Source organism: Dyadobacter luteus (assembly GCF_003383615.1).
In the GTDB taxonomy this organism is placed as follows: Bacteria; Bacteroidota; Bacteroidia; order Cytophagales; family Spirosomataceae; genus Dyadobacter; species Dyadobacter luteus.
This window is the reverse complement of sequence record NZ_QNUL01000006.1, coordinates 1-115,343: the sequence shown is the minus strand read 5'-3', so window position 1 is coordinate 115,343 and position 115,343 is coordinate 1. Positions and strand designations below refer to the sequence as shown.

At 43.1% G+C, this 115,343-nt stretch carries 94 protein-coding genes and 1 riboswitch (1 of these 95 running past the window's edge); of the genes, 50 read left to right on the top strand and 44 right to left on the bottom strand.

Annotation, left to right across the window (positions count from 1 at the left end):
- From DSL64_RS10315 to argB, 5 genes are all read right to left on the bottom strand, one after another.
- Positions 1–1,409 carry the 5' portion of a SusD/RagB family nutrient-binding outer membrane lipoprotein gene (locus DSL64_RS10315; protein WP_115830679.1) on the bottom strand. It extends 292 nt beyond the left edge of the window, so the window shows 1,409 of its 1,701 coding nt (coding positions 1–1,409); it begins with the start codon at positions 1,407–1,409; its stop codon lies beyond the left edge, outside the window.
- A 36-nt stretch (positions 1,410–1,445) separates the two neighbouring features.
- Positions 1,446–4,853 (bottom strand): SusC/RagA family TonB-linked outer membrane protein, encoded by a 3,408-nt coding sequence (locus DSL64_RS10310; RefSeq protein WP_199539372.1) that lies wholly within the window; start codon positions 4,851–4,853, stop codon positions 1,446–1,448.
- A gap of 232 nt (positions 4,854–5,085) precedes the next feature.
- Positions 5,086–6,687 (bottom strand): SusD/RagB family nutrient-binding outer membrane lipoprotein, encoded by a 1,602-nt coding sequence (locus DSL64_RS10305; protein WP_115830678.1) that lies wholly within the window; start codon positions 6,685–6,687, stop codon positions 5,086–5,088.
- Positions 6,688–6,715: 28 nt separating this feature from the next.
- A complete protein-coding gene (locus DSL64_RS10300) occupies positions 6,716–10,108 on the bottom strand; it encodes a SusC/RagA family TonB-linked outer membrane protein (RefSeq protein WP_199539371.1) in 3,393 nt (1,130 codons plus the stop codon).
- A 347-nt stretch (positions 10,109–10,455) separates the two neighbouring features.
- Positions 10,456–11,244 (bottom strand): acetylglutamate kinase, encoded by a 789-nt coding sequence (gene argB / locus DSL64_RS10295; RefSeq protein WP_115830924.1) that lies wholly within the window; start codon positions 11,242–11,244, stop codon positions 10,456–10,458.
- A gap of 249 nt (positions 11,245–11,493) precedes the next feature.
- Between argB and DSL64_RS10290 the strand changes: the two genes are divergently transcribed.
- The 3 genes from DSL64_RS10290 (at position 11,494) to DSL64_RS10280 (ending at position 14,273) form a co-directional block, all read left to right on the top strand.
- Entirely contained in the window at positions 11,494–13,578 is a 2,085-nt protein-coding gene (locus tag DSL64_RS10290; protein ID WP_115830677.1) for a protein-disulfide reductase DsbD family protein, read from the top strand.
- Between the two features lie 61 nt (positions 13,579–13,639).
- A complete protein-coding gene (locus DSL64_RS10285; RefSeq protein WP_115830676.1) occupies positions 13,640–13,930 on the top strand; it encodes a nucleotidyltransferase family protein in 291 nt (96 codons plus the stop codon).
- Positions 13,917–14,273 (top strand): HepT-like ribonuclease domain-containing protein, encoded by a 357-nt coding sequence (locus DSL64_RS10280; protein WP_115830675.1) that lies wholly within the window; start codon positions 13,917–13,919, stop codon positions 14,271–14,273. The genes DSL64_RS10285 and DSL64_RS10280 overlap by 14 nt, the downstream gene beginning before the upstream one ends.
- 625 nt (positions 14,274–14,898) lie before the next feature.
- On the opposite strand, the gene DSL64_RS10275 is transcribed toward DSL64_RS10280, so the two are convergent.
- The 5 genes from DSL64_RS10275 to DSL64_RS10255 form a co-directional block, all read right to left on the bottom strand.
- Positions 14,899–18,030 carry an efflux RND transporter permease subunit gene (locus tag DSL64_RS10275; protein ID WP_115830674.1) on the bottom strand — a complete coding sequence of 1,044 codons (3,132 nt, stop codon included), beginning with the start codon at positions 18,028–18,030 and terminating at the stop codon, positions 14,899–14,901.
- 28 nt (positions 18,031–18,058) lie between these two features.
- A complete protein-coding gene (locus tag DSL64_RS10270) occupies positions 18,059–19,111 on the bottom strand; it encodes an efflux RND transporter periplasmic adaptor subunit (protein WP_115830673.1) in 1,053 nt (350 codons plus the stop codon).
- A 66-nt stretch (positions 19,112–19,177) separates the two neighbouring features.
- Positions 19,178–20,512 carry a TolC family protein gene (locus DSL64_RS10265; protein WP_115830672.1) on the bottom strand — a complete coding sequence of 445 codons (1,335 nt, stop codon included), beginning with the start codon at positions 20,510–20,512 and terminating at the stop codon, positions 19,178–19,180.
- Positions 20,513–20,583: 71 nt separating this feature from the next.
- A complete protein-coding gene (locus tag DSL64_RS10260; RefSeq protein WP_115830671.1) occupies positions 20,584–21,048 on the bottom strand; it encodes a MarR family winged helix-turn-helix transcriptional regulator in 465 nt (154 codons plus the stop codon).
- A gap of 166 nt (positions 21,049–21,214) precedes the next feature.
- Positions 21,215–22,675 carry a M48 family metalloprotease gene (locus DSL64_RS10255; RefSeq protein WP_115830670.1) on the bottom strand — a complete coding sequence of 487 codons (1,461 nt, stop codon included), beginning with the start codon at positions 22,673–22,675 and terminating at the stop codon, positions 21,215–21,217.
- 219 nt (positions 22,676–22,894) lie between these two features.
- Here DSL64_RS10255 and DSL64_RS10250 point away from each other — a divergent pair, with 219 nt between their 5' ends.
- Both DSL64_RS10250 and DSL64_RS10245 read left to right on the top strand, forming a co-directional pair.
- On the top strand, positions 22,895–23,716 hold the full coding sequence (locus tag DSL64_RS10250) for a lysophospholipid acyltransferase family protein (protein WP_115830669.1): 822 nt from the start codon (positions 22,895–22,897) through the stop codon (positions 23,714–23,716).
- A gap of 53 nt (positions 23,717–23,769) precedes the next feature.
- Positions 23,770–24,687: a TIGR01777 family oxidoreductase gene (locus DSL64_RS10245; protein ID WP_115830668.1), complete on the top strand. Its 918-nt coding sequence runs from the start codon at positions 23,770–23,772 to the stop codon at positions 24,685–24,687.
- 5 nt (positions 24,688–24,692) lie between these two features.
- Here DSL64_RS10245 and DSL64_RS10240 read toward each other — a convergent pair whose 3' ends face one another.
- Complete coding sequence (locus DSL64_RS10240) at positions 24,693–26,198, bottom strand: M61 family metallopeptidase (protein ID WP_115830667.1); 1,506 nt, start codon at positions 26,196–26,198, stop codon at positions 24,693–24,695.
- Between the two features lie 100 nt (positions 26,199–26,298).
- Here DSL64_RS10240 and DSL64_RS10235 point away from each other — a divergent pair, with 100 nt between their 5' ends.
- The 9 genes from DSL64_RS10235 (at position 26,299) to accC (ending at position 33,367) form a co-directional block, all read left to right on the top strand.
- Entirely contained in the window at positions 26,299–26,946 is a 648-nt protein-coding gene (locus DSL64_RS10235) for a hypothetical protein (RefSeq protein ID WP_115830666.1), read from the top strand.
- A gap of 62 nt (positions 26,947–27,008) precedes the next feature.
- Positions 27,009–27,641 carry an acetyltransferase gene (locus tag DSL64_RS10230; protein ID WP_115830665.1) on the top strand — a complete coding sequence of 211 codons (633 nt, stop codon included), beginning with the start codon at positions 27,009–27,011 and terminating at the stop codon, positions 27,639–27,641.
- Positions 27,642–27,825: 184 nt separating this feature from the next.
- Positions 27,826–28,392, top strand: coding sequence for a YceD family protein (locus DSL64_RS10225; RefSeq protein WP_229217028.1), 567 nt, complete (start codon positions 27,826–27,828; stop codon positions 28,390–28,392).
- Between the two features lie 73 nt (positions 28,393–28,465).
- Positions 28,466–28,660, top strand: a complete 195-nt coding sequence (rpmF, locus tag DSL64_RS10220) for a 50S ribosomal protein L32 (RefSeq protein WP_115830664.1) — start codon at positions 28,466–28,468, stop codon at positions 28,658–28,660.
- Between the two features lie 133 nt (positions 28,661–28,793).
- Positions 28,794–29,732 (top strand): phosphate acyltransferase PlsX, encoded by a 939-nt coding sequence (plsX, locus tag DSL64_RS10215; RefSeq protein ID WP_115830663.1) that lies wholly within the window; start codon positions 28,794–28,796, stop codon positions 29,730–29,732.
- A gap of 84 nt (positions 29,733–29,816) precedes the next feature.
- Positions 29,817–30,812, top strand: coding sequence for a beta-ketoacyl-ACP synthase III (locus DSL64_RS10210; protein WP_115830662.1), 996 nt, complete (start codon positions 29,817–29,819; stop codon positions 30,810–30,812).
- A gap of 60 nt (positions 30,813–30,872) precedes the next feature.
- The gene (gene efp / locus DSL64_RS10205; protein ID WP_115830661.1) at positions 30,873–31,439 is read left to right on the top strand and encodes an elongation factor P; all 567 of its coding nucleotides are present in this window, start codon (positions 30,873–30,875) and stop codon (positions 31,437–31,439) included.
- A 78-nt stretch (positions 31,440–31,517) separates the two neighbouring features.
- Positions 31,518–31,988: an acetyl-CoA carboxylase biotin carboxyl carrier protein gene (gene accB, locus DSL64_RS10200; RefSeq protein WP_115830660.1), complete on the top strand. Its 471-nt coding sequence runs from the start codon at positions 31,518–31,520 to the stop codon at positions 31,986–31,988.
- A gap of 35 nt (positions 31,989–32,023) precedes the next feature.
- Positions 32,024–33,367 carry an acetyl-CoA carboxylase biotin carboxylase subunit gene (gene accC / locus DSL64_RS10195; RefSeq protein WP_115830659.1) on the top strand — a complete coding sequence of 448 codons (1,344 nt, stop codon included), beginning with the start codon at positions 32,024–32,026 and terminating at the stop codon, positions 33,365–33,367.
- A gap of 84 nt (positions 33,368–33,451) precedes the next feature.
- On the opposite strand, the gene DSL64_RS10190 is transcribed toward accC, so the two are convergent.
- The 3 genes from DSL64_RS10190 to DSL64_RS10180 all read right to left on the bottom strand — a co-directional run bounded on the left by DSL64_RS10190 (position 33,452) and on the right by DSL64_RS10180 (position 39,022).
- A complete protein-coding gene (locus tag DSL64_RS10190) occupies positions 33,452–35,833 on the bottom strand; it encodes a hypothetical protein (protein ID WP_147300351.1) in 2,382 nt (793 codons plus the stop codon).
- Positions 35,834–36,041: 208 nt separating this feature from the next.
- Positions 36,042–37,349: a Gfo/Idh/MocA family protein gene (locus DSL64_RS10185; RefSeq protein WP_115830657.1), complete on the bottom strand. Its 1,308-nt coding sequence runs from the start codon at positions 37,347–37,349 to the stop codon at positions 36,042–36,044.
- A 212-nt stretch (positions 37,350–37,561) separates the two neighbouring features.
- Entirely contained in the window at positions 37,562–39,022 is a 1,461-nt protein-coding gene (locus DSL64_RS10180; RefSeq protein WP_115830656.1) for a TonB-dependent receptor, read from the bottom strand.
- A gap of 140 nt (positions 39,023–39,162) precedes the next feature.
- Here DSL64_RS10180 and DSL64_RS10175 point away from each other — a divergent pair, with 140 nt between their 5' ends.
- The gene (locus DSL64_RS10175) at positions 39,163–39,561 is read left to right on the top strand and encodes a gamma-glutamylcyclotransferase family protein (RefSeq protein ID WP_115830655.1); all 399 of its coding nucleotides are present in this window, start codon (positions 39,163–39,165) and stop codon (positions 39,559–39,561) included.
- An 11-nt stretch (positions 39,562–39,572) separates the two neighbouring features.
- On the opposite strand, the gene DSL64_RS10170 is transcribed toward DSL64_RS10175, so the two are convergent.
- On the bottom strand, positions 39,573–40,349 hold the full coding sequence (locus DSL64_RS10170; RefSeq protein ID WP_115830654.1) for a type III pantothenate kinase: 777 nt from the start codon (positions 40,347–40,349) through the stop codon (positions 39,573–39,575).
- A 172-nt stretch (positions 40,350–40,521) separates the two neighbouring features.
- Here DSL64_RS10170 and lacZ point away from each other — a divergent pair, with 172 nt between their 5' ends.
- Positions 40,522–43,878, top strand: coding sequence for a beta-galactosidase, LacZ type (gene lacZ, locus DSL64_RS10165; protein ID WP_115830653.1), 3,357 nt, complete (start codon positions 40,522–40,524; stop codon positions 43,876–43,878).
- Between the two features lie 135 nt (positions 43,879–44,013).
- Positions 44,014–45,099: an acyltransferase family protein gene (locus tag DSL64_RS10160; RefSeq protein ID WP_115830652.1), complete on the top strand. Its 1,086-nt coding sequence runs from the start codon at positions 44,014–44,016 to the stop codon at positions 45,097–45,099.
- A gap of 12 nt (positions 45,100–45,111) precedes the next feature.
- On the opposite strand, the gene DSL64_RS10155 is transcribed toward DSL64_RS10160, so the two are convergent.
- The 4 genes from DSL64_RS10155 to DSL64_RS10140 all read right to left on the bottom strand — a co-directional run bounded on the left by DSL64_RS10155 (position 45,112) and on the right by DSL64_RS10140 (position 53,278).
- On the bottom strand, positions 45,112–46,563 hold the full coding sequence (locus DSL64_RS10155) for a glycoside hydrolase family 30 protein (protein ID WP_115830922.1): 1,452 nt from the start codon (positions 46,561–46,563) through the stop codon (positions 45,112–45,114).
- A gap of 75 nt (positions 46,564–46,638) precedes the next feature.
- Positions 46,639–48,105: a RagB/SusD family nutrient uptake outer membrane protein gene (locus DSL64_RS10150; protein ID WP_115830651.1), complete on the bottom strand. Its 1,467-nt coding sequence runs from the start codon at positions 48,103–48,105 to the stop codon at positions 46,639–46,641.
- 12 nt (positions 48,106–48,117) lie between these two features.
- A complete protein-coding gene (locus DSL64_RS10145) occupies positions 48,118–51,084 on the bottom strand; it encodes a SusC/RagA family TonB-linked outer membrane protein (protein WP_115830650.1) in 2,967 nt (988 codons plus the stop codon).
- Positions 51,085–51,385: 301 nt separating this feature from the next.
- On the bottom strand, positions 51,386–53,278 hold the full coding sequence (locus DSL64_RS10140) for a 7TM diverse intracellular signaling domain-containing protein (RefSeq protein ID WP_199539370.1): 1,893 nt from the start codon (positions 53,276–53,278) through the stop codon (positions 51,386–51,388).
- Positions 53,279–53,536: 258 nt separating this feature from the next.
- Between DSL64_RS10140 and DSL64_RS10135 the strand changes: the two genes are divergently transcribed.
- From DSL64_RS10135 to DSL64_RS10110, 6 genes are all read left to right on the top strand, one after another.
- On the top strand, positions 53,537–55,348 hold the full coding sequence (locus DSL64_RS10135) for an ABC transporter ATP-binding protein (RefSeq protein ID WP_115830648.1): 1,812 nt from the start codon (positions 53,537–53,539) through the stop codon (positions 55,346–55,348).
- Positions 55,348–57,165 (top strand): MutS family DNA mismatch repair protein, encoded by a 1,818-nt coding sequence (locus DSL64_RS10130; RefSeq protein ID WP_115830647.1) that lies wholly within the window; start codon positions 55,348–55,350, stop codon positions 57,163–57,165. Before DSL64_RS10135 ends, DSL64_RS10130 begins: the two co-directional genes overlap by 1 nt.
- Positions 57,166–57,424: 259 nt before the next feature.
- The gene (rseP, locus tag DSL64_RS10125) at positions 57,425–58,741 is read left to right on the top strand and encodes an RIP metalloprotease RseP (protein WP_115830921.1); all 1,317 of its coding nucleotides are present in this window, start codon (positions 57,425–57,427) and stop codon (positions 58,739–58,741) included.
- A 7-nt stretch (positions 58,742–58,748) separates the two neighbouring features.
- The gene (locus DSL64_RS10120; RefSeq protein WP_115830646.1) at positions 58,749–59,312 is read left to right on the top strand and encodes a DUF6702 family protein; all 564 of its coding nucleotides are present in this window, start codon (positions 58,749–58,751) and stop codon (positions 59,310–59,312) included.
- A 167-nt stretch (positions 59,313–59,479) separates the two neighbouring features.
- Positions 59,480–61,957, top strand: coding sequence for an endopeptidase La (lon, locus tag DSL64_RS10115; protein WP_199539374.1), 2,478 nt, complete (start codon positions 59,480–59,482; stop codon positions 61,955–61,957).
- Positions 61,958–62,183: 226 nt separating this feature from the next.
- Positions 62,184–63,728: a tagaturonate reductase gene (locus DSL64_RS10110; RefSeq protein ID WP_229217027.1), complete on the top strand. Its 1,545-nt coding sequence runs from the start codon at positions 62,184–62,186 to the stop codon at positions 63,726–63,728.
- Between the two features lie 36 nt (positions 63,729–63,764).
- On the opposite strand, the gene DSL64_RS10105 is transcribed toward DSL64_RS10110, so the two are convergent.
- From DSL64_RS10105 to DSL64_RS10095, 3 genes are read right to left on the bottom strand one after another with little or no spacing between them, the layout of a single operon-like run.
- Positions 63,765–64,550 carry a hypothetical protein gene (locus DSL64_RS10105; protein ID WP_115830644.1) on the bottom strand — a complete coding sequence of 262 codons (786 nt, stop codon included), beginning with the start codon at positions 64,548–64,550 and terminating at the stop codon, positions 63,765–63,767.
- A 41-nt stretch (positions 64,551–64,591) separates the two neighbouring features.
- Positions 64,592–65,317 carry a DUF3784 domain-containing protein gene (locus DSL64_RS10100; protein WP_115830643.1) on the bottom strand — a complete coding sequence of 242 codons (726 nt, stop codon included), beginning with the start codon at positions 65,315–65,317 and terminating at the stop codon, positions 64,592–64,594.
- 18 nt (positions 65,318–65,335) lie between these two features.
- Positions 65,336–66,730 (bottom strand): alpha/beta hydrolase family protein, encoded by a 1,395-nt coding sequence (locus DSL64_RS10095; protein ID WP_115830642.1) that lies wholly within the window; start codon positions 66,728–66,730, stop codon positions 65,336–65,338.
- 142 nt (positions 66,731–66,872) lie between these two features.
- Here DSL64_RS10095 and DSL64_RS10090 point away from each other — a divergent pair, with 142 nt between their 5' ends.
- The 4 genes from DSL64_RS10090 (at position 66,873) to DSL64_RS10075 (ending at position 72,720) form a co-directional block, all read left to right on the top strand.
- Positions 66,873–69,326 carry a helix-turn-helix domain-containing protein gene (locus DSL64_RS10090; protein ID WP_115830641.1) on the top strand — a complete coding sequence of 818 codons (2,454 nt, stop codon included), beginning with the start codon at positions 66,873–66,875 and terminating at the stop codon, positions 69,324–69,326.
- A gap of 194 nt (positions 69,327–69,520) precedes the next feature.
- Positions 69,521–70,516, top strand: a complete 996-nt coding sequence (gene fbp, locus DSL64_RS10085) for a class 1 fructose-bisphosphatase (RefSeq protein ID WP_115830640.1) — start codon at positions 69,521–69,523, stop codon at positions 70,514–70,516.
- Between the two features lie 37 nt (positions 70,517–70,553).
- The gene (locus DSL64_RS10080; protein WP_115830639.1) at positions 70,554–71,912 is read left to right on the top strand and encodes a DEAD/DEAH box helicase; all 1,359 of its coding nucleotides are present in this window, start codon (positions 70,554–70,556) and stop codon (positions 71,910–71,912) included.
- 67 nt (positions 71,913–71,979) lie between these two features.
- A complete protein-coding gene (locus DSL64_RS10075) occupies positions 71,980–72,720 on the top strand; it encodes a tetratricopeptide repeat protein (protein WP_115830638.1) in 741 nt (246 codons plus the stop codon).
- A gap of 29 nt (positions 72,721–72,749) precedes the next feature.
- On the opposite strand, the gene DSL64_RS10070 is transcribed toward DSL64_RS10075, so the two are convergent.
- The 3 genes from DSL64_RS10070 to DSL64_RS10060 form a co-directional block, all read right to left on the bottom strand.
- Entirely contained in the window at positions 72,750–74,222 is a 1,473-nt protein-coding gene (locus DSL64_RS10070; RefSeq protein ID WP_115830637.1) for a WG repeat-containing protein, read from the bottom strand.
- A gap of 128 nt (positions 74,223–74,350) precedes the next feature.
- Positions 74,351–75,421 (bottom strand): DUF5074 domain-containing protein, encoded by a 1,071-nt coding sequence (locus tag DSL64_RS10065; RefSeq protein WP_229217026.1) that lies wholly within the window; start codon positions 75,419–75,421, stop codon positions 74,351–74,353.
- A gap of 72 nt (positions 75,422–75,493) precedes the next feature.
- The gene (locus DSL64_RS10060; protein WP_229217025.1) at positions 75,494–77,437 is read right to left on the bottom strand and encodes a TonB-dependent receptor plug domain-containing protein; all 1,944 of its coding nucleotides are present in this window, start codon (positions 77,435–77,437) and stop codon (positions 75,494–75,496) included.
- 52 nt (positions 77,438–77,489) lie between these two features.
- A riboswitch (cobalamin riboswitch) is annotated at positions 77,490–77,742 on the bottom strand.
- Positions 77,743–77,934: 192 nt separating this feature from the next.
- On the opposite strand from DSL64_RS10060, the gene DSL64_RS10055 reads away from it, so the two are divergent.
- A complete protein-coding gene (locus DSL64_RS10055; RefSeq protein ID WP_229217024.1) occupies positions 77,935–78,861 on the top strand; it encodes a DMT family transporter in 927 nt (308 codons plus the stop codon).
- On the opposite strand, the gene DSL64_RS10050 is transcribed toward DSL64_RS10055, so the two are convergent.
- Positions 78,858–79,235, bottom strand: a complete 378-nt coding sequence (locus DSL64_RS10050) for a glyoxalase superfamily protein (protein ID WP_115830635.1) — start codon at positions 79,233–79,235, stop codon at positions 78,858–78,860. The two genes, DSL64_RS10055 and DSL64_RS10050, sit on opposite strands and share 4 nt — an antisense overlap.
- A gap of 83 nt (positions 79,236–79,318) precedes the next feature.
- On the opposite strand from DSL64_RS10050, the gene DSL64_RS10045 reads away from it, so the two are divergent.
- The gene (locus DSL64_RS10045) at positions 79,319–79,867 is read left to right on the top strand and encodes a thioredoxin family protein (protein ID WP_115830634.1); all 549 of its coding nucleotides are present in this window, start codon (positions 79,319–79,321) and stop codon (positions 79,865–79,867) included.
- A 126-nt stretch (positions 79,868–79,993) separates the two neighbouring features.
- On the opposite strand, the gene prfA is transcribed toward DSL64_RS10045, so the two are convergent.
- Positions 79,994–81,067 (bottom strand): peptide chain release factor 1, encoded by a 1,074-nt coding sequence (prfA, locus tag DSL64_RS10040; RefSeq protein ID WP_115830633.1) that lies wholly within the window; start codon positions 81,065–81,067, stop codon positions 79,994–79,996.
- A 165-nt stretch (positions 81,068–81,232) separates the two neighbouring features.
- Here prfA and DSL64_RS10035 point away from each other — a divergent pair, with 165 nt between their 5' ends.
- The 5 genes from DSL64_RS10035 (at position 81,233) to DSL64_RS10015 (ending at position 84,915) form a co-directional block, all read left to right on the top strand.
- On the top strand, positions 81,233–81,835 hold the full coding sequence (locus DSL64_RS10035) for a hypothetical protein (protein ID WP_229217023.1): 603 nt from the start codon (positions 81,233–81,235) through the stop codon (positions 81,833–81,835).
- A gap of 145 nt (positions 81,836–81,980) precedes the next feature.
- The gene (locus tag DSL64_RS10030; protein WP_115830632.1) at positions 81,981–82,547 is read left to right on the top strand and encodes a Crp/Fnr family transcriptional regulator; all 567 of its coding nucleotides are present in this window, start codon (positions 81,981–81,983) and stop codon (positions 82,545–82,547) included.
- Positions 82,548–82,624: 77 nt separating this feature from the next.
- Positions 82,625–83,365 (top strand): SDR family oxidoreductase, encoded by a 741-nt coding sequence (locus DSL64_RS10025; RefSeq protein ID WP_115830913.1) that lies wholly within the window; start codon positions 82,625–82,627, stop codon positions 83,363–83,365.
- Positions 83,366–83,561: 196 nt separating this feature from the next.
- Positions 83,562–84,485 (top strand): SAM hydrolase/SAM-dependent halogenase family protein, encoded by a 924-nt coding sequence (locus tag DSL64_RS10020; RefSeq protein WP_229217022.1) that lies wholly within the window; start codon positions 83,562–83,564, stop codon positions 84,483–84,485.
- Entirely contained in the window at positions 84,451–84,915 is a 465-nt protein-coding gene (locus DSL64_RS10015; protein WP_115830631.1) for a hypothetical protein, read from the top strand. The genes DSL64_RS10020 and DSL64_RS10015 overlap by 35 nt, the downstream gene beginning before the upstream one ends.
- Positions 84,916–84,924: 9 nt before the next feature.
- Here the strand turns inward: DSL64_RS10015 and DSL64_RS10010 are convergent, their stop codons facing one another.
- Together DSL64_RS10010 and DSL64_RS10005 are read right to left on the bottom strand one after the other, a co-directional pair.
- Positions 84,925–85,800: an aldo/keto reductase gene (locus DSL64_RS10010; RefSeq protein WP_115830630.1), complete on the bottom strand. Its 876-nt coding sequence runs from the start codon at positions 85,798–85,800 to the stop codon at positions 84,925–84,927.
- 156 nt (positions 85,801–85,956) lie between these two features.
- Positions 85,957–86,313, bottom strand: coding sequence for a DNA gyrase inhibitor YacG (locus DSL64_RS10005; RefSeq protein ID WP_115830629.1), 357 nt, complete (start codon positions 86,311–86,313; stop codon positions 85,957–85,959).
- Between the two features lie 239 nt (positions 86,314–86,552).
- Here DSL64_RS10005 and DSL64_RS10000 point away from each other — a divergent pair, with 239 nt between their 5' ends.
- Both DSL64_RS10000 and DSL64_RS09995 read left to right on the top strand, forming a co-directional pair.
- Entirely contained in the window at positions 86,553–86,888 is a 336-nt protein-coding gene (locus tag DSL64_RS10000; protein ID WP_115830628.1) for a single-stranded DNA-binding protein, read from the top strand.
- 35 nt (positions 86,889–86,923) lie between these two features.
- A complete protein-coding gene (locus DSL64_RS09995; RefSeq protein WP_115830627.1) occupies positions 86,924–87,319 on the top strand; it encodes a hypothetical protein in 396 nt (131 codons plus the stop codon).
- Positions 87,320–87,425: 106 nt separating this feature from the next.
- On the opposite strand, the gene DSL64_RS09990 is transcribed toward DSL64_RS09995, so the two are convergent.
- Positions 87,426–88,907: a xylulokinase gene (locus tag DSL64_RS09990; protein WP_115830626.1), complete on the bottom strand. Its 1,482-nt coding sequence runs from the start codon at positions 88,905–88,907 to the stop codon at positions 87,426–87,428.
- 303 nt (positions 88,908–89,210) lie between these two features.
- Here DSL64_RS09990 and DSL64_RS09985 point away from each other — a divergent pair, with 303 nt between their 5' ends.
- A complete protein-coding gene (locus DSL64_RS09985; protein ID WP_115830625.1) occupies positions 89,211–90,674 on the top strand; it encodes a M20/M25/M40 family metallo-hydrolase in 1,464 nt (487 codons plus the stop codon).
- Between the two features lie 66 nt (positions 90,675–90,740).
- Here the strand turns inward: DSL64_RS09985 and DSL64_RS09980 are convergent, their stop codons facing one another.
- Positions 90,741–91,058, bottom strand: coding sequence for a DMT family transporter (locus DSL64_RS09980; RefSeq protein ID WP_115830624.1), 318 nt, complete (start codon positions 91,056–91,058; stop codon positions 90,741–90,743).
- A 90-nt stretch (positions 91,059–91,148) separates the two neighbouring features.
- On the bottom strand, positions 91,149–91,712 hold the full coding sequence (locus DSL64_RS09975; RefSeq protein ID WP_115830910.1) for a Crp/Fnr family transcriptional regulator: 564 nt from the start codon (positions 91,710–91,712) through the stop codon (positions 91,149–91,151).
- A gap of 124 nt (positions 91,713–91,836) precedes the next feature.
- Here DSL64_RS09975 and ispE point away from each other — a divergent pair, with 124 nt between their 5' ends.
- Both ispE and DSL64_RS09965 read left to right on the top strand, forming a co-directional pair.
- The gene (ispE, locus tag DSL64_RS09970; RefSeq protein ID WP_115830623.1) at positions 91,837–92,646 is read left to right on the top strand and encodes a 4-(cytidine 5'-diphospho)-2-C-methyl-D-erythritol kinase; all 810 of its coding nucleotides are present in this window, start codon (positions 91,837–91,839) and stop codon (positions 92,644–92,646) included.
- A 90-nt stretch (positions 92,647–92,736) separates the two neighbouring features.
- Positions 92,737–93,348 carry a cytochrome c oxidase subunit 3 gene (locus DSL64_RS09965; RefSeq protein WP_115830622.1) on the top strand — a complete coding sequence of 204 codons (612 nt, stop codon included), beginning with the start codon at positions 92,737–92,739 and terminating at the stop codon, positions 93,346–93,348.
- A gap of 4 nt (positions 93,349–93,352) precedes the next feature.
- On the opposite strand, the gene DSL64_RS09960 is transcribed toward DSL64_RS09965, so the two are convergent.
- The 9 genes from DSL64_RS09960 to DSL64_RS09920 form a co-directional block, all read right to left on the bottom strand.
- A complete protein-coding gene (locus tag DSL64_RS09960) occupies positions 93,353–94,561 on the bottom strand; it encodes a TCR/Tet family MFS transporter (protein WP_115830621.1) in 1,209 nt (402 codons plus the stop codon).
- Between the two features lie 54 nt (positions 94,562–94,615).
- Positions 94,616–96,196, bottom strand: a complete 1,581-nt coding sequence (locus DSL64_RS09955) for an OmpA family protein (protein ID WP_115830620.1) — start codon at positions 96,194–96,196, stop codon at positions 94,616–94,618.
- 75 nt (positions 96,197–96,271) lie between these two features.
- Positions 96,272–96,853 carry an LOG family protein gene (locus DSL64_RS09950; protein WP_115830619.1) on the bottom strand — a complete coding sequence of 194 codons (582 nt, stop codon included), beginning with the start codon at positions 96,851–96,853 and terminating at the stop codon, positions 96,272–96,274.
- Positions 96,854–96,899: 46 nt separating this feature from the next.
- A complete protein-coding gene (locus DSL64_RS09945; RefSeq protein WP_115830618.1) occupies positions 96,900–98,282 on the bottom strand; it encodes a UDP-N-acetylmuramate--L-alanine ligase in 1,383 nt (460 codons plus the stop codon).
- A gap of 182 nt (positions 98,283–98,464) precedes the next feature.
- Positions 98,465–99,124 (bottom strand): bifunctional 4-hydroxy-2-oxoglutarate aldolase/2-dehydro-3-deoxy-phosphogluconate aldolase, encoded by a 660-nt coding sequence (locus tag DSL64_RS09940; RefSeq protein ID WP_115830617.1) that lies wholly within the window; start codon positions 99,122–99,124, stop codon positions 98,465–98,467.
- A 66-nt stretch (positions 99,125–99,190) separates the two neighbouring features.
- Positions 99,191–100,186 carry a sugar kinase gene (locus tag DSL64_RS09935; protein ID WP_115830616.1) on the bottom strand — a complete coding sequence of 332 codons (996 nt, stop codon included), beginning with the start codon at positions 100,184–100,186 and terminating at the stop codon, positions 99,191–99,193.
- Between the two features lie 167 nt (positions 100,187–100,353).
- Complete coding sequence (gene uxaC / locus DSL64_RS09930; RefSeq protein WP_115830615.1) at positions 100,354–101,775, bottom strand: glucuronate isomerase; 1,422 nt, start codon at positions 101,773–101,775, stop codon at positions 100,354–100,356.
- Between the two features lie 91 nt (positions 101,776–101,866).
- Complete coding sequence (uxuA, locus tag DSL64_RS09925; protein ID WP_115830614.1) at positions 101,867–103,057, bottom strand: mannonate dehydratase; 1,191 nt, start codon at positions 103,055–103,057, stop codon at positions 101,867–101,869.
- A gap of 156 nt (positions 103,058–103,213) precedes the next feature.
- Entirely contained in the window at positions 103,214–103,825 is a 612-nt protein-coding gene (locus DSL64_RS09920; RefSeq protein WP_115830613.1) for an RNA polymerase sigma-70 factor, read from the bottom strand.
- Positions 103,826–104,109: 284 nt separating this feature from the next.
- On the opposite strand from DSL64_RS09920, the gene DSL64_RS09915 reads away from it, so the two are divergent.
- Complete coding sequence (locus tag DSL64_RS09915) at positions 104,110–105,138, top strand: LacI family DNA-binding transcriptional regulator (protein WP_115830612.1); 1,029 nt, start codon at positions 104,110–104,112, stop codon at positions 105,136–105,138.
- A 224-nt stretch (positions 105,139–105,362) separates the two neighbouring features.
- On the opposite strand, the gene DSL64_RS09910 is transcribed toward DSL64_RS09915, so the two are convergent.
- The gene (locus DSL64_RS09910; RefSeq protein WP_115830611.1) at positions 105,363–106,643 is read right to left on the bottom strand and encodes a DUF349 domain-containing protein; all 1,281 of its coding nucleotides are present in this window, start codon (positions 106,641–106,643) and stop codon (positions 105,363–105,365) included.
- Positions 106,644–106,712: 69 nt separating this feature from the next.
- Between DSL64_RS09910 and ettA the strand changes: the two genes are divergently transcribed.
- From ettA to DSL64_RS09865, 9 genes are all read left to right on the top strand, one after another.
- A complete protein-coding gene (gene ettA / locus DSL64_RS09905) occupies positions 106,713–108,380 on the top strand; it encodes an energy-dependent translational throttle protein EttA (RefSeq protein WP_115830610.1) in 1,668 nt (555 codons plus the stop codon).
- A 119-nt stretch (positions 108,381–108,499) separates the two neighbouring features.
- Complete coding sequence (locus DSL64_RS09900; protein WP_229217021.1) at positions 108,500–109,354, top strand: KilA-N domain-containing protein; 855 nt, start codon at positions 108,500–108,502, stop codon at positions 109,352–109,354.
- A gap of 25 nt (positions 109,355–109,379) precedes the next feature.
- A complete protein-coding gene (locus DSL64_RS09895) occupies positions 109,380–109,982 on the top strand; it encodes an HD domain-containing protein (protein WP_115830609.1) in 603 nt (200 codons plus the stop codon).
- A gap of 116 nt (positions 109,983–110,098) precedes the next feature.
- The gene (locus DSL64_RS09890) at positions 110,099–110,431 is read left to right on the top strand and encodes an ArsR/SmtB family transcription factor (RefSeq protein WP_115830608.1); all 333 of its coding nucleotides are present in this window, start codon (positions 110,099–110,101) and stop codon (positions 110,429–110,431) included.
- Positions 110,428–110,895, top strand: a complete 468-nt coding sequence (locus DSL64_RS09885) for an SRPBCC domain-containing protein (protein WP_115830607.1) — start codon at positions 110,428–110,430, stop codon at positions 110,893–110,895. The genes DSL64_RS09890 and DSL64_RS09885 overlap by 4 nt, the downstream gene beginning before the upstream one ends.
- A 7-nt stretch (positions 110,896–110,902) precedes the next feature.
- Positions 110,903–111,286 carry a DoxX family protein gene (locus tag DSL64_RS09880; protein WP_115830606.1) on the top strand — a complete coding sequence of 128 codons (384 nt, stop codon included), beginning with the start codon at positions 110,903–110,905 and terminating at the stop codon, positions 111,284–111,286.
- A 269-nt stretch (positions 111,287–111,555) separates the two neighbouring features.
- Positions 111,556–112,122 carry a DUF4256 domain-containing protein gene (locus DSL64_RS09875; RefSeq protein WP_115830605.1) on the top strand — a complete coding sequence of 189 codons (567 nt, stop codon included), beginning with the start codon at positions 111,556–111,558 and terminating at the stop codon, positions 112,120–112,122.
- Between the two features lie 211 nt (positions 112,123–112,333).
- Positions 112,334–112,594 (top strand): SRPBCC family protein, encoded by a 261-nt coding sequence (locus DSL64_RS29165; protein WP_199539369.1) that lies wholly within the window; start codon positions 112,334–112,336, stop codon positions 112,592–112,594.
- A 117-nt stretch (positions 112,595–112,711) separates the two neighbouring features.
- Entirely contained in the window at positions 112,712–113,041 is a 330-nt protein-coding gene (locus tag DSL64_RS09865) for a potassium transporter KefB (protein WP_115830604.1), read from the top strand.
- Between the two features lie 111 nt (positions 113,042–113,152).
- On the opposite strand, the gene DSL64_RS09860 is transcribed toward DSL64_RS09865, so the two are convergent.
- Together DSL64_RS09860 and DSL64_RS09855 are read right to left on the bottom strand one after the other, a co-directional pair.
- The gene (locus tag DSL64_RS09860; protein WP_115830603.1) at positions 113,153–113,626 is read right to left on the bottom strand and encodes a Dps family protein; all 474 of its coding nucleotides are present in this window, start codon (positions 113,624–113,626) and stop codon (positions 113,153–113,155) included.
- A gap of 11 nt (positions 113,627–113,637) precedes the next feature.
- Positions 113,638–114,195 carry a hypothetical protein gene (locus DSL64_RS09855; RefSeq protein ID WP_115830602.1) on the bottom strand — a complete coding sequence of 186 codons (558 nt, stop codon included), beginning with the start codon at positions 114,193–114,195 and terminating at the stop codon, positions 113,638–113,640.
- Between the two features lie 126 nt (positions 114,196–114,321).
- Between DSL64_RS09855 and DSL64_RS09850 the strand changes: the two genes are divergently transcribed.
- Positions 114,322–115,224, top strand: a complete 903-nt coding sequence (locus tag DSL64_RS09850; protein ID WP_115830601.1) for a LysR family transcriptional regulator — start codon at positions 114,322–114,324, stop codon at positions 115,222–115,224.
- Positions 115,225–115,343: the final 119 nt, after the last annotated feature.

The following is a 115,343-nucleotide window of genomic DNA, read 5'->3' as shown; positions in this document are numbered from 1 at the left end:
AGTGCATTCGCCGCTTCATACTTTACTCCTGGCTGGGCTTTATAGGTTGCAACTTCAGCAGCAGTGAGTGCAGAGTAATTATCCAATTTTGAATTCATACCCATCTCATCATAATTTTCAAGAGATGCGTCAATTCCTTTGTAATACCATCCTTCAGCATCACTTCCTGCAATTCCGCGTGCTGCGAGTTCTGCTCTCATGAAACACACATCAGCATAGGTGATAATTGGGAATGTAGTACGACCACTTCCTGAATTGAAATTACCCTGGAATAATCTGCTCTGTACATTTGAAGGCAATCTTCCACTTGAATCTACACCAGCACTTTTGATTGTTATGTTCTGAAAGAAAATAGTCTTGGTCTGATCCTGAACGGCGTCAGGGTCTGCGTATTGCCCTCTGTAAAGCTGACCGTCCCACACCATTGTTGCAGGAATTTTGCCCTGGGCTTGTGCAAGATCAAATCTTCTTTTGTTGAAAAAAGAAGGTTGATAAAAAATACGAATACGTGGATCTTTGGTTGTCCACATAAAGTCAACAGTATTTTTTAAACCACTCACTGTACTGTTGCTTGAAGGGTTATAATTACCATCGCTGGTTGCCAATGAAGGACCTCCCAGTAATTTCCAATCTTCGTCTGTAGAACTGATCAATCCTACGTTATCTGCCAATACCTCGGTAGCAATAGCTTTTAGTCTCTCAGGCTTTCTTTTCATTAACCTGAATGCTATTTTGAGTCTTAAACTATTGGCAGCCTTAATCCATTTTGTCGGATCACCTCCATAGTAAATATCATTTGTACCAATGACAGTTTGACCTACTGGTTGCTCTGCTTTCAGAACACTTACAATCGCTTTTAACTCAGCATCCAGAATATCATATAAGGCTTCCTGGGTGTCATACTTAGGCGTAAGCAACGCCGGAATGGTATAACGTGCTTTGAAAGCTTCAGAATAAGGCATGCTACCGTTTACATCAGAAGTATGCCATGCATAGTAGGCTAGCGGTATACCAGCAATTGCTTTCAAATGCACATATCTTGCTTTTCTATCTTCCGGCAGTTTATCTATCAGTTGTTGTACATCAACAAGCTTATTCCCGACCGAAGCGTAGAAATTACTTCTCCTATTATTTAAATTACCTGAACCTTCATAAACAGTAGATGAGTTACCTGTTGCTGTTACAAACGTCTGTGCCCAATAGTAAATCGCGCGATTGTAATCATAGTAGTACTCAAAGCTATTGTTATGAATACCAAGTACAGCTGCAGTGAATTCATATTCTGGCGGAATACTCAACAGAGCATCAGGATTGGTGTTCTTTTCTGCAAAATCATCTCTATCGCAACCAGTTATCAGAATCGTAGCAAAAATTGCTACGATATATTTTATTGAAAATTTCGTTTTCATATCAATCAATTTAAAAGTTTAAGTACTCAGCAGTATTTAGAAACTACCATTGATCGTAAAGCCCATACTGCGGATATATGGCATACCCGATGTTTCTGTCATGGCTCCCGAACCAGTACCATTTAAATTCATTGGGTTTACACCATCCTTTGCACTGTTATACAAATACAATAGGTTGTTCCCTACAAGCGAGGCACGTAAAGCTCCCAAATAGAATTTCTTAGCTACGTTCTGAGGTAAATCATACCCTATACTAACTTGTTGCAGAGATACCCATGATGATGTAAAGATGGCATCCTCACGAATACCATTACCCCAGCTGTGTCCATTCACATAATAAGCAAATGCGCGTGTCGGCCGAACAATACCCTTATCATACGCTTCCTGATGTGTCATACCAGACAAGTCATAGGTTTTACCATCAAGACCTGTAACGCTTGTTCCTTGTTGATAAACTCCATCTGAGATAATACCGTCAGTTCTTTCCTGACCCGCTGCATTAGTATAACTAATTCCCCCAAGTTCTGTAGTTCTTCCAGGCAATGTACTTTTGGTATTCCCTAGCCATTGACCTAAATCTGTTGTCGTAGAGAATATTTTACCACCAAACTTAGAATCCAACATCACATTAAGCTGAAAGTTTTTATAGCTGAACGTATTCCTCCAGCTTCCCAAAAATTTAGGAACGATTGAACCAAGTGCCGGAGACTTGTCTTGTCCCTGCACGTAGTTAGCAGCACGAACATACAATGTAGAACTGTTACTCGCCGCTCTCAATACTTTCATCCCATTTAAAGGACTATCTATCGGACTACCGTCCGCTCCGGTTGCCTGATATTTAGCATAAGCGTATGGAGCGATAATAGTACCATACTCTCCTCCAACTTTCGCTACAGCTTCGTAGCCATCTCCACCGCCCAGGCTAGTATATTGTAAACCGAATGGAAGCTCTAGTACAGTATTTCTGTTCCGTGTATAATTAATATACGTTTTCCATGAAAAATTCTTAGTTTGTACTGGTGTTGCTGATAGCAAAATCTCAACTCCACGGTTACGCACAACACCACCATTGATAAGAGCACGATCTACACCGGATGACGAAGGAACTCCAAATTCGATAATCTGATCTTTGGTATCCTGAGAGTAATAAGTAAAATCAACTCCGATTTTATTACGGAACATTTTCAATTCTACACCAGTCTCAAATTTATTGGTACGTTCAGGTTTCAGATCCTGATTAGGCAGGGTATTCGATTGATATTGATAGTTGGGAATTGAGTTTCCTGCATTATCTACGTAAGGACCGTTAGCTCCATATGCACCTGTATTAGCCATATAAGGATCTGTACCGTTCCCAACTGCAACATAGGATACTCTCAGCTTACCATAGTCAAACATAGACGGCAACCTGTTTTGAAAAGAATCCGTAAATATCCATGATATGTCGGCTCCCGGGTAGAAATAAGAGTAATTTCCATGTGCATCATTGTACACCAGGGTTGAACTCCAATCGTTCCGTCCGTAGACATTTAAGGTTAGATAGTTTTTATAGGTTGCACTGCCCTGAAAAAATGCAGATGCATTCTGCGTTTCTCTTGGACCTGTTTCTGAACCCTTTGCTGGGTTTTTCGTATTGCTAATCCGGTAAACATCAGGAAGAATACCACCATCTGTCCATAATCTTGCTGATTTTGACTTAGATGTATTCAATTCTCCTCCACCCTGTATCATAAAATCGAAGTTATTCACAGCGATATTGTAATTCAGAATACCTCTGTATCTGCCAACGGTGGTATTTCCTACCGAAGTTTCATAGTATGGATTTGCAAATCCATCATCTCTACCTCTCTTTTTCTTTTCAAAATTAGTACCTAGATAATTGATACTCGCTATACCCTGAAAATCCAGACCCTTCACAATAGGAACTCTCAAGTCTATGCTACCTCTGAGGTTATCATCTGTTTGAAGGGCTTTGTCTTCAAACAAGGTATACCATGCTGATTGAGAAAGTCCACTTAAATCTCTTTCCTTTTCAGAACCACCTTTTTCAGAGATATAATTTTTTAACCAATATTTGGTATCATAGTTACGCGTACCACCGTAAGCAAAATTCCGGAGGATACCGTCACTACCTTGATTCGACGGATTATAAGAGTTACTCCTTACGTATGTTACATTTCCATCCAAAGTGACTTTCCCAAGTAATTTCTGAGTAGCACGCAAGTTTAAGCTATGACGCCCAAATTCGTTGTTCGGCGTTACACCAGTTGAATTGTTACGGGAGTAAGAAAAACGGAATGTCCCATTTTCTGTTCCACCCGATACACTCACGTTGGTGTTATTCGTAACTCCTACACGAAAAACATCCAGGATGTTATTTGGACGTGGGTTGTTTTGTATTAATTGCCCCGTTATATCCCTAACTGTCTGTCCCGTCATTTCCGGACCGAAGTTGTAACCATAAGTGTTGGGGTTCATCGCCAGCTCTCCGGCTGCATTTGTTATAAAATCCCCGCTATAATCTCCTGCTCCAAACTGATTTTGAAAATCTGCGGTACGATAAGCTTTATCCCAAATCGTGGTATGTGATACACTTACTCCAAGCCCCTTCTTAACAATCCCATTCTTTGTCTTGATAAGAATTACTCCATTATTGGCACGGCTTCCGTACAATGCAGTTACAGCCCCACCTTTAAGTACGTTCACAGATTCGATTTCATCAGGACTTATATCTTTAAGTATATTCCCAAAATCCTGTTCTGCTCCTGTATTATGAGCTACAACATCCTGCTCCATAACAATATCATCCACAACAATAAGTGGCTGATTACGGTAAGGATTTAAAGATGCGCTACCACGAATCATGAATCTTGGTGTAGCCTGTGGTCCACCAATACCTGGTTGGATTTGAAGACCAGGAACCATTCCCTGCAAAGCCGAAACCGGGTTGATTGTAGAAGCACGTCTTATTTCGTCTCCTTCTACAGTTGTCGTGCTATATCCCAAGCTCCTTTTGCTACGATCTCCGAAACCTGTTACAACTACTTCATTCAGTGCGTTGTTATCTGGTTTCAAAGCTATGTCAATAGTCTGTAAATCAGCAACGGGTACTTCCTGGCGGAGATATCCTACGAAGCTGAATATCAATACAGATGATTTGGAAGGAACATTGATTTTGTATCTACCGCTGGCATCGGTTGTGGTACCGGTTGTAGATCCTTTTACTACGATGTTAACACCAGGAAGCCCCTCTCCTGTTTCTCCGTCTGTAATTTTCCCGGAAATCGCGATATCGACTGCCGATTGGGTACGTGTCGATTCTAAAATCTTAAAGGAGTCGGCGCTCGCTGTAAGCGGAGTAGCCAACGCAAGGGCGACAAGCATTTGCTGCACTGCCAACCGGGTCATCCTTTTTTTAGATGATGATGGTAAATGATTCTTCATAAGTTTAAAAATTGTTTACGAGCGGGTTATTTGTAACCTTATCTCATGGCCTGATTTTGAAAAATTAAAATTGTACTATTTCCTCTGTGTCACGGCAATTCAGTTTAAAGTAATAGAAAAATTAATAAACAGTAATTTAACACTAAATAATTGTTATTTAAATAGTTGCAAACCAAACAGAGACCACAAAAAGTAGTCTCTGTTTGATATTACCTAAGAAGGGATTACTGTATTACTTAGTGATCCAAAGTTTGGTAGACTCACTATCTGAACCACCCATAGCCAGTTTCCAGTTATCACCGTTATATTGTTGCTCTGTACCCGGATAAACAAATCTTTGGAATGATCCGAAGTTGGTTTGATAAAACTGTGTATTGGAGGTTGCCATAGGCGTCAAGTCACCTGTTCTTCTCTTCAATGTCCATGAATCCCATGGCTGACGGAACTGATCAATCCACAACTGTGCATAGATCTGCTTTAGTGCTGTACTGAGGCTTGCCGTATTGTAGGCAACCGCCGGAGCAGCAAGTAAAGCCGTCATCTCTGCAGTAGTGGCTGTAGCTGCTGCAGGTTTGTTTACTACCCATACCGGAGAAGCAACTGCAATTCCCTTCCACATATCCACAGAAGATTTGATACCTGCTTCATATTCTGTTTTGGCGGTTGCTGCATTTGCAGCCACACCCAACCCACGGTTATACACTTCAGCCTTAATAAAATGAACCTGTGCTTTTGTCAGAATCAATTCGGGAATAGAAGTAATATCCTGCTCAAAGTAAAGGTTGAAAGGAGAATACAAATTACCCGCGCCCTTATTTGCCCAATCAGTATAGCGTTTTTTATCATAAGGAAGTCCACCTTCTGAGCGCGTATTAGCAGTTGGGTTTTGTGGATAAGCTGCCCAGGTTCCTGCATTATTCGACTCATAGAACACTTTTGCACGAGGATCGAAAATACCGCTACCATCAGGATTTTCATTGGACGCCATCAGATTCCACATGGTAGATCCGAAACGCAGGTAACAGTTAGCAGAGAAAGACCATTCTCTCCACTGGAAAGTCAGCCCGGTGATATTGCTTGGCCACATTCCAACATTACTATCCAACAAAGGTTTCGCAAGCGCTTCGGTAATGTGGGTCGTAGCTAGCGCCGTATTTTTATCATACATCGTTACGGCTATGTATAAACGCAGACTATTTGCAAATTTAACCCAGGCACTGATATCACCTTTGAAAAGTGTTTCATAAGAACCCAGGCTTACCTGATTTGCATTCGTACTGAAGTTATCTACTGACCATTTCAGATTCGCCAGAATATCTGTGTAAATCTCTTCCTGAGTATTATACACAGCTTTGTATACCTGAGTCCCCTTTTCTCCTGCAAGAGCAGCATAACCCGCATCCTTATAAGGTAAGGAACCAAAATAATTGGTCATCTTGAAGGATTTGTAGGCCATAATCGTCTTGATCATAGCCGACAAGTTGTTCATAGAGGCAGGATCGGCACTTTTGGCAATACGATCTTCCAGAATACGAACATTGCCCAGCGTGTAATAATAGTTTTCCCACAAAGCCCCGTTCGCATTGTTAAACGGATAGGCACTACCAACAACCGTTGCTTGTTGCGTAATCGGATACAACCAGGAGTTCATCACCGATTGCTCTCCTCCCGTTAGTGGCAGAGAGCTCACCACCGCATTAAAAATCTCGGGAGTGGATGCGCTCGTCGGCTGATCCCAAGGATCGTTGATAGATTCAAAATCGTTTTTGCATGAGGTTACTGATAACAGCAAAGCAACCAAAGCAACACCTGATATTTTTGATATAATTTTCATATTTCTTCAATAAATTTTAGCCGTTCGCTTATAGTCTTGCTTTGATAGAGAAACCCAGGTCGCGTGTTCCCGGGAACTGAGACCACTGGAAACCTTGTGCATTACCTGTTCCGTTGATCGCTTCCGGATTCATGTTCTCAGGCAGCGTAGTAAAGATGTAGAACAGGTTACGGCCTACAAACGAAATATCAAGTCCCTGAAGGAATTTGGTACGTTTCACGATTTCAGAGGGTACAGAGTAAGTCAGCGTTACCTCACGTACTTTTGCCCATGAATTGGTGAACACCTGATTGCTGCGCGGGATTACGTTCACGTTGGACCAGCCACCATGAGAACCCAGGTATTTGTACAGGTAGTGAACAACATCTGTATTCGGCGTACCGTCTGCAAACACCCCATCAATAATTACACCGTGGTTTGCAGTGCTTTCGTCAGGGTAAGTATAAGGCAAACCTCCTCCGTTTCTTTCCTTCAATGTTTCCGGTGACAAACCGTGCGCAATTGAAGCACCGTAGTCAGCTGAGAATAAGTCTCCACCTATCTTGAAATCAGCCAAAACATAAAGGCTTACATTCTTGTAACGAATGGTATTACCAAGTCCCCCGGTCAGCTTGGGCGTTGTATTACCGATTGCAACAGGATCAGCAGTTGTTACATATTGTGTACCCACCACTTTTGTAGGATCGCTTGTATCAAGCACTCTTTTTACAACTTTTTTACCATTCAGATAAGTGTAGTCATAGCCATAAATCGTACCGTAGTTCTGGCCGGCAGTAACATACATCGCTGCACCGTTATTTCCCCACATGTTGGCGATTTCGTAACGATCAATGCCATCTGCAAGAGAAATAACCTTGTTCTGGTTGTGAGCACCATTCAAAGTCACATCCCAACGTAGATTGGTGGACTGTATCGGTGTTGCTCTTACTATAAACTCAAAACCTTTATTAGCTAACTCTCCGGTATTGAAGCGAACTTTTGAAGCTCCTGAAGAAGTCGCAATAGCTGATTCAAGAATCTGACTTGTTGCTTTTGAAGAATAGTAAGTAAATTCAAGATTCAGCTTATTCTGAAGAAAACCCAGTTCAGCACCGATCTCATACGATTTATTACGCTGAGGCTCCAGCAATGCTCCCGGAGGCAAAGTAGTTTGCAGACGACGAACAGGAACACCTCCGAATGCTGCAGGCACAGCACCATCAACCGTGTTTGAAATAACGCCGGCATTATAGGTATACTGAGTCTGGTAAGGATTAGTACCATTTGCACTTTGTGCTGCAGACAGCTTGAACTTACCATAGCTCAACACATTCTGATCTTTCAATGCCGGAATAGCCTCTGAGAATACATAACTCAAACTTGCCGACGGGAAGAAATAAGAGGCTGTTGCAACTGGAAGTGTAGATGACCAGTCATTACGGCCCGTCACCTGCAGAAACAGATAGTTGTTATAGGAAAGATCAATGATACCAAACAGAGAGTTCAGGTTCATGCCGTAACGTGTTTCCTCAATAGTAAATTTAGTTCTATCGATAAAGTTACCCAGGTAATATTTGTTTGGAACAGAGAAAGGCCCATTGTTCCAGTTATTCACACCATGACTTCTGCTTCTCAATGCAGATGAACCTACAAGGATACTTGCATTGAATTTAGATCCGAAGATATTGTCCTTATGCGCTGAAGCAAAACCTTCAAAGTTTACATCCTGGTTATTCACATTTTCCAGACCATACTGACCTTCTATACCTGCCACGTCAGTAGGAGTATATTTGCTTTCAATATTGGTATTGGCCTGACTGATAGATGTGCGACCACTCAGGTTCAACCATGGAGTAACGTCAGCAGAAAGTTTAACGGATCCCAGAAGCTGATTTCTTGTCAGACGCTGGTTGTTTTCAAATACTTTCCAGAACATATCCTTAAATGCATTGTTATTGTAAGGATAGTATCCGAATTTGGATGTGCGGTCAAAGAAGTTTTTGCTACCGTCAGCCAACTTATAAGTATCCAGTTCCAAGGGCTTGTAGTCACGTGACATACCATGGATCATAAAGTTGGTCCAGCCGTTATCACCTGCTGCTTCCGGGGTATTCAAACGCGTATAGTTTGTATAACTCGCTGTTACATCAGCCTTCACCTTTTTAGAGATCGTCAATGAAGATCCAAGATTTACGTTGGTCTGGTTATAATCGCTGTTCGGAACAATCGCTTTGTTGTCCAGGCGAGTAAGACCTACACGAATAGTACCGAATTCACCACCTCCACTGAAAGAAAGGTTGTGCGTTGTGGTGTTTCCTTTGCGGAAAAATGCTTTACGGTTATCCGGTTGAGGGCTCCATGAACGTTTAGTTCCATCCCACCACTGAATTTCAGTACCGTCCAGTTTGTGTCCCCATGAAGCAGCAGGACCATACCAGCTGAACAATTCCCAGGATTGGTAACCTCCCGGAACAGGTCCACCGCTACGGTAGTTGTTGTTTACATCCTGCGCATCCCATGCATAGTTACCAGGGTAACGAGGTTGTCCGTCCGCTGTAGTTGGGAAAGGTTGTGTTGCAGACCATAGTGCTGAAGCTGCGCCATATCCGTACTCATTTTGCACATCCATGTAACGGTATGCACTTGTGGATAGTGTCGAGAAGTTATAATCCAATCCCAGGCCAGGCTTCTTTCCTCCACGCTTGTTGGTAATAAGGATTACACCATTCGCGCCGCGTGCTCCGTAAAGTGCAGCAGCATTAGCCCCCTTCAATACAGTAATATCTTCGATTTCATCAGGATTCAGAAAATTCAGGAATGATCCCCAATCTTTCGGACTCGTCACATCATCACTTTTTCCCTGTTTGCCGCCAATAGGGTCGTTCGTAACCTGGATTCCGTCAATAACGATCAGAGGTTGGTTACTCCCAAGAATACTGTTATTCCCTCTGATCACGATACGTTGTGAACCACCTTGTACACCGTTGGTTGCAGAGATGTTAAGCCCCGCCGACTTACCCATCAAACCTGAAGCCAGATCAGGAGGGCTTGCTTTGGTAAATTCTCTTGCTTCGATTTTCTGAGCTGAATACCCAATCGATTTAGATTCCCTTTTAATACCAAGTGCAGTTACCACCACTTCTCCAAGCTGGGTTGCATCTTCTACAAGAGCAATTTCAATGACGGTTTGGTTTCCAATAACTACTTCTTTAGCTTGAAAACCAATAAAAGAAGCGATGAGCGTACTGCCGGAAGCAGCAGAAATACTGAACTGACCACCAGCATCCGTTGTAGTTCCTGCGCTTGTACCCTTCACAAGAACAGATACACCCGGAAGAGGCTGTCCATCTGATGCTGTAGTCACCTTCCCGGTAATCGTTTGAGCGAATACGGGGGCACTTACTATCATCAGGATAATAAGTCTGAGTAAAAAATTTCGCATAGAATTTTATTGAGGTTATAGTGAATTTTTACCTCTTTCTAAACAATGACCATAAACATTGATAAAAAAGAGAATTATGGCACCAAATTAATAAATTATTTTAATAACTATTATTTGATTCATTAATTTTCTTTTCATAACAACCATAACAACATCGGCACATCATTTGGATTGCCCAAATTTTCTATTGCCTGCAACAGACATCACAAAGGATAATTTCAATTATCCCCAAAACCATAAGACAAAATCAATATTTAAAAATAAAACTATTTTTTATTTAAATAATCCATAAATAGAATACCCATACAATATCCATCCATGAACTACTCCTCAAAGCAGGGAGAGAATTATACGAGAGAAAGCGTTGTCCCAGCCTCCCCAGCAATCGCCTGGTCCAGTTCATCTGCATGACAAATAATTACCTGTGAAACGCCTTGCTCCAGGGCTGCAAAAGCATTATCAAGCTTTGGAATCATTCCCTTATTAATTACCCCTGAGTCGAGGTAATGCGCGTAGGTCTCGGGAGTTAACGAAGCAATCACAGAGTTATCATCCTCTACGTCAGTTAAAACACCTTTTTTTTCAAAGCAGTAAATCAGCTTCACTTCAGCGGTTTGTGCCATCGCTACAGCAGTTGCGGATGCCATTGTATCGGCATTTGTATTCAAAAGCAACCCTTCAGCGCTATACGTCAGCGGAGCGATAACAGGAATAAGGCTACTTGCAAGCAACGCTTCAATTTGTCTATCATCGACTTCTTCAATATCTCCTACATAGCCGTAGTCAATCGTTTTAACCGGTCTCTTGACTGAACGGATGATGCCTCCGTCAGCTCCGGTCAGCCCGATTGCGTTGCAGCCATACGATTGAAGCTGAGCTACCAGATTTTTATTTACAAGTCCGCCATATACCATCGTCACTACATCCAGCATTGCCTTATCCGTAATCCGGCGCCCGTCTACCATCTGCGTTTCAATCTGTAAACGGGATGCCATTTGCGTTGCCACTTTCCCTCCCCCATGCACAAGTATACTCTTCGCAGCAAGTCCCGCAAAACTCTTTAAGAAGCGGGTGCAGGCTTCAGCATTGTCAATTACATTTCCTCCGATTTTAACTACGTATAATGGTTGTGGCATGATTTCCGGTATATTCTCTTGTTTTTGAATCACCAAAGTTAACGCATCCCGAATGAAGTATAAAATGAAATTAAGCCCCGGCAATACGAATCGCTTCCGGTGGTACAATAGCATTATTCCTACCTAGCAGCCGACGGCACAATGAATTTTTTCTTAAAAATAACGTTGAATTACTGTGATCAGGACAATATACTCTAAGTTTACTCTTTGAAATTCTGTCAGTCGTTGCGATTAATTAAGTTACCATATATGAACCGTTATTTTTCATTTCTCCTCGGCCTGTTTGCTTTAGCAGGAAATCTGTCATTTGCTCAGGGAATTCAAAAAGATAAAGCACACTGGACTTACACCTTCTCCAAAAATGAGATAAAGAAAGGTGAAACGGTAGATCTGGTTTTCACAGCCGTCCTTGATAACGACTGGTATATCTATTCTTCTGATTTCGATCCGGATCTGGGTCCCATGCTGACGACATTCGCTTTTGAGAAAAATAAAACTTTTGAAGTCGTAGGTAAACTGAAACCTCAAAATCCCAAGCAGAAATTTGAGGAGATCTGGGGAGGTAATGTACGTTACTTCGATAAAAAAGCTGTTTTCAAACAGACTGTAAAGATCCTGGAAGACAATCCGGTGATCAAAGGAAGTTCAGAATACCAGACTTGCAGCCACACTTCGGGACTTTGTATTCCGGGAAACCAGGATTTCGAATTTAAGGGATTGAAAATTATCGCTGGCTCGACAGAAAATTCAACTGATAGTAATACAGAAGCAACAGTAGCAACAGCTCCATCTGAAGAGGTGGCCGGTGCAGATTCGGCTGCAACGGATGACAACGAAGCTTTGGCTGCCACCACTGATTCCAGCACGGCTGTCTCTACCATTCAAAGCGAAGGCAACACAACGGAAAGTACAGGAGACGGATCACTTTGGGGATTTGCCCTGGCTGCTTTTCTTTCGGGTCTGGTCGCGTTACTGACCCCCTGCGTATTTCCTATTATTCCTATGACGGTAAGTTATTTTACCAATCAGGAAGGTGGCAAAGTGAAAGCGCTGGTATACGGCATTTCTATTATCCTTATATATACACTGATCGGAACAGTGGTTTCGCGCATCAACGGACCGGCATTTGCCAACTTCCTGAGTACACACTGGTTCCCGAATTTGCTATTCTTTGCCATCTTCTTCGTTTTCGGCTTGTCATTCCTGGGCCTGTTTGAAATTGTACTTCCAAGCGGTTTTGTAAACAAAATGGATGCCCGCGCCGACAAAGGAGGATATGCAGGTGTTTTCTTTATGGCATTTACTTTGGTACTGGTTTCATTCTCCTGCACAGGTCCAATCGTAGGAAGCCTTTTGGTAGCCTCTGCCGGTGGCGAAGTGGTGAAACCGATTATCGGTATGGCTGCATTTTCAGCTGCATTTGCTATTCCATTTACCCTGTTTGCATTATTTCCACAATGGTTGAAATCATTACCTAAATCCGGTGGCTGGTTAAATACTGTCAAGGTTGTTTTAGGCTTCCTGGAACTTGCCCTGGCACTTAAGTTTTTCAGTATTGCTGATCAGGTATACCACTGGAGGCTGCTCGACCGCGAAGTTTATCTGGCATTCTGGATAGCGATTTTTGGTCTGTTAGGTTTTTATCTGTTGGGAAAAATCAGAACTCCGCATGATTCTCCATTGGAAAAAGTGAGTGTACCACGACTGTTGTTATCTATCGTCACTTTCACTTTCGTGATTTATATGATTCCCGGCATGTGGGGAGCGCCTTTGAAAGCACTTGCCGGTTACCTGCCGCCACAATCTACAATTGATTTTGATTTGAGCAAACGTGCAACAGGAGCACTGAAGGAGCCTTCGACCGTTTCAAAAAAATATGGTGATCTGTTTCATTTACCACATGATCTGGATGGTTTCTTTGATCTGAAAGAGGCGTTGGCTCATGCTAAGAAAGTCAACAAACCAGTTTTCATAGATTTCACCGGACATGGTTGTGTAAACTGCCGTGAAATGGAAGCACGCGTGTGGCCGGAGCCGGAAGTATTGAAAAGACTTCAGAATGACTATGTGATTGTAGCTTTATATGTGGATGACAAAACTGAATTACCGGAAGCAGAATGGTACACTTCGTCTTATGACAATAAAGTCAAAAAGACAATCGGTGCACAGAATGCAGATCTTCAGATTGTGAAATACAACAACAATGCACAACCTCATTATTGCCTTGTAGATCATGAAGGAAACCTATTGGTAGCTCCTAAAAACTATGATCGCAGCGCAGCCAGCTTCGCGAAATTCCTGGATAGCGGAAAGGCAGAGTTTGCGAAGAAGTGATCGTATACATCAGGCGTTGACACTAAAGATTTCGTATCTTGCTTTTGTAAACTTTGGTACTATGCAACAACTTACTCAAAAGGCTGCTGAATACTTTTCATCCAAGCCCGTGAAGCGTGCGTACGTTTTTGGATCCTTTGCCAGAAATGAGCAAAGTGGTCAAAGTGATATTGATATCCTTGTTGATCTGGATTATGAGAATGGTGCCGACTATTTTGTTTTCATGGAAATGCAGGAAGAGCTTTCTGCAATCCTCAATACCAGAGTAGATCTCGTTAGCTCAAATGGTCTTTCTCCGTTCGTAAAACCTTCTATTGAAAAGGAGAAGAAAATGATTTATGAAAGGAGCTAACGCGGATCAAGTCAGACTTCTACACATATTAGAAGCCATCACCTACATTGAAAGTTTTCTAAACAACAAAGTTAAACAGGATCTCTACGATGATCATCTCGTAAGGTTTGCTGTTGAACGACAATTGGAAATTATAGGCGAAGCTGCTAACCACGTTGATGAGAATTTAAAGCTAAAATTTCCAAGTGTAGAATGGAGAAGAATTGTGGGTTTCAGAAACTTTCTCACTCATGAATATTTTGGAATCGACCTTGAATTGGTATGGGATATCGTCCAAAATAAAATCCCCGAATTAAAAATCTTGATACAAAACATCTTAGCTGAAGTATATCCCAAACTGTAGCCTGAAAGACGATATCTAAAAGTTCTTATATATCTAAACGAAGATTTCGCGCATCATTTTTACTGGTAGCCATGCGGGTAAGGACTAAAGTACAGCAAGAAGCCCGAAGGGCTCCAATCCGAATAACGCCGGGTGAAACCAGGGGAATCGCAATATCCAAATCCTTCGGACAACCCTGGAAGGGTTGAATATCTTCTTCCGATTGAAAGGAAGAGATCCGAAGCACAGAATGTAATAATGTAATTTCATATAAAACATTCAACCCTTCCAGGGTTGATGTAACAGGTTACCAACACATCATCACCCGGATTGCATCCGGGGCTATTCATGTTTTATCCCTATGGGATGATGCATACTCTCAAACATTAAAAAAAGATTTCACGCATCATTTTTAATGGTAGCCATGCGGTAAGGACTAAAGTACAGCAAGAAGCCCGGAGGGCTTCAACATGAATAACGCCAGGTGAAACCCGGGGAGGATGCCAAAATCCGTATCCTTCGGTCAACCCTGGAAGGGTTGAATATCTTCCAAGTGAGGGTTAAAAGCTCATCGCTATCAGCTAAAAAATGAAAACGATGCCTGAACCAACAAGCATCGTTTTCATTTTTAATAAGAGTCCCGGAATTACGCTTCCAGTGCAAACTCCTCTTCCCTTTCTTTATTCTTCTTCTTTGCTCTTTTTGCGAAACGTTCTTTCAGCTTATCTACCACATAGTATACCGCCGGAACCAGGAACAATGTCAGTAATAAAGAACTTGTAAGACCGCCGATAATCACCCAGGCCATACCATTCTTCACCTCAGCACCGTCGCCGGATGCAAGCGCGATTGGGAGCATACCTGCCACCATGGCAATGGTTGTCATCAAAATCGGACGCAGACGTTCTTTCCCGGCTTCAATTAATGCTGCTTTCAGGCCATGTCCTTCTTCCTTAAGCTGATTAGTAAAATCGACAATCAGGATTGCATTCTTCGCTACAAGTCCCAGTAGCATGATCATACCCACGATTGAGAATATCGTCAAACTTTCCATCGTAAGTGCAAGAGCCGTAAGTGCCCCAACCAATGCAACCGGAATGGAGAACAATACCACGAAAGGATAAACCAAACTTTCGTACAACGCCACCATGATCAGATAAATGAGCACGATACCAAGGATCAACGCCACCCCAAGACTGCCAAACGCATCTGCCTGATTTTTCAGGTCGCCACCATATTCAATAGATATTCCCTCAGGAAGCTTAAATGTTTCCATTTTCTTCTGAATATCAGCACCTATCGAACCTGAAGGGCGGCCAATCGCCTGGGAATTTACAGAAATCGAAGACAAGCGATCAATACGTTGCAACACACTTTCTCCCATACCTTCTTTCACCGTTGCAAACTGCGAAAGTTCAAATGTTTGTCCTTTGGTATTTACAAAAGTAAGTCTGCTGATATCTTCTGCTTTCGAGCGATCGAACTTATCCAGACTGATCATGATGTCGTATTCCTTACCATTTTGTTTGAACTTCGAACGGTCGTCACCTCTGAATGCTGTTTGCAATGCCACGCCCACTTCCGCAGCGTTGATCCCTAATTGCGCCATTTTCTCACGATCCAGAGAAACGCCCACTTCAGGCTTCGGATCATCTACGGAGTAATCTACATTTTGTGTTCCGGGTACAGAAGATACAATGTCTTTCACTTCCGCTGCTGTCTTTCTGATCAAAGCCATATCAGTACCTTTGATCGCCACCTGAATCGGAGCCTGACTAGCATTACCGGTAATAGAAGTCGGACTTACAGTCACTTTTACACCTGGTATTTTCAAAATTTCCTTCTGAATGTCAATCCCAAAGTCCTCAGCAGAAATCGTCCTGTGTTTTTTATCAACCATTTTCACGGTCAGACTGGCGATATTACTATTGGATGTCGAACCCAGACCGGTGTTACTATAACCCACATTACTGAACACGTTCGTAACTTCGGGCTTGCTCAAAAGCAATTTTTCAACCTGTTGAGTCACCTGATTGGTTTGGTATACTGAAACCGTTGGCGCCATTTCAATCGTAACGTCCAGTTCACCTCTATCACTTTGCTGCATAAATGCGGCACCAACAAATCCACCCGGAACAAGCGCGATGGCGCCTACGATCAAAGCAAACGAAAGAATGAAAATGTATCTTTTGTGCCCCAGTACCCAAGTCAGGATTCTTCCATATTCTTCTTTAATACCGTCCAAAAAGTTTTCAAAAGCGATATTCATTCTGCCCCACAAACTGTTTTTGTTCAAAACTTCAACCTTACCGAAACGTGAAGCAAGCAATGGAGTAAGCGTAAATGAAACAAGCAAACTCATCAAAGTTGAGAATACAACGACCAGTGAGAATTCTCTCAATATATTACCGATCAGACCTGAAGTAAGTGCCAACGGGACGAACACCACGACGTCTACAAGCGTAATTGCTAAAGCCGTAAACCCGATTTCACTACGTCCATCCAGTGCAGCCTGTCGTTTATTTTTACCCATTTCGAGGTGGCGGTTGATATTTTCCAATACCACAATTGAGTCATCGACAAGAATCCCTACCACCAGCGAAAGCGCCATCAGTGTCATCAAATTCAATGAAAATCCTAATGCGTTCATCAGAATGAAAGTCGGGATCATGGATGATGGCAGCGAAACCAGAATAAACATCGAACTGCGGAAACTATGCAAGAACAACAACATCACGATAGACACAATCAAAACCGCAAGACCAAGGTCGAAAACTACCGCATCTGCAGAAGCCAATGTATAGATAGACTGGTCGGATGCGATATTGAATTTCAGATCAACAGAGGCATACTGGTTTTCCAGACTGGTCAATCTCTCTCGAGTCAGGCGGCTCACATCCACCGCATTCGCATCCGATTGCTTCTGAATTTGCAAAGCCACCGACGGACGTCCGTTGATATGGTTCACGGCTGTCTGGTCTGCGATGCCGTCCACAACCTCAGCTACATCCTTCAAAAACACATCACCACCCGTTGCAGAACGCCCCACAATCACATTCCGAAGATTTTCAACGGTTGTCAGTTTGGCATCAAAACGAATCGATAACTGATCGTCCTGCGTTTTAACCTGACCGGCAGGATATGAAGTATTAGCGCTGTTAACCGCCTGCGAAACCTGCCCAATAGACATTCTATAGGCTCTCAGTTTCTCCTGACTCACATTCACCTGAATCTGACGTTCCGTTCCACCAATGATGGTTACCTGTCCCACACCAGTCACGTTAGAAAGCTGTGATTTCAATTTATCATCCAGCAAATCATAAAGAGCTGACGGAGATAAATTAGCAGTAACCCCCATTCTCAAAACGGGAATTTCGTCTGTTGAGAATTTATTGATTACAGGGCGGTCGGCATCATCCGGCAAAAGTGAAATGGCTTGCTCTACTTTCCTTTGGGCTTCCTGCTGTGCAAGATCCACACTTACACCCTGTTTCAGCTGAATAATTACGGATGAAACCCCTTCCTGAGATGTAGAGTTGATTTTATCCAAACCTTCAATCGCTGATACCGCATCTTCAATATGCTTGGTAACATTGGTTTCAACCTCATCCGCAGCAGCACCACGGTAGGTCGTCATCACGCTGACAACATTTGCCTCAAACTTGGGTAACAAGTTATACGACAATTGTTTATAGCTCATCACACCGAACAGGATCAGCACAGTGAATATTACTGTGATGAAGAGCGGTCTTTTTACGGCTACTTCTGTAATTGACATATTATATCTTTAATTTCTGTGAGAAAAATTACTTCGCAACCTGAACTGTCGCGCCTTCACTCAAATTGATCTGACCTGTTGTGATTACTGTTTCACCGGAAGTAAGTCCTGACAAAACCTCAATCTTATCACCCAATTCACGTCCTACTTCGATCTTACGTTTCCTGGCAACATTGTTTTCCATCACATATACGTAAGGATTTCTGATGCTTTCTACCAATGAACTGCGTGGAATCAGCAATGCCTGGTGACTCGTTTTCTGCAAAAATGAAACGGTTACAAATGTTCCTGCTTTCAATTGACTTGCATTCTGGATCACGATTTCAACCGGATAGTTATGTGATTCGTCACCCTGAGGAGCAATGTAGGAGATAACACCGTCGATGGTTTTGTCAGGATAAACATCTGTTTTAACCTGTACATGTTGTCCTTCTTTCAGTTTATATACATCACTTTCACTCACCATGACCTGCACTTTCAGCCTCGCCACATCCATGATCGTACCCAATGAAGTACCTACATTCACAAACTCACCCGGCTCAATGTTTTTCTTGATTATACGACCGCTGATCGGTGCAGCTACAGATGCATCGCTGATTTGCTGCTTGATCTGCTCGGCCTGATTCAATGCGTTTTCGTAACTGTATTTCGTATCATTTACCTGAATTTCCGTAGCTGCATTTCCTGCAAGCAATTTGGTATAACGATCCGTATCTTTTTTCAGCTTATTGATATTCAGTTCTGTTGCTTCCAGCGACAATTGCTTTAAACGGCTGTCTACTGATACAATAGCAGCTCCCTTATTGACATAAGATCCCAGCTCATATTTCACCGCCATTACCTTACCTGCTGCAGTGGCCATAATCTCCACTTGTTTGTAAGGAATCAGGTTTCCGGTACGTACCAGCTGCTGATCCGTGCTTCCTTCGGTCACTGTCGCTACAGTAACAGGAATAGTCACACCGGTTTTTTCCGGCATTTTATTTTTTGCGTCGATCTTCGACTTATTAGCCACCAGTTTGAAACCAATCAGAATACCAATAATGGCAATGGAACTGATGATGATGATTTTTCTTTTCATGAGTTTGTAGTATTTAGCGCCCGCCCTCTATGCGCCCGCTGTGTATATGGTTTAATGATTGATGCTTTATGGTAATTCAGAATAGAATGTCAGCAATGAGCCCTGCGACTGCTCAATTCCAAGTTGCGCCTGATAGTAACTCAACATCGAATTGATATAATTACTCTGCGCTTCCTTGTAGGACGTTTCAGCGTTCAGTAAATCTGAAAGAGGGATTGTTCCGCCTTTATATTGAAGCGTGGTCACATCATACACCTCCTTGGCAAGCGTTACATTCGCCTCGTCGTTGGCAAGATTAAGCCTTGCCTTCTGAAGCTGCGTGGTTGCATTCTTATTCTGGAATTCGTAATTCTGCATATTCAGCTTCAACTGCTCCTGCTGTGTCATCAGATTCAAATCAGCCTGACGGTATTGCGCGTCTCTTTTGAAACTATCGAAAATGGGGATATTCAATTTGAGACCGATAGCTCCGAAACCGAACCAGTTACCCCAGGAAGCACCGAGACTATTGCCCAATGCCTGCATACCGTAACGGCCATACACCGAAAGCTTAGGCAGATAGCCTGCTCTGATCCGATCCTTTTCGATATTCTGCAGTTGCATTGTAACCTGTTGTGATTTGTAGGCAGTCAGATTCCCAGGATCAAAAGCACCAGGTTGGTATACCTGAAATGGTTTACTCAAAGGGTTGTCTGTCAATTCAATGTTTTCAGCCATAGGCATACCCATATCGAGTTTCAACTGATTTTCCGCCAATGAAAGGTTGTTTTCTGCCAATGTCAGCTGTGATTGAATGTTATTCAGACTCACTTTGGTACGGTCATAATCTACTTTTTTGATCACTCCGTTATCCAGTTGCAGTTGCAGCGTTCCCAGGATTTGTCTGGTTTTATCCAGATTGTCTTTCAGCAAATCGATCTGCTGCGTTGTTACAAATACCTGATAGTAATCATTCGCAACATTGTAAATGATGCTCTCTTTAATATTCTGAGAGTTCAGCTCTGCATTTTTCAGATTAGGCTTATTGGCTTTCAAACCTGTAAGCAATGCCTGATCAAATATCACCTGTTCTGCCTGAGCGCTTACGTTCGTCGAATACTTCGTACCCAATGCCACCCGTACATCTTCTGTTCCGCCCGTAAAGCTTGCAGGCAAAACTGTAGACTGTAGCTTAATGTTATCGTCCAGTGCACCGGAAGCATTTACCTGCGGCAGATATCCCGCCAGTGCTTCCCGCGCCTGCTGTGTTGCTACACCCTCTTTAATTTTCCCTAACCTAACGTTACCGTTATTTTTCAGTCCATATTCAATACACTCTTTAAGGCTCAGTTTCGTTTGTGCTAAAAGTGTGTTCGAGAAGGCCATTAAACTCAGGATTAAAACAACCCGATTCTTTTTCATCTAATTAGTATTTTCTGTGGCTATTTTTGTATTTAGTTGACATATCTACTGGTGATATATCAACCATTATTTTAAACATTTACTTTTTCAATAATTCCTTCCATTCTGTTCAGCAGAGAAAGTAAGGTCTTTTGTTCTTCCTCTGTATAGTACTCCATAATCTGCCTGTGAAAAGCAATTGCCAGCGCCTGTATTTTTTCACATACAAATTTACCGCTTGCTGTCACCGAGATCAGATTCTTTCTTTTGTCCTCTATATCACTTTCAATCTTAAGGAAACCATCTTTGCTCAGAGTCTGCACAGAACGCTGTATACCAGCCTTATCCTTCTGCAAAACATTTGCTATATCCTGTTGCGTAATATTATCCTCTTTAAAATACACAACCATCAATATCGGTATCTGCTCCGCCTGAACCGGAATTCCTTCCGAAATCAGAGCTGAGTTCATTTTTTTAAATACCAGCCTGGTCACATTCCCTAACTTAAACTGCAGGGAATTCCTCATTTCTTCTCTTATCTTATTTATTTCCGCCATTGGATGTCAGGGTGAATGAATTGTGTTACAAAAGTAAAACAAGTTGATACATCAACCAAATTGTTGAATATTAATTTTTGATGAACGGTTTATTTTGATGATCAATGAAAAACCCCGCCATGTTGCTACATGACGGGGCCGTTATAATCCTATTACTTTTTGCTGACTACTTACCCAATGTTTTGATAAGCATTCCTTTTTCTACGCGTGCATTCAGTTCCATTCCATTCAGTATGGCAAGGTCGCCAAGTTTTACGTCAGGCATGTTGTAGTCCTTCAATGTTTCCTGTAAAGTTCCGCTACGCTGAACCGTTTTAATTCTGATTCTCTCTGGCTGGCGATTCAATATATTCGCGTCACTAACCGATTTGAATCCCTGAGCAACCGACCTGAACTGATTAACGTTATTGTCGAAAGTCGCTGCCGTAGCCACACCATGCAGCGCATAGATATTACCACCGTATTGAATCAACCATGAAGCTACTTTCGTGGTGGCTTCGGCTGTTTGCTGCTGCCCTTGCTGGCCCGCCTGTGTCGAAATTAAGGCAATTGCTGGATTCCCGTTGATGGTTACCTTGTTATTTTCAGCTACCTGAAGGTTATAATTTTTAATAACTGCCTGAGCAGCTTCGTCCAACGACTTACCTTCTCCCATTGTAAAAAGCATCATCGACTTTCCGTCTTTGGCAGCCATCTGGAATTGTGCAGGCGTATTTTCATACTGCCATCCCGATGGTACAGGGAATTGCAGTTTCAACTCAGGATGGTAGAACTGACCATTCTCCACAAAACCCTGTTTCGGGTCTTCACCATAAATAATACCATCTATTCTTTTCAGATATTGATCGCGGTTGATAGCGTAGTTGCCCGGTGTCGCCTTCTGGTATTCTGTAGCAAGTGCCTCTACCTTTTTCTGACGGTCGCCCGGATCCGGGTGCGTCGACTGGAAAGTTGGGATACTTTGTCCGCTTTTGGCACTGATTCTCTTCAGCGTACCAAAAAAGTCGGCCATCTCATGGGCATCGTATCCGATCTTACTGGAATATCCCACACCGATTTTGTCTGACTCTGTCTCGTGATCCCGGCTATAGCTCAGGAAAAGCGCCTGAACTGCCTGAGCAGCCTGATCGCCCATACTTCTAATCTGAGGCGAGAGCACCATTCCGGCCATTAGTCCAACCTGGCCAATAATCTGTGAAGTTTGTTGCCGTGCTGAGTGACGCGCTGTAACGTGCCCTATCTCGTGACCTAAAACACCGGCAAACTCAGCTTCATTATTGAAGTGTGCCATAATACCTCGCGTAAAATACACATAACCACCAGGAACGGCGAACGCATTTACGACAGGAGAATCAACGATGTAAAATTTATAATCAAGCTCCGGACGATGCGAAATCTTGCCCATCGCAACTCCTTTGTCATTGATGAAGGCCTGCAGATTTTTATCATCGTATAAACCCATGGAAGCAACAACCGCCGGATGTGATTCCGCTCCGATTGCAAGCTCCTTCTCCTTCGACATTAAAATAATTTCCTTTTTACCTGTTACCGGATTTTTAGAGCAGCCCGATAGCATGCCCACAGCCAGAATCCCGCTCAGAAGCTGTAATTGTACTTTCCTTTTCATATAAGTATTAGGTGGTGTGTTGCTTGTAAGTTTTGCCAAATTAAACAAGTCTGAACCGATTCTCAAAGAATCATGCCAAGAGCTTCATTATATACGTCACCGATGTGAAGGGGTAACTCTTTATATCGATTAAAGAACAGAACGTTATTATTTATTACCTTCGCTGGTTATGAACCTGTTTCCTGACTGAATGATATCTGACAGGTATTTGAAGAGATTATGAACAAAAAGAAAACCACATTCAGTTTACTTCCCCGCTGGCTGATCCGATTTGATTTTTTTGGTCTCTTCGAAAAAGATCCTTTTGGCAATTACCTTGCCATCAAACGCTTCTTCATCTTTATCATTGGCTGGTTTACCTATTACCGGTATACGGCAGTGAATAAAATTCAGATCAAAGGTGCCGACCAGCTTCTGAATCTGCCTGATCATGGTGTATTATTTCTTTCTAACCATCAAACCTACTTTGCAGACGTAATCGCATTCTACCATATTTTCTGCGCAACCAAGTGGGGATATAAAGATACCATCTCTCCACCCTTCTATTTATTCTCACCCAGAGCACGTTGCTATTATGTAGCTGCTTCGGAAACCATGAAAGAAGGAATTTTGCCCAAGTTATTCAGTATTGGCGGCGCTATTACCATTGAGCGATCATGGAGGGCTAACGGAGAAAACGTGAAACGCCAACTCGACAACTCTGCTCAGGATAAAATTGGAATGGGGCTTGATCATGGCTGGGTAGTAAGTTTTCCGCAAGGCACCACCAAACCTTATGCGCCTATCAGAAAAGGTACCGCTCACCTCATCAAAGACCATCAGCCCATTGTCATTCCGGTTGTCATCAACGGTTTCCGCCGGGCATTTGACAAAAAAGGGTTACGTTTCAAAAAGCGGAATACCAAACTGACTGTTCATTTTAAAGAACCTATGCATTTTCTACCGGATGAATCACTGGAAAGTATGATAGAAAGGGTGACCAAAGCCATTGAACAGGAGCCTCCCAAAGAAAACAGTACCACGAAAGCGGTTGAGGAATAGTGATGGTACACGTTTTGTAAACTATTCACTTTACATCATTCAATTTCTTTGCAATGGGACAAAAAGTACTAATTACCGGAGGAACCGGGCTTATTGGCAAACGCCTGACTGAATTACTGCTTCAAAGAGGTTATGAGGTTGCCATTCTGAGCAGAAGTAAAAAAGACATCCCATCTGTGAAAGTATATGAGTACGACACAGAAAAAGACTATATAGAAAATGGTGCACTTGCAAATACGAGTCACCTTATCCACCTTGCAGGCGCTGGCGTGGCAGATGAACGCTGGACTGAAAAGCGCAAAAAAGTCATTCTTGATAGCCGTATAAAACCTGTAGAGCTCATCAATCGAAAACTGAAAGCCGAACAGATATCCCTAAAATCATTTATATCTGCTTCAGGAAGCAGTTTCTATGGTGAAGATTCAGGAGATAAGCGAAACACCGAAAAAGATCCACCCAACAGTGATTTTCTTTCTTTTGTAACAGTGGAATGGGAAAAAGCTGCCGATATAATCGCAGACACAGGAGTACGTACTGTCAAACTAAGAACCGGTATTGTACTGAGTGAAGATGGAGGTGCTCTGGCAAAAATGGCACAACCTGCGCGTTTCGGCTTTGGAGCTCCGCTTGGTTCCGGCAAACAGTGGGTGTCATGGATCCATCTGGACGATTTATGCAGGATGTATATTGAAGCGCTGGAAAATGAAACATGGGAAGGCGCTTATAATGCCATTGCTCCTGGTCCTGTCACCAATGCACACCTGACCAAACTCATCTGCAATGCACTGAATCGCCCGCAATGGCTACCCAATGTTCCGGCTTTTGCACTCAGATTGGTATTCGGTGAAATGGCCAATGTGGTTCTGGGAAGCAGTTACGTTATCAATGAACGCATAGCGAACGATACGGACTTCAAATATCAGTTTACAGATCCTGAGTTGGCACTGCAGGATATTTTAGGCAAGAAATAATCAATCTATTCTTCTTCCTCATCTTCCGGATTTGCCTGTACTGTGGCCAACCACTTTTGCCGCTGTAAACCGGCCCTAAAATCATCCAGCTCATTGAGTTGAATATTGCCATTTGTAAAGGTTGTCATTTGCAACCCGACAAATGATAGTGCTTCATTTAACCTCTCTTCGAGCGGAATATTGCCATAAATACATTCACGCCAATACCATTCAAGAGATTCACCCGCTACTTCTTCAGCAATGCCAATGTAATCTTCGATGGTATAGCCAACAAATGGTTTTCCGAACCGCAGCCAGAGCAACCGCATGATATCGTCCAGAGATTGTGCATGATCTGTTTTCTTTCTGATGTAAAGATCAAGAATCAGCGCAACCAAAGCTCCTTTATGATAAACTGAAACTTTACGATCAGGAATTCCTTTTTCATATCCGTCAAGCCATAAATCAAAAGAAGATTCTACCAATGATTGGCTTGCTGATGCGCTATGTTCAAAGTGTCGTTTCATATACACCTGCAACTCTTTCAGATAAGCAGCATCGTCAAAAACCCCTGAACGTTTTAGAAATAAATCCCCGTAATACGTCGTGCAACCCTCTGCTACAAAACAGGTAGCAAAGTAATTTTCTTTCGTAAAGTCATAAGGCAACATTTCCTTCGGACGAATCCGGATGATATTCCAGGCGTGAAACAGCTCGTGACTACTTACGCCAAGTAAATCCGTATACAGCCCTTCGCCTTCATCGTCTGGTCCCAGAACCACCATGGTAGAATTACGATGCTCTACACCATGGTAAAAGGCAGTCGGTAAAATCAGATTCAGAAAATGGTAATCCTGCTCCGGGAATTCTCCCATAGTCGCGATTTGCTCCCGTGAAAATCTCCTGAAATCCCTCTCAATACGTTTCCAGTTGGGCTTCAGATTACCATGCATCCAAATACTAAATCTCACATGATCAATCTGATAATCACATTTTTGTAAGCTCTCTGAGGCCAGCAGGGGACTATCGACTAATTCGTAAAAATCTTGTGCACTAAGGATATTAGCGTAAGCAGTTGGTATGTTATCAACAATATTCCAAAAAGAACCCAGTCCGCATGCGATAGTGTAATCTTCAGGAAGTTCCAGTGTAACTTTACACGCATCATTTATTCTTCCTTCTGTATAAAAACAGAAGTTGATAAAATTGAGATACCAAAGCTCAGCATCCACATAGCTGCTTCCCGCATTCTGAATAGCCGCATAGTAGGTATAGTTAACCCGTACCTCATCTTCCCCACCTGTTTCCAGTCGCCAGCGGTCTTTTGTAACTTTGCTCAGCGGTAGTTTCTTCCCTGTTTTCGAGATCGCTTCAATAAATTGAATATTTTTGGCAAAATTCTGAATTTCGTAGCGCCCTGGTCTCCACGCCGGAAGCTGGATTTCAATATAATCACTGCTTATTTCCGGTATTGTATAAGTAATGGATAGAAAGTGAGAAGAGGGATCGCTGACAGAAATATGATAATGCATAGATAATAAAACAGGATTAAAGGAGGAAAACCGGATCAACAAACCAAAATCAGGCTTTTTTACGTTAAACGTACAATTATATAAATAAACACATTATTACATGAAAATTAAAATCCTCCTTTCATGCCTTATTACGGCAGCTCTGCTGTCAGCAACACAACTATTTGCACAAACTGAAGAATATTATCGCCCGGATTCATTAAGAGGAGAGCAAAGGGAAAGACAGGAAATTCCTCCGGTAGAGAAAAGAGAAGTGGTTGAAAAAAAGAAGGACGTTGATTTCAAACAACTTCCTTTTATAGATCGCCTGAGACTCGGCGGTAGTTTTGGATTAAGTTTCGGAACTGTCACAAATGTGAACTTGTCGCCTATGGCGGGTTATGAACTTACCGAAAAGCTGGTGGCGGGTGTAGGACTCACAGGAATGTATTTTCGCTCCAGATATTACAATATCAATACACTCTACTACGGCGGACGCGGTTTTCTGATGTATAACGTGTTCCCGATGGTGAATTTGGTAGGGGAAATAGAAGGAATGAACGTTGAAGCGTCTTATCAGAAAAGAAAATGGCTTGCTTCTCCACTTCTGGGCGCTGCTTATTCTCAACCTGTAGGAGGCCGTTTCATTAAAGCCGTACATCTTACAGTCCTGTACAACCTGAGCTACCACAATCAGATCGACCAGTACAGCGGACAAAATTTGTCGCCCTACAGCAGCCCATTTGTTTTTCGGGTTACATTTCTTTAGACAACATTACAATTTAATAAATACGAGCAGGGCAGTAATTGCTACAGCAAGATTCAATCAATATGGAAAATCCGGTTTTAATTTTTGGTGCAGGAGATATAGGTGTGCAGGCACTGGATATATTCAGACGTAACAATGTATTAGTATATGGTCTTCTGGACGACAATAAAGATTTGCACGGTCAGGAGTTTTCTGATGTCAGTGTTTTAGGTGACACCGACGACCCCGGCTTTGTAAATATCGTAGGCGAAAAGTGTGAAGCATTTGTAGCCATTGGAGAGAAATCGGTACGTGAGCGTATCGTCGAAACACTGGTAGAAGATCGTAAGATCATGCCGGTAAACGCAATCCACGATACAGCTGTCATTTCTGAGATGGCTGAAATAGGTCATGGTAACCTGATTGCTGCGCGTGTAACCATCGGGGCAAAGTCTAAAATCGGCAACCATTGTCTGGTGCAATCGGGCGCTATACTTGACACATGGGTACAGGCAGGAAATTTCGTTACCATTGGCAGTGGCGCTATCATCAATGATCGCGTAAAAATAGGAGAGGGAGCGTTTATAGGATCAGGCGCAGTGATTGTTGCAGGCATTGAAATAGGAAAAAATGCCAGAATCGGTGCAGGCTCTGTGGTGATTGAAAACGTACCTGCAAAGGCGACCTACTTCGGGAATCCGGCTAAAAAAGTTTAATTGCCACGGATTAAATCCCCGTTTATGGCAATTTTTTATTCTTAACGGAATAACACTTAAAGCTACTATAAACCTCTCTGAGCGAAAGTCTTGGGTATCGTTCAGAGGTTTCAGTTAATAAATCAATAAAAAACACCATTACTTTTTTTTATTGATATGAAAACCCATTACCTTTGCAGTCCTTTTGTCAGAAATAGTGAAAGAGCTAAGTAAATACAACATAGACATTTACGGTTTGGAAGACAAACGGTATGACTATGACATGGAGTCGGGTGATGCGTTTTTTGAGGAGCTGGAGCAAGATATTATCGAGCACGGGCACTTCAAGACACATATTGAGCTGAACAAATCAGCAACCATGATCCAGCTTCATTTCCAAACAGAAGGAATACTCGGACTGGTATGTGACAGGAGTCTGGAACCTTACGACGAGCCATTTATCTCAGATGAAAAGCTCATTCTGAAGTTCGGCGATCACAACCAGGAGCTGACAGACGAGATTGAGATTATAAGCAGAAATACCAACCGCATCAATGTAGCGCGTTATGTTTTTGAATTTATAGCACTTTCTCTGCCGGTTAAGAAAATTCATCCGAGCTTGCGAACTGAGGATGACGATGCGTTTTCAGAAGATGAGGAAGAAGCAGTGCTGGTTTACTCTTCCGAAGACCTGGAAGACGAACAAGAGGAGAGTAATGAAGAGCAGGTTGATCCTCGTTGGGAAGCTCTGAAAAAATTAAAAGGAGAATAGTACAGGCTCTAAAAGCCATCTATATATAAGCAAGTATTTCAATATCGAATATTAACAAAGAACATAAAGCATCATGGCACATCCTAAGCGGAAAATTTCCAAAACCCGTCGCGATACACGCAGAGCTCATGACTTCCTAACTGGTAAGCAATTAGGAGTTGACGCTTCAACAGGTGAAATCCACCAGTTGCACCGTGCACACGTACACGAGGGCAATCTGGTATACAGAGGAAAAGTAGTGGTTGAAAATTACTCCAAAACGGTTTAATTTTTACCAGTGAAGATATCAATTTCGCAACAGCCGTATAAAAGTTGTTGCGAAATTCTTTTTTACTAAGGCACAACTGCTAAATTTACACCTTAGATTTCTAAACTTATTTGTATAAAATAACTGCGTGTAAATGAAAATTGCGGTAGATGCTATGGGGGGAGATTTAGCTCCACAAGCCATTGTTGAAGGGGTAATACAGGCCGCTTCGGAACTACCATCGGAAGCACGGATCGTGTTGATCGGCCGGGAGAATATTATTTTGGACATTTTCAAACAAAATAACTTTACTCCGGTTAATATTGATATAGTTCATGCGGAGGATGTTATTGAAATGGGTGAACACCCTACCAAAGCACTTTCACAAAAACCAAATTCCAGTATCGGAATAGGCTTTCGTCTTTTAAAAGAGAAGGAAGTTGACATTTTCTGTAGTGCAGGAAACACAGGTGCAATGCACGTGGGAGCACTATTCAGTATAAAAGCAATTGAAGGAGTTTTACGTCCCGCTATTGCTGGTTTTGTTCCCCAGGTAGGCGGTGGGCATTCTATTATGCTTGACATTGGCGCCAATGCAGATTGTAAACCTGAGGTACTATCTCAATTTGGCGAAATAGGATCTCTATTTGCTCAGCATACCTTCCAGATTGACAATCCGCGTGTTGCCCTGATGAACATCGGTGAAGAAGAACAAAAAGGTTCTCTTACAGCACAGGCCACCTATCCCCTGCTTAAAGCAAACAAAAAAATCAATTTTATCGGTAACATTGAAGGTAAAGACCTCTTCAATGATAAAGCTGACGTCATCGTTACTGATGGTTTCACTGGTAATATTTTGTTCAAACTGGGCGAATCGCTTTATGATATCATGAAAAAGCGGGGTATTCAGGATGACTTTATTGACCAGACCAACTATGAGTCAATTGGTGGCAGTCCGATCATCGGCGTGAACGGGAACGTAATGATCGCACATGGCGTGTCATCTCCTCTCGCAATCAGAAATATGATTGGCTGGGCATATAAGCAGGTGAAGTCAAAAGCTTACCAGCATATTGCACAGGCACTTAACTAAAATGATGACTGAAACGCCTATACCTTTAAATAGACACTGTCTTTTACCACAATCCAATCGGATTATGATTGTTATAATTGAACCATGACCCAAATCAGAGCCTCTATTACAGGAATACAAGGGTATGTGCCTGACTACATTCTGACCAATGCCGAATTGGAAACAATGGTCGCTACCAATGATGAATGGATTGTTAGCCGTACAGGTATCAAAGAAAGGCGTATCCTCAAAGGTGAGGGCTTGGGAAGTTCGCATATGGGTGCAGAGGCAGTAAAAGGATTATTGGCCAAAACCAATACTTCCCCGGAAGAAATCGATTTACTGATCTGTGCAACTACTACACCTGATTTTATTTTCCCCTGCACGGCCAATCTGATCTGCGACATGGTCGGTATCAGAAATATCGGAAGTTTTGATATTCAGGCTGCCTGCTCAGGATTTGTTTACGCTTTGACGCTGGGTTCTCAGTTTATTGAAACCGGAAAATATAAGAAAATAGTGGTGGTGGGTACTGATAAAATGTCTGCCATAGTAGACTATACCGACCGCAAAACCTGTATTCTTTTTGGTGACGGAGCCGGAGCTGTATTGCTCGAACCTGATGCTGAAGGATATGGCATTATTGATTCAATTATCCGCTCAGACGGAGTGGGTTATCCTTATCTGCATCAAAAAGCAGGAGGTAGCCGCTATCCGCCCACACATGAAACAGTTGAAAACCGCTGGCATCATGTATACCAGGATGGAGCGCAAGTATTCAAATTTGCTGTGACGAACATGGCTGATGTCTCTGCCGAAATCATGGAAAGAAATAACCTGGCGAGTGAAGATGTGGCGTGGCTGGTTCCGCACCAGGCCAATCGCAGGATTATTGAAGCAACAGCCAACAGAATGGGTGTGAGCATGGACAAGGTGATGATGAATATCCAGAAATACGGAAATACTACCGCGGCTACAATTCCATTGTGCCTGTGGGATTACGAAGCTCAGCTAAAAAAAGGTGATAACCTGATTCTCTCTGCCTTTGGCGGTGGATTTACCTGGGGTTCGGTATATTTAAAGTGGGCTATCGGTGCTTAGTTTTGCATGAGATACCTGCAATTTTGATTAACACAATTTCGAATAATTTATTAACTTAAAATGGCAACTACAGCAGATTTGCGTAACGGACTGGTGATAAACTTTAACCATGATCTTTTTCAGGTTATCGAATTTCAACATGTAAAACCTGGCAAAGGAAATGCTTTTGTTCGTACAAAACTGAAAAGCCTTACATCCGGTAAAGTACTGGATAATACATTTTCGTCAGGTGCTACAATCAGCCCGGTACGTGTGGAGCGCCACAAGTTCCAGTTCCTGTACAAAGACGATGTTGGATTCAACTTTATGAATTCCGAAACTTTTGATCAGGTGTTGATCGACGAAAAACTGATCACCAATGCTGATTTGATGAAGGACGGACAGGAAGTTGAAATCCTGATCAACACTGAAACAGATGCTGCTTTGCTTTGCGAATTGCCTCCTTTCGTTGAGCTTGTTGTTACATACTCTGAGCCAGGTCTGAAAGGTGATACTGCCAACTCTCCTAAGAAAGCTATCGAAGTTGAAACCGGCGCAAGGATCATGGTTCCTTTGTTTATCGAAGAAGGCCAGAAGATCAAGGTAGATACACGTACTTACGACTACGTAGAACGCGTAAAATCATAATTTCATTTTTAAGTGAAGTACTGATTCTCTTGGCAACAGGAATAATCATGCGTCTGTTCACTGTTAAAAACTCTGTAAATGGAAACTAAAGAAATTCAAAAACTAATCGACTTCATTGCTCAGTCTGGTCTGGATGAAGTAAATATTGAAACCAACGAATTAAAAATTAAGGTGAAGAGATTCGGCACAGCTCCTGTTGTGTACGCGTCAACTCCTCAGGTTGCAGCTCCGATAGCAGCACTTCAGGCTGCACCAGCAGTACAGGCAGCGGCGCCTGCAGCTCCTGCAGAGTCAGCACCTTCGTCTAACCTGATCACGATTAAGTCACCAATGATCGGAACTTTCTACCGTGCATCAAGCCCTGAAACTCCGGCATTCGTAAACATCGGCGATGAAGTGAAGCCTGGTAAAGCAGTTTGTGTGATCGAAGCGATGAAACTTTTCAACGAAATCGAATCTGAGATTTCAGGAAAAATCGTGAAAGTATTGGTTGAAAACGCAACTCCTGTTGAGTTTGACCAACCTTTATTCCTTGTTGAGCCTGCATAAGGCAATGGACGATCTGTAAAACTTAATTGATTTTCATGTTTAAAAAGATACTCATTGCTAACAGGGGCGAAATCGCCCTCAGAATTATCAGAACCTGCCGTGAGATGGGCATTAAAACGGTAGCTGTATATTCAACAGCTGATCGTGACAGTCTTCACGTACGGTTTGCGGATGAGGCCGTTTGCATAGGTCCTCCTCCAAGCCGTCAGTCTTATCTGAGCATTCAAAATATTATATCTGCAGCGGAAGTTACCGGCGCCGATGCAATTCACCCGGGCTACGGATTTTTGTCTGAAAACGCTGAATTTTCACAGATCTGTGCAGACTATGGCATCAAGTTTATTGGTGCTACTGCAGCTCAGATCAACGGAATGGGCGACAAGGCTACTGCGAAAGCGACAATGATTGCAGCAGGAGTTCCTGTTGTACCAGGATCGGAAGGATTGCTTGAATCGGTAGAACAAGGTAAAAAACTTGCTGAAGGTATTGGTTACCCTGTCATCGTGAAGGCAACAGCCGGAGGCGGTGGTCGTGGTATGCGCGTGATCAACAAGCCTGATGAATTCGAAAAAGCATGGAATGATGCCCGTATCGAATCAGCAGCAGCATTTGGAAACGACGGTTTGTACCTTGAAAAGTTTGTTGTAGAGCCACGTCACATTGAAATCCAGATTATCGGAGATCAGTATGGCAAAGTTTGCCACCTTTCTGAACGTGACTGTTCTATTCAGCGTCGCCACCAGAAACTGGTAGAGGAAACTCCTTCACCAATTATTACGCCTGAACTTCGTGAGAAAATGGGTGCTGCCGCCATTAAAGGCGCACAGGCTATTGGTTACGAAGGCGCAGGAACAATTGAATTTCTGGTTGACAAATTCGGTGAATTCTTCTTCATGGAGATGAATACCCGTATCCAGGTAGAGCACCCGATCACGGAAGAAGTTACTGATTTTGACCTGATTAAGGAGCAAATTAAAGTAGCAGCCGGTGAACCTATTTCAGGTGTTAACTACACACCGAAACTATATGCCATGGAATGCCGTATCAATGCGGAAGATCCTGCAAATGGTTTCCGTCCATCGCCAGGTAAAATTACCAATTTGCACTTCCCGGGAGGACACGGTGTTCGTATCGACAGCCATGTGTATACGGGATATACCATTCCGCCTAACTATGATTCCATGATTGCGAAGCTGATCGTAAGCGGACAGTCACGTGAAGAGGTACTTACCCGTATGAAAAGAGCTTTGCAGGAATTTGTTATTGAGGGAATTAAAACCACAATACCATTCCACATCAAGCTTATGGATGATCCGGGCTTCAAATCCGGAAACTTCACAACAAAGTATCTGGAAACGTTTGATTTTTCGACATTGTAGGTAAAACTGATTTCTCAATAGAAATCATCCAACATATAAATAGTCCGGACATTGATAAAGTGTCCGGACTATTTTTTTACTATATCACTCATTCCCCCTCCTGCTACTTCCCTCAGAAGGCTTCCTGGCAGGTTGCTCTGTATTCCTTGGCGTCTGCCTTGATGGTGCTGTATTCGTCGGGCGGGTATTGCGTTCCGGTGTAACTGCGGGTCGCGTATTCTGCCGCGCTCCTGGCGATGGTCTCTCTACATTGGGTCTTACAGCTGGCCGGCTCACGTCAGGTCTGCTTCCCTGTTGTGGATTCGATGGCCTTGTTGAAGGTCTTGTCACCTCAGGACGTGCCGTGCCACTTCCCGGACGGATTATTGGCCGCGTTACTTCCCTGTCAGGTACCGACGGACGTGTATTGCCGGCTCCAGGACACGTTACTGGCGGTCGGGTGACTTCTTTGTCAGGTATACCTGGTCTGCTGTAGCCATTTCCTGAGCCGGGTCGGGTTACAGGACGTGTGTTGCTTCCCGCTCCCGGGCGCTCATATTGATTACCCGGACGGCCAGGGTTCGGTATTATACTACTTCCCGGATTGGGTCGCGTTGAGGGTCGTCTTGCAGGAACATATACATTATCTCTAGTTGCGACTACGTACTTTCTGTCGCGGTATAAATTACCCGGATTTGCATAATGCCCATTTGGCCGACCGTCTCCGTTACGCGGACGGTTGATTGAAACTGCAGGGCGTGGTCTGTTGCCATATACCGGACGCGGATTGCCTCTATCGCCATAATAACCTCCATTCCATCCCCATGGGCGATGCGGAGGACGGAAAGCAGGAGGACCAAACCAACCTCCTCCATAATAAGGCCGTGAATAACCGTAATGATACCATCCCACATTGAAGCCAAGCCCAAAACTCATAGACCAACCCGTCCATGGGTTATAATGCATGCCAAATCCCCATGTTGCTGGTCTGGGACGATAGTAACGCCCTCTCCAGGGTCGGTAACGCCAGCCTGTACCCCACACTATGGTAGGGCCATAAATGTAATTGCCCATATACCCTCGCGTGTATCCAACGTAGACATATTGAGGCGTACTTTCATAAATGTGCACATATCTCGCATTGTAAGCGCTGCTGCTCGGCGGGATCCTGTCCACATCGGAGGGGCGTTCATTAGCGACCCGCCACGGGCCAAATGCACTGTTTCCAACAAACCATATTCCATTTTCTAAAGCAAAAAACCGGTTGTCGGCAGTGCACATCACAGTGATATTACTGTTTTCTGCAATGGCCAGACTTGTGTTTTGAATAGCTTCAAACTGCGGGTTTCCGTCATAATTCACTTCTACCTGTGCGGTATTACGATCTACCTTCGCAGTTTGCGGAATCTGCGCTTCCATTACTGCGTCATAGGCCTCATCGGTTCCTGCAACACTTGCCAGCACGCCGTCTTTTTCTGAACCGGCAGGAATGTCCGCAAACGCTTTCGGTAAGTTATTCTGTGATACAAATTCCCATGGTCCGTTTAAAGAGGTACTTCTATACCAGCGACCTGCGATCAGAATATAGTTCTTCTGGGTATCAATATCTTTAAAAATCTCATCCAATGAATTATTCACATACAGCAATGGAGAATTCGGCACAGATTGATAAGTTGGCTTGCCTTCTGTTTGTATGAGTTCGGCAGGTTCCGTCACAACAAGAATATCAGTAGGCGTTGTAAACTGGCTTACCGTATCATTCTGTTTTTCAGCATTTTTCTCTTCCTCCTTCATTTTTTTATCAATCGCTTTGATGGACGAAGGAAGAGATTTTACATGAGCCCAGCCATCTTTCACACGGCTGGAACTGTACCAGAAACTACCACCGTACAGATAATACTTTTTATCTCCCGGATTTTTCACAATCAGATACGGTGTATTCACTACCCTTACCATACCCAGATCATCATCTTTCTCTTCCATAGGCTCCCCATCCAGGACGATCAGTGTTGTGGGCCTATCCCGATACAGAATTTGTGGGGGATCATTATTAAAATTGCTTTCACCTTGCTCCTGTTTGATTGACGAAAGCAAATTTTCCTTCGAGAAACGAATATTCAGCCCGGGAAAACCTTTTTCTACTGATTCCTTAAAATCTTTACTACTAATATCCTCATCTTCAGCAAACCGCGAATTCAGTACCGTTAATTTCTGCGCTGTAGTCATATCTCCCGCATCTGCTGACAAAAGGATTTTGCCCCACATTGCTCCAAAAACCGGTTCGTCGGATGATTTTTTCCTGATCGAAACAGCGGCACGTACTTCGAGCTCATCTCCTGTCAGTTTTTCTGGTTGTGGCTGGTATATTGTGATCGTTCCTCCACCGGTATATGGGATTTGCCTCGGCCAGTTATCCTGAGCCATCATCTTTCCTGACAGTTGCAATAAAATGAAAATTATAAGGAGCCTTTGGTGTATAGTAATCATAAAACAATCTTTTAAAGTAGCTCAGAAACGTTGCCTTATCTGAAAATGATTGGTAATTACAGCAACTTATAATTCTCAAGTTACTTGATACAAGCCTCATTTCCAGCAATCAAATAAAATTTATTGAATTAAAAGACCTTCTGCATACCAAAAATTTAGCCCGGATAAAATCCAGGCTAAATCGTGATACTCTAAACACATCTATTTTTTAAACCGTCGCGGGCAATGAATACGGTGCCCTGTAATTTCTTGTCAGGTATTTATTGGCATCGTTGTCACCTACAAACTTTTCAGTTTTGGGATCGAAAGTAAGTGCTCTTCCCGTACGATAGGCTATATTCCCGAGATGCGCCAATCCAGAAGAAAGATGCGCTGTTTCCACGGGTCCATTACACATTTTAGGATCTCGTGCCACTACAGCATCAATGAAGTTTTTGTAATGATCTCCGCCTGCCTTACGGGTCGGTCCGGGTTTCTTGTCCTTACCCAGGAAAGTTTCATAATAATCGTATCCTTTCACAACCAGATACCCCTCGCTTCCATAGAAGATGTTACCAATCCCTACCCCACCTTCCTCATTCGTCATCCAGGGGCGGACTTCAAATTCAATGATCTTCTTTTCTTTGGGATATACAAAAGATGAGGTGAGCAGTTCAGGCGTTTCTTTGGCATCGTTCCATAAAAATTTCCCTCCTGAAGAAGTAATTTTCTCAGGGAACGTATCAACTCCAAGCCCCCACATGCACATATCCGTTTCGTGAATCCCCTGGTTTCCAATATCTCCGTTTCCGTAGTTCCAGTACCAATGCCAGTTGTAATGTACATAGTTTTCAGAGAACGGTTTCATTTCAGCAGGACCAGTCCAAAGGTCATAGTTTAGACCCTCTGGGATTTTGCTGGAGCCTTTATCACCCACATCCGGGCGCCATTTATACACCAATCCACGAGCCATGTATACATTCCCGATCAAACCATCCCGCATATGTTTCACGGCTTCCTTCAACGCTTCCGAGCTTCTCAACTGCACACCATGCTGTACCACGCGTTTGTACTTATGCGCTGCTTCAATCAGTTTTCTTCCTTCGTGAAGATTATGTGTTCCTGGCTTTTCTACATACACATCTTTACCAGCCTGGCAGGCCCATATTGCGGCCAGCGCATGCCAATGATTAGGTGTCGCTATACTGACAACATCAATCGATTTATCTTCAAAAACCTTACGAAGGTCTATTTCTGTCTTTACCTTTTTACCTGTCTTCTCCGTAAATTCCTGTGCTCTCTTTTGAAGAATAACGTTATCAGGATCACACAAAGTAGCCACTTCCACATTACTTAATTTACTATAACCAGAAATGTGGTTTTGTCCACGGCCATTCACACCCAGAACCGCCACACGCACACGGTCGTTGGCACCGAAAGCATTGGCAGGAATAATGTACGGAATCGAAAGTGCAAGAGCAGCTCCGGTAGAGTTTTTGATAAACTTTCTACGGGAAAGTTGGTGATCATTTTGCATAAAGACGGGTGTTAGGAAGTATGGAGTTACAAACAGACAGACGGTATTTGGCAGCTTCAGCCCTTATTGAATAGTACAATTAATTTTAAATTTTATACCATTCATATTTGTAATAAAATTCAATCCATTATCCCCAATAAAATAAAAGACCGGCATAAGCGATTGCTCGTGCCGGTCTTTGGAGTGAAATGCTCACTTTTAAGTCTTATATGTCATAAATTCCCTACCGCCTGGTGTATCTGCTTCACTGTGTCCAGATAATTGTTTTCCGCTGGCAATCCGAACAGCAGCTTTTCTTTGATAATCTGCGCTACATTCTCAGGAACCAGTTTGTCCCAGCCCGGTTCGCCGCGCTTGATTTTATCCAGCACACTATCTGTTGTAATGTGCATGTGTTCTTTATTGAAGTTTCTGATGTCTTCTATTTTATCATTCACAACGAGATACTGGAACAATGGACGAAGGTGATCCGGCACCACAAAGTTTTCACAACTATATACCGAACCATCAGCCTGAAGTGTCGGATAAATAAACAGCTTCACTTTACGGCTGAACAACGTCGCAAAGGATTCAAGAATACCACCCGGCAGGAACTCATAATGTTTCTCTTCGAAAATATCCTGCAAACTCGGACTACCCAGCAACAGCCCCACTTTCAGTTTGGTAAGCCTTGACAAATAGGCCATCAAACGGAAATACTCGTGGTGATTCGAGATCATTACCATGTGGCCCAGAGAGCAAAGGATATCCACTCTGTCTAGAAAATCCTTTTCATCAATCACACGATCGCCTGCTTTAAGATTATGTAATGTGAGTTCTGAAATAAGTACCACCTTTGATTCATCCACATCGGGCTCTGCCAGAAACTGTCGCTGACCATTTGATATCAGATCAATGTGAACATTTGTGATAGGACGTAAACGCCCGCGCATCATGAGAATATGCTTTTTATACAATGCTTCTGATGGTTGCAACACTCCTCCGTCACTTCCAAAAAGTGCAGCATCAGTAAAACCGTTTTTAACAAGACGCAGACTCATCAGACGATTATCCACTTTCACAAAGTCAGGTCCGCTGAAACGTACCATGTCGATCTCAATACGTTCTGTTGTGAGATCGTCCATCAACGAAAGCAGCAAGGTTTCCGGCGACTTATAATAATAAAAGCAACCGTACATCAGGTTCACACCAATAATGCCCAGCGCCTGTTGCTGCAGCAGGTTTTCATTGTCACGCATCCGAACGTGAATCACTACGTAGTTGGTAGGTCCGCCGGGCGTTAGTTGGAATTGAAGACCAATCCAACCATGCGATTCGTTTGTTTTCTGAAAATTGAGCGCAACAACGGTATTGGCAAATGCAAAAAACTGGCTTTCAGTCCCTCTTTTTTCTGAAAGACGTTTTTCTACCAGATTATATTCCCTGTTGAGCATTTTCATCAACCGGGATTCAACCACATATCTTCCACCTTCTTCAATACCGTAGATGGCGTCACTGAATGTCATATCATAGGCCGACATGGTTTTTGCAACCGTGCCTGAAGCTCCACCCGCCTTGAAGAAATAAGCCGCCGTCTCTTGTCCTGCACCGATTTCGGCAAAAGAGCCATAAATGCGACGATCCAGATTGATTTTTAAGGCTTTTTGCTTTGTCCCGAGATTTTTATCGTACATAATTGTATCGTAAGATGAAGAGCATTATGTGTAAATATAGGAAAAATACCAATTTTATCCACATTCAAAATACCTGCAATCTGTAGGCAAAAGAAAAAATTCAATATTATATTAATATTAAACTAAAACTACTATACCTGATGAATATGCTAAGTGACTATCTGTTCGTGTATGGTACACTTATGCAGGGATTCAATAATCCATTTGCGAAAAAACTGCATGAATCTGCATACTTTGAAGATTATGGGAATTTTGCCGGGGTCCTGTATGCAGTGAGCTGGTATCCGGGCGCTCTGTATGACCCTGATTCTTCCGGCAAAGTTTATGGGGAGGTTTATCGTATGAAAAATGCAACTGAGCTGATTTCCGTTCTTGACGAATACGAAGATGTATTACCCGACGAAACGGAAAGTTTATATATCCGAAGAACGATACCGGTGTACACGAACCAGGGACAGATACATTGCCAGACTTATTTATACAATCAGCCTGTTACCACATTACAGTTGATTGCCAGCGGAGACTTTAGAAATGTGTAATAAAAACCTGCCTAAACACGATCAGGATGAAGTCGTTCCCCGATTACTCTTAATCCATCCAATGTAAGCTGGGTGTCAATTTCGATGAATTCGTCCTGCAATGTTTCAATGATAGAAGATAATCCTCCGGTAGCAACAGCAATACATTCCCCTCCCAATTCAGCCCGTATGCGTTGAATCAGCGATTTCACCAGCCCTTCATATCCCAGCAAAATCCCAGCCTGAATAGCCTCTGTTGTATTTTTTCCGATAGCGGATGGGGGCAATTTTAAAGGCACCTCTGGCAGCTGAGCCGTATTTGTAAACAACGCCCTCACTGCTGTGGCAAGGCCTGGCAATATAGCAACACCCAGTATCTGCCCCTGTGCTGATACCGTTGTGAAAGTTAAAGCTGTACCGAAATCAACAACAACACAATTCTGCTGATAGCGCGACATCACTGCTACTGCATTTGCTATAAGATCCGCGCCGATCTCGTGTGGGTGATCAATGGCAATACTCAGATCCGGAAAAATGCCAGGCCCTACAGTGATGATATCGTCGCCAAACAATGATCTGAGCGTCTTTTGAATAACAGGCGTAAGCGCAGGAACAACGCTGCTCAGCACCACCGTTTCAACATCACCAAACCATAATCCTGCCTCCAGAAAATGGAGCCTGAGCCTGGATTCGTAATGTGCTTCCTTCTCCTGGGTCTGAGAGCGCATACGCCAAACATTACTCCAGGTACCTGAATCATAAAGTCCGAAAACGGTGTCGGTATTGCCGACGTCAACAGCTAACAGCATAGGTAAGATTTAAATCACGGCAACAAATTAAAAGCATTATGGAAATAAAACTTCATTTGCCGGTTCTATTTCAGATAGTTTATTTTGATTATACCTAATTTTGAAAGTCGAATATATTCTAGTTGTAATAAAATTGTTTTTAAGACCAGTCCGTCTCTACCCATATAAAAATATGCATGCTTCTACGTTCTTCTTACGTACATTATCCGTTTTTCTCCTCACATTCATTACTTCAAACTCTGTTTTTTCACAAGCTATACCTGAGTGGCAGGACCCGGGAGTTGTGAAGATAAATACTGAAAGAGTTCACGCCGATTTTATACCTTATCAGGACGAAAAAAGCGCGCTGCTCAGAGAACCAAAATCTCCTTTTGTCACATCATTGAATGGAACATGGAAGTTCAAATGGGCTTCACATCCTTCCAAAGCAATGCCCGGCTTTTTTACTCCAATTGTCAACACATCATCCTGGGATGATATTCCGGTTCCTTCTAATTGGCAGGTTGTTGCTGCACGTGAAGGACGTCCCTACGACAAACCAATATTTTCAAATATCAAATATCCATTCCCTGCCACCCCACCGAAAATTTCGGCAGATACCAACGCTGTAGGTATGTACAGAACCACCTTTACGCTGTCGGATAACATTACAGACAAGTCTGTTTTTATCCATTTCGGCGGTGTAGCGTCAGCCTGTTATGTCTGGCTGAATGGCGAAGCAATAGGCTATCACGAAGACAGCATGACACCTTTTGAATTCAATATCACAGACGATGTCAGAACGGGAGTCAACCATCTGGCGGTTCAAGTGATCAACTGGTCGGATGGCAGTTATCTGGAAGATCAGGATTTCTGGCGCCTGTCGGGAATATTCAGAGATGTGAACCTACTGGTTCGCCCTCAGGCCATTATTACGGACGTAAGCCTGAATACTGAACTGGATGCAAATTATGAACATGCAACACTGAAAGTAGCTGCATTTATCAAAAACTTCAGAACACAGCAACTACAGGCGCACCAGATGTTGTTTTCCTTGTATGACGCAAAAGGAAATGTAGCCGCCCCTCCTGTAAGCCAATCTGTTTATGATCTCGAAGCCTATCAGGAAAAGTCCTTCCGTGTAGAAATGCCAGTCGAGAATCCTCTTAAATGGAGTGCTGAGACGCCTAATTTATATAAACTTACCGTACAGTTACTTACTCCAGACGGAAAAACGGTGGAGGCTATAAACCAGCAAGTAGGTTTCCGGAATGTTAAAATCAAAGGAGGGCAGCTCATGATCAATGGCAAGGCTGTTACTCTAAAAGGAGTGAACAGACATGAATTTGACCCGGAAACAGGACGTGTCATCAGCAGAGAATCCATGATCAGGGATATCAGGCTGATGAAACAACATAACATCAATGCCGTTCGGACATCTCACTATCCTAATGTCTCTGAGTGGTATAACCTCTGCGATGAATTGGGTCTTTACATAATGGATGAGGCTAATATAGAAAGTCATGGATTGTGGCAGCAAAACATCATACTTGCTGATAAACCAGAATGGCGAACTGCATTTCTCGAAAGAGGTAAGGCAATGCTTGACAGAGATAAAAACCATCCTTCAGTAATTATCTGGTCGTTGGGAAATGAATCAGGAATGGGTGAAAATTTCAACGTAATGGCCGATTACTTCCGCCTTGCAGATCCCGGTCGTCCTATTCACTACGAAGGAAGAAAAAATTACAAACCCAACAGTCTGAGCAACTTTGATATCATTTCGGTAATGTATCCATCCACCAATGACATGATTGATCTGGTGCGTCAGGACAAAACGCGCCCGCTCATTCTCTGTGAATATGCGCATGGAATGGGTAATAGCATTGGAAATCTGAAAGAGTACTGGGATGTGATAGACAGGTATCCCACTATGCAGGGAGGATTTATCTGGGATTGGGTAGATCAGGGTTTAAAACTGAAACGACCTGACGGTAGCCCTTACTGGGAGTTTTTTAATCACCTCGACGGAGCCAATGCCGGAGATGGGCTTGTGAATCCTGACCGTGTTCCGCAACCTGAGCTCAACGAAGTAAAAAAAATCTATCAGCATGTCCGTTTCGAGATGCCGGATACGCTTCGTCAGGGGCAAAAGACCGTGCTTATCAGGAACAATTATGACTTCACGTCTTTGAATAAATTTGATCTGAACTGGTCCCTTCAGGAAAACGGGCAGATTATTTCAAAAGGGAATATCACCAACCTGAATGCATTACCAAGACAAACACAGCAAATCACCATACCTTATGAGTTGCCGGTTTCGAAAACAGCCGGAAGCGAGTATTTTCTTAACCTGAGTTTGGTTCTGAAAGCGGAGCAAAGCTGGGCACCCAAAGGCCATGAGGTTGGATGGCAACAAACACCGATTTCAGTTCCGGCAATAGCAAAACCAGAATTATCTCTGACACGACATACCGCGCTGCGCGTAACCCAGCTTAATTCCAAAAGGGTGATGATTACCGGACAATTCTTTTCAGTAACGTTCGACAAACGCGAAGGCCGAATCGTCTCTTTCAAAAACAGAAAAGACGAGATGATGGAAAAAGGACCGTTTCCAAATTTCTGGCGCGTACCTACCGATAACGATGAAGGCGGAGGTGAACAAAGTTTTGCTTCTGTCTGGCGCAAAGCAGGATTGGATAGCCTTAAACTATTGTCCAGTGATATGAAAACGGAAAGAATCAATACCCATGCGACACGTGTGATATTGACCCAGATACTGGAGGGTCATCTTAGCCGAATTCAGGTTAATACGACCTATACTGTATACGCAACCGGCGACATCCATGTGAAAAACACTTTTCTTCCAGCTGAGGGCTGGCCGATGGTAGCGAAAATAGGCATGCAACTTCAAATGCCATCAGCTTTTAACAAGCTGCAATGGTTCGGCAAAGGGCCGTTTGAAACGTATGCAGACAGAAAAACCGGAGCCAGAACAGGCATTTACACCGGAGAAGTTGCCTCACAACATTTTCCTTATATCTATGCTCAGGAAAATGGAAATAAAACCGAGGTAAGATATGCCCTGATCACAAATTCTGAAGGTACAGGTCTGCTGGCTATCAGCGATTCAATTTTTAATGTGAATGTTCACGATTATACCGATAAAGCCCTGCAAAGTGCCAAAGCCCCCAAAGCGCAACTTGAAAGAGGAAATACGACAGTCGTTAACCTGGATCTGGCACAGATGGGCTTGGGCGGAGATGACAGCTGGTCTCCCAGGGTACATGAAAACTACAGACTGAAACCCAAAATGTATTCGTATTCTTTCAGACTAAAGGCCATTGATAAGCTTACCAACATCAGTGAAACCCTTCGTACTGCACTACCGTATACAACTGATAATTCTATTGAAGTAACCAGCGAAGCTGAAAACATTGATGTCGATACCGAAGAAGTTTCCGATGAAGAGACGGAAATTAAAAAACCGGTGGTCAGGAAAAAGGTAGTCAGAAAGAAAGCTCCTGCGAGAAAACGGCGGAGAAGATAGAATGTATACGCAATCCCAATAACTATCTGATATATAACATAAAAATGACATTTTAAACTTTTGGATTTCCCAGGATATTATTAGATTTGTCAACACATAAACTTGTATTGACAAGTTAGCACACTAATAATATTCATGAAAGACCGTCTACTCGAACTCGACGCTTTAAGAGGTATAGCCGCAATGGCTGTGGTTCTCTTTCATTTTACCATCAATCGAAATGCCATAGATCTTGGATGGCAATTCAATTATGGAGTAACCGGAGTAGACGTATTTTTCATGATCAGCGGGTTTGTCATTTTCCTGACCATCAATACAAAAACGGAGCGGGGGAAAGACTTTGTGATCAGTCGTTTTTCCAGACTATACCCTACTTACTGGACCTGTGTCCTGCTGACTGCCTTCTTCATTCTTGTCTACGAACCCACTTCTTTTAAGACTTCCAACGTACTTGCAAACTTCACGATGTTCCCTACGTATTTCTGTGTAGAGGATTTAGACGGATCTTATTGGACGTTATTGGTTGAGCTTGTTTTTTATGTATGGATATTTTTGATTTATCTCAGTGGTGGATTAAAAAATATTATTACGATTGGGTTGATTTGTATGTCGGCAATAGTTGCATTTCACTTCTTTGGATATTACTACCCTCAGCTTTACAAACTTGCATCACATAAAATTCAGCTCATCAACCACTTCCCATTATTCCTATCGGGGATCGTGTTTTTCAAAATCAAGTTCGAATCCTTCAAACCTGGTTATTTAATCATTGTTCTCGCCTGCATATTATCCTCGGTTTACCTGCACGATAAGGGTGGTAAAACCATGTATTTTATCGGGAAGTTTGAGCATACCATGGTGATCCTTTTTTATCACTTCATCTTCACCCTTTTTGTAGCGGGCAAGCTAGCTTTCCTCAATTTAAAGCCACTGCTCTTCCTGGGTAAAATATCGTACAGCCTGTATCTTATTCACCAGTATGTCGGTCTCCATCTTATAGAAACATTCAAGAACCTGGGACTGAACATATATGCGGCGATTCTCCTCTGCATTTCGATCTGTATCTGTATGGCATGGGTTATTACAAAATACATCGAAATACCTGCAGTAAAGCTGATTCGTTCTCAGTATGCTAAGGCCACAAATAAAGCCCCCGTTCGTACACCACCAAAAGAAGAGCCTGCCTTGCAGATGAGCAAAACAGGCTATCATTTTCAATAAACCATTGTTCTATCACCACACAATGGTCGCTACCGAGTTTGGCTCAATTGTATAATTATAGCTTTTGTCAGTATCAGCAACCGTAAATTTTTGGTTTTCAGAACTCTGATTCAACACGACCAATACCTTACTACCATCCGTATTAAGGAATGCTACACTTTCCAATTTACTCGCGGATGAAAACTTGTCGGACTGAACTCTGAATGCCCCGGGTTTAACAAAGCGTGACATGTGGGCAATGGCATAATACTCTACGTTTTTCGTAACACTTCCGTTTGCAGAAATGGTTACTACACCCCGGCAGTTATCACATCCTTTATTTTTCGGTCCGTCGTTATCATCCAATGCCAAATTCCATAACAGGGCATTTTTCGACCAGTTATTGGCAGTTCCGATAAAGATATTTGACATATTCCATTTCAGATTATCCGAAAAATTGGTAGCCCAACGTCCTCCGGAAATCTCAGTAAAATAAAGCCCTTTATCAGGAAACTTATCATGTACTTCACTCATTGCCGACACACTGCCTCCATATGCATGAAAAGCTGATCCTGTAACAAACGGATTGGTTTGCGCGTCGCTCAATATGGTAATCGGATAATCCGGACGATCCCAGTTATGATCATACAACAGAACCTTTGGTTTAATTGAATTGGTTTTCAAAACCGGCCCCAGATGGTCTCTTATAAAAATATTTTGCGCTGCTGCATCCATTCCCATAGAAGGATAAGCAGCTTCGTGCAAAGGCTCATTCTGAACTGATATTGCATCAATGGAGATACCTTCTTTCTTGTAGGCATCAAGGTATTTTACAAAATACCTGGCAAATGCCGGATACCATTCAGGTTTCAGACTACCACCTGCCAGCTTACCATTAGATTTCATCCAGGCCGGAGCCGACCAGGGCGTGGCCATAATACGTATTCCGGGCTGTAAATTTAGAATCTCCTTAAGCACCGGAACCAGATCATCCTGATCTCTGGCAATTGAAAACTTTGCCAAATCCGGGTCTGTTTGTCCTGCTGGAAGATCATTATAGGTAAAATCTTCCAGTGAGAAATCGGATGCACCCATCGTCACCCGCAAATAGCTGATACCAATACCGTCCTTTGAATCAAACAAGTCTTTCAAAAGCGCTGCGCGTTGTGCTGCGCTCATTTTCTTATTCAGAAGGTAAGCGGATGAGCCTGTAAGCGCCGCTCCGAAACCTTCCATTTCCTGGAGTTTTGTACCAAAATCTATTTTGATCAGATTCGAAGATGCACCTGCATTAGTACCAGTGATAATACTGACCGGATTATCTTGTTTTAACAGCTTAGCCTGAGAACCGTTAGTAACCCACACAGTGGCCTTGTCACCGTTGTCATTACCAGGCGGCTGCGTATTTTCATCCGGCGTATTTGCTGAACAACTCTGAATGAATACACTAAGGCATAAGCCCGAAAGCCATGTTAGTTTTCTCATAATGTCAATGTAAAAAATGAATGGCTTCATCGGCTTACACACGAATGCGCAGCCAATGAAGCCATATAGATTCAGTTAGTATCCTTGATTTTGAGTAAGGCTGACATTCTTATCCATCTCTCCCTGAGGAATCGGTAAAAGAAGTTTTGCCTCGTTTAAGCTGTAATTCGGGCTATTTCCATTGCCATCTTTGACCGCCTGCATCACCGGTATGGCACGCCCTGTTCTCACCAGATCGAACCAGCGTTGTCCTTCAAAAGCGAGTTCCAGTCGACGCTCCTTTTCGATTGCCAAACGTAATGATGTCTGGTCTGCTGAGGTATTGGCAGGTAGTTTGGCACGGGTACGCACCTGATTTAATAGCGTTTTAGCACCAGCAAGATCGCCTGTTTCATTCAGTGCTTCTGCTTTCAGAAGCAATACATCGGCAAAGCGGTACATAATAATGTTCTGAGAAGCGTCCGTTTTACGCATTTTGTAAGCAAACGGGAAGGTTGTCAGCGGCCAGTATTTGTCAGCCCACTTACCAGTAACATTCGCTGTGAAAATAGTGGAAGCTTTACGAACAACATCTTTCTCATCATCGTATGCCTTCACAAGGTCATTCGAAGGCGTATTGAATTTCTTCCAGTCCGTACCATAGAACATGGATGATCCCCAGTTACCGCCCGTTGCCCAATCTGTAAAGTTCAGTTCAAAAATTGCCTCCGCACTGTTTTCATGATTTCCATCCCAGAGCTCTTCAAAGTTTGGCAACAAAGAATAACCCAGTGCAATCACAGCATCGGTGTTGGTTTTCACTTTTGCCCAATCCTGCTTTGTGGCATGCACTTTGGCCAGAAGTGTGTAAACTGCTCCCGGAGTAACAGTCATTTTGTTTGTACCTGACTTAGGAACCGCAGCAACTGCCTCATCCAGATCTTTGATGATTTGGGCATACACCTGATCTGCAGAAGTTCTGGACGGGTAAAGCTGATCATAAATCTCTTCGATATTGGAAGAAGTGATAGTCGGCAACTCATGCACAACGAGAGGTACGTCGCCGTACAGACGTACCAGATCGAAATAGGCTCTGGCCCGCATAAATTTGGCTTCACCAACCATTTGCGCTTTACGTTCTGCCGTAAGAGCTGCATCGGTTACCTTAGGTACATTGTTGATGATGGCATTTGCACTCGCTATATGCGTGTACAGATAGCTCCAATCTCGCGCCGCGACTGCGTTGGTCGACAGAATTCTGAATTCGTCTACCTCGAACCAGGCAGCGTTATCTGCTCCTGCATAGGAATTGTCAGAACGACCATCCCCCATAATGAAATAGTCCATGACATAATACTCAGCAGATCCATTGCGAAAAATAGCATACGCCCCTGCAAGAGCAGATTCTGCAGTTGCTGCATTGGTAATTGATGAACCAGCAGTACCGGTACCGTCATTACCAACGACAGTCTGTGATATAGGCTGAAGATCCAGTTGATCCTGGCAGGAAGGCAAAATTGTAGCCGTCCCTAATAAAATAGCTATATAACTTAATCTTTTCATGAATTCTCTAGATTAAAACTGAACATTGAGACCCAAAATGAACGCTCTGGAAACCGGATAGGTACCATAGTCAATACCCAGCGTAGCTCCGCTTGAAGTAAATGCATTCACTTCCGGATCAAATCCTTTGTACTTGGTAAGCGTGAATAAATTCTGTGCAGTTACGTAAATTGACGCGCGGTTCATTCTGATTTTGCTCGCCCAGTCCTTATTCAGGTTGTAGGAAAGTGTTGTACTTTTCAGACGTAAGAATGAGGCGTCTTCAACAAAACGCGACGAAATCAATGAGTTATTCACATTTCCGTCTGTAGCACGTGGAATATCGGTAATATCACCAGGATTTTGCCAGCGTCTCAACACTTCGGTAGACTGGTTTTTGCTGTCATACATCCCTTCTGTTTCCAGACGCGAGGCATTGAAAGCCTTGTTTCCCTGTGATCCCTGAAACAGGAACGACAAACTGAAATCCTTATAGGTAAGATTGTTGTTCATCCCGTAGGTAAATTTCGGCTGTGCCGATCCCAGAATCGTGCGATCCTGAGGCGTAAATGCACCGTCACCGTTCACATCACGGTACATAATATCTCCCGTTTCAGGATTCACTCCGTCTGAAATATAACCGTAGAATGTGCCCAAAGAAGCACCTTCCTGAAGGATGATAATCTGATCACTTCTTCCTTCCACATCAGCATAACGATATACTTTGCTCAGCTGTAGTTCTGTAATTTTATTTCGGTTGAAAGCTATGTTAAAATCCGTGGTCCATTGGAAATCCGTTTTATCAAAATTGACTGTGGATAACACCATTTCCAAACCTTTATTTTCCAGCTTGCCCGAGTTGCGCGGTATGTAGCTGTAACCAGTAGTATTTGGTAGCGGGACATTCAGTAACAGATCATTTGTCTTCTTCAGATAAGCATCCAATGCTACGGTTATCCTACCCTGAAGCATGCTCATATCCACCCCGATGTTCGTCTGTGTAGTCGTTTCCCATCTCAAATCCGGGTTCGGCGCATACGTCGGACGTGTAATAGCTGGCCCTGACGGCGGATTTGTTGCAGTACGACGCGTGTAGCTGTTCAACCCATAGGAAGCATAATTGGACAAACCTTCCTGATTACCATTTTGTCCCCAGCCTCCACGCAATTTAAGGTCATTGATAAACTTCACATCTTTCATAAATGGTTCAGCCGAAATACGCCATCCGGCAGATACTGACGGGAAAAAACCCCATTGATTTCCTCTGGCCAGTTTAGACGAACCATCCGCACGGAAGTTGGCAGTGATCAGGTATTTACTGTCAAAGTTGTACATCAGTCGTCCCAAATAAGAATTCAGAAACCACTCCGACTGCTCAGTATAGGCATTTGTAATTTCGTTAGCAGCATTTATTGTTTTTACAATACCATCTGCCGGGAAATCACGACCTGCTATGTACGAGTTATTCCAGTTATTTTTCTGAATCGTTGTACCTGCCAGTGCCGACAAATTGTGTTTCGACCAGCTCTTTTCATAGTTCACGGTATTTTCCCACAGGTAAGTAAAGGAATTACTTCTCGTAGCATTGGCAAGACCATGGGTACTGCCTTCGCTTCCCCAGCCTTCGGTAGTTCTGTACGGATCCAGATAGTAATCGTTTGAGTGATTCAGATAATCCACCCCGAAATTGGAACGAACAAAGAGCCCTTTTGCCAGTGTAATATCTCCAACCACATTACCAAAAACACGGTTATCCTTAGTCCCTTGCGTAGGGCCATACATCGCAGCAAGCGGATTATCCCAGCCTGCTTTCAGAGGGTTCGTGGTAAAGATGGTACCGCGTACAGGATGCTCTGTATAGATTCCCATCGTTGGCGGAGCACCCAGCGCACCAAGTACTACTGCGTTACGGCCGGCATTGTTATTGTCTTTGACGTCGCGTATAGACGCATTTGCATAGCTGAAGTTGGTCGTCAATTTGAACCAGCTTTTGATCTGGTTATCCAGGTTAGCTCGGAAAGCATAACGCTTGTAGCTCGCAGGCTTGATAATCCCATCGTCCTTTGTGATCGCACCGGAAACAAAATATTTGTTTTTATCCGTACCGCCGGAGAATGACAACTGATAATTCTGGTTATGTCCGGTCGTAAATACTTCCTTGTTCCAGTCGGTTGTTTCGCTGCCTACCGTTACATTATTGCCCATATCATTCATCAGATCAGCATATTGCTGCGGATTCAGCACATTGATTTTTTTGGCTATGTTGGCAATACCATAATAAGTGCCAAAGTTCACCTGCGACTGATTGGCCTTACCTCTTTTTGTCGTAATAATCACAACCCCGTTAGAGGCTCTTGCACCGTAAATTGCAGCAGACGATGCATCTTTCAATACCTGCATACTCTCGATATCATTGACATTGAGGTCACGGGTATCCATGGTAGGCACTCCGTCAATGACATACAAGGGTTCGTTACCGGCTTGTACCGACGTGGCTCCACGTACACGAATAGACAGCGCTGCGCCTGGTTTCCCGGAGGGCTGTGTTACCTGCACCCCCGCAGCTTTGCCCTGAAGCGCCTGTGCAGCCTGAAGAATAGGCCGCTCTTCGATATCCTTCGTATTCACCGAAGCAATGGATGTTGTTACGTCACCTCTTTTTTGGGTTCCGTACCCGATCACCACCACTTCATCCAGGCTCCGCTGATCTGCAGTAAGCGTTACATTGATCTCCGTCTGATTTCCCGTTGTAACTTCCTGCGTCCCGTAACCGATGAAGGAAAACACTAAAACCGCCTGACTATTCGGCACTGTTAAAGAATAATTTCCATCTACATCAGCCACCGTTCCGGCCTGTGATCCTTTCACCACAACACTCGCCCCAGGGAGTGCCTGATTCTGCTGATCTTTAATCACACCTTTTACAACGACATCCTGCGCATGTACCAGGCTGGTTATCGTGAAAAGCATGGCAATAAAAAACGTAACTCGCTTTCCCATAAATTGTTAAATCAAATATTGGTAACTTATTCTATAAAATTTAGGACAATTCCATGCAGCAAATTTCATCTGGTTTCAGCTATTTTGCAAATTAAATTTATTATAAATTACTGATAAACAGATAGTTGTGTTTATTTTGATACGCTTTAACACCGTCACTATTTCAGCTGAATATGACTGATATACAGGTAGTAAGAAGGCAGATAATTAGTGAAGCAACGGCTATAGTGATACGGATGGCAGCCGCATATAATCAAACTAAAAAGAGAAATAATTCAACCAGAACCGGGAGAATATTACACTATGCCCTGAGAACAGGCTCACTGGAATGATCAAGAATGAGTTTACTCCATCCTTCGGTACTCTTCGCAGATGCCAGTTCCTTCTTCCTGTCCTGCATCACTTTTTTGATACGACTTGCGTAAGCCCAACAGGTACTCTGGCGAATTGAAAGAATTTCAGAAAGCTTATGAGATGAAATTTTGCCCTTTGTGGTATAAATTAAAAACACCATATAAAAGGCCTTGTTGATCGGAATCCGGGTGTTTTGGAAAATGGTATGTGCGATCACCGACTCATCGTAGTCACATTTTGCACATCGGCGACTATACGAACTATGTCCGTTGAAATAGTGATCATGACCGCATTTCCGGCATTCGAACTGCGATTCATTCCATTTTATTCCGCTCAAAAATTTGAAACAGCTCTCGTTATCAGGGTATATTTTGCTAAACTCTTCAAAATCCACTTCTGCAGACATGACTCGTGCCCTGGTTACCTTCACCACATTCGTCTGCAACTCCTCATTGTCATGCGCCAAAAGTTGATTCATTTGCTCAATCTCTTCCTTCTGCTGTTTGAGAAGCAAATTCATTTCAGTCAGTTCGCGGTTCTGTCCTTCTATAATCTCCGATTTTTCAAAAACTTCTCTGGTCCGCTCCTTTACCTGAGATTCCAATTCTGTATTCAGGGAATCTTTCAGTTTCTCAGTAAGTGTCATTTGTCTGATGATCTCCCTCTGCGCCCGGTCTTTTTTCTTTTTCAGAATCCGTACCTTATCACCTATAGCGAATGAAAGGAATATCATTTCCAGCACAAAACATATACTCAGACTATAATACGTGATGACTCCAAAATTGATCCCTTCCACATGAAGCATCAGCAATAGTTTGTGAATAAAGCCAAGCGACAGAAAAGCATATCCCAAAACAAAGAAGCGGGCAGGACGATATCCTTGTCTGTAAATATGAATTCCGGAATAAAAGGCAACCGCCAGCGGCACCAATTCGAGAAACTTATAACTAAACCAATCTTTATTAAAAAGAAGACAAACGACAAACCAAACCGTGCGCGCCACCATCACCAGCACAATAAACTTGTCAAGTCTGGGTGCTTTTCTGCGTGTATACAAAAGTGCTCTGGTAAACTGTAACGCAAAAATACTAACTCCAAATAGTGCTATACCATACGCGTACTGGTTCCATTGCGGAGCATCAGGCCAGAGATACTGGTAGGCGACTCCATCGATACACATTTCAAAAAGGCCCACACAGAGATTGTAAAGTACATAATACAGATATTGCACTTGCCGTACAGCCAGATACATCATCAGATTATAAAAGCTGAAGACCAGCACCATTCCATAAAAAATACCGAAAATAAAATACTCATCCAGTGCGTACTGAATGAATCTGCTTACCGAACGAAGTACGATGATCACATCTGCCCTTTGGTGCGACTTGATTCGCAAATAGTACGTTCCGGGATAAGCGATATGGTTATCCAGATTAATCTCAAAATTTTTGTGCATGTATTCACGCTGGCGAAAAGGATACTGATCACCGGTTACACGCTTTTCATAATTCCCTTCTTTATCAGGCAAATACACCGTGATATCGTCAATAGTTTGGTCAAAAAGCTCTAAAATCCAGTTTTTTGAGCTTTCAGGATTATGACCGATCCTGATTTTATACCAGTAGACCGATCCCAGATTGTAATTCTGAGGCGTATTCTTCAACAACGACTGAAACTGATGCGCACCAGTGCCCGCTTTGATATCTTCAAAACTATAGTCTCCAGCCTTGTCTTCAAGGTATTCAATCTCCCTGCCTGTAAAAATATGCTGATCTATAGAATCTTTGATACCAATCACAGGCTGACCATACCCTGTATACGGGAGGTAAATCAAGGCCATGAGGACAACAATTGTATAAAGAGCGTATTTCCTTTTATCCATTTCCGTATACCTGTGTAGTTCTGTAAAATCAGAACCTGTGATAGACCTTAGTAACGTGTATATGGTGTCATTATGTTTCAATCCAGTTACCGCACATCCTTATTCCCGTAATTAACTCAACAATATTTACGTATTTTTGACCTATTAAAGCAGCACTGTATAAATCAATAGATTAGAACTTTTGCCGCAAAAAAAACATAATGAATACTGCTTAAAATGGATGGTAATGATAATAATTCAGGGAATAAATCACCCTTTGCAATAAAAAAAATAAGTTGGGACGGGTTAAAAATCACCATCAAATTATTCAGGTACATACTCCCCTACAAAGGGTTATTTGCAGCCGGAATGCTCTTTTTGGTTTTGTCCACAGCTACATCTCTTGCTTTTCCTAAACTGATCGGGAGCATCATCGAAGTAATAGAGGGAAAGTCAGTGTACACGATCAATCAGGTAACCATCCTCTTGTTTGTGATTCTCATCTTACAGGCCTTGTTTTCCTATTTCAGGATATATCTGTTTACGCTCGTAAGCGAAAGGTCCATGTTAAACATCCGTAGTGATGTTTTCAGCAGAATTGTGACCCTACCTATTACTTATCTGGAACAAAAGCGTGTCGGAGAACTAACGAGCAGAATAACATCCGATATATCACAGCTTCAGGGGCTGCTGTCTTTCACCATTGCGGAGCTTTTCCGTCAAATAGCCACACTTGTAGTAGGTATCGGAATTCTCTTTTATACTTCCTGGAAACTCACACTCTTCATGCTGGCAACTTTTCCGTTTCTGGTTGTAGCGTCTGTTTTCTTCGGCAGACACATGCGTCGGCTTTCCAAAAAGGCTCAGGATGAGCTTGCCGCAGCTAACGTCGTAGCGGAAGAGACATTTCAGTCGGTCAATGTCGTAAAGGCGTTTACGAACGAACATCTCGAAATTAGTCGTTACACAACCATTCTTGGCCGTGTAGTCAATCTGTCTTTATATGCAGCCAAGTTCAGAGGTGGTTTTGCCTCCTTTGTAATTCTTGCCTTATTCGGAGGAATAGTGGGCGTAGTTTGGTTCGGAGCCGGACTGGTCCAAGCGGGAGAAATGAACCTTGCCGATCTGTTCACATTCATTTTATACACAACCTTTATCGGTGCCTCTATAAGCGGAATGGGAGATTTGTACGCACAAATCAACAAAACGGTGGGCGCTTCAGAAAGGCTGTTTGAAATTCTTGGAGAAGATCCTGAAATTCAGTTTGAAGAAACAGCCAATATGCCCGCAGCTAAAATCGACGGACATGTCAGTTATAATCATGTACATTTCTCCTATCCTTCCCGTCAGGATCTTCCTGTTCTGAAAGGTATCACATTTGATATCAGGGCGGGCGAAAAAATCGCGCTTGTTGGTTACAGCGGTGCAGGAAAATCGACGATCATTCAACTGCTGCTACGCTTTTACGATTATCAGTCAGGTCAGATTCTGATTGACGGAAAACCGCTTACCGAATACGGTATTTCCGAAATGCGTAAAAATATTGCTGTCGTACCTCAGGAAGTGATGCTTTTTGGCGGAACAATCAGTGAGAATATTTTGTATGGAAAGCCCTCCGCCACGCCTGAAGAAGTGTATGATGCCGCACGACGTGCTCATGCGCTGGAATTCATCGAATCATTTCCTGAGAAAATGGAAACGATTGTTGGCGAGAGAGGTATCAAACTTTCTGGCGGACAACGGCAACGTATTGCTATTGCGAGAGCCATATTGAAAGACCCTAAAATTCTGATTCTGGATGAGGCAACCAGTTCTTTGGATGCCGAGTCCGAAAAACTGGTACAAATTGCACTGGACGAGCTGATGCAGAACAGAACGACCATTGTAATCGCACATCGCCTTGCCACCATTCGCAAAGTGGATCAGATATATGTAATTCGTGAAGGACAAATCGTTGAATCCGGTACACACCAGCAACTTTCCCTCATCGATAACGGACTTTACGCCAATCTGATCAAACTTCAATTTGAAGCAACCGAAACCCTGTAATGAATCAAAAAGTAGCTCCTAAATACAACCCTTCCGAATTTTTTCAACAGGAAACTGAAAAAGCAGCAGAGGCTGAAAAGATTGCGGCACAGCGCTTTAATACGCTGGCGTTTACCCGTATCCTTGTATTCATTGGCATCATATCACTCATCTGGATATGCAACAGAACGGGTGAAAACTGGTTAATCGCTGTCATTCTCATGCTAGTTGTTGCCTTCTTTGTTCTCATGAAGCAGCAACAGGCTGTAAAGAGAGAAAGGAATTTCCGGAAAAACCTGCAGATTGTTAACGAAGATGAAATTGCCAGACTGAATTTCCAGTTCAAAAGGGCTGACACCGGTGTGCATTATCAGCAAAAAGAGCATAGCTACTCTTCCGATATAGATGTTTTCGGAGAGTATTCCCTTTATCGCCTGCTCAATCGCACCCGCACCGCTGAGGGAAGTAAACGTATCGCCGGCTGGCTCAAAAACCACGCATCGCTTGAAGAAATTCTGATGCGGCAGGAAGCGTCGGCTGAATGGAGCCAAAAACCTGAAGTACAACAGCAATGGGAAGCTACAGCGCTACTTCATGAACATGCTGCACAACAGGTTGGTGCTTTTAAAAGCTGGGTTTCAGAAAAGTTGCCCGACGATCTCACTGCTTCGCTGAAATGGAGATATTATCCTTTAGTTACGCTGGTTGTCGCGGTTCTTGCCATTATCAACCTTATTCCAGGGTGGGTGCTGATCCTGAGTCTTGGATGGCATCTGGTGTTGTTGAAAAGATTTCAGGCTACTGTAGAGTCAATCACCAATCGTACTACTGCACTGGGCTTTACACTTACCGCCTATTCCGAATTACTCGCGCTGGCTGAAACAGCTCCGTATCATTCGCGATGGTGGAAACAACGCAAGGCATTGATAGATGGCTCCTCCAAAGCAATTAAAGAAGCCGGAAATCTATTTGAAAAACTGGATTACAGAAATAATGTTTTCTTCTCCTTGTTTGTCGGTATTCCTACACTTTGGGATATACAATGTATTGCCGGACTCGAAAAATGGAAAGCTTCACATCACTCGGATTTGTATAACTGGCTTGATGTATTAGCCGATACGGAAGCCATGATCAGCCTCTCAGGCCACGCTTATGCTCATCCGGATTATACCACGCCAACCGTAACATGGGAAAACGATGTTCGTATTGAAGCCATCAATATGGGTCATCCTCTTATTCCCAAGGATAAGCGTATCAGTAATAGTTTTACCATGACCGGCACGGGCCAGACCGTATTAATCACCGGATCCAACATGTCCGGAAAAAGTACATTTTTACGAACTATCGGACTCAACATCGTATTGGCACAAGTGGGTTGTGTGGTATCCGCTGATAAATTCGCTTGCTCCCCCGTACGGATTTTCAGTAGCATGCGTACTCAGGATTCTCTGGAGGAAAACACATCGTCTTTTTATGCCGAACTAAAAAGACTCCGACAACTTCTTCAAATGGCAGAAGAGAACAACCAGACACCAGTTTTTTATATGCTGGATGAAATTTTGAAAGGGACCAACTCGGCTGACAGGCATCGTGGTGCTGAAGCGCTGATCAGACAATTACATCCGAAAAATGCATCCGGCCTGGTTTCGACGCATGATCTGGAGCTGGGGCAATGGGGGGCTGAAAAAGATTATGTTCAAAACTTCCACTTCCGTTCTGATGTGGAAGACGGAAAGCTACACTTCGATTATAAGCTACACGAGGGAATCTGTAAAAGTTTTAACGCTTCGGAACTCATGAAAATGATGGGCATAGATATGGATCCGGAAAAGTCCTGAATGGGCTGTTCACTAAATGGAAAAGTGTACAATTAACGGCAAACCAAATGATATCCGTGGTTTTACGTAACTTTACCAGTCATTATTACGTTTGATCGATTACTGAATCATTCATACGCGTAAAACGGGAGTGAATTAACATCTTTAACAAATTATAAAATAACGCTTACAAAAAATCTGAATGATACTAATGATGGCGGGACAATTCGTATTGGGATTGTCATTTTTGGAAGGATTACAAAGTTGGTGGCCGGGTGCCCTGGAAGTTCTAGTGATGGCAGGACAACTCATTCTGGGTTTATCTATTCTGGTAGGTTTGCATGAATGGGGCCACATGGCAGCTGCCAAGCTGTTTGGAATGAGAGTTGAGAAATATTATATAGGATTTCCTCCGAAAATATTCAGTATACAAAGAGGTGAAACAGAATACGGCATAGGAGCTATACCACTCGGTGGTTTTGTGAAAATATCAGGAATGATTGATGAATCCATGGATACTGCTGCTATGACAGCCGAACCTCAGCCATGGGAATTCCGCTCTAAACCAGCCTGGCAACGACTGATCGTAATGCTTGGCGGTATTATCGTGAACGTAATCGTTGGTATTTTCATCTTCGTTGTGATGGCTTATAATCAGGGAGAGCAAATACTATCCCGCGAAGAGCTGAATAAATACGGCATTGTTGCTAGTCCGCTTGCACAGGAAATTGGTCTGAAAACGGGTGATAAAATTGTGAAGATCAACGGCAAAACGTATGATGACTATTCTGCCATCATGAGTCCCGAGGTCTTTATGGGATCAAACAGCTCTTACACTGTTGACAGAAACGGTGAAGAGGTGCAGATTGAGATTCCGAACAACCTCATTGAAGAATTGGCAGAACGTGATGAAAAAGGTACATTCCTGGTACCACGTACACCTTTCAAAATCGCAGATATCGCACCGGGATCGAATGCGGACAAAGCAGGCTTGAAAGCAAATGACAAAATTACGGCTGTTAACGGTACGCCAATTCAGCTTTTTGATGAATTGCAGTCTACGTTGCAAACACTGAAAGGAAAAACATCCACAATTACTGTTCAAAGAGGTACAGAGCAAAAATCGTTTAAAGTCGATGTAACACCGGAAGGAACTATCGGATTTTCATCTCAGCCATTACTTAACTTTACAACCATTGAATATACACTGCCGGAAGCTGTCGTAGCAGGTACTGAAGAGGCATTCGGTGTGGTGTATACCAATATCAAAGGCTTTGGTAAAATCTTCCGCGGAGAAGTTTCGGCGTCCAAGGCACTAAGCGGACCGATCGGTATTGCACGTATGTTCGGAGGAATATGGGATTGGCAAAAATTCTGGCGCCTGACAGGACTTTTGTCTATGGTACTTGCCTTTATGAATGCGCTGCCTATTCCTGCACTGGACGGAGGACATGCCATCATTCTGACTTATGAAATTGTTTCAGGACGCAAGCCATCGGATGCTTTCCTTGAAAACGCGCAAAAAGTAGGTATGGTATTACTGCTTGGATTGATGGCATTTGCTATTTTCAATGATGTTTGGAAAGTAATTTTCTAAGATACCTATGATGAGAACGAGAAAGGAAGGAACACGAAATACCGGTTTTGAAGCCAGTGGTTTTGCTCCTTCCTTTTTTAGTACGTTGCACATATTCGTTCTGCTCATCATCCCATTTTCTCTCTGCTCTGTGTCTCCGGCACATGACTACCACGTCAGTGTGACACAGATGCAATACAATTCCGGCTCCAAAACATTTGAGCTTAGCATAAGGGTTTTTACAGATGATCTTGAACGTGCCTTAGGTATTGCCAATGGTAATAAAAGAATCATTATAAAAAATGGTGATGCCAATGATGCCCTGGTTTCTGCTTACATCATCAAGAATCTGTCACTCTCTGATACGCAAAAGAAAATTTCTGAAGCACGTTATGTCGGAAAAGAACAGGAGCAGGACGCAACCTGGATATATTTAGAGATTCCTTTTCGACTACCCATAAAAGGACACAAATTACAAAACAGCATATTGACTGAAATATTTGACGATCAGGTAAATATGACTAATATCACAACACCTGCCGGAAAAAAAACGTATATGTATAAGAAAGGACAACTTGTACATGTCCTATAAATACTTAAATTACAAATACCTGACATATTGAACCATGGCATGGCTATTTTGTTTTATATTCCCTTTCTTTTGAAAGTCATTATTTATACATTGGGACTTGATTTTTCTGTCATTTTGACAGACCGCCTATGAAATTTGAACCTTCTGACTTATATAGTCGACTGTTAATGTCCGACTCGGACATGGATAGTCTTGAAATAGTACCTCTCGGAGGCCCTGAGGGATCCGATGAGCCTCTTGAACTGCCTAATGAATTAGCCATATTGCCGATCAGGCAAACTGTACTCTTCCCGGGAATGGTGATTCCTGTAACCGTAGTACGTCAGAAAGCCATCAGACTGGTCAAGAAAATATACCGTAATTCTGATATTAATCTGCGTATTCTCGGAGCTGTAACTCAGGAGAAACCCAATAAGGAAGATCCTTCAGCTGAAGATTTATACAAAATAGGAACAGTTGCCCAGATCTTGAAAATGATCACGCTTCCGGACGGAAATGTGACGATCATCGTGCAAGGCAGACAGCGTTTTGAGATCAAATCAATCATTAGTGAAGATCCATACATCACTGCCGAGATAGAGGCTATCATTGATACTCCGATCGCTTCTTCCAAGAAAGAATCGAAGGCACTTCTGCAGTCTCTCAGAGACGGTGCGCACAAAATTATGCGCCTTAATCCGGAGATTCCTCAGGAAGCACGCATCGCACTGGATAATATCGAAAGCCCTGTCTTTCTTCTTCATTTCCTTTCGTCCAATATCAATGTAGAAGTTGCCGACAAGCAACGCCTGCTTGAAGAGAAAAACGCACAGAAACAGGCTACGCTCCTGCTTCAGTTCATGATGCGTGAAATTGAAATGCTTGAACTGAAAAGAGAAATTCAGTCAAAGGCAAGTTCGGATATTGACCAACAGCAACGCGACTATTTCCTTCGTCAGCAGATCAAGGTTTTGCATGATGAACTGGGAATGGATAGTCCTGAGCGCGATCTGGATGAAATAAGATTGAAAGCAAGCCTGAAAAAATGGCCGGATAACGTAAAAGCGCATTTCGAGAAAGAGCTAGGCAAACTGCAACGGATTAATCCGATGGCGCCGGAGTACCCGGTAACCATGAATTACCTGGAAAACCTTGTGGATTTACCATGGGCGCAGTATACCAAAGATAATTTTGACCTTGTAAGAGCTCAGAAGATACTGGACTCGGATCATTTTGGTCTTGAAAAAGTAAAGGAACGTATTATAGAATACCTTGCAGTTCTGAAACTGAAAGGAAACCTGAAAGCACCTATTTTGTGCCTTTATGGACCTCCGGGAGTTGGTAAAACTTCATTGGGGAAATCCATAGCGAAAGCGCTGAACAGGGAATATATTCGCATGGCATTGGGCGGCGTACACGACGAAGCTGAAATCCGCGGACACCGCAAAACCTACATCGGTGCTATGCCAGGAAAGATTATTCAGAATATTAAAAAGGCTGGCTCTGCCAATCCTGTTTTTATTCTTGATGAAATTGATAAAGTAAGCTCCGATTATCGCGGGGATCCTTCATCTGCTTTATTGGAGGTACTTGATCCTGAACAGAATTCATCGTTCACAGATAATTATCTGGAAGTTGAATATGACCTGTCGAAGGTATTGTTTGTTGCCACTGCCAATTCATTGGATACCATTCATCCGGCGTTACGCGACCGTATGGAAATCATAGAAATGACAGGGTACACCATCGAAGAAAAATTACAGATCGCAAAAAGATACCTCGTTCCGAAACAACGTAAGGATCATGGTTTGAAATCGACCGATATCAAGGTGGATGATGCTGCGCTGACCAAAATCATCGAGGGCTATACCCGGGAATCCGGTGTAAGGAATCTGGAACAGAAAGTTGGTGCAGTAGTAAGGAAAATCGCCAAATCTGTGGCGATGGAGGAAGAATATCCTAAAACAGTCAAGACTGATCATATTGAGAAATATCTGGGTGCCGAGATTTTTGACAAAGATCTTTATCAGGATAATGACTTTGCAGGTGTAGTGACAGGCCTTGCCTGGACATCGGTAGGTGGTGAAATTTTGTTTATAGAAACGAGTCTGAGCCGTGGAAAAGGTGGCTTAACGCTTTCCGGACAATTGGGGGATGTGATGAAAGAGTCCGCAGTAGCTGCTCTTTCCTATCTAAAAGCCAATGCAGACCGTATGGGGATCGATTACCGTATCTTCAACCATTATGACCTGCACGTTCACGTTCCGGCTGGTGCAGTTCCGAAAGATGGCCCTTCCGCTGGTGTGACAATGGTTACTTCTATGGCGTCGATTTTTACACAAAGACGAATAAAGCCATACCTTGCGATGACAGGAGAGATTACACTCAGAGGTAAAGTTCTTCCTGTTGGAGGTGTGAAAGAAAAAATTCTTGCAGCACGCCGTGCCGGTGTAAAAGAGATTATACTTTGCGTTAAAAACCGTAAAGATGTGGAGGAAGTGCCTAAAAACTACATCAAAGATCTGACATTCCACTATGTGGATCAGATTGACGAAGTACTTGCCATCGCTCTTTTACCTGAAAAAGTAAATAACGCAATACAGTTTGTATTTCCTGACGAAAAAACAGAAAAAGAGGAAAGCGGATTGACGGTGCAGGTAGTGTAAAAATTGACCTCATTCATAATACTTTCAAGTGCCGTAGATTACGTGATGTTACGTATCTACGGCACTTCTTGTTTGATGGCTGTCCTGATTTTTTACCGACGTTACATCCCTGACGGGATTTGCTTTTACATGGAAATCCAGAAGAATAATACATTGCAGATTAAATAACCTATTTCCCAATCCTAGAAGAGCTAAGTGCTATAGGTACCTGATATTTCATCCCGGTATGCTCATCCTGTTTAAGGGTTATTACAAAAAACTTGCGTCATCTTTTCTGAACAAGAAATACCTTCAAATGTCTCTACCACAACTATCTCCGGAACTTCTGGATCAGCGCCCCGACCTATTGCCGGGACATACACAACTTCTTGCATTGCCTGAAAGAATCATTCAGTTCGGGACAGGCGTATTGCTTCGCGGATTACCCGATTTTTTTGTAAACAAGGCTAATCAGCAGGGTATTTTTAATGGTCGGATTGTAGTCGTAAAATCTACCAGCACAGGCGGAACTGATGCTTTTTCTGAACAAAAGAATATTTTCTCGCATAGTATCCGCGGAATTCAGGATGGAGAACAAATAGACGAAATTGTCATCAACACCGCCATCAGTCGTACTCTTGCCGCTGCAGAAAGCTGGGAGCAGATTCTGGAATGTGCACGAAATCCGGATATCAAAATAGCTATATCTAATACAACGGAGGTGGGAATTCAGCTGGTAGATGACGATTTACTTGCCTCTCCTCCAAAATCATTTCCTGGTAAACTGACAGCCTACCTGTACGAGCGTTACAAAACATTCAGTGGTTCTGCAGAATCAGGAATGGTGATTGTACCAACCGAACTGATTGTTGGTAATGGGACAAAACTCCGTGAAATCGTACTGGAACAGGCAGAACGCCATAATTTGGGTAAAGCGTTTACAGAATGGCTGGAATTCAACAACCATTTCTGTAATTCTCTGGTAGATCGCATTGTACCGGGGAAGCCTGACTCCGCTACAATTGCAGAACTTTCGGAAAGACAAGGATTTAGAGACGATTTACTGATCGTGTCGGAAGTTTACAGCCTCTGGGCTATTGAAGGAGACGAAAAAGTAACATCTGCGTTGTCGTTTGCTCCGGCGGACAAAGGTGTAGTTATTGCTCCTAATATTGACCTTTTCAGAGAACTGAAATTACGCCTGCTGAACGGAACACATACGTTAGCTTCCGGATTAAGCTATTTGCATGGCGAAAATACCGTGCGTGAAGCTATGGAAAATCCGGAAACAGCTTCTTACATTTCAGATGTCATGTTGAAAGAACTGGCACCTGCTATTCCTTACGAACTTGAATTGAGTGTGGCTGAAGATTTTGGTGGCAAGGTTCTTGATCGCTTCCGCAATCCTTTCATCAGACACCAGCTGATCGACATTACGGTACAGTACACTGCCAAGATGAAGATGCGGAACGTGCCTACGCTCCTGAATCATTATAAAAATTCCAATACTGCTCCGGAACAATTTGCAAAAGGTTTTGCAGCGTTCTTACAGTTTATGAAACCGGTACTACACAAAGACGGCGGTTTCTATGGTGAAAGAAATGGCGAACTTTATTCTATCCGTTGCGACTCGGCAGCTTATTTCGATGAGAAATGGAAAAATGCGGCATCTCCGCTTGATCTTGCACATCAGGTACTATCCGATGCAGAGCTTTGGGGTGCAGATCTGACATTACTCCCCGGATTTGAGGATGCAGTAAAGGAGCATATTATAGTCTCTCAAACAGCATAATGAAAATACCGCCCCGGGTTCATCAACAGCCCGGGGTTATTTTATTTCTTCCACCACAACTGTACGTTCCGCACGGTTAATACCATACACGACAAGTTTATCTTTTATAAAGCGGTCAATCGCAATACCCTGACCGTGTATAGCTACAGGAATCGTTCTGATGTGTTCTAACGTAAATCCCTGAGTCGGAATACGCATTACATAAATCTCCGGCCGGTCGTGACCAGTCATATAAAGCAGGCCATCTTTTCCGAAAGCACCGCCGGAATTACTTTTCGGGGTAAACAGCGCAATGATATTTTCAGGAAATACCCAGGATTCTACTTCTTTCCAGTCCGACGAATATTTGGCAAGGGAAGTCCAGCGGACATCTCTTCCTTCACTGGCTTCCTTGCCACCGTAATGTGCAAACCCGATGTACCAGAATCCATCCTTCTGATCAATCCAGGTCAATGAACCATGATTATTAATCCCGAAACTATGGTTACCAATGTGTTGAAGTGTTTTAGCATCAAAAATCTCAACAGAGCTGGCCATTGGAATTTCCGGGTAATTGGAATTGGCGCAATATAGCTTTCCTTTAATCACCACACCACTGTTCAAGTGTTTAATCCCTTGGGCCGATCCGTCCCAAGACTGGACAAGCTTGCCGTCATTCTTGGTATACTTCTGAACTGTGCTGTTATTAATCACATAAAAATGGCTTTTATCAACAGCAACAGCCTGTTTTGCTTCCGTAACCTTGAATTTTTTCTGACTGAAAGCCTCGCCGGAAACCATCCAACTAATTAAGAAAAAAACGAACAGACCTTTGATTGGCATAATATTCAATTTAACACATCATAAATACTAAAAATACAAGCTTACAGCTCACGCCACTGCCGAATCTTTTTGTACAGTTCATCCGCGCTTTCTTCATCCGAATTGTAATACACATCACCTTTCGAAGTGGCCAGCAGGATAATAGGACTGATTTTTTTATTGACATATAGCTTGACAACTTTCTTCCCTTTTAATCTGAAACTCCCTTTGGCATAATCTCCCGCAGCAAAACCTCCGACTTTACTCATCATACCATCACGCTCCGGAAGCTTGTCAACAAGTTTTACATCTAAAATTTCCTGTTTGGTCAACCTAACGCCGAAAGAACCTTTGATTTCTAAAACGTTGTCTTTCAACACAAGTTCACTGGTTTCGTAATCTGAGAACTGTGATGTCACCACAAATGCGGCAACAAGTAATACAGCACCTCCCACCACATACGAAGTTAGCTTCTGCCCCTTGTCAGAGTTATATTTATTTCCTGCAATGATCATGTACATGTAAGCGACCAACGGATATAATGTCATAAACATACTCGCCCAGTTGTTGTTGATCAGGCTGATAAGTACAGTCCCAAGAAATAACGAAATCCCTAAAAGGATGTGAAACCTTTTAAAAAATTTAAGATACCCTTCAATATCAAACAGAGCTCGTTTCGCCTCGGACATTGTATTGTAACCCGACAGAATATACTTTGCGTTATTTCTGGTAACGATAAAACCAACCGAAAGGAAAATGACAGAGAGCAGTAAGGCAATGTAGGCCATTGTGAAGCGATTAGAGTTTTATCTTAGCAAAATCCAGTCTGAAATAATTTTCAAAGCTGCTGGTGAAAACGTTTCTTCAATCTCACCATATTCAGATACACTACCTGTATTGGCAGTCTGGAAAAGATGGTTAAGTCCCGGCAGCTCCCGGGCAGTCAATTCTACCTTTTTGTTTTTGCCCAATATCTCCCGAATACCTTCCAGATTTTGTTTGGCCGGAACCTGTAGATCTTTACTCCCATTCAATGCCAGTACAGGACCAGTAATTTTTGCCAGATAGTCTTTGGGTTTAAAATTCATGAAGGCTACAAACCAAGGGGAAGTGAACTGACGGGTGATCTGCTGAGCTTGTTTTCTGGCAGCCTCGTCGCCCATTACTCCTTTTGTTTGAATCTTGATTAGCTCAAAGTAATTGTCCTCAATTTTTTTACTCACACTATCCGAGACAGGCCCGCTTTTGATGAGTGCAAATGCCTTCGCGTTTGACTCTATCTGGTATTTTATCATATCTGCTGACATGCCCGCAGCCGCATTGATCAATCTCCCCTGTTCCAGCATCAGTTCGTCAATTTCCATACCGGGAGCCGCCAGAAACACCAGAAAATCAGGACGGTCCTCACCAGAAGCCACAATGGGGCCTATCAATCCACCTTCGCTGTGCCCTATCAGCCCTACTCTGCTATGACTCACCTTGTCATGTTTTCTAATATACTTTAAGGCTGCAGCTGCATCCTCTGCAAAATCGTGGGTAGTGGCTTTTGCAAAATCTCCGGTGGATGTACCTACGCCCCGGTCATCATATCTCAAAACAATAATCCCGTTCCGGCTCAGATAATCGGCAATCACGGCAAAAGGTTTATGCCCGAATAATTCAGAATCGCGGTTTTGCTGACCGGAACCACTTACCAGCACAACTGCCGGAAATGTCCCGTTCCCTTCCGGTATTGTCAATGTTCCTCCCAGGGTAACCTCCGCTTTTGTATTCTCAAATCTGACTTTTTTCTCTGTGTAAGGAAAAGGAGCTTTGGGAGTCTGAGGCCGAACCGGACCCGCATTTGCCATTATTTGTTTAGCGAAATCCAATGGAAACTTAAATCCGCTCTGCTGCCATTCGCCTGTAATCGTACTATCACTTTTGAGCTCCCCCACATATACAGATTTAATCATCTCAAAATTGACGGTCATTTTATTCCCTTCCAACACTGCCGAATTGGCTTTCATCCCTTTCACATTCTGAACAGGAATATCCATGCTGACTTCATAACTATTCGCCTCCTTACTGATATTAAAAATAATGTTGATTTGTCCGTTTGGTACTTTCAGGTTTCCAGCCCAGGAGCCAGTAAGATTTTGAGCTTTAAGAGAAAGGAAAGCAAATAAGAATAAGCAAAGAGAGAAAAGTTTTCTGATCATGAATAGTGGCGGTAAATTGCAAAATGGTATATACGCAATATAACGATCTGCACCGACATTAAAAAGGGCGGATTGGGCTTATCTTCTTTAACATAAATCCTATTTTTGCACGCACACACTTCATCATTTGCCCCACAACTCAATGGAACAGAACACGCCCCTTCAGCTCGCTGCTGAATTCATGCACTATACCAATAAGAATGTTTTTCTGACCGGGAAAGCCGGAACAGGTAAAACTACTTTCCTGCATAACCTAAAAAAAACACTCCACAAACGGATGGCGATTGTGGCTCCTACCGGCGTCGCGGCTATTAATGCAGGTGGTGTTACGATACATTCTTTCTTCCAGCTCCCGTTTGGGCCACATATACCGGAAAGTTTTATGGCTACCGCCAGCGTTCATAAATTCAGCAAAGAACGTATTAATCTGATCAAAAGTCTGGACTTACTGGTGATTGACGAGATCAGTATGGTAAGGGCGGATATGCTCGATGGCATTGACGAAGTTCTGAGAAAATACAAAGACCGTAACCGACCATTCGGCGGTATTCAGCTGCTCATGATAGGCGATCTGCATCAGCTTTCGCCTGTAATCAAGGATGAAGAATGGAATATGCTAAAGGCGTATTATGACACCATTTTCTTTTTCAGCAGTCATGCCTTGCAAAAAACAAATCCGGTACGCATAGAACTGACTCATATTTACCGGCAGTCAGACACTACATTTATTGATCTCCTGAATCGTGTGAGGGAGAATAAACTGGATGCAGAAACGCTCGCAAAACTCAACCAGCGCTATATTGCGGATTTTAAGCCTGCGGATGATGACGGATACATTACACTCACCACGCACAACGCCAGCGCCCAAAACATCAATGCTGTCAAACTGCAGGAACTGACTACCAAATCCCGCTATTTCAAAGCGGAAATCACAGGCGACTTCCCGGCGATGTCGTACCCAACCGAACAAAATCTTGAACTGAAGGTAGGTGCTCAGGTTATGTTTGTTAAAAATGATATTTCAAGAGAAAAACTGTTTTACAACGGAAAAATAGGACAAGTAGCCAGAATAGACTCCGACGCCATTTATGTAAAGTGCAAGGATGAATACGGAGAAATAGAAGTGGAAAGGACTGAATGGCGAAATGTTAAATATGCCCTGAACGACGAAACAAAGGAAATTGATGAAATTGTAATCGGTAGTTTTGTTCAATATCCGCTAAAACTTGCCTGGGCTATAACCATTCACAAAAGTCAGGGCTTAACTTTTGAAAAAGCCATTATTGATGCGAATGCCTCTTTCGCACACGGACAGGTTTATGTGGCTTTGAGCAGATGTAAGAGTTTCGAAGGTATGGTGCTCAGTACCAAAATCGGCTCATCGAGTGTCAAAACGGATGGAACCGTAGCGGCCTATTCGCGTGATGCGAGCAATAATCCTCCCGACAATCGGCAACTGCTCGACGCCAAATTTGACTTTCAAAGATCTCTGCTTTTCGAGCTATTTGATTTCAATGATACCAAAAGAGCCTTTTTTCAACTGGTCAGGCTTCTGGAAGAACATGGAACCATTCTTAATCCCAACCTTTTACCTGCCCTACGCGGTATCAGGGAAAATTTTGAGAAAGATATTTTTACCGTAGGAGAGAAATTCAAAAATCAGCTGAATCAACTGATGACGGAGTCTGCGCTGCCTGAGGAAAACCCGGCACTTAAAGAGCGATTTGAGAAGGCTATCAACTATTTTTCGGACAAAGTGAATGTAGCTCTGCTTCCTGAGATCCAAAAGCTGGACATAGACACCGACAATACAGCAGTTAGGAAATCAGCGCAACAGGCTCTGGAAACATTATTAAAAGCGGTGGTTATCAAAAGTGCTTGTATCAATACTTCTTTGGAAGGCTTCAATACGAGTGCCTATCTGCGGGCTAAAGCCAATGCAGATATTGACTTTAAAGCAAAAAAAGATGCAGGGGAATTGGCCAAAGCACCTTCTATACCGCAGAATGTCACGCACCCGGGTCTTTATTCTTTATTAAAAACCTGGAGAAAAGAAATAGCCGCGGAACACGATGTGCTTGACTATATGGTGATGCCGATGAAAACGTTGCTGGAGATTTCGGAGGTATTACCCGGCAATCCTCAGCAACTGGCCAAAATAAAAGGAATCGGTAAAACCAAAGTAAAGCAATATGGTCAGCCTTTACTTGACATCATTAAAGCATACTGCGAAGACAACGACATAGAAATTCCCGAACCAAAGGAACAGGAATCAGTTGTGAGCGTCAAAAAAGAAAAGCCGGATACCAAACGTGTAAGTCTGCAGGCATTTCTGGATGGCAAAACGATGGAAGAAATTGCAGCGGAGAGAAACCTTACGCTTTCAACTATTGAGACCCACCTGATCCATTTTATCGAAACGGAGGAACTTGATATTTTTACACTATATCCATCTGAAAAAGTTACCGCTATTACTGCACATCTCACCGCCAACAGACAGGCGACTTTGGGGGAAGCCAAGACTGCTCTGGGCGATGATTATTCCTACACCGAGATTCGTGCCTGCATGAAATACCTGCGCACCACAGACCTGTAACCAACTGTTACTAAATAGAAAAAGTACAAAGTGACGACATTTCAACTATCTCTCCCTTAGGATTATATCACTAATTGATTGAGGTAAATTAACATTCATTTTTAAAAAAAATTAATAGGTTAAGCTGTTTTGAAATGTGATTATACACGTAGTAAATTTCCTGAATCATACTACATCCATGATCATTTTTCACTATGACCTCAAAAACTGCACAAGAACTCGCATTACCGGTTGGCGTTACACTCGACCGTTTCATCATGGCCAGTCAGAGTGCTTTTCCCTATGCTACAGGAGAGCTTTCTCAACTACTTCGCGACATTGCGATTGCCGGTAAAATCATCAACCGTGAAATTAACCGGGCTGGTCTCGTAGACATCGCAGGAGGAAACGGAACGGAAAATGTGCAGGGTGAAAACCAGCAAAAACTGGACATTGTAGCCAACATTCGTTTTATCAGAGCACTAAAAAACGGTGGTGAAGTATGTGCGATTCTTTCTGAAGAGGAAGAAGATATCATCTACACAGGAAATGAACATGGCAAATATGTAGTAGCCATGGATCCGCTCGATGGCTCATCCAATATCGATGTAAATGTTTCTATCGGAACCATTTTCTCTATTTACAGAAGGGTCACCCCTACGGGCTCCCCGGCCACGATGGATGATTTTCTTCAGGGTGGGCGTAAGCAGGTAGCCGCAGGATATATCCTGTACGGTTCATCCACAATGCTTGTATTTTCGACCGGAGATGGTGTCAACGGGTTTACGCTCGATCAGTCACTTGGCGAATTTATACTCTCACACAAGAATATATCCTCTCCAAACAACGGAACTATCTTCTCTGTAAACGAGGGAAACTATTACAGTTACCTTCCATCCGTTCAAAAATATCTGGACAACTGCAAACAGCGTGGATACAGCGCACGCTACATAGGCTCGCTGGTCGGTGATTTCCACCGGAATCTTCTGAAAGGGGGAATTTATCTTTATCCTTCAACAAAAAAAGACCCAAAAGGCAAACTGAGATTGCTGTATGAATGCTACCCATTGGCATTTATTGCTGAAAAATCGGGAGGAAAAGCAAGCGATGGTTTTGGCGCCATTCTGGATATCGTACCTACATCCGGCCATCAGCGTTCTCCCATTTATGTAGGCAGCGCGGCTATGGTAAAGGAGTCTGTTCAACCGTAATTCGGCTTAGCTGATATAGTTTTCGTAACTTTGCAGAATGCAGACTACGGAAAACAATTTTGAGCAGTTTAAACTTAACCGTCAATTACTCAATGCTATTGAAGAAGCGGGATATACCCAGCCTACACCCATTCAGGAACAGGCTATCCCGCTTGCACTATCCGGACAGGATATTTTAGGAATTGCCCAAACGGGTACTGGAAAGACCGCAGCATACGCGTTGCCACTACTTATGCGTATCAAGTTCGCCCAGGGAAATGATCCACGCGCGTTGATATTTGCACCTACGCGTGAACTTGCCATGCAGATCTCAGAAGCGATTGCGCAGCTGAGTAAATATACCGACATCCGTACCGTCGTTTTATACGGCGGTGTTGGACCGAAATCACAGATAGAAGCCATCAGAAAAGGAGTGGATATCATTGTGGCTACGCCCGGTCGTTTTATGGATCTTTACCTGAAAGAAGAGATTGTGGTAAAGTACCTGAACGTGATGATTCTGGACGAAGCCGACAAAATGATGGACATGGGTTTCATGCCTCAGATCCGCAGGGTGCTGGAAATTATTCCGAGAAAAAGACAAAATATGTTATTCTCGGCTACTTTCTCAGACAAGGTAGAAAACTTGTCATACGAGTTTCTCGAGTTCCCGACACGTATTGAAGTAACACCTCAATCGACTACTGCAGAGATGGTTTCGCAGACGTTGTACGAAGTCCCCAACTTCCGTACTAAGATCAACCTGCTCAATCACTTTCTGGAAGACGCCGAAACCTTTGCACGGATATTGATCTTCACACGCAGTCGTGAGGTAGCTACTTTGGTATTTCAAAACCTGAACGGAAGAGTAGTTTCGGAAGAGGAAACCCGCGTAATCCATGCTAATAAGGGACAAAATACCCGCATCAATTCTATGGAAGCATTCCGAGAAGGCAGCGTGAGGGTGCTGGTTGCAACAGATGTGGTAGCTCGTGGGATTGATATTACCGAAGTGAGCCACGTAATCAATTTCGACGTTCCGCTTATCTATGAAGATTATGTACACCGAATAGGACGTACAGGCCGTGCTAACAATATTGGGCATGCAATCACATTTGCCACCATGGCCGATGAATACCATATACGGAAAATCGAAAAGATGATCCGGATGGAAATTCCAAGAGAAGAATTACCTGCCGAAATCGACATCGCACCGACTCCTGCACCTGAACGTCAGGATATGCTTCGTGAAATTGATAATCAAAAAAGAAAGGAAGACCCGACATTCCTGGGGGCATTCCATGAAAAAAAGAAGGTTTACCGCCCTGCTATGAAGAAGCCGGCTAAAGATCAGAAACCCCGCAATCGTAATCCGGGAACACGGAATAATTCGAGCGGACGATCCAAAAGAAAATAATACAATACATTTTAAATAATTCCGTTTAACTTGGACAATAGAAAACCTGTTTCTCTATTAAAGCTTTATGAAAGATTCTTTTGTTTTTTGGCTTGCCTTTTTATTACCTGCGTTATGTTCTGCCCAACAAACTCACCTGGCCAGTGCAGGTCCTTCTTCTGATACCAATGTTGCCTCAAAAAAGCCTTTGGAATTAAAAGAGAGACGTGTTTTGCCCCTATTCGGAGAACTCAGTAAGACGTCCGAGCAGATTGGTGAAGAAATCCAGTTTTTAAGTGAGTGCGACAAATCCTTTTCAAGCCGTACTGAAGCCAGTAGTTTTTTCTCCGCACGTGCATGGGAATATCTGCAGGAAGGTGCACTTGACACCGCATGTTACCGTTTCAATCTTGCCAATCTATTGAATGACAAAAGTGTCGAAACCTACTGGGGATTAGGTGTGGTATCTTACCAGCGTCAGAACTGGGTGGATGCTAAAAGAATGTTGAGCCGTGGCGTAGAACTGCAAGGCGATAACGTACCTCTGCTGGTAGACCTTTCTACTGTAGATATGAAATTGTATGAATTAACGAACCGCAAAGAAGAACTGAACGAAGCAGCTACAATTCTAAAGCATGCTGTAAGTCTTGATTCAACCTATGCACTTGGACAATATAATCTGGCGCTTGTTCACTACAATCTGGACCAGCCTGACGAAGCATGGGTACATCTGCATAAGGGTCGTAAGCTTGATTTCAGCCAGATCAATCTTGATTTTATAGAACTATTAAAGGCGAAAAAACCGGATCCGGAAGGGTTCTTCAAATAAGCCGATATACGCTCAAAACCCGGTAAGTTTCAAACCTTACCGGGTTTTCTTTTTTGTCTCTTTTTGAAAAAAAAGCTGTTTAGTAGAACAAACAACACCACCGCAATCAGAATAAAAACCGCATTCCACATAAACGAAAAGCCAATAAATTTCTCTGACCCATCCAGACTCAGTTCATAGCGGATGCCGTTGCGGTCGGCAGTGGTTGTTTTCTGGTTAAAGGGAAGTGCATGCGCGTAATCATCGCGGCCAACCAATTCATTATCTACATTGATATAGCCATAAGTCTCGTTCATTCTCACCATAGAAAGACCGTTCTGGAAGTAAGAAGCAAACTCGTATTTCAGCGGAGTACGGATTTTCCCTGTTTTATCTATATGTCCGAATTTCCCGTTGATGGCAACTGCTGCCCTGTCTTCTGCCGTGAAGCCGCTTGCTTCGTCATACAGAAATGGAATACGGACTTTACCGGTTTTGTCAATACATCCCCATTTGTTGTTCTTTTTCACCCAGAATAACCCGGCAGTTGGTTTGCGGGTGTCGGTAAATTCAAAGCCAGTGACCATCTCACCGGTGAATACGTTGATAAAACCATAACGATCGCCATACCTTACCCGCTCCATTCCCTGGCCCGAAAACTTGTATTCAGGATCAATATCATCCAACGCAACCGGAATTCGCAGGATCATGTTTTTGTCGATAATACCGTATTTCCCTTTGTACAGGAAATGATAAATACCTTTCGCCTCTTTAATCTCTTTCTCTATATACGGACTGAAATTCCAGTTGAGCAGATACAATTCCTTTTGCTTCCACCAGATAATATCCTCCTTCGTATCATGATTACAAACGAAATCGACGGTAGCTTTTGAAATCAGAAAATCGTTTTTGAAATTTTCAATCGGTATTCTGTAAATTTCTTTTCCGGTAGAATCAATATAGGAAAGACCATATTGCTTATCCACTTCATAAATGACCCAGGTTTTACCCTGATAATATTTATCTGTCCCGACGTATATGGGCTCTACGATGACTTTCCCTTTTTTATTGATAAAACCATGTAGCCCCGGTTTGGCAGTATTGGTCTCGATAGGTACGAACTCCGCCAGACCATTCGAAAATTCGCCAATATCTTTATAAGCAGGTGTCAGCTTTTTCCCGTTCTTATCAACCAGAAAAGAGCTGTAATCCCTGCAATTGATATTGATTTTCTTGACAACATATACATCTCCATATTTCTGGTGTTCTGAGTATTCGCTGAGCCAGGCCGGTCCTGAAGTGTCGGACTGCTGCGCTATTAGAAAATTGAAATGGAGTAGGAGAAAACTAAGGAGAAAGATTCTGCCGGCAATTGTTGAGCTATTCACTATACTAACCTGTTCATTTCCGAATACTTTTGACAACAACGAAGATACCAATAACTGATTTGAATGAACAAGGGTTTGTTGGAGAAGTTCCGCGACTCGGTCTGAATGACCCGGTCTGCGCGACTCGGTCTGCATGACGCAGTCAGGCTGAACGGAAGCAGCGCCCTCCCTAACTAGTTCGAAGACAGCAACTGATTTCGCCGTTCGGTCCTGGCATGCGATTTCCCCGTTCAGCCCTGCTTCGCAGTGCAGACCGGAAGCTATTACCTGAATACAAATCCAATCGGAGAAGCGCCTACTTTAATCGAATCAATCACACTTCCATCTGTTCTGTAGCGTACCGCATATCCGGATTGAACCGGATTAGGATCTACAGCAGCATAGATCAGTCCTTGTTTTGGATCGACATTTAGTCCTGTAAAATTTCTGTTGATAAATGGCTTAGACATATCAATCACTGAATCATCTATCCCCACTTTATACGCCTGACCTTTTGTACCGAAGTCAGAAGTAAGCATAAAGAAAATCGTTTTCTTATCAAGGCTGAAAGTCAGATTTCCGACAATCTTAGACGCATCCGTTCCTGCATACAAGGTTCCTTTTGCATAACTATCCAGGCTTACTTTCGAAATACCACGACCGGCCCCTACCCAAAGTCTACCATTAGCGTCAATTCCGATTGGCGAAGGAGCTCCATCAAATTCCACTGTTTTCACAATTTCATCTGTATTGGTATCGATCACAGTAAGCGTCTTACCATTTGTGTAATCAGTAGTTCCAACGTATAATTTACCGGCGTGTACCAATAATTTCTCTGGTCCCTTCGCAATATTAATTTTCTTAACAACCTTGTTGGTACTTAGATCAATTACTGCAATATAGCCCGTAGAATACATATAGTCTCCGTTAGTTCCCCAGCATGAAACATATGCTTTAGATGCGGTAGCGAAAGCAACTTTTCTCGGGTTCTCAATATCCGGCGCACCTATTGAAGCTATTTTTTCAAATGTGTTGGCGTCTACAATTTCTACCTTATCCAGTCCCGCACTCGAATTGTCAACAGTAAGAATGCCCTTTCCTTCCAGATAAGCATAACCCTGGATTCCTCCCTGAAGCCCACTTCCGTTTGCAGTGGCATAAACATCTATATCAGCCGTGCGGTTTTCCCGTTTGAAAAACGAAAGACTGCCGTTGTTGTCTCTGAAATTTCCAATAGTCGTTACAAAAACTCCGTCCACATAATCGCCCTTTGGCGCAGGATCACTTTGGTTACATGACCAAACTAAGAAAGATAAAGATGCGGCTAAAACGCCTTGGGTAAGTTGTTTTTTCATATTCATGCTCAAATTTAATAATTCATCCGGGTTCCACCGGTCTTCAATGATGATTTATAATGTTGACGTTTATCATTTTAGCTTTTTGTCGGCTTCAGTATAAGACCTGTAACTCAATAATAAGTTAATGGCAAAACTCCTCCCCGGCATGGCGTTACTTCTTACGTTCAGATAAAAGGAATTACCGATATTGTTCACTTGCCCTTGTATCCGCAACTGCATATTCCCCAGGTTATAGTTGGTTTCTGCCAATAGATTCGCCAGCACATAACTATCCAGATACAGCGAATTATCGGTACGTGTATACCTTCTGCTCACAGCCAGTAATTGACCTGTCAGACGGAAATTCCGGTATGCAGTGAACAGATTCACATTTCCCGAATGCTTTGGAATATAGGTAAGTTGCTTGCCTACTATATCCACGGCATAGGCATCATAAATCTTTTCCTGAGAACTCCGCGTGTAAGTATAATTCATCCTTGCTCCCGTTTTGATCATTCGAAATGAAGCATTCCAGCCAGCCTGCAGTTCGATTCCTCTCGCCAGCACCTCCTGCAGATTTTCTACCTTGAAACTATTGCCGGGATTCCAGTAACTCCAGTTTTTGATACGATTGTGATAGACCGTTGCGGAAAACGAAAACAGCTGGTTATCGGAAGTCGTATATTGTTGGTCTATTCCCAACTCTTTGTTAAAACCACTTTCCGGTTTGATATCCGGATTACCCAACGTTTTCCAATACCTTTCGTTCAAGGTCGGCACCCGGTAGCTGCGCGCCAAAGAGCCTTTCGCCTTTAATGTATATCGATTCGTTTGGATAAGAGGGTATTCGACGCCTAAAGAGGGTGTAAATGGTGGCTGAAAACCTGTTACAAATGCCTGTCGTAAATTGGCAGACACCAAAAGTCCTGACGTTGTTTCCCAGCGTGTCAGTAAAAACAGATCTCCCCTGTTCTCTGTAATTTCAGGTCGTTCATAACCAGCAACCCGTGTACGGAAATGGGTAAATTCTCCTCCGCTCTTTATCTGTATTTTACCTGCGGCACCAACGTTCCAGTGAAAATCTCTTTCAATCCGGGTTCCCAACTTATCCGTTACTGCATGATCCAGATTACTATAATCGCCGGTTGCGTAATCAATGATATCGCGAACCCACGATGCTCGTACAGAGAAGTCATTCCACTGATATTTAAGCATTGTCCTGTATGCCTGTGTTTGGGTAAGTTCCCTCCCTGCGGCATTTTCCGGATTGATGGTTAGCGCGTTGTCAGTAAGCCAAACATGGGCAGATAGTTCATGGTTGTTTTTCGAACGTAGAAAAACATCCTGTACAATCCCTTTTTGTATTGTCTGTGTTGGTAAAAGCAATACATTCCGGCGCGTCGGTTCGGGAAAGCGATTTTTCATATTGCCATAGTAAATGGCTGTTTTACCGGAAATAGCCCAGTTCTTACCTAGTGCTGAGCCGTACTTTGCCCAGGCCTGCGTTTGACTATTATGAAAACTTTCCTGCTGCCGGCCAATTGCCGCACTAAAGCCCTGCGTCGGCGCTGTACTATTCAACAAAACGCTCCCACCAACTGCATCCGTCCCGACTATACTCGCAGCGGAGCCATACTGAACAGCAAGCTGATCAAAACCGGCCACCGGAATAGTCGAAAAATCGGACTGACCCAATGTGGGAGAATTGATATTGAGACCATTCCACAACACGGCTGTATGATTGGCCGAAGTACCCCGAAATGAAACTGTCGTAAGTGCTCCCGGACCGTAATTTTTAAAAGCAAGAGATGTATTATAAGCCAATATATCAGCCAGATTCTGAAATCTGAACTGGGTAAGCGTGACAGAATCAATCTTCTGATATTTTAATCCGCTCATAAAGCGCTCAGGAGCCGTTCCCCTCACCGTAGCCGGAGCAAGAAAAATAGTATCCTTCTGCGCAAAAGACTGATACGAAAAGGCACAGCCGATTGCAAAAAGCAGATAAACACCAAAACTGAATCTTTTAGACACTTTTGAACCAGATAGATATCACATAATCCGGCTCTTCCTCCGAAAACCGTTTTACACCAGATGTGTTCAGGCAGGTCTCCTGGCTTAGTCCGATGATCTGTCGCCTTCCCGGAGCATTGTTGAAAAAGAGAGTAAATTCTATCATTCACTCATTCTATCACTCAATCAATACTTCCAGTGGCTATGAAGATGCAGATCATCATCACGGACTGTACAGTTGCGGGGACAGCTTTCGCATATAACGAAATTCCCTTTTAAGCGCCTTCTCTTTGAGAAAGCCTAGCACCAAAACACTGCAAAAGTAGTGAATATTGAGGAGGTTACACAATTGGACAAATTACACAGTGGCTCACAGAGTGAAGACTGAGAGCCACAGAGAAAATTCGATTAGCATGTGAGAAAGATCCGATGGGAAGAATAAACTCTGTGCATCTCTTCCCATCTCTGTGTACCTCTGTGTAACCTAATACCTATCTTTGCAAAAATTTCCATATACCTTGATTACCCCAGCCGACAACCGTTTTACTTTCCCTGAATCTCAGAAAGGCATTATCCTGATGCTCGGAGCAGCATTTTTCTTTTCGCTGACATCGGCCATTTCTAAACACATCGGCAAAGAGTTTCATATCGTACAACTGGTTTTCTTCCGGAACATCGTTGGAGTTATATTCATTTTATCAAGTATCCGTAATCGGCCATTAGAACAAAAAGGAGGTGGTAAACTCGGACTGCTGATCTTTCGAGGTATTGTGGGTACACTTTCTTTATATCTGCTTTTTTACGCGATCCAAACCCTCGGACTCGGCAGAGCATCCACTTACCAATATACCTACCCTATTTTTCTGGCGCTGCTATCCTGGCTACTCATTGGCGAAGCTTTGAATAAGAAAGAATGGGCTGCAATCTTCATTGGCTTTTCAGGTATTCTGTTGGTATTCCGTCCCGACCTTTCACTGGCTTGGAGAGACAACGTACTTGGATTGGGCAATGCTGTTCTGACGGCAATCAGCTATCTTTCAATACGCCAGCTGGGGTGGGTATATGATTCCCGCGCGATCATTCTTTCATTTATGCTGAGTGGAATTCTGATGCCGATCGCCTCTATGCTGGTTGGAACCTATTTTCCAATGGAAGGGCTGGATTTCCTGATCGGGACTTTCAAATGGCCGGACACGATTGATCAGTGGACCGCATTTCTCGCGCTAGGCCTGACAGCATTACTCGGCCAAAAAATGCTTACACAGTCGTTCAGTTACGACAAAGCAGGACGCGTAGCCGCCATTGGTTATTCCAATATTCTGTTTTCTGTACTGATCGGCTTTTTCATGGGAGAAGCTTTCCCGTCCATTTCTTCCCTCGCCGGTATGGCACTGATTATCGCAGGCGGAATACTTGTTTCTCTCGCCAAAACCAAAGAGGCCTAGATCTGTTTCTTTTCCGAATTCAATCTTTCATTGAATACAAGCCTGTTCATAAACGGATCCACAACTGTAACCGAAATAGAATCCCACGGTTCTTCTACCAAACCCGGACGATTGTATTTATACTTCTTATCATTGAGTTCCTGGTGTAGCTCACGCACGCCTTCACATTCGATAAAAACCTTTGCTCCCAGCGTACAATCGCCATGATGTTCCGACAAATGCAGAACAATACCATTGTTCTGCATATAGATTGGAGCATTTTCATCAAAACTATGTGTCCAGTCAATAGAAAAGCCCAGCCAGCCGATATAAAATTCATGCGCTTTGGCTTCATCAAAAATCCGGAGAATGGGTATTACCTGACTTACTTTCATACTGAAAATCAATTATTTTTCTACGATATTTGTTACCAACCTGTTGCCTTCAGCTTCAGTGCCGACAAGTTAATTACATCAGCATGAAAAATCAATTTCCCCTATTTTCGACCATCGTTCTGGCTATTGTTTCACTGACGGGCTTCCGTTCAGATGTGAGTGATAAACCAGCCGATACCATCCAATGGCTGACCATTGAGCAGGCCTATGCCAAAATGAAAACCGAGCCACGTAAAATTTTGATTGATGTATACACCGATTGGTGCGGGTGGTGTAAGGTAATGGACAAGGAAACTTTTAAGAATAAAGCCGTTGTCGACTATATCAATAAGAAGTACTACGCCGTAAAACTGGACGCAGAGCAAAAGGAAGCGATTACACTCGGAGATAAAAAGTTTGTTTCGCAAGGCCGTACGCATGAACTATTACTAGCGCTTACCAATAATCAGCCAAGTTACCCGACAACCGTATTTCTGGATGATCAGTTTCAGATGATACAGCCACTACCGGGCTACATGAAAGCAAAGGAATTTCACGAAGTGATTACGTTTTTCGGAGAAGATTACCACAAAAAGGAGCCTTTCGAAACGTACAAAGGAAAGACGTATCCGGGATTGTATCCAACACGGTAATAGTTAGTTCAACCCTTCCAGGGTTATCGGTTCGCACTAAAATTTCATACCCCGGATTTCCATCCGGGGCTATTCATATTAAACCCTTACAGGGTTATATCTCAAAATTCTGTCCTCTGAAGTAGATTACACCGCTTCTCCTTCCTGCATTCTTTCCGCATTTTCAGCGATACGCAGTCTTTCGATAAATTCGGCAATATCCCCCTCCATTACAGCCGGAAGATTATAAACTGTATACCCGATACGGTGATCTGTGATACGGCTCTGAGGATAGTTATAAGTACGGATCTTATCAGATCTGTCCCCGCTTCCTACCATCGTTTTACGCTGTGAGCTGATCGCATCGTTATGTTTTTTAAGTTCGATCTCATACAAACGCGAACGCAGTACGCTCAAAGCCCTGTCTTTGTTTTTTAACTGAGAACGTTCATCCTGGCAACTCACCACCAAACCTGACGGAATGTGAGTCAGACGAACTGCTGAATACGTCGTGTTTACCGACTGTCCACCTGCACCCGACGACATAAACGTGTCAATCCGCACATCGCCCATGTTGATCTGCACATCCACCTCTTCCGCTTCCGGCAATACCGCCACCGAAGCTGCCGAAGTATGAATACGTCCCTGGGATTCCGTTTGCGGAACACGTTGCACACGATGCACGCCCGATTCAAATTTCATTTTGCCGTACACATCTTCTCCCTCCACCTTCACAATGATCTCTTTGTAACCTCCATTGGTACCTTCTGTAAAATCCATCACAGACGTACGCCAGCCCATTTTTTCAAAGAATCTTTGGTACATACGGAACAAATCACCTGCGAATATAGCCGCCTCATCTCCACCCGTTCCACCACGAATTTCAAGAATGATATTCCGGCTGTCATTCGGATCTTTCGGAATCAGCAATTCTTTTATTTCCTGTTCCAGAATTTCCATTTTCGGATTCAGCTCACTGAGCTCCTCCTTAGCCATTTCTCTTAAATCCTCATCCTTCTCGTTATCAATCAGCTCTTTAGTGCCTGCAATATCCTTTTGCAGTTTTAGGTAAATGGTATATTTGTCAACGATCTTACCAAGGTCTTTATATTCCTTACTAATTTTGGAATAGCGGGTAGAATCCGAAACGATTTCAGGTTGAATAATTTGTTGCGAAACCTCTTCGAAACGCTCCTTTATAGCTTCTAATTTATCTAGCATGATAATATGGTATCTTGGGGCAAGCCCATTTGGGGCACAAAGATACGCATTATTCAGTTTTGAATGCTGAATGACAGCACGAATGAAATCTTCCTGTATTCCGAATCAGTATTAAGAACCAAAATAACCACCTTTGCAAGGTACATTGCTATTAAAAACGTCATCATGAATCATACCCAATACAAGTTCATTCAGTCTTTTGCCTGTATCGCAACAGTCATCATCGTGCTCAGCGGCTGTCAGGCCAAACGCCTGGAAAACACCAAGGAACTTTCCCGTGAGATCAAAGCATCTCAGATCAAACGGGTGACCAACACCCAGCTCGTTTACACCATTGATGAATGGGGTAAGAAAATTTCCAAAATCACCGAGAAAACGCTGGAAAAAGAACTGGCAACCAATCCTGAAAAAGGCACTGCAGTCTGTAAAGACCTTTCTCAAATTCCTTTGATCAATGCCATGGAAAAAGAATATGGTGTACATATTCAGCTCCTGGGAGAAGCCGACATCAGCAACACAGATTTAAATCCTAAAGAAAAAGAATTGTTGGAGGCCTATTTGTACAGCGCAAAATCAAAAACGGCAGTAACCGACAACGTACAGCAACTGAACGACACCCTCATCGTATACAATGTCCCCGCCACCGCCGAAAGCCCGATCTGTAAAGCCTGCATGCCCGATCAGGAAATCTCCTTTGCTGTCTGGAGATTGTTGTTTAATAAAAAGGATATGATCAGGAAATTGGATGCGAAGGCTTTGAAGGAGTGAGGGTAACTTTCTACTACTACTTTAATTCTACAAGTATCATGGTGCGCTGCACCCTACCTAAATTGATACTCCTCTTACCTGACTGAAATTGTAAGATGGAATGCGTGAACATTACCAATCTATCCAAAGATAAGTGTAGCCCCCAATGAACCAACTAACCGAGTACATCCTGCAATTCGGCAACCTCAATCCTCAGCAAATCGAACTCATCACCAGCAAAGCGACTGAGATTGAACTACGGAAGGATGCATATTTTTCGGAGGCTGGGTATATTCCAAAGCAGGTGGGTTTTGTGGTGGAAGGTGTAATGCGGGGCTGTTATTACAACAACAAGGGAGAAGAAATCACACGTTGCTTTATCAGCGAAAATAGTCTGGTGGTCGATTATATCAATTTTGACCTCAATGCCTCTTCATCGGAGTACCTTCAGGCATGTACGGATTGCAAACTCATTGTATTTTCAAAACAAGCTTGGGAAGAACTCTCGCAAACGATTGTCGGCTGGGACGCTATCAAAAACAAAATGGTGCAACTATGTATGTACCAGAAATCCAGAAAAGGACCGGTGATATCGCAGGATGCTACCACACGCTATCTTGAATTTATAGAGAATTATCCTGCACTTACCAATCGGATTCCGCTTACTTACATCGCTTCTTACCTCGGCGTTACCCAACAATCGCTGAGCCGCATTCGCAAAAACATCCGGTAAACCGGAATTTACCATTTGGTAAATCAGCCCATCTTGATACGCTGCAATTTTGTTTCATCAACTCAAAAATGAAACAAATGAAATCAGCACTTATTACCGGAGCCAATAAAGGAATTGGCTTGGAAACCGCCAGACAATTATTACAGCAGGGATTTTATGTATATCTCGGGAGCCGTAACTTACAAAATGGCCAGGAAGTGGTTAGGCAGCTAAATAATGAAGGCTTCCCCAATGCTGAAGCCATTCAGTTAGATGTGACAGACCAAAATTCTGTAAATGCTGCACGCGAGCAAATCGGACGGAAAACAGAAGTATTGGACGTACTCATCAACAATGCCGGTATCAACGGAGGCACGCCACCTTACACAGCACTGGAAGCCCGTGCCGACGAATTTACCGCAGCATTCAGCACCAATGTAATCGGCGTAGCAAGGGTTACGTCTGCATTCCTTGACCTGTTACGAAAATCGGAAACACCCAGAATCGTCAACGTAAGTACTAGCGTTGGTTCTCTTTCTTTACAAAGCAATCCCGATTGGCCTGCCTACAATTATGCTAAATACGCAGTATATGCCTCATCCAAAGCCGCGCTGAATATGTATTCAGTCCATCTGGCATATGAGTTACGCGACACAGCTTTTAAGGTCAACGCAGTTTGTCCGGGTTATACCAAAACGGATTTTACCGGGCACAACGGAGGAGCAATTGAAGAAGCTGGAAAACGCATTGTGAAGTATGTATTGATTGGACAGGATGGTCCGACAGGGAAATTTTTCAGTGAAGAAAGTAATTCGGCCACCGGAGAAATCCCCTGGTAGTACCATTTTATTCCGGTGCGCTGCACCTTGGAAATACTATTATCTGCTCAGTTTCTACAAATAGCACGGTGCGCTGCACCTTTTACTGTACCCCAATCCCGCTATAAAACCACCAATACAAAATCTTCTTGCTCAAATAGCTAACATCTACTAACTTCAACAATCTCTGACTAACCTTGACAATACCTGACCACAAATGACAATACTTGAACAATACCTGACCAAAAACCCCATGCGCTACCTCCTCACCTACTTGCTTTCGACAATCCTGACTGTAGCTTCTGCCCAGAACAATATCCTTGTTTTTCAGTCCGATTTTGGGTTGAAAGATGGAGCCGTTGCTGCCATGAAGGGTGTAGCTGCAGGCGTTTCAGGTGAGATCAAAATGTATGACCTTACACATGAAATCCCAGCCTACAATATCTGGGAGGCCGCGTATCGGCTCATGCAAACGGCTCCTTACTGGCCGGCAGGAACTGTTTTTGTTTCCGTGGTGGATCCTGGTGTGGGTACAACGCGTAAATCGGTGGTGTTATTGACCAAATCAGGACATTACTTTGTAACCCCGGATAACGGTACGCTCACACTCGTGGCTGAACAATTGGGTATTCAGGAAATCAGGGAGATTGATGAGGTCAATAACCGCAGGAAAAATTCTCAGGCTTCATACACTTTTCATGGCCGGGATGTATATGCATACACAGCCGCGAGGCTGGCTTCTAAAACGATTTCATTCGAAAAAGTAGGTCCCAAATTACCTGCCAAAGTGGAATCGATAGCCTACCAAAAAGCATCTTTTACAGACGGGAAAGTAAAAGGAACTATTCCGATCCTGGATATCCAATACGGTAACGTTTGGACGAACATAGACAGGGAAACTTTTTCGGGATTGGGTGTAAAAACAGGTGACAAGCTACAAGTCTCGGTTTTCGACGGACAAAAGAAAGTGTATGAGGGTAGAGTAACTTACGTCAATACTTTTGGAGACGTACCGGAAGGGCAGGATGTAGGTTATTTCAATAGCTTGCTTAATTTCTCTCTCGGAATTAATATGGGTAACTTCTCAGAAAAATACAAAGTCTATAGTGGAAGCGAATGGAACATCATCGTTACAAAATAAGGGATTCCGTCAGGAAAAAAGGGAATTCTGGCAATGGCCTGTTTTGCTGGCGATTGTCGTGTTGATCGCGTTCAATATTTACCAGGACTATAAAACAGAGCTACAAACAAAAGAAACCGGGACACTTATTGAAGTTCCTGTCATACAGAAAATCCGGAGTAGCGGTAGTCGTGGCTCAAAAAGCAAAATCGGGATCATGCATGGGCATGTCCCGATTTATGTAGTAGCCAAATCCAAAGCATGGTTTCGTAGTGCTACTGTAGGCTCAACCATCAAAGTGATATACAGCAGCAGATATCATACGTACCTTGACCCGAATAAAAAGAAATTCGATGTTGAAATTTCCTTTATCGCCTTCTTCTCATTTGTGGGCCTGATGATATTATGGCGTTGGATATGGCTTGGATTATATATCTGGTATTGGAAATGATCTTAATTACTATTTTGTCGCTACATTATATATCTCGTACCAATCCTGGTGATTTAATTTGATCTCCGATGCACTGGCAGCATTCCTGATCCTGCTTTCCGACTGCGAACCGATAATGGGCAAAGTACCCAGTTTCATCAGCCAGGCCACAGCAGTTTGCTCGATATTGGCATTGTACTTCTCTCCTACTTCCTGCAATTTAGCCCTCAGTTTGACAGCACGTTCATCTGTACCATTCAGGATTTTGCCACCGGCTAAAGGAGCCCATGCCAAAGGTTTGCTGAAGCATTGTTTGATATAATCAATACGGCCATCTTCAATCGCCGTTGTATTCATCAGATTCAACTCAATATGGTTGGTCACGATAGGAATACGAAGGTATGAGGCCAATAACTGGTGCTGGAATACCGAAAAATTCGTTACGCCTATGTGCTTCGCTTTTCCTGACTTTACAACCTCTGCCAGCGCTCCGGCAGTTTCCTCCGGGTCTGTCAGAAAATCGCTGTGGTTCAGCAGGAATATATCGAGATAGTCAGTTTTCAGTCTTTTCAGTGAGCCATTGATACTATCAATAATGTGATCACGTGACGTATCATAGTAGGTAAGTTTGCCATCTTCGGAATGTCTTATACCACACTTGCTGAAAAGTACGATTTCATCACGTCTGAAAGATTTATTGCTGATGATCTTTCCAAAGTGCTCTTCGATGGTAAACTTTCCGTAAACGTCGGCATGGTCAAAGGTATTGATTCCAAGATCCAGACACAGATTCATTGTTTTTTCTATATTCGAAGTTGTTACAGCGCCCTCATCTGTCCATCTCCAGAAACCATAAATGGCCTCCGATACCTTCGGGCCCGAATCACTTAAACTAACTTTTTTCATTGTGCGGTGGTTTGAATCAGACTGCAAAAATAGCCTAAATTTAATAATATAGAGCGGTTAGCTTTGAGCTTATAGCCTTCAGTTCACACATACCTGATAGTAAGAAACTTACAATTCGAACATCGCTCTTCGCAGACAGAAAGAGCACACATTCAGCTATTTCTCCAGCCTCTTGTCCTTTACGATGAGATAAATGTCGTTTTCCAGTTCAAGGTATCCGTAATCGTATACAAAGTGATAGATGTTTCCTTTCTGAGTAGGACGAACGCTGGTGATCAGGTTAAAGTCAAAACCTTTACCTGCCAATGTAGATTTGCTGCATTTTACTTTTTCTTCCGGACAAAGTTCTTCCAGTATTCTCCGGTTTTTACGAAGCTGGTTATTCATATTCCGGATCAGATTATAGGAATCTGAATTGAGCCGGTTATTGTAGGCGTTCCTGCACATGTCGGAACAAAACTTCTTATCAATCCTGCCTGCCAGTGGCTTACCGCATTCCAAACAATCAGCCATAGTTATTCAATATTAATGCTAAAAAAATGTGTGTACATCAACCTTCTATGCAATATATAAAATTTCAGTTTCTCTGAATCACATCTGTCAATTTCCGTTTGCAAACGGGTGTAAATGTTTTTAGATGACTGTAAACAGTTAACAACCGAATCCTTTTTCGGCAACCTCCCACCTTTGTCATGTCGATTCGGAAACGGATTGACTTCAACAGATCCATTCAATTTTAAAACCTTACAAACATGAACTCAGTAAAATTAATCGGAAACGTAGGACGCGAAATCAATGTAAAAGATTTTGATGGCGGAAAAGTAGTAACCTTCTCACTGGCTACAAATGAAAGCTATATCAACAAAAACAAAGAGGAAGTAAAAAATACGTCATGGCATTCGATTGTGGCCTGGGGGCAATTGGCAAAGCAATGCGAGACTTTGTTGGAAAAAGGAAAATCTGTATCAGTAGAAGGAAAAATCAATTACCGTCAGTATCAGAATAAAGACAATCTGACTGTACGTGTGGTGGAAATTGTCGCTTCCAAAGTGGAAGAGGTAATGTGGAAGCAAACCGCTAATAGTTAATCAACCTTTATAACCAATACAATCTTAACTGAATAATGGAAAAGTATATAAAACCATCAATCTTAACACTCATCCCCATCATAATAGTTATCGGAGCTTTATCCTATTTTGGCTGGTTAGTCGATTGGAATAGTGGATTCCTTGAATCAATCTATTCTTTGAAATCAGAAAATGTTGTTTTCATTGGGCTCGTATACGCTGCACTTGCAGTTATATTGGCACAATTCAGAATTTATCACCTCTTCTGGTTCGCGTTAGCAGAAACATTCTTCTTCTTCATAGTGTCCATGATTACATTTCAAATGAACATAAAAGAAGGATCTGCGTATGCTCCGTTTATTTTGATATGGAGCACAGTGGCACTTTCGAAAGCGCTTGTGAACGTCTTTGAAGGACCAAACAAGGATAGACTTGGAAAACGAAAAATATAGGAATTCCTCGACTACGTTATTTCTAAAGTTCTTCTCGCTAACTATCTATATTCCCAACTGATATCCGATTCTTGATCAGATATCAGCTGGGAATATTATTAAAATATTACTCGCTCAGCAAAGCCTCTTTCCAGTTTGCATAAGCAGTTTTGGTTGCTTCTGTCAGCTGTGCATCCGGTTCGATGGTCTTTACGGCAGTCAGCCCGGTAAATGCTTCCTGACGGGTTTTGTAATGTCCCAGACCAAAGCCTGCTGCACGGGCTGCTCCTTGCGCGCCATCCGTATTGATCAGCTCCACGGTAGCTCCCGATACGTTGGCGAAAGTTTCGCGAAACACAGGGCTCAGGAACATATTCGCTTCTCCGGCCCTGATATTTTTCAAAGAAACACCAACGGTTTCCATGATTTCCATACCGTAGTAAAGTGCAAATACGATGCCTTCCTGTGCGGCGCGTGTCCAGTGACCCAGGCCGTGACGGCTAAACTGAAGTCCTTTGAATGTAGCACCCGGATCCTGGTTTTCGAGCATACGCTCAGCACCATTTCCGAATGGCAGACATAGCAGTCCATCAGAACCTACCGGTACCTTCGCAGCCAGGTCGTTCATCTGAGGATAAGAAACGCTGCCCTGCATCAGTTCATTACGCAGCCAGCCATTCAGACTACCCGTTCCGTTCACACAAAGCAATACGCCGTAACGTGCAGCTTCTGTAACAGGATTCACGTGCAGGAAAGTATTTACACGCGACAATGAATCGAATTTGATCTGATCACTAACCCCGTACACTACACCCGAAGTACCAGCAGTAGCCGCCACTTCACCAGGTTCGAGTACATTCAGTGAAAAAGCATTGTTAGGCTGATCACCCGCACGGTAAGTAACAGGAATACCCGCTTTCAGCCCAAGCGCTGCAGCTGCCTGCTCGGTTACCTGCCCCTGTTCAGAGAAAGTAGGCAAAACGGTCGGCATAAGCGAAGCATCAAAACCGAAATGATTAAAAAGGAAATCAGCGGGACTGTTGTTTACAAAATCCCAGAATATACCTTCTGATAAACCCGAAGGCGTTGTTACGATTTCACCGGTAATTCTGGCAGCCAGATAATCGCCAGGCAACATAAATTTATGAACCTTAGCATATACATCCGGCTCGTTTTGTTTTACCCACCCCAGCTTGGAGGCAGTAAAATTTCCCGGCGAATTGAGCAAATGAGGGAGAACATATTCTTCCCCGATGGCTTCCATCGCTTTATTACCTACTTCTACAGCACGACTATCACACCAGATGATCGAAGGGCGAAGTACGTTCATGTCTTTATCAACCACCACCAGACCGTGCATCTGGTAAGAAATTCCGATAGCGGCAACTTCATTGGCGCCAATTCCGGCTTTGCTCATGACAGCTTTGGAAGCCAGACAGGCATTTTCCCACCATAGCTCAGGCTGTTGCTCTGCAAAACCAGGCTTAGGAGCCTCAATGGTCATCTCTTTTTCAGGATAAAATGCTGAGGCAGCCACCGCTCCGGTATCTGCATGGAGTAAACAGGCTTTAACGGACGAACTGCCTAAATCAAATCCCAGGAAATACATGTTTATTGTTTTAAAAGTGATTATATCTCTACGAATTTTTAAAGATAAGCGCTAAAAGTTACAAAAATGTTCCCTGCGTCAAAGATTTACCTTTAATTAAGTGTAAATTCTACACGTAAACAATTTCAGCGGTCTGTTATGAACTTTAATACAGTATTAATGTGGGAAAAATGATACCTTTAAAAAAAGTTTTAGTCCAGTTATAGAGACTATTGGAATCTATTTTGTGTCTAAATTGTGTTATCTCATAGAACTGTAATCCTCGTAAAACGAGACAAGGCAAGGAACATTAATATTTTGTTTATGAAGAAAATTGTACAAGTAATTCTATCCGTCTGTTTTCTGTTTGTTTTCTCTGGTTTTAAGCCAAGAGAGAAAAAATGGGAAAAGCCTTTCTCCCGGTTGGATTCAGAAATACGAAAAAACAGCAAAGCCTATGAAACACTGGGGGATGCCACAAAAACAATAGGACACAGACTTACAGGTAGCAGTAATGGTGCGAAGGCAGAGGAGTATGCATTCAAATTACTGAAAAGTTACGGCTTCAGCGACGTAGTGTATCAACCGTTTGAAGTAGAAGCATGGATGCGCGATACAGTAACACTAAGTATTGCACCAGGGAATAGTGATAATTTCCGCGACGTAGATGTAGTCGCGCTGGCACACTCTCCGGTAGATTCCAAAGTTCAGGGAGAGATCGTAGACGTAGGTAACGGGCTTCCTGAAGATTTTGAAGCTATAAAAGACAAAGTAAAAGGTAGAGTAGTACTGGCAAACATCGGACTCAAAGATGCTCCGGGCAAGAAGAACCTGCACCGCTCAGAAAAAACAGCTCTGGCGATTCAATATGGCGCAACAGGTATCATCATGGTGAATGGTGCTCCCGGTAACATCCTGCTCACAGGAACGGCATCGGTAACAGGTGCGATCATTTCTATTCCGGCTGTATGTATTTCCAGCGAAAGCGGAGACGAGGTACGCAAGTGGTTGAGAGAAGAAGCTCCTTTGGAGGCAAATATTGATATGCATAACATCTCCAAACCTATCAAAGCACGTAACGTAATTGCTACACTGAAAGGAAACTCCGATGAAAAAGTCATCATTGGCGGCCATCTTGATTCATGGGATCTGGCAACCGGTGCGATTGACAATGGTATAGGCTCTTTCGCCGTGATGGATATAGCCCGTGCATTCCGGTCATTAAAAGTAAAGCCGGAGCGTACAATTCAGTTTGTATTATTTATGGGTGAGGAGCAGGGATTGCTTGGATCCAAACACTTTGTGGAGCAACTCAAAAAAACAGGCGGTATCAATAAAGTGAGCTATATGATGAACCTGGATATGACCAACGACCCATCGGGAGCCAATGCATTCGGAAGGGATGACATGACTGAATTCTTCACTAATGTTGGTACTGCTATACAAAAAGTTGATCCTGAATTTAAAAATGAATTGGCCAACAGAGCAGGTCTCCACAGCGATCACCAGCCATTTATGCTGGAAGGTGTACCCATAGCCGGACTTTCCGGAAGGCTGTCTCCGGCAGTATTGCAATGCTACCATGCAGATTGCGATGATTTCAGTCTGGTGGACAAACAGCAGTTAGAGAATACTGTCAGAATCGGCTCTATGTACCTTTACGCCCTGTCGATGGCAGATAAACTATCTGTTTCAAAACTCTCAGATACCGCTACAAGAGACTTTCTGATTTCACAAGGGTTGAAGCAGGAACTCGAATTGGGCAAGGAATGGAGATGGGGTAAATAAATAAAGTATCAAAAGCAAAGCCGCGGCAACGATCATCGTACCGCGGCTTTTTTGATTTAGCCCTTTCTATTTCGATACCACCTTGAGTCCGATAATAGAACCGATCAAAAGAAAAACAAATAGTAAACGCCAGAAATCTGAAGGTTCTTTGTAAAAAAAGATACCGATCAGAACAGTACCTACCGCTCCGATACCTGTCCATACCGCGTAGCCTGTACCAAGCGGTATTGTCTGAATTGCTTTGTTAAGGAAGAAAAAGCTTGCACTGATACACACAAGGAAAGCAATACTCCATTTGGTATTACTGAAGTTGTCCGACAGTTTCAGACAGGTTGTGAAGCCTACTTCAAAGGCTCCTGCGATTAAAAGAAATATCCAGGCCATTATTTTCGCGCCACTGCGCCTTAAATTGATGATGCAACAAAGTTCCGCTTCGTGAAGCACAATCAATTTTACATTTGTTAAAAAATGCAGTTACCGGCGCTCTGCACGAATACGACTCAATGTAACCTGACTCACACCCAGATAGGATGCAATATGCCCCAGCTGTACTCTGTTTACAAGTTCAGGATAATCGCGAATGAATTCCTCATATCGTTCAGCAGCTGTTTTAAATTGTTGATTCAGATAACGCTTGTCTGCCCGCATCAGCTCAAACTCTGCAAAACGACGCCCCCAATTGGCCATATCCAGATCTGACAGATACAGATTCTGTAAGGCGTGATCCGGGATTTTATATACCACCGACTTTTCCAGCAGCTCTATACTTTCATAACCCGGCACATTTGAAAAATAGCTTTTCAGTGACAGCAAAATTTCACCTTCTGCCCCAAACCAGAATGTTACATCCCTGCCATCTGCCTGGTGAAATGCCCTTGCCACTCCTTCTTCAAGAAAAAAGAAAGAACGTTCGATTCTCCCTTCACGGAGCAACATATAGCCCTTCGGTAACTCCTCTCGTATAAGTAAAGGCAAAATGAGATCAATTATTTTTTGATTCGCGCCCAAACTCGCTATTTTTTCGACCGTATTTTTCAAGGATGATGTCGTTAAAGGCTTCAATTTAATGCCTTTTAATAAAACAAGCATAAAGATTCACCTGACCCGAAACCATCATGCCGGATAAATACGGATATTTGTGCCCGACAATATTCATGAATGCATGCTTGTATTTCCAAATGCCAAAATCAATATAGGGCTTAATATTACCGAAAAGCGTTCCGACGGGTTTCACAATATATCCTCAGTATTCTATCCGGTAAACTGGACAGATGCGCTCGAAATAACATGGTCTGATACAACCAGTTTTTCGGCCGATGGCATTGTTATACCCGGCAATGAAAGTGAAAATTTATGTTTGAAGGCATTCAATATGCTTTCTGCTGATTACGATTTACGACCAGTTCATATACACCTTTTGAAGGCGATACCCATTGGTGCGGGACTTGGAGGAGGATCAGCAGATGCAGCGTTTACCATCAGCACCCTCAACAAGCTTTTCGACCTGAATATCAGTGAGGAAAAACAAATTGATTACGCACGTAGATTAGGGAGTGATTGCGCTTTCTTTATTTTAAACAAGCCAATGTATTGTTTTGGGAAAGGGGATCAGTTTGAAATCACTGACCTTTCACTGGCAGGAAAATGGATTGTGATGGTGAATCCGGGTATTCATATCTCAACGGTTGAGGCTTATTCAGGAGTGAAGCCCGCCCAACCTGAAACAGATCTGAGGACATTGATCAGCAGTCCGGTATCAACCTGGAAGGATGCAGTCAGGAATGATTTTGAAGCAGGTATTTTTGAAAAATATCCTGTTCTGGACGAAATCAAGCAAAGTTTGTATCAAAAAGGGGCTTTGTATGCAGCGATGAGCGGTTCCGGCTCGACATTATATGGAATTTTTGAAAGTGAAACTGACTTGTCGGGGCATTTTGATCGTTACAATGTATGGCAGGGAATGTTAAATTAAGTGAAGCATCATTGAAAGTATTCAAGTGGTAAATAAAAATGTGACTATCTTCACTTGTTACTTTGAAATAAGAAAGAACAAATAAGCAAAATGAGCACTAAGCCATCTACCAAACCGCAGGAAAGCCTCTTCTCAAAAAGAAGAGAACCGCTTGGCTTTATGCTCTGGCTTGGCGTGGTAGGCAGTTCTCTGATCTTCACAACCATTTTTGTGGTATACCTGCTGAAAATGAATGAGGACAACAGCTATTTTGTGGCGCTGCCTGACATGTTCTGGCTGAGTACGCTCGTTATTCTTTTCAGTAGTATCACGTTACATGAGGCCAACCTGGCATTTGTACAGGAAAGATTCCTGCATTATCGTGTGTTTCTGGGAAGCACTGCCATTTTAGGATTGACTTTTATGGTACTGCAAATCACAGGGTGGCTGGAAATGATTGAGTCTAATATATTTCTGCACGATAATAATTCAGCAGGTTTTGTCTATCTGCTTACCGGCCTTCATTTGGCACATATACTTGCGGGAATTGTGCTGCTATGTTTGCTATTCAGAAAAGCCGTGAGGAACAGAACCTATATTGATTCTTTTGTATACAGTGTGAATCCCCCAAATGTGCTTCGTCTTAAACTGGTGACTCGCTACTGGCATTTTGTAGATGCACTTTGGCTGGTAGTATTCATCCTGCTGGTGATTCTTTATTAATTTTTCAATTCTTTTTCAGACTGGCTCTTGCCAGAAATGCTCCTGTCAGTGTAAAGACTGCAGCCAGAAGCATAGGTGCACCAGGGAAATAAACCGGCGCTGATGAAGCTGTGAATGTCGCGAACAGGTTGCTCATGATCAACGGCCCGAAAATGGAAGTCAGACTTTGAAGGCTTGTCAATGCGCCCTGGACTTCTCCCTGCTCACTGGAACTCACCTGCGTTGAAATGATCCCCTGTAAAGAAGGGCCTGCAATACCACCCAGCATATAGGGAATCATAAAAACATACATCATCCATCCTTTAGCAGCAAAAGCGAATAATGTAAATCCGATGGCATATAGCAGCAAACCTATATAAACTCCACGCTTTTGCCCGAGTTTAGGAATGATCAGTCGGATCAGATAACCCTGAACAATAGCACTCATCAATCCGATAGCTCCCAAAGAATAGCCTATCTGCGCTTCATTCCACTCAAATTTCTCAATCACATAAAAAGACCAGTTGCTTTGTACAGCGTGCATCGCCAGATATACAAGTGTAAGTGCGCCTATCAATCCGAAGATGACAGGATATCTTGTCAGATTGATGAAGGTTCCCAGCGGATTGGCTCTCTTCCATTCAAACGTTCTTCGGTTTTCAGGTTTAAGAGATTCGGGCAGGATAAAATAACCATAGAGCCAGTTAACAAAGGAAAGTCCGGCTGCTGCCATAAAAGGTACACGTGAACCAAACTGACCTAACAAACCGCCCATTACAGGGCCAATAATAAAGCCAAGACCAAATGCGGCACCGATCAATCCAAAGTTCTGCGCACGCTTATCCGGCGTACTCACATCTGCAATGTAGGCGGCTCCTGTTGTGAAACTTGCTCCCATAATACCCGCCACTACACGACCGATATAGAGCCATGCAAGTGTAGGCGCGAAAGCCAGAAACAGATAGTCTACTCCAAAACCAAAGAGGGATGCTAGCAGTACCGGTCTCCGGCCATACTTGTCGCTGATACCTCCTATGAGCGGGGCAAAAAGAAACTGTACAGCAGAATAGGTCACAAGCAACCAACCACCATCCCGTGCAGCATCGCTGATACTATCACCAGTCAATTCATGAATCAGCTTGGGCATCACCGGAATGATAATACCGAGCCCGATCACGTCAATCAGCAGCGTGACGAAGATAAAACCAATAGCAGGCGACCTTTTGGAAGACATGTTCGAGTGGTTATTAAAATGAAACAGGCCGGGAAACCGGCCTGTAAGTAATCATTATTTTTTCAATATTTTAAATTCCACCCGTCGGTTTTTCTGTTGTCCCTCCGGTGTATCATTTTTGGCGATTGGAACAGTCTCTCCATATCCCTTACTCTTTACTCTGTCGGGTTCAATACCTTTTCCGATCAGATACTCCTGTACAGAATCTGCCCTGTCCTGAGAAAGTTTCATGTTGAAATCATCTGCACCGACATTATCTGTATGCCCTCCCAGTTCTACAAACATCGTTTTATTTTCCTGCATGGTGATCGCGATGCGATCCAGCTCCGGGAACGACTGGCTGTTCAGAGTTGACTTTCCAGTAGCAAAGAAAATATTATTCAGCCTTACGATCTGCCCTTCTTCAATCGGAATCAGCTTTAATGACTTATTCGTAATCTCGCTAAAATCTTTTGACTTTCCGTCCGCTGTAGAATCTGTCAGATCGACGTTTTCTCCTTCTGCAATAAAATTAGGAGCCACAGCCCGCCAGCTGTATTTTTTGCCCTTCGGTAATATCAATTTGTATTCACCGGTAACCGGACTTGTAGTAGCAGTTCCTACCTCCTCACCAGTTTCCAGGTCTTCGTAAACGATGGTTGCTTCAACGGGTTTCCCGGTTTTAGAATCGATAACCTTCCCACTGATCATTGCAACCGGATCCGGTGCGGGCACGGCAGCAATCGGAGCCTGAGCTGTATCACCTTCTACCACTTTTGGCCTTAAATTGTAGCGAACCACATCTCCTTTTCCCTCTGTACCCTTGAACGAAACCATGTAGGCATAGTCTCCCAGTGCCGATATAGAATAGTAGGCGTCGTACCCGTCTGTATTAATATTCGCGCCCAGATTCACCGGCCGGCTCCAGCGTTTCCAGCTTTTATCAATTCTTTTGCTGTAATAGATATCATTACTTCCCTGCCCTCCCTTACGATCACTCGAAAAATACAACGTCACGCCATCTGCTGCCAGAAAGGGTGTTGTTTCTGTAAACTCTTCACTGTTAATCTCCGGCCCCAGATTCAGAGGTTTACTCCATGAACCATCTTTCTGTTTAAAACTCACATAGAGATCATCTACCTTACTGTTTTTCTTTTCACTGAACGACATCACCAGAACTTTCCCATCTGTTGAAAGGTAGCCGCAATCGAACTGACCCTTGCTGATCTTGGCATAACCGGGGATATCAATCTTATTGGGAGGAGTCCATCCACGAGCCGTTTTTTTACTGGTTGAAAAACCCCTGGTCTCATAAACTCCATTTTTATAAGATCCCTTTATAAGAATCGTGTTTCCATCCGGCGTGATACTATATAAGCTATTGTAGTCTTCCTTATTGAGCGGTGCAGGTAACTTACGGGCCAAGGTCCAGTTTTCATTTTTCAATTCTGAAAACCATATATCCTGGCTACCCTTGGTTCCATGTGTATTTTGCGGATGGCTAACCCTTGAAAAATACAGCGTTTTTCCATCAGGGGAGATCGTGGGAGCGATTTCGTTGTACTCTGTATTCACGTTTTTGCCCAGATTTTCAAGCTGGCCATAAGCGGTAGATACGCATGCAGAAAAAACAGTCAGAAGCAAAAAAACTTTCATTGTATAGTGCAGAATATGGAGGTAGTGGTAGCAAAAATTCAGAATTTCAAACCGAATTTTCTGAACATCACTCACCTATAACGTTTTATCAAGCGGCTTATTTTCTGTGTTATTTTTTACAAATTCCTCCATTTTCTCCAAAAGCTCCACCGGCTCGTCGGAAACCAGAAGCAATTGCCGGTAATCAATATGCAAAAAGCCTTCTTCCACCATTTTGTCTAATTGCAGAATTAGTAAATCGTAGTATCCATTTACGTTTAAGACACCTACCGGACCGTCAAAAATTTTCAACTGAGCCCAGGTCAGGATTTCGAATAGCTCATCAAAAGTGCCGTATCCGCCGGGAAGCGCTATTACTCCGTCCGAAAGGGAAACCATCTTTGCTTTTCGCTCATGCATGGTCTCCACAAAATGCAGCTCCGTAAGTGTTTTCTGTGCAACTTCCAGTTTGGCTAAAAAATTAGGGATAATACCCGTAACCGTACCACTGTTTTCCAGCGATCCGTCGGCCACAAGCCCCATAAGGCCCATATTCCCGCCTCCGTAAATGACATTGATCTTTCTTTTTGCCAACTCATTTCCAAGTGCGTAGGCTTGCTCGGCATACACAGGATTTTTACCAAAATTGGAGCCGCAGTAAACTACTATGGAGCGCATTGTTATCTTTTTAATTGAATAATTGTCAATATGAACTGGCTCAACTTTATTTCACTATATCTTCAACCAAAGCATTCAGATCAATATCGCCGAAGGTTCCTGAGCTCATCAGGAGCAAATTAGCATTCTCCCAGTTTTGATTTTGCAGGAAGTCTTTAAGGTCTTCTGCTTTTGTGAATACTTCCAGATCTTCGCGTTTGAAGGCCTTGATAATGTCTTCTTCATGGAGCGGCTCCAGCCTCTTATGCTCAATTGTAAGCGGGTTAAAATAAACAACAGCAACATCTGCCGCATCCAGCTTACGTCTGTATTGTCTTAAAAACTCCTTATTCAGGCTGCTGAATGTATGTAACTCTGCCACTGCTACCAGCGTTCTGTCAGGAAACTGCTCATGAACAGCCTCTGTTGTTGCACCTACTTTTGAAGGCGCATGTGCAAAATCGCGGTACACGTTGGTCATGTCGTTCTTTGCAAGCAATTCCATTCGCTTGGAAGCACCCTTGAACGACTGAATGGCACTGTAAAACTCTTCGTCGGTGATGCCAACACGCTCACATACTATTCTGGCTCCACTGATATTTTTCATATTGTGATCACCAAATACCAATACGGGAACTTCGCCCTGCTCAGCTGTAATTAATATAGTCTTCCCGTTTTCAATTTTATTCGGGTGGACATTGTATGCAATACTGACTACATCTGTACGCTCCTTCTGTCCGATCACATCAAGCATATCGTCCGTTTCGTCGTATACGATTGATCCTGCTTTTGGGATAGAATCTGCAAGCAGCTCAAACTGTTTTACGTATGATTCCCAGGTTGGGAACACATTAAAATGATCCCATGCAATACCGCTGATCAACGCAATATGTGGCTGATAGTGCATGAACTTCGGTGTATGGTCCAGAGGTGATGTAAAGTACTCATCGCCTTCAATCACAATCAGTGGTGCTTCGTCTGACAATTTCACCATATTTTCAAAGCCATCGAGCTGTGCACCGACCAGATAGTTGAACTGTCTGTTAGTGAATTTCAGCACATGCAGCACCATGGATGTAATGGTTGTTTTACCATGGCTTCCTGCAATAACGACACGCTGTTTGTTCTGGCTCTGTTCAAAAATATACTCAGGATATGAATAGATTTTGATTCCCAATTCTTTGGCTTTTGCAAGCTCCAGGTTATCCTGGCGCGCATGCATTCCCAAGATTACAGCTTCCAGATCGTCGGTTACTTTCTCCGGGAACCAACCTGTTTTCTCAGGCAACAATTCATATTGAGCAAGGCGGCTTGAAGACGGTTCATATATTTCATCATCAGAACCCGTAACCAGAAAGCCTTTGAGATGAAGTTCGATAGCAAGATTGTGCATTACACTACCGCCAATCGATATAAAATGTATTTTACGAATATTATTAATTTGAGTCATTGCAGGTATTGAAACTGATTCGGAGCGAAGTTAGCAAGAATTGATGTTCGGGCAAATTAACACATACCGGCTTTCTTCAAAAAATTGCCGGCTTCCGTTGAAGGCATAATAGGAAATAAAAAAAAGAGCCGGAAATAAATTCCCGACTCTGCATATCATGTACTCGTTCAAAGTGATCAGAACTACGCTCTGAACTGCTTCACAAGGTCAATACTTTCGGCAACTTTCTGCTGAATCCAGCCATAATCTCCTGTCGCGATCACATCCTTCGGGAATAGATTAGAACCCAGCCCAACTGCATAAGCACCTGCTCCAAACCACTCATCTATACTCTCTTTTGTAGGTTGAACCCCGCCCGTTACCATAATTTTGATATTTGGCATTGGCCCTTTGACCGCTTTTACAAACTTAGATCCAACCACTTCTCCAGGGAAAAGTTTGACAACTTCCGCTCCTGCCTGCTGTGCATTATAAATCTCTGTTAACGTTGTAATACCTGGAATCCAAGGAATATTAGCGACTGCACAAACCTTACCTACTTCGGGGTTCAAGCATGGCGTCACGATAAAGTCAGTTCCGGCATCAATGAATTTTTGAGCAGTTTCTGCATCATAGATCGTCCCTATTCCGAAGGACAAACCCGGCAAACTTTCTTTTACGTAAGCCAAAAGTTCTACAAATACATTGTACGCATTTTCGCCACGATTGGTAAATTCAAAAACCCGTGCTCCACCTCTGTAGCTTGCACTGATCACCTCCTTGGCGATTTCCACGTCTGCATGGTAAAACAAAGGCAACACGCCCACTTCATTCAATAAAACCAACGTTGTTTCCTTATCCATCTTATGTTTAGCTGTGAACCTTTCGCCTTAAGCGATCCGCTCTTTTGAAACTCTGATTTTAATATTTTATCTCTTGATTCTTCCGGAAGTTTCTCCCTGGCGAATCGCCTCCACTTCTGCTTCTGTTGAGATCAATGCATCTCCTTCAATGGTATGTTTCAAAGCGGAAGCTGCAACACCGAACTCCAGCGCTTTCTGATCGTCTTTGAAGGAAATCAACCCGTGTATAAGGCCTGCAATAAAGGCATCGCCTCCACCCACACGGTCAACAATCGGATTTATCTCAATATCAGCCGTTTCCAACAACTCTTTTCCGTTCCAAAGCAAAGCCCGTAACAGATTATGAGAAGCACTGATAGAGGTACGTTTGGTATCGACCACCTTGCTTACCTGCGGATATGCCTTCTGTAAATTGACACTCGCTTCCACAAAATCGTTTCCTTCTATCCCGAAAATTTCAAGAATATTCTCCTTATTGGCAATTACGATGTCCGTTCCGGCTGTCAGTTCAGGTAAAATATCCGAAGGTTTTTTACCATACTTCCAAAGATTGGCACGGTAGAAAATATCACCTGAAACCGTCAGTCCAAATTTACGTGCCGTTTTTATTCCGTTCAATAAAGTATCTGCCGCACCTTGCGACAGCGCAGGCGTGATTCCGGCCCAATGAAACCATTTGGCATCTTTCAGAATTTCATCCCAGTTAATTTCCTCAGGCTCAATAGTAGCCAAAGAAGAATTGGCACGGTCGTACACGATCTGACTCCCACGTAATGCAGCACCGGTTTCAAGAAAATAAACTGCCATGCGAGGACCACCATATACAATGTGCGAGGTATCCACACCGTGTGTAGCCAGGTATTGAGAAGCAGCACGCCCGATGGGTGAATCAGGAAAACGTGTTACGTGAGCTGTATCGTGTCCCCAATAAGCCAACGCTGCCGATACATTGGCTTCGCCTCCGGCATAGGTTACGTTCAACTGACGGGCTTGTTCAAAACGGGAGAAACCAGGCGTAGAAAGTCGCATGAGTACTTCCCCAAAAGAAATTATCTGAGCCATATTAAAAAGCTGTTGACTGCTGTTCGGCTAGCAAACCGTTCAACAAATCATTGAATAATTGGAATATCTGTTCAAAAATAAACTAATAAATAATAAAATAGCCCTTAACATAAAGTTTTGGGCTATTTCGTTTTTCGGCATAAGTGAGGAATACCTGATTCCTACCTCTAAAATCCGAAATAATTCTTCGCATTGTTGTAAGAAATATCAGATACCATCTGACCCAACCATGGAATATCATTGGGAAGCTCTCCGTTTTCAACATCGTTCCCGATCAGGTTACAAAGTATTCTGCGGAAATATTCGTGGCGCGGGTAAGACAGGAAGCTGCGTGAGTCTGTAAGCATTCCGACAAAACGGCTCAGCAAGCCCATATTCGACAAAGCATTCATTTGTTTCTCCATACCATCTTTCTGATCCAGGAACCACCAGCCCGACCCGAACTGCATTTTACCTGCAACCGTGCCGTCATTATAATTACCGATCATGGTAGCAAGCACTTCGTTATCAGCCGGATTCAGGTTATAAAGAATCGTTTTGGCAAGCTGATCTGTTGTATCCAGTTTATTCAGGAACTTCGACAATGCCTGCCCCTGGCTGTAATCACCGATAGAATCCCATCCTGTATCCGGCCCCAATTCCCGCAGCATACGGGCATTGTTATTTCTCAAAGCGCCAAGGTGAAACTGTTGTGTCCACGATTTGGCATGATCCATTTTGGCAAGATCATACAGTAACACCGACTTAAACGCCAGACTTTGCTCTGCCGTAGGCTGTTCTCCTTTGATCGCAGCTGCAAATGCCTGCTTCGCCGCGTTTTCGTCAAAAGAAGAATAAATATGCTCCAAACCATGATCAGAAAGTTTGCCCCCCATTGCAGCGAAGAAGTCGTGACGCAGCTGTAGTGCGGCCAACAAATCTTCATAAGAAGCTATGGCACTTGTACCTGCTATATCAGCCAGTTTGGATAAATATTGCTGAAAATCAGCTGGTGAATCAATCAAAAGCATGGCCTTATCCGGACGGAAAGTAGGCAATACCTTAATGTCAAAACCGCTTTCGCTGATCTCCTTGTGAAAAGCAAGTGAGTCAATCGGATCGTCTGTAGTACATACAGTCTTGACATTCATCTTCGTCAGCAGACCTCTTACATTGAAATCAGGACGTTTCAGCTTCGCGGAGCACTCGTCATAAATTTCACGTGCTGTATCTTTATTTAAAAGTATATCAATATCGAAATAGCGCAACAGTTCCAGATGCGTCCAATGATAAAGCGGATTACGCATTGTATACGGAACAGTAGCAGCCCATTGTTCAAATTTCTCCCAATCGCTGGCATCTCCGGTACAGTATTTTTCGTTGATACCATTCGAACGCATTGCACGCCATTTATAATGATCCCCGTAAAGCCATGCCTGCGTCAGGTTTTCAAACTGCCTGTTTTCAGCAATCTGATCCGGCGGAAGGTGGCAGTGGTAATCTATAATGGGCATGTTTTTAGAATACTCATGATACAAAACCTGTGCTGTTTCTGTTTTCAGCAGGAAATTTTCATCAATAAATGTTTTTTGTGCAGTTGAAGTTGCCATTTGTTTGTTTTAGCTATTGGCCATTAGCTGTTAGCTGTTAGCCTTGGTATCTGAGTTAATACTATTCTACGAGCCTATCAGCGGCTATTTTTTATTCCATACTTCTTTCTATTCCCATTTCAAGACCACGTAATTCGGCCAATCCACGCAAACGGCCTATGGCAGTATAGCCAGGGTTTGTCCTTTTGGTAGCTGAAAGATCGTCCAGCATACGGTGTCCGTGGTCAGGACGGAAAGGCATACGTAAATCCGTGCGACCACTTCCTTTACGCTTTCTCTGCTCTTCGATCAATGCTTTCATAACACTGTACATATCCACGTCTCCATCCAGGTGATCGGCCTCATAAAAGCTGCCATCTGCCTCACGGCTGGTAGCCCGGAGATGTATAAAGTGAATACGAGATCCAAGCCGGGAAACCATACCTGCAAGGTCATTATCGGCACGAACACCATAAGACCCGGTACAGAAACATATACCATTCGCCTCGTGATTATATGCTTCCAATAAGCGTAAAGCATCACTTTCAGTACTTACCACACGTGGCAGACCCAGAATCGGATACGGAGGATCATCCGGATGTATGGCAAGCCGGATTCCCGACTGCTCAGCAACCGGAGCAATAGCCTGTATAAACTGATACAAATGCGTACGCAGCTCCAGATCACCAACATTTTTATAAGTGTCCAGCACCTTTCTGAATTCTTCGATGGTAAAGCTCTCTTCGGAACCCGGCAAGCCGGCAATGATATTACGAACCAGCAGGTTCACTGCATCTTCAGAAGCATTATCAAGCCAGCTTTTAGCCTTCGCTTTCTCATCATCGCTATACGCTTCCTGCGCAGCTTCTCTTTTCAGCAGATATAGATCAAAAGCAGCAAACTGCGTTGCATCAAACCGTAACCCGGTTGATCCGTCTTTCATCGGCGCATTGAGATCCGTACGTGTCCAGTCCAGAACGGGCATAAAGTTGTAGCATACCGTATCTATACCGCATTTACCCAAATTGATCAGGGATTGCTGATAGTTGGCAATATAGGTTTCAAAGTCACCTGTGCGGGTTTTGATCGCCTCATGCACCGGTACACTTTCTACCACCGACCAGGTGAGACCGGCATTTTCTATTTCTTCCTTTCTTTTGAGAATTTCGGAAACTTCCCAAACTTGTCCGTTGGGAATATGATGCAGGGCGGTAACAATTCCTGTGGCTCCCGCCTGACGTATATCTGACAGCGAAACCGGGTCATTCGGCCCAAACCATCGCCATGTTTGTTCTAGAGGCATATTTTTGCGGCTGTCAGCTCTCGACTATCGGCTGTCAGCTCTCGCAGGACACCGTCAGCTTTAGCATCAAGCATTTAAGAATAATAAAATTAAAAGTTACACCAGAAAAAGGAAACTGGCAACAAATCGACTGCCGAAAGCTGATAGCCGAAGTCCTTACGCTACCAACCTGTGCTCAGGCACTCTTTCGCGAAGTACTTTCAGGGCACGGCTCATTTGGGTTTCTACGGTTTTAACAGAAATTGCAAGGCGCTCTGCAATGTCTCTGTAACGCAGACCTTCTTCCCGGCTCAGGCGGAAAATAATCTGGCACTGGCGAGGCAGATCATTGATACAGCCTTCTATATGATCATAGAATTCATTGAATGACATTTCCTCAGCAGGGGAATGATGATCTGCATGGGTCATATTCCACTGTACGGATTCGAGAGATTCCCGCTCATACTGACGATGAACCCGCAGTTTCAGGTAATCGAGTGCCTGGTTTCTCACGGCCCTGTATATATAGGCCTGAAAAGAAGTATGCACTTCAATTTGCTCACGGTTTTTCCAAAGTTTCACAAACACGTCGGATACCACTTCCTCGGCAATTTCACGGGTTACCACTACCCGCATCGCATAGTTACACAATGCCCTGTAATTGTGTGTAAACAATTCGCGAAATGCATAATAATCTCCATTCGCGACTACCCTTCCAAACAAGTTTTCCAAAACATTTTTCTGGGAATTTGCAGACGGCAATGTGCTGGTAAAAGTCTTCGTTTCCATTCAGGATGATGATAGGTTAACAATTGAAAAATTCCTTGAAATGCTGTGGTGTTCGGTTTGTCTTTTGGTCTAAAACCGTAACTAGTTTAGCTACTCACTCGTTGATATGCAAAATATATTCTTGAAAAAATGAATATATTTACGCAACCGTTCCCGGAACCGTTCCCGTTTTGCACTTTTTTCCCGGAACATTTAGCATTTTCATATTTTTACGCATCAACGCCCGATTAGTGAATTTGCCAGAAAAAATATCAAAATTGCATTATTCTGATAATACCCGTTAAATGACAAAAACATCTGTTACTATTAAGGAAATTGCCCGGCTGCTGGACATCTCTAAATCCACCGTTTCCAGAGCACTCCGGGACAGCAGTGAAATCAGTGAGGAAACAAAAAAGAAGGTCATTGATCTGGCCGAATCACTTCATTATTCCCCAAATCCTATTGCACTTAGTTTACTTAAGCAACGTACCCACACGATCGGGGTCATAGTTCCTGATATAGCCAACCGTTTTTACTCCTCTACCATTGGGGGCGTCGAGGACATTGCATACAGCCGGGGTTACCATACCATGATCTACCAAAGTCACGAGCTACTGGACAGGGAAATGTCTGCAACACGGCATATTGCCCAGAGGCGCGTAGATGGACTCGTTGTTGCCATAGCAAGCCAGTCGGAGAATATGGATCATTTTGTGCAGTTGCAGGAACAGGGAATTCCGGTCGTATTATTTGACAGGGTACTTGATGGGCTGGAAACGCACAAGGTGAGGGTAGACGATTATAAGGGTGCTTTTGAAGCCACTGAGCATCTGATCTCCCGTGGTTGCAGGCGTATTGCGCATATTGCAGGACCACAACCTGTATCCATTACCAGAAACCGACTGGAGGGGTACAGAGATGCTTTGCAAAAACATGGAATGGAATTTCAGGAAGAATGGGTATTGCATAGCCCTATTACCCAAGAAGGCGGCACAGAACGAACGTACCAGCTCATGGCGTTGAGAAACAGGCCGGATGCTATTCTGGGAGCCAGCGACCGGATTACCATGGGAATTCACTGGGCACTGCGACAACTTGGTTATAAGATGCCCGACGACGTGGCCGTGATCGGCTTTTGCGATCTGAGTCTCGCTTCGCTCATGGATCCGCCGATCAGTGCCATCACGCAACCTTCATTTGAAATGGGACAACAGGCTACTTCGCTATTACTTGATCTGATAGAGAGTAAAAATCCTCCTGCCCATTATGAAACCAGAGTATTGCAGTCAAATCTTGTAATTCAGAAATCTTCGTTGAAAGCATCTGAGTAAAAAAGATTACACAGAGAACCACGGAGGAAGAAAGAGGTACACGGAGAAATCAATAAAACTTTGTGTACCTCTCTTTATCTATTTATAATGACAAAATAAATAAACTCCGTGTACCCCTGTTTTCTCTGTGCACCTCTGTGTAATCTTAAACTCCAGGTTAAAAAAAAGGTACATGAAAAAATAAATCTCCGTGTACCCCTTCTATTTCTCTGTTTAACCTAAACTTAACCCGTGATTGATTTCAGTTTTCTTTCAAACTCTGAAAGAATTCTCTCTTTCATTGCCACTTTACGTTTCTGAATATTGATACGCCCCATTGCCTGTTTATCAATATCAGGATCGCCGGTGGCTGTTCTGTCAAACTCTATAATGGCAAATTCAAGATCGCTCTTTTCACGTTTAGCCAACCATTCCAGTTCGCGGTGTTTCGTACGCAACTGCTCTTCTTCACTTTTCAGATCGAAAGCAGGATACTTGCGGCTGATCACACGTGCCAGGTAGCTCAATTCGAAAATTTTATCACACACCATTCTGAAACGCTCAGCAAGCTCTTTGTCTGCCAGTTTGAAAGGAATTTTAATTTCTTTCCATTGGCTAAGCAATGCTTTGGCTTCTACTGATGCTCCTATGATATCAGGCTGGCGAAGCAGTTGTTCCGCAGTGGCAAGCAACTTTTGTTGTTCCACAATACGCGGGTCAACACGTACCTTAGGTTCAATTCCTTTGGCCAGGTTATATTTATCGTAAAATAATTTCAGGAAGTGTCTGTAGGCCTTGTTCACTTTGAAGAAGCGCTTCGGCGGAACTTCACCTACGTTGTTCCATGCATTGCGGACATCCCTTGCTTTTGAATAAGCATCATCCAGATCCCGCGAGTAGCTCAGTGTCTTTGTGATTTTAATCAGGCGCTCATATTCATCAATACGTTCCTGATTAATGCGGTTTTGCTCATCAAAGTAATCCCGGCGTCTCTGGAAAAAGTTATCGAGAATGTCCTGGAATTTGGTCTCCACTTCATCCTGGTATTCTTTTTCAACAGGCCCCGTGCGTATCCACTTCGCCTTGATCTCCTGAATCTGATCGGTAGCGGCGGCATAATCTTCGATGGCTGCAGCAGCAGTAACATCTTCAATCAGTGCACGTTTGATTTCGAGATTTTTAAGTTGATTTACCTCGATCAATTCCCGGAGATACTCTTCTTTCTCTTCCAGGCGCGTTAGCAACGGAACAAAATCACCCAGGGCATCAAAGCCTTTGAGTTTCCTTTGTAGTTGAATCAACTTTGTCAGATAGGAGCCTTTGTTGAGTGCTTCGTCAATTTCGCCTTCCAGCTGCTCAACCTTGTTGAGAACGATAACAAACCGATTTTTAAAATAATCAATGGCTTCCTGCTCTGTCCTTTTTACTTCTCCAATTTGCCGGTCGGGGAAATCCAGATACCCCTTTAAAAATACTTTGCTGTCTTTGACGTAGCCGTATTCATCATTCAGTGTGGCATTTTCCATTCTTTAATTTTTTTTATCTGCTAAGTGTAGGGATATAACGATATTTGTTACGCACAAATTAACTAAAAAATGAGTAACGAAACCATTATTTTCTCAATGTCGGGGGTTAACAAAGTGATTCCCCCAAACCGTCATATCATTAAAAATATTTATTTATCCTTTTTTTATGGTGCTAAAATTGGGGTTTTAGGTCTGAACGGATCAGGTAAGTCAACCCTACTGCGTGTCATTGCCGGAATAGATAAAGACATTCAGGGTGAGGTAGTTTTCTCTCCCGGTTACTCTGTTGGTATGCTTGAACAGGAGCCAAAGCTGGACCCATCCAAGACTGTCAGAGAGGTTGTAGAAGAAGGTGTACAGGAGATAGTAGACCTACTAAAAGAATTTGATCAAATTAACGAAGCCTTCGGCGAGGAAGACGCTGATTTCGACAAATTACTGGAAAGACAAGGCGAAGTGCAGGAAAAACTGGATGCCATGGATGCATGGAATCTGGATAACCGCCTGGAAATCGCCATGGATGCATTAAGATGTCCTCCTTCCGAAACCTCTATAGCGACACTTTCCGGTGGAGAAAAGCGCCGTGTTGCATTGTGTCGTTTACTCCTTCGCCAGCCTGATGTACTTCTTCTTGATGAACCTACCAACCACCTTGATGCAGAATCCGTATTATGGCTGGAAGAGCATTTGAGACAATATAAAGGAACTGTTATCGCCGTTACCCACGACCGTTATTTCCTTGATAACGTGGCAGGATGGATTCTCGAACTGGACCGTGGAGAAGGTATTCCATGGAAAGGAAACTATTCTTCATGGCTGGAACAAAAGCAGGAGCGCTTGAAGAAAGAAGAAAAAACAGAATCAAAACGTCAGAAAACTTTACAACGTGAGCTTGAATGGGTTCGTATGGGCGCAAAAGGTCGTCAGGCGAAATCCAAGGCACGTTTGGGAGCTTATGAAAAACTGCTGGGTGAAGAAGGCAGAGAAAAAGAAGAAAAATTGGAGCTGTTTATCCCGGCAGGGCCACGCCTTGGTAACAAGGTAATCGAAGCGCACAACGTATCGATGGGCTTTGGAGATAAGCTGCTCTACGAAAACCTCAATTTTGCCTTACCACCTAACGGTATTGTTGGTATTATCGGACCAAACGGTGCGGGTAAAACCACACTTTTTAAATTGATTACCGGGCAAATCAAACCTATCAGTGGGCATTTCGATGTGGGAGATACGGTACAATGGGCCTATGTGGATCAGGAACACGACAATTTGGATCCTAATAAAACCGTATACCAAAGTGTAGCTGACGGAAACGAATGGATCATGCTGGGTGGCAAACAATCCAACGCGCGCGCTTATGTAAGTCGCTTCAACTTTGGTGGTGGCGATCAGGAAAAGAAAGTAGGAACACTTTCGGGTGGAGAAAGAAACCGTGTGCATTTGGCCATGACGCTGAAAGAAGGTGGAAACCTGTTGCTGCTAGATGAGCCTACCAACGATTTGGACGTAAACACGCTGCGTGCACTGGAAGAAGGTCTTGAAAACTTCGCCGGTTGCGCCGTAATCATCAGTCACGACCGTTGGTTCCTGGATCGCGTAGCGACGCACATCCTGGCATTCGAAGGCGACTCACAAGTATACTGGTTTGAAGGTAACTTCTCGGAATACGAAGAAAACCGCAAGAAGCGCCTTGGTGGTGATGCTACACCTAAGCGGATTAAGTATAAGAAGCTGGTTTAGTTCAGTTTAAGTTAAAAATGGCGCTTGAAATGTTCTTTGTAAAGAGAGTGTTTTGAGCGCTTCATTAAAGGAATTGTTTTCAATGCTACCACACGTTATGTAAATCTTCAAATTATGAAATGATCATAAACAAGCTAGAAGTAATAATGGCGAAGAGCAAAAAAATAGAGATAAAAGGGACAATAATTACAGTCCTAAGTAATGATAATGGCGACCACATATCCCTTACTGAAATGTTGCAAGCCAAGGATGGGGACTTTTTTATATCGGATTGGTTAAGAAACAGAAATACAGTTGAGTTTCTGGGTATATGGGAATCTGTCAACAACCCTGCTTTTAATTATGGCGAATTCGCCATAATTAAAAGTCAGGCTGGCCTGAATAACTATAAAATCAGCGTGAAGGAATGGACTGAAAAAACCAATGCGATTGGCTTGAAAGCAACTGCGGGACGTTACGGAGGTACTTACGCGCATGTTGACATAGCATTTGAGTTTGGCATGTGGATAAGCGCGGAGTTTAAAGTTTATCTTATCAAAGAATTTAAGCGTCTAAAGGAAGAAGAAAGTAACAGATTAAAAACCAACTGGGATTTTCAAAGAACACTTTCTAAAATCAATTATCGTATCCATACTGATGCTATAAAAGACAACTTGATCCCTGCAGAACTTGAAAAAAAGCATACAACACTTATATATGCGGACGAAGCTGACGTCTTAAATATGGCCTTATTTGGCAAGACGGCAAAACAATGGAAAAAGGAAAATACTAACAAAAAAGGTAATATCCGTGATTATGCAACGATTGAACAACTTGTAGTTTTATCGAATATGGAAAGTACCAATGCTTTACTAATTCACCAGAAATTTGAACAGTCCCACCGTCTGCTACAACTTAACCAATTAGCCATAATCCAAATGAAATCGTTGCTAAGTCATCAACGTGGAATCAATAAACTTCTGTCAAACGATTAATAAAAGACACTTGTCAATCCCCCCAATGCAAACCACTGACCTACTTCAACAAATAGAATTCATCAAGGAAATTGATAAGCTGAAATACATTCAGCGAAAAACGAAGCTTTTTAATAGCGACAGAAATGAGAATGATGCGGAGCATAGCTGGCACCTGGCAGTAATGGCAATTATCCTTTCACAACATGCCAATGCGGAAGTTGATGTGTTGAAAGTGGTCAAAATGGTCCTGATACACGACATCGTAGAAATTGACGCAGGAGATACATTCATTTATGATGCTATAAAGAATCATACTAATACAGATGAAGAAAGGCTCGCAGCAGAGCGCATTTTTGGAATGCTGCCCCGCCAACAAGCAGATGAGTTGATCGCGATCTGGGAGGAGTTTGAAGCCGGAGAAACCAACGAGGCCAAATTTGCAAAATCTATGGATCGCCTGGAGCCGTTGCTACAGAATACGTCCAATCAGGGTGGTACCTGGAAAGAATTTGGTGTGGGCTACGAAAAGGTCTATGAGAAGAAAAAAGCAATTAAAAATGGTTCGGAAACGATTTGGGCTTATGCTGAAAAACTGATTGAAGACAGCGTTACAAATGGCATTCTGAAGAAAGAGTCTGAGATATAAGTTCATAGCATTTGACCAACAAGGATATACCTTCACCTACCGGGGGTATATTTTTTTAGCCAAACCATTGCGTAGTCAAATAACTACATTTATATTTGAAGCCAAATGACTACACAATGAATTTACGAAGAGACGTTTTCCAGGCCATAGCCGATCCCACCAGAAGAGCCATTCTGATGCTCGTCGCCTCGCAGGCGATGACTGCCGGTGCTATCGCCGCCAATTTCGATACGGCGCGACCAACCGTTTCCAAGCATTTACAAATACTGACTGCATGCGAACTGCTCACTCCTCAGCAGAACGGAAGAGAAATTTACTATCACTTCAACCCTGACAAAATGAAAGAGGTAGCTGAATTTATAGAGCCTTTCCAGCGCATGTGGGAAGAGCGTTTCGACAAGCTGGAATCTATTATGAAAAATTATAAGGATAAAAACGGGGCTATATGAAACTGAAAACGCAGATCAGTGCCGAAGACGGCAAACAGGAATTAACCATAACCCGGGTATTTGACTTACCAGTAGAACTGCTTTTCAAAGCACATACTAAACCGGAACTCGTAACGCAATGGATGGGAAACCGTATCCTGAAATGGGAAGCTAAAAAGCATGGCAGCTGGCAATTTGAAACCGCCGATCCGCAGGGAAACGTCATGTTTCGGGCCAACGGTGTATTCCACGAATTTGTCCTGAATGAGAAAATTACGCGGACATTCGAAATGGAAAATACGCCTTTTGACGTCCAGCTGGAATTTTTCGAATTTGAGAAAATCACAGATGAGACCAGTAAACTCACCATGCATATTGTGTACCGTTCCATCGCTCTCCGCGACCAGATGCTGCAAATGCCATTTGCAGCCGGACTGAATATGGCGCACAACCGACTACAGGATATCGTAAGTAAACTCAAATAACAACCTCATGACAAAGCGTAACAAAATCATTTACTGGGTCTCCACGGTATGGCTGGCTCTTGGTATGTTGTCTACCGGCGTAGTACAACTGATTCACATGGAAGAAGAAGTGACCATGATGCATCACCTGGGCTATCCCGATTACTTTTTGACTATACTAGGTGTCTGGAAAATCCTGGGCGTAATCGCTATTCTGGTACCGAAATTTCCTTTGCTAAAAGAGTGGACCTATGCCGGTTTTTTCTTTGCCATGTCGGGTGCAGTTTTCTCACACCTTGCAATTGGCGATGGAGCAGCGGATTTCTTCGGACCTGTGTTGCTGTTGGTTCTGACGGCTTTGTCGTGGTACTTCCGCCCTACTGACAGAAAGGTAACCGGTACGCTGATTTAATACACGTCAAAGCTTCCATGTCCATTAAACATTATCACGAATAAATTTGTAGGCGCATTTTGCCTTCAGCAATCGGCGGTTGGCAATCGGCTGAAAAAGTCGTTTCCCGCATCAGTTCGATAGCTGATAGCTGACGGCCGATAGCAAAAGCAGTCATACAATTCTATTCGTGATAATGTCCATTACAGTAAGTATGCCATTTTTAGATACTTTATAAGACAGATATACACAACGCAAAACCTACCACACATTCAATATCACAGCAGATCATGAGCAAAAATAAAAAGGAATTACCCGCTGACGTAAAGGAAGAGCTGCTTCAAACCTTGAAAGCACGCTTTGAAAAAAATATAAATCGACATAAGGATATCCAATGGAGCAAAGTTATGGAACGGCTGGAAGCCAGTCCCGCCAAACTCTGGTCGCTGAGTGAAATGGAGGTTACCGGAGGAGAGCCCGATGTAGTAGACTCTGATAGTAAAACAGGAGAATTTATTTTCTTTGACTGTTCGCCGGAGACACCAAAGGAACGCAGAAGCCTCTGCTACGATCGCCAGGCGCTGGATGCGCGAAAAGCCAATAAACCTGTAAACAGCGCGATGGATATGGCGGAAGAGCTGGGAATTGAAATGCTGGACGAAGAAGAATACAAGATCCTGCAACAACTAGGAAGTTTTGACTTAAAAACATCCAGTTGGTTAAAAACAACAGCAGATGTAAGAAAACTCGGTGGCGCTATTTTCGGAGATCGTCGTTTCAACAGAGTTTTCATATACCACAACGGAGCCGATTCTTATTATGCGGCACGCGGTTTTCGTGGGTCTCTGAGGGTTTAAATTTATAACACCGCTGATCTATCTCAGCCAAATTTATCATCTCATGGAAAGTATCGAACAAATCAATTATATCAAAGTACCTGCGGAGGCAGTTTATCGGGCACTTACTACACAGGAAGGACTCGGTGAAGTATGGACGAAAAAGTTGAAAGTGAGAGCGTAGATTGGTTTCGTCAATGAATTTGATTTTGATGAAGAAGAGCTGACAACCATGAAGATTATTGAACTGCAGGAGAACAAAAAGATAGTATGGGAATGCCTTGCGTCCGATCCGGAATGGGTCGGCACGGGCATTTCCTTCGAATTATCCGAAAAAGAAGGCATCACCACCATCGCACTCCGGCATTTTAACTGGCGCCAGCGCACCGACTTCTACCGCTGGTGTGCCTACAACTGGGCCATGTTTCTTTTCAGCCTCAAAATTTACTGCGAAAATCAAAAGGGATTACCTTATCAGGAAAGAGTCTTTTGATATTCAGGCTTACGATTCATAATTTTTTTGTGACATATAAAATTGTATCAGATTTATCTTTTACTTTGCAACACAAAGTACTTTATATTCTAATTTCTCACATCAACTGAATTTGTCATGACACAAAAAAATCAGCTTACAACATTACCAACACCGTTGATTAGAAGCGTCGTCATCGGGGCGGTCATTGGTTTAACCGTTATTGTTACATTCCTGCTCCAGGTTCACAACCCCAGGCCCGAGTGGCCGGAATACTGGATTGTGAAACCCTTATTAATCGTACCAATAGCGGGTTCGGCCGGTGGTATATGCTTCCATTTATTGAGATTACTTCGTCACAAAGGAGGCTTAGCATCAGTTGCTGGTTATGCGCTGAGCTTACTCATTTACCTGGTCGGCATTTGGATGGGTATTGTTCTGGGGCTGGATGGTACATTATGGAATTAGCAATCTGCAAAGAGCCTTCGAAAGTCGGTAAGCCTTATTCCGTAAAACAGAAAGGCAAGTAACAAGCACCCATGCCTCCTACTTGCCTTTACATTCTGAAACGGCTACGTCTTATTTGAGATGAGACCGCAGAAACCAGGCCATTTTCTCGTGTGTTTCCATTAGTCCGGTAATGAAATCGCTCGTTCCCGCATCATGATACTCATTTGCGAAACGGTTGATATTTTCCCTCAAATGAATGATAATACTCTCATGGTCTGCCAGCAATTCCCTGATCAAAGCTGTGCTGGAATTGTTGCTCCTTGATGCTTCCGTCAAATGTGTAAGTTGCAGGAATAATTGAAGCGTGGCCGGAGTGTAATGTCCTAAAGAACGGATACGCTCTGCTACACTATCGACGATGTCGTCCAATTGTTCGAATTGCGATTCAAAGAAAATATGAATGGTATGAAAATCAGGCCCTTCAATATTCCAGTGCGCATTTTTTGTTTTTGTGTAAAGCACAAACTCATCAGCCAAAATTTTATTGAGTTCGTTAGCTACAGCTGATCTGTTTTCTTCAGTAATTCCAATATTAGGTTGCATGACGATATGGTTTAAAATGGCAAATTATATTTTCCGTGTAAAGATTTATTTTCAATGCTCTTTGCAAATAACGGCGTTTCTTCATGGTTGTGTGCGTCCGAAGCTTCCTGACGGGCTTTGGCAGCTTCCGCTAATGAAATTCCGTGTTCACTGATAAACTCCAGGAATTCGGGAGTTGCTGTGGCATGTATGCTATTGGTATACCTGGATGTATTTTCATCAATTTTCTCGGCTTTCAACTCCCACAATACCTGTACTTTGGAGCGCCCGCCAGCAGTAATTGTATCCGACACCGACAACATCCTGCAATAATCCGGACGATATTCAGTCGCTACATAATGCTGGATAACCAGCGCCGTTCCCACATATTCTACATTGATGGACATTGGTTGTCCTTCAGAATTCACCGTATTGCCCGCAGCGATATGGTTCACAGAACAACGCTGGTATTCCGCGTCCGGCAGATTCAGCAACCAATCAGCAATATTTATTTTTTCAATAGGAGCATTAATTACTGCAGAAACAACAGATGCCGATAATGTATTTTCAGATGTTTGTATGATTTCCATATTTTCTTTCTTGTGAGTGATAGGTCAAAGGTGAGAACAATTATTCAATCGTAGAAATGAAACATTTAGATTATATCGATCGATAATTTCGATTAACGAGCTACCTTTATACAAACTGGAAAAATCATGGAACTTCGTCAATTAAAGTATTTCGTCCGCGCTGCCGAACTTCTCAATTTCACTCAGGCTGCAGATGAATTATTCATTACACAAAGTACACTTTCTCATCAGATTAAAGAACTTGAGAACTCGCTTAGTGTGCTGCTGTTTGATCGCATCGGTAAAAAAGTAAAATTGACGGAAGCAGGGGCAATAATGTTGCAATATGCCAGAAAAACGCTCCTCCAGGCAGAGCAGGGAAAACAGGTTCTACTGGATTTGAACAATCTGAAAACGGGGAAGCTCGCTATAGGATCGACTTACGGATTAACAGAGTTACTGATTCAGTCACTGGCACAGTTTAATCAGGAATTCCCCGACCTCCAGCTGGAAATTGTATACGGCTCTACTGCCGATTTGCTGCAAAAGATACATCATTACGAAATCGATTGTATGTTGTCTTTTCTGCCATCGTCTTATCAGGACAACCAGCTTGAAATTTTTAAACTATTCACCTCTACCCTTTCTCTGATTGTCCACGAGTCACATCCATGGGCAAACCTGAAAAAAGTGTCGCTGCAAAAAGTAGCATCGTTACCACTCGTGCTGCCTTCACAAGGGTACAGCATTCGTAATTCACTGGATGATATGCTCATAAAAAGTGATGTGCAGCTAAAAATTAAGATGGAGGTCAATGATATTCACAGCCTGCTGGAGCTGACCAACACAAAACAGTGGAATACAATTCTGATGAATAGTTCGCTATTCGACTTCACAGAATTGAAAGCTGTTGCTCTGGACAACACAAATGCAAACCGCGAAGCCACAATTACTTTTCCTGCTCATGTGTACAGGAAAAACGCGGTTACCAAGTTTTACGAAATCATCAGAGAGAAAAGTACGGCATTCAAGCAAAAATTTGGAGAATAACCGTCGCGCAGCCGCTATTCCAAAAGTAGCTGCTTCCTATACTGGGTATTTCGGAGAAGTTGACCACCTGATTCCGTGGCAAATTGACCACCTAATTAACTGGCGGCCGGTAGTAGAAA

Coding starts and splice junctions, on each gene's coding strand:
- DSL64_RS10285 (WP_115830676.1), top strand. CDS start 13,640: ATGCAACAACTTACTCAAAAGGCTGCTGAATACTTTTCATCCAAGCCC.
- DSL64_RS10310 (WP_199539372.1), bottom strand. CDS start 4,853: ATGAAGAATCATTTACCATCATCATCTAAAAAAAGGATGACCCGGTTG.
- DSL64_RS09865 (WP_115830604.1), top strand. CDS start 112,712: ATGACACAAAAAAATCAGCTTACAACATTACCAACACCGTTGATTAGA.
- DSL64_RS10010 (WP_115830630.1), bottom strand. CDS start 85,800: ATGAAAAAAGTTAGTTTAAGTGATTCGGGCCCGAAGGTATCGGAGGCC.
- DSL64_RS09990 (WP_115830626.1), bottom strand. CDS start 88,907: ATGTATTTCCTGGGATTTGATTTAGGCAGTTCGTCCGTTAAAGCCTGT.
- efp (WP_115830661.1), top strand. CDS start 30,873: ATGGCAACTACAGCAGATTTGCGTAACGGACTGGTGATAAACTTTAAC.
- DSL64_RS10105 (WP_115830644.1), bottom strand. CDS start 64,550: ATGCCAATCAAAGGTCTGTTCGTTTTTTTCTTAATTAGTTGGATGGTT.
- DSL64_RS09885 (WP_115830607.1), top strand. CDS start 110,428: ATGAAACTGAAAACGCAGATCAGTGCCGAAGACGGCAAACAGGAATTA.
- DSL64_RS09960 (WP_115830621.1), bottom strand. CDS start 94,561: ATGTCTTCCAAAAGGTCGCCTGCTATTGGTTTTATCTTCGTCACGCTG.
- DSL64_RS10025 (WP_115830913.1), top strand. CDS start 82,625: ATGAAATCAGCACTTATTACCGGAGCCAATAAAGGAATTGGCTTGGAA.
- DSL64_RS10145 (WP_115830650.1), bottom strand. CDS start 51,084: ATGGGAAAGCGAGTTACGTTTTTTATTGCCATGCTTTTCACGATAACC.
- DSL64_RS10035 (WP_229217023.1), top strand. CDS start 81,233: ATGAATCATACCCAATACAAGTTCATTCAGTCTTTTGCCTGTATCGCA.
- DSL64_RS10255 (WP_115830670.1), bottom strand. CDS start 22,675: ATGAAAAGGAAAGTACAATTACAGCTTCTGAGCGGGATTCTGGCTGTG.
- ispE (WP_115830623.1), top strand. CDS start 91,837: ATGCTTGTATTTCCAAATGCCAAAATCAATATAGGGCTTAATATTACC.
- lon (WP_199539374.1), top strand. CDS start 59,480: ATGTCCGACTCGGACATGGATAGTCTTGAAATAGTACCTCTCGGAGGC.
- DSL64_RS10210 (WP_115830662.1), top strand. CDS start 29,817: ATGACCCAAATCAGAGCCTCTATTACAGGAATACAAGGGTATGTGCCT.
- DSL64_RS10305 (WP_115830678.1), bottom strand. CDS start 6,687: ATGAAAATTATATCAAAAATATCAGGTGTTGCTTTGGTTGCTTTGCTG.
- DSL64_RS10190 (WP_147300351.1), bottom strand. CDS start 35,833: ATGATTACTATACACCAAAGGCTCCTTATAATTTTCATTTTATTGCAA.
- DSL64_RS10280 (WP_115830675.1), top strand. CDS start 13,917: ATGAAAGGAGCTAACGCGGATCAAGTCAGACTTCTACACATATTAGAA.
- ettA (WP_115830610.1), top strand. CDS start 106,713: ATGAGTAACGAAACCATTATTTTCTCAATGTCGGGGGTTAACAAAGTG.
- DSL64_RS10185 (WP_115830657.1), bottom strand. CDS start 37,349: ATGCAAAATGATCACCAACTTTCCCGTAGAAAGTTTATCAAAAACTCT.
- DSL64_RS10065 (WP_229217026.1), bottom strand. CDS start 75,421: ATGAAAAAACAACTTACCCAAGGCGTTTTAGCCGCATCTTTATCTTTC.
- DSL64_RS10300 (WP_199539371.1), bottom strand. CDS start 10,108: ATGCGAAATTTTTTACTCAGACTTATTATCCTGATGATAGTAAGTGCC.
- DSL64_RS10020 (WP_229217022.1), top strand. CDS start 83,562: ATGACAATACTTGAACAATACCTGACCAAAAACCCCATGCGCTACCTC.
- DSL64_RS10240 (WP_115830667.1), bottom strand. CDS start 26,198: ATGCATTATCATATTTCTGTCAGCGATCCCTCTTCTCACTTTCTATCC.
- DSL64_RS10230 (WP_115830665.1), top strand. CDS start 27,009: ATGGAAAATCCGGTTTTAATTTTTGGTGCAGGAGATATAGGTGTGCAG.
- DSL64_RS09895 (WP_115830609.1), top strand. CDS start 109,380: ATGCAAACCACTGACCTACTTCAACAAATAGAATTCATCAAGGAAATT.
- DSL64_RS09900 (WP_229217021.1), top strand. CDS start 108,500: ATGATCATAAACAAGCTAGAAGTAATAATGGCGAAGAGCAAAAAAATA.
- DSL64_RS09910 (WP_115830611.1), bottom strand. CDS start 106,643: ATGGAAAATGCCACACTGAATGATGAATACGGCTACGTCAAAGACAGC.
- DSL64_RS10130 (WP_115830647.1), top strand. CDS start 55,348: ATGAATCAAAAAGTAGCTCCTAAATACAACCCTTCCGAATTTTTTCAA.
- DSL64_RS10070 (WP_115830637.1), bottom strand. CDS start 74,222: ATGCAGACCGAGTCGCGCAGACCGGGTCATTCAGACCGAGTCGCGGAA.
- DSL64_RS10170 (WP_115830654.1), bottom strand. CDS start 40,349: ATGCTGTTAGCTGTTGACGTCGGCAATACCGACACCGTTTTCGGACTT.
- DSL64_RS09880 (WP_115830606.1), top strand. CDS start 110,903: ATGACAAAGCGTAACAAAATCATTTACTGGGTCTCCACGGTATGGCTG.
- DSL64_RS09995 (WP_115830627.1), top strand. CDS start 86,924: ATGGAAAAGTATATAAAACCATCAATCTTAACACTCATCCCCATCATA.
- DSL64_RS10135 (WP_115830648.1), top strand. CDS start 53,537: ATGGATGGTAATGATAATAATTCAGGGAATAAATCACCCTTTGCAATA.
- DSL64_RS10155 (WP_115830922.1), bottom strand. CDS start 46,563: ATGAGAAAACTAACATGGCTTTCGGGCTTATGCCTTAGTGTATTCATT.
- DSL64_RS10290 (WP_115830677.1), top strand. CDS start 11,494: ATGAACCGTTATTTTTCATTTCTCCTCGGCCTGTTTGCTTTAGCAGGA.
- accC (WP_115830659.1), top strand. CDS start 32,024: ATGTTTAAAAAGATACTCATTGCTAACAGGGGCGAAATCGCCCTCAGA.
- DSL64_RS09950 (WP_115830619.1), bottom strand. CDS start 96,853: ATGCGCTCCATAGTAGTTTACTGCGGCTCCAATTTTGGTAAAAATCCT.
- DSL64_RS09850 (WP_115830601.1), top strand. CDS start 114,322: ATGGAACTTCGTCAATTAAAGTATTTCGTCCGCGCTGCCGAACTTCTC.
- DSL64_RS09855 (WP_115830602.1), bottom strand. CDS start 114,195: ATGGAAATCATACAAACATCTGAAAATACATTATCGGCATCTGTTGTT.
- DSL64_RS09965 (WP_115830622.1), top strand. CDS start 92,737: ATGAGCACTAAGCCATCTACCAAACCGCAGGAAAGCCTCTTCTCAAAA.
- DSL64_RS10250 (WP_115830669.1), top strand. CDS start 22,895: ATGAACAAAAAGAAAACCACATTCAGTTTACTTCCCCGCTGGCTGATC.
- DSL64_RS09875 (WP_115830605.1), top strand. CDS start 111,556: ATGAGCAAAAATAAAAAGGAATTACCCGCTGACGTAAAGGAAGAGCTG.
- DSL64_RS09980 (WP_115830624.1), bottom strand. CDS start 91,058: ATGGCCTGGATATTTCTTTTAATCGCAGGAGCCTTTGAAGTAGGCTTC.
- DSL64_RS09920 (WP_115830613.1), bottom strand. CDS start 103,825: ATGGAAACGAAGACTTTTACCAGCACATTGCCGTCTGCAAATTCCCAG.
- DSL64_RS10270 (WP_115830673.1), bottom strand. CDS start 19,111: ATGAAAAGAAAAATCATCATCATCAGTTCCATTGCCATTATTGGTATT.
- prfA (WP_115830633.1), bottom strand. CDS start 81,067: ATGCTAGATAAATTAGAAGCTATAAAGGAGCGTTTCGAAGAGGTTTCG.
- DSL64_RS10080 (WP_115830639.1), top strand. CDS start 70,554: ATGCAGACTACGGAAAACAATTTTGAGCAGTTTAAACTTAACCGTCAA.
- DSL64_RS09890 (WP_115830608.1), top strand. CDS start 110,099: ATGAATTTACGAAGAGACGTTTTCCAGGCCATAGCCGATCCCACCAGA.
- DSL64_RS10050 (WP_115830635.1), bottom strand. CDS start 79,235: ATGAAAGTAAGTCAGGTAATACCCATTCTCCGGATTTTTGATGAAGCC.
- uxaC (WP_115830615.1), bottom strand. CDS start 101,775: ATGGCAACTTCAACTGCACAAAAAACATTTATTGATGAAAATTTCCTG.
- DSL64_RS10045 (WP_115830634.1), top strand. CDS start 79,319: ATGAAAAATCAATTTCCCCTATTTTCGACCATCGTTCTGGCTATTGTT.
- DSL64_RS10005 (WP_115830629.1), bottom strand. CDS start 86,313: ATGGCTGATTGTTTGGAATGCGGTAAGCCACTGGCAGGCAGGATTGAT.
- DSL64_RS10120 (WP_115830646.1), top strand. CDS start 58,749: ATGATGAGAACGAGAAAGGAAGGAACACGAAATACCGGTTTTGAAGCC.
- DSL64_RS09955 (WP_115830620.1), bottom strand. CDS start 96,196: ATGAAAGTTTTTTTGCTTCTGACTGTTTTTTCTGCATGCGTATCTACC.
- DSL64_RS10100 (WP_115830643.1), bottom strand. CDS start 65,317: ATGGCCTACATTGCCTTACTGCTCTCTGTCATTTTCCTTTCGGTTGGT.
- DSL64_RS10000 (WP_115830628.1), top strand. CDS start 86,553: ATGAACTCAGTAAAATTAATCGGAAACGTAGGACGCGAAATCAATGTA.
- uxuA (WP_115830614.1), bottom strand. CDS start 103,057: ATGCCTCTAGAACAAACATGGCGATGGTTTGGGCCGAATGACCCGGTT.
- DSL64_RS10265 (WP_115830672.1), bottom strand. CDS start 20,512: ATGAAAAAGAATCGGGTTGTTTTAATCCTGAGTTTAATGGCCTTCTCG.
- DSL64_RS09935 (WP_115830616.1), bottom strand. CDS start 100,186: ATGGCTCAGATAATTTCTTTTGGGGAAGTACTCATGCGACTTTCTACG.
- DSL64_RS10160 (WP_115830652.1), top strand. CDS start 44,014: ATGAAAGACCGTCTACTCGAACTCGACGCTTTAAGAGGTATAGCCGCA.
- argB (WP_115830924.1), bottom strand. CDS start 11,244: ATGCCACAACCATTATACGTAGTTAAAATCGGAGGAAATGTAATTGAC.
- DSL64_RS10075 (WP_115830638.1), top strand. CDS start 71,980: ATGAAAGATTCTTTTGTTTTTTGGCTTGCCTTTTTATTACCTGCGTTA.
- fbp (WP_115830640.1), top strand. CDS start 69,521: ATGACCTCAAAAACTGCACAAGAACTCGCATTACCGGTTGGCGTTACA.
- plsX (WP_115830663.1), top strand. CDS start 28,794: ATGAAAATTGCGGTAGATGCTATGGGGGGAGATTTAGCTCCACAAGCC.
- DSL64_RS10260 (WP_115830671.1), bottom strand. CDS start 21,048: ATGGCGGAAATAAATAAGATAAGAGAAGAAATGAGGAATTCCCTGCAG.
- DSL64_RS10175 (WP_115830655.1), top strand. CDS start 39,163: ATGAATATGCTAAGTGACTATCTGTTCGTGTATGGTACACTTATGCAG.
- rpmF (WP_115830664.1), top strand. CDS start 28,466: ATGGCACATCCTAAGCGGAAAATTTCCAAAACCCGTCGCGATACACGC.
- DSL64_RS10180 (WP_115830656.1), bottom strand. CDS start 39,022: ATGTACGATAAAAATCTCGGGACAAAGCAAAAAGCCTTAAAAATCAAT.
- DSL64_RS29165 (WP_199539369.1), top strand. CDS start 112,334: ATGAAGATTATTGAACTGCAGGAGAACAAAAAGATAGTATGGGAATGC.
- accB (WP_115830660.1), top strand. CDS start 31,518: ATGGAAACTAAAGAAATTCAAAAACTAATCGACTTCATTGCTCAGTCT.
- DSL64_RS10150 (WP_115830651.1), bottom strand. CDS start 48,105: ATGAAAAGATTAAGTTATATAGCTATTTTATTAGGGACGGCTACAATT.
- DSL64_RS09945 (WP_115830618.1), bottom strand. CDS start 98,282: ATGACTCAAATTAATAATATTCGTAAAATACATTTTATATCGATTGGC.
- DSL64_RS09985 (WP_115830625.1), top strand. CDS start 89,211: ATGAAGAAAATTGTACAAGTAATTCTATCCGTCTGTTTTCTGTTTGTT.
- DSL64_RS10095 (WP_115830642.1), bottom strand. CDS start 66,730: ATGATCAGAAAACTTTTCTCTCTTTGCTTATTCTTATTTGCTTTCCTT.
- DSL64_RS10110 (WP_229217027.1), top strand. CDS start 62,184: ATGCTCATCCTGTTTAAGGGTTATTACAAAAAACTTGCGTCATCTTTT.
- DSL64_RS09860 (WP_115830603.1), bottom strand. CDS start 113,626: ATGCAACCTAATATTGGAATTACTGAAGAAAACAGATCAGCTGTAGCT.
- DSL64_RS10275 (WP_115830674.1), bottom strand. CDS start 18,030: ATGTCAATTACAGAAGTAGCCGTAAAAAGACCGCTCTTCATCACAGTA.
- DSL64_RS10030 (WP_115830632.1), top strand. CDS start 81,981: ATGAACCAACTAACCGAGTACATCCTGCAATTCGGCAACCTCAATCCT.
- DSL64_RS10245 (WP_115830668.1), top strand. CDS start 23,770: ATGGGACAAAAAGTACTAATTACCGGAGGAACCGGGCTTATTGGCAAA.
- lacZ (WP_115830653.1), top strand. CDS start 40,522: ATGCATGCTTCTACGTTCTTCTTACGTACATTATCCGTTTTTCTCCTC.
- DSL64_RS10235 (WP_115830666.1), top strand. CDS start 26,299: ATGAAAATTAAAATCCTCCTTTCATGCCTTATTACGGCAGCTCTGCTG.
- DSL64_RS09915 (WP_115830612.1), top strand. CDS start 104,110: ATGACAAAAACATCTGTTACTATTAAGGAAATTGCCCGGCTGCTGGAC.
- DSL64_RS10140 (WP_199539370.1), bottom strand. CDS start 53,278: ATGGCCTTGATTTACCTCCCGTATACAGGGTATGGTCAGCCTGTGATT.
- DSL64_RS09940 (WP_115830617.1), bottom strand. CDS start 99,124: ATGGATAAGGAAACAACGTTGGTTTTATTGAATGAAGTGGGCGTGTTG.
- DSL64_RS10090 (WP_115830641.1), top strand. CDS start 66,873: ATGGAACAGAACACGCCCCTTCAGCTCGCTGCTGAATTCATGCACTAT.